Annotated in this window: 128 protein-coding genes, 1 pseudogene and 1 riboswitch (1 of these 130 running past the window's edge); of the genes and pseudogenes, 100 read left to right on the top strand and 29 right to left on the bottom strand. The window is 32.1% G+C overall.

The genetic code is table 11. From position 1 onward, the window contains the following. From LQ682_RS07860 to LQ682_RS07825, 8 genes are all read left to right on the top strand, one after another. Window positions 1-298, top strand: the 3' portion of a protein-coding gene (locus LQ682_RS07860; protein ID WP_064205073.1) for a DUF871 domain-containing protein. 797 nt of this gene lie to the left of the window's left edge; 298 of the gene's 1095 nt are visible here — the last part of the coding sequence; the start codon falls outside the window, past its left edge; its stop codon occupies window positions 296-298. A 2-nt stretch (window positions 299-300) separates the two neighbouring features. Beyond that, on the top strand, window positions 301-603 hold the full coding sequence (locus LQ682_RS07855) for a PTS sugar transporter subunit IIB (RefSeq protein WP_064211402.1): 303 nt from the start codon (window positions 301-303) through the stop codon (window positions 601-603). Window positions 604-612: 9 nt separating this feature from the next. Next, complete coding sequence (locus tag LQ682_RS07850; RefSeq protein ID WP_016998770.1) at window positions 613-927, top strand: PTS sugar transporter subunit IIA; 315 nt, start codon at window positions 613-615, stop codon at window positions 925-927. Between the two features lie 183 nt (window positions 928-1110). Further along, entirely contained in the window at window positions 1111-1977 is an 867-nt protein-coding gene (locus LQ682_RS07845) for an SDR family NAD(P)-dependent oxidoreductase (protein ID WP_016998769.1), read from the top strand. Window positions 1978-2092: 115 nt separating this feature from the next. Beyond that, entirely contained in the window at window positions 2093-2935 is an 843-nt protein-coding gene (purU, locus tag LQ682_RS07840) for a formyltetrahydrofolate deformylase (RefSeq protein WP_239724088.1), read from the top strand. A 244-nt stretch (window positions 2936-3179) separates the two neighbouring features. Continuing rightward, window positions 3180-4124 carry a magnesium/cobalt transporter CorA gene (gene corA, locus LQ682_RS07835; RefSeq protein WP_016998767.1) on the top strand — a complete coding sequence of 315 codons (945 nt, stop codon included), beginning with the start codon at window positions 3180-3182 and terminating at the stop codon, window positions 4122-4124. Window positions 4125-4165: 41 nt separating this feature from the next. Beyond that, window positions 4166-5029, top strand: coding sequence for an ROK family protein (locus LQ682_RS07830; RefSeq protein WP_239724087.1), 864 nt, complete (start codon window positions 4166-4168; stop codon window positions 5027-5029). Window positions 5030-5053: 24 nt separating this feature from the next. Further along, window positions 5054-5620 (top strand): GNAT family N-acetyltransferase, encoded by a 567-nt coding sequence (locus LQ682_RS07825; protein WP_016998765.1) that lies wholly within the window; start codon window positions 5054-5056, stop codon window positions 5618-5620. Between the two features lie 131 nt (window positions 5621-5751). Here LQ682_RS07825 and LQ682_RS07820 read toward each other — a convergent pair whose 3' ends face one another. Together LQ682_RS07820 and LQ682_RS07815 are read right to left on the bottom strand one after the other, a co-directional pair. Beyond that, window positions 5752-5946, bottom strand: coding sequence for a hypothetical protein (locus LQ682_RS07820; RefSeq protein WP_369964520.1), 195 nt, complete (start codon window positions 5944-5946; stop codon window positions 5752-5754). 84 nt (window positions 5947-6030) lie between these two features. Further along, window positions 6031-6633 (bottom strand): nitroreductase family protein, encoded by a 603-nt coding sequence (locus tag LQ682_RS07815; RefSeq protein ID WP_016998763.1) that lies wholly within the window; start codon window positions 6631-6633, stop codon window positions 6031-6033. Between the two features lie 181 nt (window positions 6634-6814). On the opposite strand from LQ682_RS07815, the gene LQ682_RS07810 reads away from it, so the two are divergent. Further along, entirely contained in the window at window positions 6815-7531 is a 717-nt protein-coding gene (locus LQ682_RS07810; RefSeq protein ID WP_135021030.1) for a tyrosine-protein phosphatase, read from the top strand. Between the two features lie 43 nt (window positions 7532-7574). On the opposite strand, the gene iadA is transcribed toward LQ682_RS07810, so the two are convergent. After that, window positions 7575-8726, bottom strand: coding sequence for a beta-aspartyl-peptidase (gene iadA, locus LQ682_RS07805; protein WP_016998761.1), 1152 nt, complete (start codon window positions 8724-8726; stop codon window positions 7575-7577). 251 nt (window positions 8727-8977) lie between these two features. Between iadA and LQ682_RS07800 the strand changes: the two genes are divergently transcribed. Beyond that, the gene (locus tag LQ682_RS07800; RefSeq protein ID WP_016998759.1) at window positions 8978-9835 is read left to right on the top strand and encodes a helix-turn-helix domain-containing protein; all 858 of its coding nucleotides are present in this window, start codon (window positions 8978-8980) and stop codon (window positions 9833-9835) included. 59 nt (window positions 9836-9894) lie between these two features. Here LQ682_RS07800 and LQ682_RS07795 read toward each other — a convergent pair whose 3' ends face one another. Further along, window positions 9895-10491 (bottom strand): hypothetical protein, encoded by a 597-nt coding sequence (locus LQ682_RS07795; RefSeq protein ID WP_016998757.1) that lies wholly within the window; start codon window positions 10489-10491, stop codon window positions 9895-9897. Between the two features lie 147 nt (window positions 10492-10638). On the opposite strand from LQ682_RS07795, the gene LQ682_RS07790 reads away from it, so the two are divergent. Continuing rightward, on the top strand, window positions 10639-11940 hold the full coding sequence (locus LQ682_RS07790; RefSeq protein ID WP_239724085.1) for a Na+/H+ antiporter NhaC family protein: 1302 nt from the start codon (window positions 10639-10641) through the stop codon (window positions 11938-11940). A gap of 412 nt (window positions 11941-12352) precedes the next feature. Here LQ682_RS07790 and LQ682_RS07785 read toward each other — a convergent pair whose 3' ends face one another. Then, a complete protein-coding gene (locus tag LQ682_RS07785; RefSeq protein WP_239724083.1) occupies window positions 12353-13543 on the bottom strand; it encodes a M20 family metallopeptidase in 1191 nt (396 codons plus the stop codon). 164 nt (window positions 13544-13707) lie between these two features. Between LQ682_RS07785 and LQ682_RS07780 the strand changes: the two genes are divergently transcribed. Together LQ682_RS07780 and LQ682_RS07775 are read left to right on the top strand one after the other, a co-directional pair. After that, window positions 13708-14139, top strand: a complete 432-nt coding sequence (locus LQ682_RS07780) for a MarR family winged helix-turn-helix transcriptional regulator (protein WP_070044985.1) — start codon at window positions 13708-13710, stop codon at window positions 14137-14139. Continuing rightward, on the top strand, window positions 14139-15326 hold the full coding sequence (locus LQ682_RS07775; RefSeq protein ID WP_239724080.1) for an MFS transporter: 1188 nt from the start codon (window positions 14139-14141) through the stop codon (window positions 15324-15326). The genes LQ682_RS07780 and LQ682_RS07775 overlap by 1 nt, the downstream gene beginning before the upstream one ends. A 255-nt stretch (window positions 15327-15581) precedes the next feature. On the opposite strand, the gene LQ682_RS07770 is transcribed toward LQ682_RS07775, so the two are convergent. The 5 genes from LQ682_RS07770 to LQ682_RS07750 all read right to left on the bottom strand — a co-directional run bounded on the left by LQ682_RS07770 (window position 15582) and on the right by LQ682_RS07750 (window position 21702). Further along, window positions 15582-17054, bottom strand: coding sequence for a catalase (locus LQ682_RS07770; protein WP_017000942.1), 1473 nt, complete (start codon window positions 17052-17054; stop codon window positions 15582-15584). A gap of 332 nt (window positions 17055-17386) precedes the next feature. Further along, window positions 17387-17851: an NUDIX hydrolase gene (locus tag LQ682_RS07765; RefSeq protein WP_239724079.1), complete on the bottom strand. Its 465-nt coding sequence runs from the start codon at window positions 17849-17851 to the stop codon at window positions 17387-17389. 20 nt (window positions 17852-17871) lie between these two features. Beyond that, window positions 17872-18804, bottom strand: a complete 933-nt coding sequence (locus LQ682_RS07760) for a DMT family transporter (protein WP_239724077.1) — start codon at window positions 18802-18804, stop codon at window positions 17872-17874. 6 nt (window positions 18805-18810) lie between these two features. Then, complete coding sequence (locus LQ682_RS07755) at window positions 18811-20100, bottom strand: D-serine ammonia-lyase (protein ID WP_239724075.1); 1290 nt, start codon at window positions 20098-20100, stop codon at window positions 18811-18813. Between the two features lie 162 nt (window positions 20101-20262). After that, complete coding sequence (locus tag LQ682_RS07750) at window positions 20263-21702, bottom strand: carbon starvation CstA family protein (protein WP_239724072.1); 1440 nt, start codon at window positions 21700-21702, stop codon at window positions 20263-20265. Window positions 21703-21915: 213 nt separating this feature from the next. Here LQ682_RS07750 and fdhF point away from each other — a divergent pair, with 213 nt between their 5' ends. The 4 genes from fdhF to LQ682_RS07730 all read left to right on the top strand — a co-directional run bounded on the left by fdhF (window position 21916) and on the right by LQ682_RS07730 (window position 27584). After that, window positions 21916-24855 (top strand): formate dehydrogenase subunit alpha, encoded by a 2940-nt coding sequence (fdhF, locus tag LQ682_RS07745; RefSeq protein WP_239724070.1) that lies wholly within the window; start codon window positions 21916-21918, stop codon window positions 24853-24855. Beyond that, window positions 24855-25325 carry a helical membrane plugin domain-containing protein gene (locus LQ682_RS07740; RefSeq protein ID WP_017000947.1) on the top strand — a complete coding sequence of 157 codons (471 nt, stop codon included), beginning with the start codon at window positions 24855-24857 and terminating at the stop codon, window positions 25323-25325. Before fdhF ends, LQ682_RS07740 begins: the two co-directional genes overlap by 1 nt. A 153-nt stretch (window positions 25326-25478) precedes the next feature. Further along, entirely contained in the window at window positions 25479-26258 is a 780-nt protein-coding gene (locus LQ682_RS07735; protein WP_369917462.1) for an N-acetylglucosaminidase, read from the top strand. Between the two features lie 198 nt (window positions 26259-26456). Continuing rightward, complete coding sequence (locus tag LQ682_RS07730) at window positions 26457-27584, top strand: FAD-dependent monooxygenase (RefSeq protein WP_017000949.1); 1128 nt, start codon at window positions 26457-26459, stop codon at window positions 27582-27584. Between the two features lie 216 nt (window positions 27585-27800). Here the strand turns inward: LQ682_RS07730 and LQ682_RS07725 are convergent, their stop codons facing one another. Both LQ682_RS07725 and LQ682_RS07720 read right to left on the bottom strand, forming a co-directional pair. Next, on the bottom strand, window positions 27801-29348 hold the full coding sequence (locus tag LQ682_RS07725) for a solute symporter family protein (protein ID WP_103268998.1): 1548 nt from the start codon (window positions 29346-29348) through the stop codon (window positions 27801-27803). Continuing rightward, entirely contained in the window at window positions 29345-29656 is a 312-nt protein-coding gene (locus LQ682_RS07720) for a DUF485 domain-containing protein (RefSeq protein ID WP_017000898.1), read from the bottom strand. Before LQ682_RS07720 ends, LQ682_RS07725 begins: the two co-directional genes overlap by 4 nt. Window positions 29657-29917: 261 nt before the next feature. Here LQ682_RS07720 and LQ682_RS07715 point away from each other — a divergent pair, with 261 nt between their 5' ends. From LQ682_RS07715 to gmpC, 3 genes are all read left to right on the top strand, one after another. Continuing rightward, window positions 29918-30937 (top strand): methionine ABC transporter ATP-binding protein, encoded by a 1020-nt coding sequence (locus LQ682_RS07715; protein ID WP_017000900.1) that lies wholly within the window; start codon window positions 29918-29920, stop codon window positions 30935-30937. Continuing rightward, the gene (locus tag LQ682_RS07710; protein WP_017000902.1) at window positions 30937-31596 is read left to right on the top strand and encodes a methionine ABC transporter permease; all 660 of its coding nucleotides are present in this window, start codon (window positions 30937-30939) and stop codon (window positions 31594-31596) included. The genes LQ682_RS07715 and LQ682_RS07710 overlap by 1 nt, the downstream gene beginning before the upstream one ends. 53 nt (window positions 31597-31649) lie before the next feature. Beyond that, a riboswitch (SAM riboswitch) is annotated at window positions 31650-31756 on the top strand. Window positions 31757-31822: 66 nt separating this feature from the next. Next, on the top strand, window positions 31823-32665 hold the full coding sequence (gene gmpC / locus LQ682_RS07705) for a dipeptide ABC transporter glycylmethionine-binding lipoprotein (RefSeq protein WP_103268997.1): 843 nt from the start codon (window positions 31823-31825) through the stop codon (window positions 32663-32665). A 36-nt stretch (window positions 32666-32701) separates the two neighbouring features. On the opposite strand, the gene LQ682_RS07700 is transcribed toward gmpC, so the two are convergent. The 3 genes and pseudogenes from LQ682_RS07700 to LQ682_RS07690 all read right to left on the bottom strand — a co-directional run bounded on the left by LQ682_RS07700 (window position 32702) and on the right by LQ682_RS07690 (window position 35368). Next, the gene (locus LQ682_RS07700) at window positions 32702-34000 is read right to left on the bottom strand and encodes a cation:dicarboxylate symporter family transporter (RefSeq protein ID WP_017000905.1); all 1299 of its coding nucleotides are present in this window, start codon (window positions 33998-34000) and stop codon (window positions 32702-32704) included. 228 nt (window positions 34001-34228) lie between these two features. Next, window positions 34229-34357: pseudogene (locus tag LQ682_RS07695) on the bottom strand (magnetosome magnetite crystal formation protein family); the annotation flags it as partial. A 450-nt stretch (window positions 34358-34807) separates the two neighbouring features. Beyond that, window positions 34808-35368 (bottom strand): CHAP domain-containing protein, encoded by a 561-nt coding sequence (locus LQ682_RS07690; protein WP_017000909.1) that lies wholly within the window; start codon window positions 35366-35368, stop codon window positions 34808-34810. Between the two features lie 378 nt (window positions 35369-35746). On the opposite strand from LQ682_RS07690, the gene nhaC reads away from it, so the two are divergent. Beyond that, window positions 35747-37147, top strand: a complete 1401-nt coding sequence (gene nhaC, locus LQ682_RS07685; protein WP_135021054.1) for a Na+/H+ antiporter NhaC — start codon at window positions 35747-35749, stop codon at window positions 37145-37147. A gap of 39 nt (window positions 37148-37186) precedes the next feature. Here nhaC and LQ682_RS07680 read toward each other — a convergent pair whose 3' ends face one another. Beyond that, window positions 37187-37969: a CHAP domain-containing protein gene (locus LQ682_RS07680; protein ID WP_017000912.1), complete on the bottom strand. Its 783-nt coding sequence runs from the start codon at window positions 37967-37969 to the stop codon at window positions 37187-37189. 477 nt (window positions 37970-38446) lie between these two features. Here LQ682_RS07680 and LQ682_RS07675 point away from each other — a divergent pair, with 477 nt between their 5' ends. From LQ682_RS07675 to LQ682_RS07610, 15 genes are all read left to right on the top strand, one after another. Then, complete coding sequence (locus LQ682_RS07675; RefSeq protein WP_239705477.1) at window positions 38447-40477, top strand: helix-turn-helix transcriptional regulator; 2031 nt, start codon at window positions 38447-38449, stop codon at window positions 40475-40477. Window positions 40478-40505: 28 nt separating this feature from the next. After that, window positions 40506-41252 (top strand): transcriptional regulator, SarA/Rot family, encoded by a 747-nt coding sequence (locus LQ682_RS07670; protein WP_103268993.1) that lies wholly within the window; start codon window positions 40506-40508, stop codon window positions 41250-41252. Window positions 41253-41284: 32 nt separating this feature from the next. Then, a complete protein-coding gene (locus LQ682_RS07665) occupies window positions 41285-41833 on the top strand; it encodes a tubby C-terminal domain-like protein (protein ID WP_017000919.1) in 549 nt (182 codons plus the stop codon). Between the two features lie 27 nt (window positions 41834-41860). Further along, window positions 41861-42226 carry a hypothetical protein gene (locus LQ682_RS07660; protein ID WP_064204606.1) on the top strand — a complete coding sequence of 122 codons (366 nt, stop codon included), beginning with the start codon at window positions 41861-41863 and terminating at the stop codon, window positions 42224-42226. 161 nt (window positions 42227-42387) lie between these two features. Then, window positions 42388-43437, top strand: a complete 1050-nt coding sequence (locus LQ682_RS07655) for an LLM class flavin-dependent oxidoreductase (RefSeq protein WP_239705478.1) — start codon at window positions 42388-42390, stop codon at window positions 43435-43437. A 2-nt stretch (window positions 43438-43439) separates the two neighbouring features. Next, window positions 43440-43793, top strand: a complete 354-nt coding sequence (locus tag LQ682_RS07650) for a hypothetical protein (protein ID WP_017000924.1) — start codon at window positions 43440-43442, stop codon at window positions 43791-43793. Between the two features lie 453 nt (window positions 43794-44246). Then, window positions 44247-44396, top strand: a complete 150-nt coding sequence (locus tag LQ682_RS07645; RefSeq protein ID WP_239705479.1) for a hypothetical protein — start codon at window positions 44247-44249, stop codon at window positions 44394-44396. Window positions 44397-44411: 15 nt separating this feature from the next. Beyond that, the gene (locus LQ682_RS14280) at window positions 44412-44597 is read left to right on the top strand and encodes a transcriptional regulator, SarA/Rot family (RefSeq protein WP_481817270.1); all 186 of its coding nucleotides are present in this window, start codon (window positions 44412-44414) and stop codon (window positions 44595-44597) included. A gap of 70 nt (window positions 44598-44667) precedes the next feature. Then, window positions 44668-45273: a C39 family peptidase gene (locus tag LQ682_RS07640; protein ID WP_231051571.1), complete on the top strand. Its 606-nt coding sequence runs from the start codon at window positions 44668-44670 to the stop codon at window positions 45271-45273. A 76-nt stretch (window positions 45274-45349) separates the two neighbouring features. Continuing rightward, a complete protein-coding gene (locus tag LQ682_RS07635; protein ID WP_017000928.1) occupies window positions 45350-46849 on the top strand; it encodes a DUF6583 family protein in 1500 nt (499 codons plus the stop codon). Between the two features lie 18 nt (window positions 46850-46867). Then, window positions 46868-48034 (top strand): ABC transporter permease, encoded by a 1167-nt coding sequence (locus tag LQ682_RS07630; protein ID WP_239705984.1) that lies wholly within the window; start codon window positions 46868-46870, stop codon window positions 48032-48034. Then, a complete protein-coding gene (locus LQ682_RS07625) occupies window positions 48031-48951 on the top strand; it encodes an ABC transporter permease (protein ID WP_239705482.1) in 921 nt (306 codons plus the stop codon). Before LQ682_RS07630 ends, LQ682_RS07625 begins: the two co-directional genes overlap by 4 nt. Before the next feature lie 11 nt (window positions 48952-48962). Next, window positions 48963-49643 carry an ABC transporter ATP-binding protein gene (locus tag LQ682_RS07620; protein ID WP_017000931.1) on the top strand — a complete coding sequence of 227 codons (681 nt, stop codon included), beginning with the start codon at window positions 48963-48965 and terminating at the stop codon, window positions 49641-49643. A 170-nt stretch (window positions 49644-49813) separates the two neighbouring features. Next, complete coding sequence (locus LQ682_RS07615) at window positions 49814-51205, top strand: L-cystine transporter (RefSeq protein WP_064204602.1); 1392 nt, start codon at window positions 49814-49816, stop codon at window positions 51203-51205. A gap of 259 nt (window positions 51206-51464) precedes the next feature. Beyond that, window positions 51465-52628: an acyl-CoA dehydrogenase family protein gene (locus LQ682_RS07610; RefSeq protein ID WP_239705483.1), complete on the top strand. Its 1164-nt coding sequence runs from the start codon at window positions 51465-51467 to the stop codon at window positions 52626-52628. Between the two features lie 69 nt (window positions 52629-52697). On the opposite strand, the gene LQ682_RS07605 is transcribed toward LQ682_RS07610, so the two are convergent. Continuing rightward, the gene (locus tag LQ682_RS07605) at window positions 52698-53636 is read right to left on the bottom strand and encodes an EamA family transporter (RefSeq protein WP_082892494.1); all 939 of its coding nucleotides are present in this window, start codon (window positions 53634-53636) and stop codon (window positions 52698-52700) included. Window positions 53637-53781: 145 nt separating this feature from the next. Between LQ682_RS07605 and LQ682_RS07600 the strand changes: the two genes are divergently transcribed. Together LQ682_RS07600 and LQ682_RS07595 are read left to right on the top strand one after the other, a co-directional pair. Beyond that, the gene (locus LQ682_RS07600) at window positions 53782-54153 is read left to right on the top strand and encodes a YbaN family protein (RefSeq protein WP_017000934.1); all 372 of its coding nucleotides are present in this window, start codon (window positions 53782-53784) and stop codon (window positions 54151-54153) included. Window positions 54154-54277: 124 nt separating this feature from the next. Then, the gene (locus tag LQ682_RS07595; RefSeq protein ID WP_147641177.1) at window positions 54278-55216 is read left to right on the top strand and encodes an ABC transporter substrate-binding protein; all 939 of its coding nucleotides are present in this window, start codon (window positions 54278-54280) and stop codon (window positions 55214-55216) included. Window positions 55217-55342: 126 nt separating this feature from the next. On the opposite strand, the gene LQ682_RS07590 is transcribed toward LQ682_RS07595, so the two are convergent. Together LQ682_RS07590 and LQ682_RS07585 are read right to left on the bottom strand one after the other, a co-directional pair. Beyond that, entirely contained in the window at window positions 55343-56851 is a 1509-nt protein-coding gene (locus LQ682_RS07590) for a sodium:solute symporter family protein (RefSeq protein ID WP_103268742.1), read from the bottom strand. 29 nt (window positions 56852-56880) lie between these two features. Further along, window positions 56881-57750: an N-acetylneuraminate lyase gene (locus tag LQ682_RS07585; RefSeq protein WP_103268743.1), complete on the bottom strand. Its 870-nt coding sequence runs from the start codon at window positions 57748-57750 to the stop codon at window positions 56881-56883. A gap of 152 nt (window positions 57751-57902) precedes the next feature. Here LQ682_RS07585 and LQ682_RS07580 point away from each other — a divergent pair, with 152 nt between their 5' ends. The 5 genes from LQ682_RS07580 to LQ682_RS14235 all read left to right on the top strand — a co-directional run bounded on the left by LQ682_RS07580 (window position 57903) and on the right by LQ682_RS14235 (window position 61483). Beyond that, the gene (locus LQ682_RS07580; protein ID WP_017000350.1) at window positions 57903-58589 is read left to right on the top strand and encodes a FadR/GntR family transcriptional regulator; all 687 of its coding nucleotides are present in this window, start codon (window positions 57903-57905) and stop codon (window positions 58587-58589) included. Continuing rightward, entirely contained in the window at window positions 58586-59233 is a 648-nt protein-coding gene (locus tag LQ682_RS07575) for a FadR/GntR family transcriptional regulator (protein ID WP_017000349.1), read from the top strand. Before LQ682_RS07580 ends, LQ682_RS07575 begins: the two co-directional genes overlap by 4 nt. A gap of 1 nt (window position 59234) precedes the next feature. Further along, a complete protein-coding gene (locus tag LQ682_RS07570) occupies window positions 59235-60092 on the top strand; it encodes an ROK family protein (protein WP_239705484.1) in 858 nt (285 codons plus the stop codon). 73 nt (window positions 60093-60165) lie between these two features. After that, window positions 60166-60717 (top strand): biotin transporter BioY, encoded by a 552-nt coding sequence (locus tag LQ682_RS07565; RefSeq protein WP_064204596.1) that lies wholly within the window; start codon window positions 60166-60168, stop codon window positions 60715-60717. Window positions 60718-60730: 13 nt separating this feature from the next. Next, on the top strand, window positions 60731-61483 hold the full coding sequence (locus LQ682_RS14235) for a GNAT family N-acetyltransferase (RefSeq protein WP_135031154.1): 753 nt from the start codon (window positions 60731-60733) through the stop codon (window positions 61481-61483). 73 nt (window positions 61484-61556) lie between these two features. Here the strand turns inward: LQ682_RS14235 and fdhD are convergent, their stop codons facing one another. Beyond that, complete coding sequence (gene fdhD / locus LQ682_RS07555) at window positions 61557-62348, bottom strand: formate dehydrogenase accessory sulfurtransferase FdhD (RefSeq protein ID WP_103268748.1); 792 nt, start codon at window positions 62346-62348, stop codon at window positions 61557-61559. A gap of 284 nt (window positions 62349-62632) precedes the next feature. On the opposite strand from fdhD, the gene modA reads away from it, so the two are divergent. The 13 genes from modA to LQ682_RS07490 all read left to right on the top strand — a co-directional run bounded on the left by modA (window position 62633) and on the right by LQ682_RS07490 (window position 77066). Further along, window positions 62633-63400: a molybdate ABC transporter substrate-binding protein gene (modA, locus tag LQ682_RS07550; RefSeq protein ID WP_239705485.1), complete on the top strand. Its 768-nt coding sequence runs from the start codon at window positions 62633-62635 to the stop codon at window positions 63398-63400. A 10-nt stretch (window positions 63401-63410) separates the two neighbouring features. Beyond that, window positions 63411-64079, top strand: coding sequence for a molybdate ABC transporter permease subunit (modB, locus tag LQ682_RS07545; protein WP_017000343.1), 669 nt, complete (start codon window positions 63411-63413; stop codon window positions 64077-64079). A 6-nt stretch (window positions 64080-64085) separates the two neighbouring features. After that, window positions 64086-64685, top strand: coding sequence for an ATP-binding cassette domain-containing protein (locus LQ682_RS07540; RefSeq protein WP_064204592.1), 600 nt, complete (start codon window positions 64086-64088; stop codon window positions 64683-64685). Between the two features lie 168 nt (window positions 64686-64853). Then, complete coding sequence (locus LQ682_RS07535; protein ID WP_239724068.1) at window positions 64854-68525, top strand: nitrate reductase subunit alpha; 3672 nt, start codon at window positions 64854-64856, stop codon at window positions 68523-68525. Beyond that, complete coding sequence (gene narH, locus LQ682_RS07530; protein WP_017000340.1) at window positions 68515-70071, top strand: nitrate reductase subunit beta; 1557 nt, start codon at window positions 68515-68517, stop codon at window positions 70069-70071. Before LQ682_RS07535 ends, narH begins: the two co-directional genes overlap by 11 nt. Continuing rightward, entirely contained in the window at window positions 70064-70639 is a 576-nt protein-coding gene (gene narJ, locus LQ682_RS07525; RefSeq protein WP_017000339.1) for a nitrate reductase molybdenum cofactor assembly chaperone, read from the top strand. The genes narH and narJ overlap by 8 nt, the downstream gene beginning before the upstream one ends. After that, a complete protein-coding gene (gene narI, locus LQ682_RS07520; RefSeq protein ID WP_017000338.1) occupies window positions 70632-71312 on the top strand; it encodes a respiratory nitrate reductase subunit gamma in 681 nt (226 codons plus the stop codon). Before narJ ends, narI begins: the two co-directional genes overlap by 8 nt. A 34-nt stretch (window positions 71313-71346) precedes the next feature. After that, a complete protein-coding gene (gene nreA, locus LQ682_RS07515; RefSeq protein ID WP_017000337.1) occupies window positions 71347-71790 on the top strand; it encodes a nitrate respiration regulation accessory nitrate sensor NreA in 444 nt (147 codons plus the stop codon). Further along, window positions 71787-72821, top strand: coding sequence for a sensor histidine kinase (locus LQ682_RS07510; protein WP_017000336.1), 1035 nt, complete (start codon window positions 71787-71789; stop codon window positions 72819-72821). Before nreA ends, LQ682_RS07510 begins: the two co-directional genes overlap by 4 nt. A 16-nt stretch (window positions 72822-72837) precedes the next feature. Further along, complete coding sequence (gene nreC / locus LQ682_RS07505; RefSeq protein ID WP_017000335.1) at window positions 72838-73491, top strand: nitrate respiration regulation response regulator NreC; 654 nt, start codon at window positions 72838-72840, stop codon at window positions 73489-73491. Window positions 73492-74199: 708 nt separating this feature from the next. Next, window positions 74200-75360, top strand: a complete 1161-nt coding sequence (locus LQ682_RS07500; RefSeq protein ID WP_016998773.1) for a nitrate/nitrite transporter — start codon at window positions 74200-74202, stop codon at window positions 75358-75360. A 192-nt stretch (window positions 75361-75552) separates the two neighbouring features. Beyond that, window positions 75553-76554, top strand: coding sequence for a ThiF family adenylyltransferase (locus LQ682_RS07495; RefSeq protein WP_016998774.1), 1002 nt, complete (start codon window positions 75553-75555; stop codon window positions 76552-76554). An 11-nt stretch (window positions 76555-76565) separates the two neighbouring features. Beyond that, entirely contained in the window at window positions 76566-77066 is a 501-nt protein-coding gene (locus LQ682_RS07490; RefSeq protein ID WP_016998775.1) for a MogA/MoaB family molybdenum cofactor biosynthesis protein, read from the top strand. Window position 77067: 1 nt separating this feature from the next. Here LQ682_RS07490 and moaC read toward each other — a convergent pair whose 3' ends face one another. After that, complete coding sequence (moaC, locus tag LQ682_RS07485; RefSeq protein ID WP_016998776.1) at window positions 77068-77547, bottom strand: cyclic pyranopterin monophosphate synthase MoaC; 480 nt, start codon at window positions 77545-77547, stop codon at window positions 77068-77070. Window positions 77548-77616: 69 nt separating this feature from the next. Here moaC and LQ682_RS07480 point away from each other — a divergent pair, with 69 nt between their 5' ends. From LQ682_RS07480 to moaA, 6 genes are read left to right on the top strand one after another with little or no spacing between them, the layout of a single operon-like run. Then, complete coding sequence (locus LQ682_RS07480) at window positions 77617-78876, top strand: molybdopterin molybdotransferase MoeA (RefSeq protein ID WP_016998777.1); 1260 nt, start codon at window positions 77617-77619, stop codon at window positions 78874-78876. Continuing rightward, window positions 78873-79337: a molybdopterin-guanine dinucleotide biosynthesis protein B gene (gene mobB / locus LQ682_RS07475; RefSeq protein WP_064204588.1), complete on the top strand. Its 465-nt coding sequence runs from the start codon at window positions 78873-78875 to the stop codon at window positions 79335-79337. The genes LQ682_RS07480 and mobB overlap by 4 nt, the downstream gene beginning before the upstream one ends. Before the next feature lie 8 nt (window positions 79338-79345). Then, on the top strand, window positions 79346-79792 hold the full coding sequence (locus tag LQ682_RS07470; RefSeq protein ID WP_016998779.1) for a molybdenum cofactor biosynthesis protein MoaE: 447 nt from the start codon (window positions 79346-79348) through the stop codon (window positions 79790-79792). Window positions 79793-79794: 2 nt separating this feature from the next. Then, window positions 79795-80028, top strand: a complete 234-nt coding sequence (gene moaD, locus LQ682_RS07465) for a molybdopterin converting factor subunit 1 (RefSeq protein WP_016998780.1) — start codon at window positions 79795-79797, stop codon at window positions 80026-80028. Between the two features lie 7 nt (window positions 80029-80035). Continuing rightward, complete coding sequence (gene mobA / locus LQ682_RS07460) at window positions 80036-80626, top strand: molybdenum cofactor guanylyltransferase MobA (protein ID WP_016998781.1); 591 nt, start codon at window positions 80036-80038, stop codon at window positions 80624-80626. Window positions 80627-80652: 26 nt separating this feature from the next. Beyond that, on the top strand, window positions 80653-81675 hold the full coding sequence (gene moaA, locus LQ682_RS07455) for a GTP 3',8-cyclase MoaA (protein ID WP_016998782.1): 1023 nt from the start codon (window positions 80653-80655) through the stop codon (window positions 81673-81675). Window positions 81676-81744: 69 nt separating this feature from the next. Here the strand turns inward: moaA and LQ682_RS07450 are convergent, their stop codons facing one another. Then, window positions 81745-82785, bottom strand: a complete 1041-nt coding sequence (locus tag LQ682_RS07450) for an SDR family oxidoreductase (RefSeq protein WP_016998783.1) — start codon at window positions 82783-82785, stop codon at window positions 81745-81747. A 150-nt stretch (window positions 82786-82935) separates the two neighbouring features. Between LQ682_RS07450 and LQ682_RS07445 the strand changes: the two genes are divergently transcribed. Beyond that, on the top strand, window positions 82936-84135 hold the full coding sequence (locus tag LQ682_RS07445; RefSeq protein ID WP_016998784.1) for a putative multidrug effflux MFS transporter TcaB: 1200 nt from the start codon (window positions 82936-82938) through the stop codon (window positions 84133-84135). Window positions 84136-84226: 91 nt separating this feature from the next. On the opposite strand, the gene LQ682_RS07440 is transcribed toward LQ682_RS07445, so the two are convergent. Next, on the bottom strand, window positions 84227-84484 hold the full coding sequence (locus LQ682_RS07440) for a hypothetical protein (RefSeq protein ID WP_016998785.1): 258 nt from the start codon (window positions 84482-84484) through the stop codon (window positions 84227-84229). Between the two features lie 129 nt (window positions 84485-84613). Here LQ682_RS07440 and LQ682_RS07435 point away from each other — a divergent pair, with 129 nt between their 5' ends. The 3 genes from LQ682_RS07435 (at window position 84614) to LQ682_RS07425 (ending at window position 90507) form a co-directional block, all read left to right on the top strand. Continuing rightward, window positions 84614-85864, top strand: a complete 1251-nt coding sequence (locus tag LQ682_RS07435; protein ID WP_026023597.1) for a lipid II:glycine glycyltransferase FemX — start codon at window positions 84614-84616, stop codon at window positions 85862-85864. 116 nt (window positions 85865-85980) lie between these two features. Then, window positions 85981-89154, top strand: a complete 3174-nt coding sequence (locus LQ682_RS07430; RefSeq protein ID WP_239705986.1) for an efflux RND transporter permease subunit — start codon at window positions 85981-85983, stop codon at window positions 89152-89154. Window positions 89155-89349: 195 nt separating this feature from the next. Then, entirely contained in the window at window positions 89350-90507 is a 1158-nt protein-coding gene (locus LQ682_RS07425; RefSeq protein ID WP_239705987.1) for an aminotransferase class I/II-fold pyridoxal phosphate-dependent enzyme, read from the top strand. A gap of 51 nt (window positions 90508-90558) precedes the next feature. Here the strand turns inward: LQ682_RS07425 and mspA are convergent, their stop codons facing one another. Further along, window positions 90559-90879 carry a membrane stabilizing protein MspA gene (gene mspA / locus LQ682_RS07420; protein WP_016998789.1) on the bottom strand — a complete coding sequence of 107 codons (321 nt, stop codon included), beginning with the start codon at window positions 90877-90879 and terminating at the stop codon, window positions 90559-90561. 15 nt (window positions 90880-90894) lie between these two features. Beyond that, window positions 90895-91062 carry an SE1832 family protein gene (locus tag LQ682_RS07415; protein WP_016998790.1) on the bottom strand — a complete coding sequence of 56 codons (168 nt, stop codon included), beginning with the start codon at window positions 91060-91062 and terminating at the stop codon, window positions 90895-90897. Between the two features lie 50 nt (window positions 91063-91112). On the opposite strand from LQ682_RS07415, the gene ybaK reads away from it, so the two are divergent. After that, window positions 91113-91595, top strand: a complete 483-nt coding sequence (gene ybaK / locus LQ682_RS07410; RefSeq protein ID WP_070044893.1) for a Cys-tRNA(Pro) deacylase — start codon at window positions 91113-91115, stop codon at window positions 91593-91595. A 103-nt stretch (window positions 91596-91698) separates the two neighbouring features. After that, on the top strand, window positions 91699-92610 hold the full coding sequence (locus LQ682_RS07405) for an AEC family transporter (RefSeq protein WP_016998792.1): 912 nt from the start codon (window positions 91699-91701) through the stop codon (window positions 92608-92610). Window positions 92611-92697: 87 nt separating this feature from the next. On the opposite strand, the gene LQ682_RS07400 is transcribed toward LQ682_RS07405, so the two are convergent. From LQ682_RS07400 to LQ682_RS07390, 3 genes are all read right to left on the bottom strand, one after another. Next, the gene (locus tag LQ682_RS07400; protein ID WP_016998793.1) at window positions 92698-93483 is read right to left on the bottom strand and encodes a glucose 1-dehydrogenase; all 786 of its coding nucleotides are present in this window, start codon (window positions 93481-93483) and stop codon (window positions 92698-92700) included. A 27-nt stretch (window positions 93484-93510) separates the two neighbouring features. Further along, entirely contained in the window at window positions 93511-94368 is an 858-nt protein-coding gene (locus LQ682_RS07395; protein WP_016998794.1) for a GRP family sugar transporter, read from the bottom strand. A gap of 220 nt (window positions 94369-94588) precedes the next feature. Next, a complete protein-coding gene (locus LQ682_RS07390; RefSeq protein ID WP_214269973.1) occupies window positions 94589-95455 on the bottom strand; it encodes a GNAT family N-acetyltransferase in 867 nt (288 codons plus the stop codon). A gap of 143 nt (window positions 95456-95598) precedes the next feature. Between LQ682_RS07390 and LQ682_RS07385 the strand changes: the two genes are divergently transcribed. Continuing rightward, entirely contained in the window at window positions 95599-97734 is a 2136-nt protein-coding gene (locus LQ682_RS07385) for a DNA topoisomerase III (protein ID WP_239705988.1), read from the top strand. A 206-nt stretch (window positions 97735-97940) separates the two neighbouring features. After that, the gene (locus LQ682_RS07380; protein WP_016998797.1) at window positions 97941-99275 is read left to right on the top strand and encodes an NCS2 family permease; all 1335 of its coding nucleotides are present in this window, start codon (window positions 97941-97943) and stop codon (window positions 99273-99275) included. Window positions 99276-99306: 31 nt separating this feature from the next. Here LQ682_RS07380 and LQ682_RS07375 read toward each other — a convergent pair whose 3' ends face one another. Beyond that, window positions 99307-99675 carry a hypothetical protein gene (locus LQ682_RS07375; RefSeq protein WP_239705989.1) on the bottom strand — a complete coding sequence of 123 codons (369 nt, stop codon included), beginning with the start codon at window positions 99673-99675 and terminating at the stop codon, window positions 99307-99309. A 314-nt stretch (window positions 99676-99989) separates the two neighbouring features. Between LQ682_RS07375 and rpsJ the strand changes: the two genes are divergently transcribed. The 30 genes from rpsJ to LQ682_RS07225 all read left to right on the top strand — a co-directional run. Beyond that, window positions 99990-100298: a 30S ribosomal protein S10 gene (gene rpsJ, locus LQ682_RS07370; RefSeq protein WP_182094064.1), complete on the top strand. Its 309-nt coding sequence runs from the start codon at window positions 99990-99992 to the stop codon at window positions 100296-100298. A 32-nt stretch (window positions 100299-100330) separates the two neighbouring features. Further along, window positions 100331-100993, top strand: coding sequence for a 50S ribosomal protein L3 (rplC, locus tag LQ682_RS07365; protein WP_239724066.1), 663 nt, complete (start codon window positions 100331-100333; stop codon window positions 100991-100993). 29 nt (window positions 100994-101022) lie between these two features. Next, window positions 101023-101646 carry a 50S ribosomal protein L4 gene (rplD, locus tag LQ682_RS07360; protein WP_064204194.1) on the top strand — a complete coding sequence of 208 codons (624 nt, stop codon included), beginning with the start codon at window positions 101023-101025 and terminating at the stop codon, window positions 101644-101646. Next, entirely contained in the window at window positions 101646-101924 is a 279-nt protein-coding gene (gene rplW, locus LQ682_RS07355; RefSeq protein WP_103268767.1) for a 50S ribosomal protein L23, read from the top strand. Before rplD ends, rplW begins: the two co-directional genes overlap by 1 nt. A gap of 32 nt (window positions 101925-101956) precedes the next feature. Then, window positions 101957-102790 (top strand): 50S ribosomal protein L2, encoded by an 834-nt coding sequence (rplB, locus tag LQ682_RS07350; RefSeq protein ID WP_016998803.1) that lies wholly within the window; start codon window positions 101957-101959, stop codon window positions 102788-102790. A gap of 63 nt (window positions 102791-102853) precedes the next feature. Beyond that, on the top strand, window positions 102854-103132 hold the full coding sequence (rpsS, locus tag LQ682_RS07345; protein WP_016998804.1) for a 30S ribosomal protein S19: 279 nt from the start codon (window positions 102854-102856) through the stop codon (window positions 103130-103132). Between the two features lie 25 nt (window positions 103133-103157). Next, complete coding sequence (rplV, locus tag LQ682_RS07340) at window positions 103158-103523, top strand: 50S ribosomal protein L22 (RefSeq protein ID WP_016998805.1); 366 nt, start codon at window positions 103158-103160, stop codon at window positions 103521-103523. A gap of 28 nt (window positions 103524-103551) precedes the next feature. Beyond that, the gene (gene rpsC / locus LQ682_RS07335; RefSeq protein ID WP_016998806.1) at window positions 103552-104205 is read left to right on the top strand and encodes a 30S ribosomal protein S3; all 654 of its coding nucleotides are present in this window, start codon (window positions 103552-103554) and stop codon (window positions 104203-104205) included. A gap of 2 nt (window positions 104206-104207) precedes the next feature. After that, entirely contained in the window at window positions 104208-104642 is a 435-nt protein-coding gene (gene rplP / locus LQ682_RS07330; protein WP_070044890.1) for a 50S ribosomal protein L16, read from the top strand. Then, complete coding sequence (rpmC, locus tag LQ682_RS07325) at window positions 104632-104847, top strand: 50S ribosomal protein L29 (RefSeq protein WP_016998808.1); 216 nt, start codon at window positions 104632-104634, stop codon at window positions 104845-104847. Before rplP ends, rpmC begins: the two co-directional genes overlap by 11 nt. Window positions 104848-104870: 23 nt before the next feature. Then, on the top strand, window positions 104871-105134 hold the full coding sequence (rpsQ, locus tag LQ682_RS07320) for a 30S ribosomal protein S17 (RefSeq protein ID WP_016998809.1): 264 nt from the start codon (window positions 104871-104873) through the stop codon (window positions 105132-105134). A gap of 33 nt (window positions 105135-105167) precedes the next feature. Next, window positions 105168-105536, top strand: coding sequence for a 50S ribosomal protein L14 (gene rplN, locus LQ682_RS07315; protein ID WP_016998810.1), 369 nt, complete (start codon window positions 105168-105170; stop codon window positions 105534-105536). Between the two features lie 43 nt (window positions 105537-105579). Continuing rightward, the gene (rplX, locus tag LQ682_RS07310; RefSeq protein ID WP_064204193.1) at window positions 105580-105900 is read left to right on the top strand and encodes a 50S ribosomal protein L24; all 321 of its coding nucleotides are present in this window, start codon (window positions 105580-105582) and stop codon (window positions 105898-105900) included. A gap of 25 nt (window positions 105901-105925) precedes the next feature. Next, a complete protein-coding gene (gene rplE / locus LQ682_RS07305) occupies window positions 105926-106465 on the top strand; it encodes a 50S ribosomal protein L5 (protein WP_016998811.1) in 540 nt (179 codons plus the stop codon). Between the two features lie 27 nt (window positions 106466-106492). Next, a complete protein-coding gene (locus LQ682_RS07300; protein ID WP_016998812.1) occupies window positions 106493-106678 on the top strand; it encodes a type Z 30S ribosomal protein S14 in 186 nt (61 codons plus the stop codon). 30 nt (window positions 106679-106708) lie between these two features. Beyond that, complete coding sequence (gene rpsH, locus LQ682_RS07295) at window positions 106709-107107, top strand: 30S ribosomal protein S8 (protein WP_016998813.1); 399 nt, start codon at window positions 106709-106711, stop codon at window positions 107105-107107. A 29-nt stretch (window positions 107108-107136) separates the two neighbouring features. After that, a complete protein-coding gene (gene rplF, locus LQ682_RS07290) occupies window positions 107137-107673 on the top strand; it encodes a 50S ribosomal protein L6 (RefSeq protein WP_016998814.1) in 537 nt (178 codons plus the stop codon). Between the two features lie 27 nt (window positions 107674-107700). Continuing rightward, complete coding sequence (rplR, locus tag LQ682_RS07285) at window positions 107701-108063, top strand: 50S ribosomal protein L18 (protein ID WP_016998815.1); 363 nt, start codon at window positions 107701-107703, stop codon at window positions 108061-108063. A gap of 18 nt (window positions 108064-108081) precedes the next feature. Then, window positions 108082-108582 (top strand): 30S ribosomal protein S5, encoded by a 501-nt coding sequence (gene rpsE, locus LQ682_RS07280; RefSeq protein ID WP_016998816.1) that lies wholly within the window; start codon window positions 108082-108084, stop codon window positions 108580-108582. A gap of 16 nt (window positions 108583-108598) precedes the next feature. Continuing rightward, the gene (gene rpmD, locus LQ682_RS07275) at window positions 108599-108778 is read left to right on the top strand and encodes a 50S ribosomal protein L30 (protein ID WP_016998817.1); all 180 of its coding nucleotides are present in this window, start codon (window positions 108599-108601) and stop codon (window positions 108776-108778) included. A 30-nt stretch (window positions 108779-108808) separates the two neighbouring features. Continuing rightward, window positions 108809-109249, top strand: coding sequence for a 50S ribosomal protein L15 (gene rplO, locus LQ682_RS07270; RefSeq protein ID WP_016998818.1), 441 nt, complete (start codon window positions 108809-108811; stop codon window positions 109247-109249). Continuing rightward, entirely contained in the window at window positions 109249-110550 is a 1302-nt protein-coding gene (gene secY / locus LQ682_RS07265) for a preprotein translocase subunit SecY (protein WP_016998819.1), read from the top strand. Before rplO ends, secY begins: the two co-directional genes overlap by 1 nt. An 18-nt stretch (window positions 110551-110568) precedes the next feature. Beyond that, on the top strand, window positions 110569-111219 hold the full coding sequence (locus tag LQ682_RS07260) for an adenylate kinase (protein WP_016998820.1): 651 nt from the start codon (window positions 110569-110571) through the stop codon (window positions 111217-111219). A 306-nt stretch (window positions 111220-111525) separates the two neighbouring features. Continuing rightward, entirely contained in the window at window positions 111526-111744 is a 219-nt protein-coding gene (infA, locus tag LQ682_RS07255; protein ID WP_001118443.1) for a translation initiation factor IF-1, read from the top strand. Between the two features lie 32 nt (window positions 111745-111776). After that, window positions 111777-111890, top strand: a complete 114-nt coding sequence (gene rpmJ / locus LQ682_RS07250) for a 50S ribosomal protein L36 (protein ID WP_003156543.1) — start codon at window positions 111777-111779, stop codon at window positions 111888-111890. 20 nt (window positions 111891-111910) lie between these two features. Next, a complete protein-coding gene (gene rpsM, locus LQ682_RS07245; RefSeq protein ID WP_016998821.1) occupies window positions 111911-112276 on the top strand; it encodes a 30S ribosomal protein S13 in 366 nt (121 codons plus the stop codon). 22 nt (window positions 112277-112298) lie between these two features. Next, complete coding sequence (gene rpsK / locus LQ682_RS07240; protein WP_016998822.1) at window positions 112299-112688, top strand: 30S ribosomal protein S11; 390 nt, start codon at window positions 112299-112301, stop codon at window positions 112686-112688. An 83-nt stretch (window positions 112689-112771) separates the two neighbouring features. Beyond that, on the top strand, window positions 112772-113716 hold the full coding sequence (locus LQ682_RS07235) for a DNA-directed RNA polymerase subunit alpha (protein WP_064204192.1): 945 nt from the start codon (window positions 112772-112774) through the stop codon (window positions 113714-113716). A 16-nt stretch (window positions 113717-113732) separates the two neighbouring features. Beyond that, window positions 113733-114098, top strand: a complete 366-nt coding sequence (gene rplQ, locus LQ682_RS07230) for a 50S ribosomal protein L17 (RefSeq protein ID WP_016998824.1) — start codon at window positions 113733-113735, stop codon at window positions 114096-114098. Between the two features lie 437 nt (window positions 114099-114535). Continuing rightward, window positions 114536-115343 (top strand): IS256-like element IS256 family transposase (locus LQ682_RS07225; RefSeq protein WP_002405109.1); only part of this gene is annotated, 808 nt, incomplete at its 3' end.

Here is a 115343-nt window from a genome sequence, read left to right as displayed (position 1 = left end):
AGAACCACATTTTTATAGAGGTGATGTAAGCGACTATTTGATTCGTTCTACTCAAAGTCGAGTGAAATATAAACAAGAATCATTTCCACCTCATCATACAGTTGCTATAAAAAGAGGCGATGTATTAATCGATAATGATGAATATGGTCAATATAAAGGGGAGTTACAAATTGCTTTAAAACCGATGCTCAACACAGGAAAAGTGAATGTTGTAGGAAAAATAGAAAATCATGACTTGCAACTATTAGATTACTTAAAACCTTGGGCATTCTTTAAATTTAAATTATGGGAGAGATAAAAATGAAAAAAATATTATTAGTTTGTTCAGCGGGAATGTCTACTAGTATGTTGGTTAAAAAAATGCAAGAAACTGCCGATAAAGAAAATAAAGATTATGAAATTGAAGCATTAGCTTTATCTGAAGCTGAATCGAAAATAGATGAAGTTGATGTCATTTTATTAGGACCTCAAGTGAGATTTCAAAAAGCTCAAGTAGAAAAAATAGCTGACGGAAAAGTTCCAATCGACGTTATAGGCATGCAACAATATGGCATGATGGATGGAGAAGGGGTACTTAAACAAGCAGAAAGTCTAATGGAATAAGGTGATTAAATGGAAAAGTACGAACAGATAGCTTTTCAGATTATAACGAATGTAGGCATGGCTAAAAGTACCTATATGCAAGCAATTCAAGAAGCAAAATCAAATAATTTTAATGATTCTTATGATTTAGTTGAAGAAGGCAACAAATATTTAACTGAAGGACATAAAGTTCATAAAGACCTCATCCAATCCGAATCTGCAGGAGAAGAGATTAAACTTAATCTGTTATTGGTACACGCAGAAGATCAACTTATTTCAACTGAAATTATAAAAGAGATGGCGAAAGAATTAATTTATGTTCATGAAAATTATATAAAAAAGTAATTTTAGAAACTAATCAGGCTGGGACATAAATAAATGACTCAGCCTGATTAGTTATGTTGGCAGTAGACATGACAAAGCGATAAAAAATCTTATGAATAGAAAGAGCGATTTTTCATTCTCATTTATGTTAATTATACATTTTTTCGGGTAAATATAACTTAATAAATAAAAGGAGTAATTATAATGTCGAATAGAATTCTAGCTATTACCGGGCCTACGTCTGGTATAGGCAAAAGCACTGTAATTGAATTAGCGTCAGAATATGATATTTTAATATTACTTTGTAGAAACGTTGATAAAGGAGAATCAGTTAAGCAGCTCATACAGGCACGACACCCTTATAAGCGTGTTGATATCATCAAATGTGATTTATCTGATCTAGCGAGTGTAATGCAAGCAGCAACTAATATTTTAAATCGTTATACCCATGTAGATTGCCTGATTAATAATGCGGGTGTCGTTTCTTTAACAAGGCAAAAAACTGTAGATGGTTATGAGCTCATGTTTGGAACAAATTATTTAGGTCATTTTTTATTAACACATACTTTATTCGAAAAAATAATGGAAAGTGAAGATAAACAAATTATTGTTGTATCATCAGGTGCATACAAATATACAGCTATGGGGAATCATAATTTTGCTTACCCACTAAAATTTAACCCAGTTAAATCATATAGTAAATCTAAGTTAGCAGTACTTTACTTTATGCAGGAATTGGATGAACGTTTTAGTAAACATGGATTAAATGTATCGGCTGTACATCCGGGAGCTGTGTCTACTAATTTAGGCAAAACCAAATACAATAAAAAAATTGGTGACTTCATCTACAAAGTATTTGATTCATTTTTTATTTCGCCAGAAGAAGGGGCGCTCTCAACTATTAAAGTGACAAAAAATCGCACTTTATTTAATGGTAAGTATGTTTACGAAGGTAAAGTTGTTCCAGTTGAAAAATATGGATTAAATTATTTCCAAAGAAAAAAATTAATAAGAGATACATTGGAAGAATTGCAATTGGATCAATTTATGTATTTAAATAATAATTATTAACTGAATTCGCTTACATTGGAATAAGTAGGCAAGTTTGATTGTGTTATCTCATATAAAATTTTATAATAGCTATTATCGTAAGAATTTTTACACATTTTATAAAAGGATGAGAAACATGAATAATCATTATATTTTACTTGCAGATTGTAAAGATGAAATAGGAATCACATCTTTAATCTCTACAACTATTAAAAATACAAACTCTAATATATTTCATTTGGATCACTATACAGATGTTCAAGAAAATGAAAATCATTTATATTTAAGAATAGTCTTCGATCAAAATGATGAAGTTAAAGGACTATTAGAAAAAGAACTAAATAGCAGAAATATACATTTCAAAATTTATGACGCTAACACGAAAGTGAAAACTGCGCTACTCGTTTCTAAAGAAGATCACGCTTTAAGTGAGATTATGTTACGAGCAAACAGACAAGAATTTCCTATCGAAATTAGTTGCGTTATAAGCAACCATGAGAATAACAGAAAATTTGTAGAAGACATGGGTATTCCGTTTCATCATGTAGAAGTTACAAAAGATACAAAGCGACAAAGTGAAGAGAAAATAACAGAAATTTGTGAAAGATATGGCGTTGATTTATTAGTATTAGCTAAATATATGCAAATATTATCTCCTGAATTTGTTGATAGACACCACTTGAAAATAATCAATATACACCATTCATTTTTACCTTCATTTATCGGAGCTAATCCATATAAACAAGCGTATACAAGAGGGGTTAAACTAATAGGTGCTACAAGCCATTATGTAACAGAAGACTTAGATGCTGGTCCGATTATCGAGCAAGATGTTGTAAGAGTGAACCATCGCTATACAGCACAAGATATGAAAAATACAGGTCGTCATGTAGAATCAGAAGTACTAGCTAGAGCGGTACAATGGCATTGTGAACATAAAGTGATTGTTAATGGAAACAAGACTATCGTATTTTCTTAATTAAGTATAAAAGGAGCAAGACTAATTGTTCTGAAGTTATAATAGTATCAAATATAAACGGTAACGATTTTGCAAAGTGCTGACGTTGAAGCTTGTACTTTCAAAATCGTATACATACATAAATTCTCCTAATCTGTTAATTAAAACTCCAACGAATTAGGAGAATTATTTTGAACAATCAATTTATGTTCTAAACTTTAAAATAATATATAATGAATTTAAATCAATTCTAAGCGGTGAAAATATGATTAAAACTTATTACATAAATTTAAATGATGAGATAAAAGAAACTACCTTTCCTAGTGAAGTTCAAGAAAAGTATAAATGGATATGGGTTGATATGAACGAGTCAACTGAAGAAGAAACAAATGTACTCGCACAATATTTTGATTTTCACCCATTATCTATTGAAGATGCAACATTGGTACAACAGAGACCAAAATTCAAACAGTATGATGGTTATCAATTTTTAGTATTTCATGCTTTAGATTTAAAAACGCTAGAATCAGAAGAAATCGATATATTCATAGGCGAAGATTATATTGTTACTTTCCATAAAGAACGATTTGAGGAAATTGATACAATTAAAAGAAAACTTTTTAATCGTACGGTACAATATGAAGAACCAAAAGATATATTATTAAATATTTTAGATGATATAACAGATAATTTCTTTCCGTTTATATACGATATTGAAGATAAAGTCTTTAACTTTGAAGATCGGCATAATGTAGATAGTTCTACAAAGACTTTGATTGATGATACTTTTAATTTAAGACAAGAGTTGTTATTAATTAAGAGAACTGTTCAACCAATGAAAGATTTAGTTTATCGGATGCGTGAAGGAAAAGTATTAAATTTGAATGAACAACAATTGTTATATATCATGCATATTAATGATCATCTTATTAAACAGATGGAAATGGTTGATGCTTCACGGGAAATGACAAGTGATATAAGGGATAATTATATTTCATTGAATTCATTTAAAATGAATAACATTATGAAAATTTTAACGATTTATTCTGTCGTATTCATGCCATTAACACTTATAGCCGGTATTTATGGGATGAACTTTGAAAATATGCCTGAATTAAATTGGCACAACGGTTATTACATTGTATTATTCATTATGGTAGCAATAGCAGCAATCATGCTAGTTGTATTTAAAAAGAAAAAATGGTTTTAAAATTACAAAAATATTAGATAATGAGAAAGCGAGTGTCAATCATGCAATATTATGGAGCAATTGAAGCGGGAGGCACAAAATTTGTATGTGCAATAGGTGATGAAGCATTAAATGTTATTGAGCGTGTTTCTATACCAACTACATATCCTGAAGAAACAATGACTGAAGTTATTAATTTTTTCAAAAATTATGAATTGAAAAGTATTGGAATAGGTTCATTTGGACCTATCGATATAAATAAAGAGTCAAAAACATATGGATATATTACATCTACTCCGAAGACTGCTTGGAAAGATTTTGATTTTATCGGTTCAGTAAAAAAATATTTTGACGTACCTATAGCATTTACTACAGATGTTAATGCATCTTTATACGGCGAATATCAAAAAGGAATTGCAAAAAACGTTGATTCAGCAGTTTATTACACTATCGGGACAGGTGTAGGCGGTGGAGCTATGATGAATGGTCGTTACATTCAAGGACTAAGTCATCCTGAAATGGGTCATATGTCTATAAAACAGCATGAAGATGATGATTTTGAAGGTAATTGTCCATTCCATCATACTTGTTTAGAAGGATTGGCGTCTGGACCAGCTATAGAAAAACGTGCAGGTATTAAAGCTAAAGATATTGAAGAACAAGATAAGACTTGGGATATGGTAGCATACTATATAGCTCAAGCGGCTTATAATACAACGCTAATGTTATCACCTGAAAAGATTATTTTTGGTGGTGGTGTCATGCATCAAGATCATTTATTAGATAAAATCCATAAGCAATTTGAAATATTGAATAATAGTTATTTAAATTTACCACCAGTTGAAACTTATATTGTGAAACCTAGTTTAAATGATGACCAAGGCGTAATAGGTTGTTTAGCACTTGCACAAAGCGAATATAAATAAAGGTTAAAAGGGGGATTAAATAATATGGACTTACTAGTGAAATTAGCGGAATATCAAACAATGGAAACAGAAAGACTTATATTGAGACCTGTGTCTTTAGAAGATACGCAATCATTATTTGAATATGCTTCTAATATTGAAAATACAACGCATGTCTTTCCAACACATTTGTCTAAAGATGAAACAAGAGAAGTCATTACAAAGTATTATTTACAATCCCCGTTAGGAAAATACGGTATTATATTAAAAGAAAACGATAAATTTATAGGTACAATTGATTTACGATTGGAAGTAGATCATAAGAGGGCAGAAATTGGTTATGTGATTAACCTAAAGTATAGCGGAAATGGTTATGTAACAGAAGCAGCTAATCAATTGTTGAAATTATCATTTGAAGAAATGGGATTAAATCAAGTTAAAGGTGTGCATAGTACATTAAACCCCAAATCAGGACAAGTTATGAAAAGACTTGGCATGAAAAAAGTAGGCGTAATGCCTAAAAATCGTATTCATAAAGATAAAATAGTTGATGATGTAATATATGCAATAACAGATAATATGTATAAAGAAAATAATAAGCCTAAGACGTAAGAATTGTTTTAAGCAAGTATGCACTTTACAAAAACCAAAATAAATTCTCCTAATTCGTTCATAAAAAACGAATTAGGAGAATTATTTTGAGTGAAAGATTTGTACTCTATACTCACATGTAGTAAAGCATCTTATTTAGATGCTTTTTTTAATTGAGTTAGTACCTTCAATCCATATGCAAATATTCCATATCCAATTAATGAACTAGGTAACCATGATTTCGTTAATTGAATATCTTTATTTTTGTTAAGCAAAGTATATGGTACTAACGTTGAAATTAAGTAAAGTAATAGAACTTTTTGATAACGTTTGTTCAATTTAAACACCTCACTTTGTTACTTTTATTATAATATAAATTTGAGGTGAAATATTATAATATTATTACAAAGTTTAGACATTATGTATTGTCTTTATTCAAATTTAGCAAATGATGATGCATCATGACGAGATGCTCTATCATTGGACATTTCGCCTTTACCAATTGTAATTAACATTGCTGGTACTAAATTATCATCAATATTAAAAGAATCGACAACAGCTTGTTTGTCAAAACCAATCATTGGGCAAGTAGCATAGCCTTCGTCCTCACTGATTAACATTAAATTCATCGCAAATAGTGAAGCACCACGCACCGCTTCATCTCTCTTATTTGTTTCATCTTCAAAGAAAGTATTAACACTTTGGATTAACCCTTCGCGTTTTTCAGCAGGTATATGATTATGCTTTATCCAGTCATCGGCAATATCACCAATTGTATTATGGGCATTTAAATCACCTAGCACGATGAAAGTAGCGCTGGATTCTTTAATTTTAATTTGTTTGTTCGCTGCTTCGTATAGTTTTTCTTTAGCTTCATCAGAATGTGCTACAATCACTTTCCACTGTTGTAAATTCCAAGCAGAAGGTGATAAAGAAGCTTTGTTTAATAATTTTGTTATCGTTTCACGATCCATTTCGTAAGGTTCGTATTGTTTTACTGAACGACGTTTGTTAATGACATCTTGTAATTCCATTAATAATTCACTCCTAAATGTTTATATATTAATCATGATTAAAGTGGTTGGACTTTTCAAATTCTTTGCTTATACATGAACACAAATCATTTTGATATATTGATTGAGTGAAAATTTGTTACAATAAAGGTAATAAGGATAATTTGTAGAAAAAGTTGATTCATAAAAAGGAGCTGTACATATGATAGATATACACAATCATTTGCTTTATGATGTTGATGATGGACCAATTGACGCTGACAGTATGCTTGAATTAGCTAGAGTTGCAGAAGGGTTAGGGATAACTGATTTAGTAGCTACACCACACTATATAGAACACAGATTTAAAAATGATGCTAATATAGTTAAAAACCGAACAAAAGAAGTACAAGCATTGCTAGATGAAAATGGCATAAATTTAAAAGTTCATCCGAGTCAGGAAATCCATATGTTTGGTAAAGAGCTGGAAGGCTTACAGTCCGGTGAATTATTACCAATAACTGAAGGTTCACGCTATGTATTAATTGAATTTCCATTCTTTAGTATTCCAGAATTTGCAGATGAAACATTTGATAAATTATTTAATGCTGGCTATAGACCTATATTAGCTCATCCAGAACGAATAATTCCTATACAAGATAACCCGAAAATATTATTTGATTTAATTGAACGAGGCGCGCTATGCCAAGTTACAGCAGGATCATTAGTTAATAGATATGGAGAAGATGCTAAAAAATCTGCGGATTTCTTATTAGACAAAGATGCTATTCATATAATCGGAAGTGATGCACATAATACTTCGAATAGAACATTCCATTTACAAGAAGGTTACGATTATATTGAACGAACAAAAGGCGTCGAAAAAGTAAATGAACTTAAAGAAAATGCAAGGAAAATATTAAATAATATTGATATATAGAAATTAAGGGTCCGGAACATACATAATTGTCCCGGGCCCTTAATTATTCATACATACCTTTACGTATTACTTTGTAATCAGATAACATTTCTTTTCCTTTTGCTAGGACATTTTTAATCTTATTGCTATTCTTATCAATGATTAAAATATCGGCGTCATAGTTTTCATGAATATGTCCTTTATGATGTAATGTTAATGCATTAGCTACGTTAGAAGTGAACAGTGCTATAATATCATCCCATTTATCTTGATGATAATGTTTGAGTAAATTAAAGAGTTGTTCTGTTAATGTATAACATTTAGCAACATCATACCCAACAAGTTGATTATTGTGGTCAAATTTAGGCAAACTACCGTGACCGTCAGATGAAATAGTGAGTTGAGCGATATCGCCATTATTTTGAAGGTAATAATCTACACAGTCTACAGTATTTGTATCAGCTGTTAAATCTATATAAACACCTTGATTACTTAAAGTGATGCCTTCTTTAAGTAAATCTAAACTTTTGTCGAAATGCGTAATGTATATTTTATTCGCTTTGACATCATAGTTTGCTAGTAAATTATGAATTTGATTTAAGTTATGTTTTCCAGTACCTAAATGAAAGTGAGTAACTCCTGCTTTACCACTCAACATTCCTCCAACAGTAGTTTCTGCAATAATTTTAGCTAGTTCATTTGTGCTAGGTATAGAAGATCTAAAGTCATTAATAGCGATTTCTCCAGTACCAATTACTTTGTCTATTAACATTAAGTCTTCTTTTATAGAATCAGTAATAGTAGTAACGGGTAAGTGATAGTTACCTGTATACATATATGTTGAAATTCCTTCTGCTTCAAGAGCTTTGGCTTTTGCATATAAACTTGAAAGTGTACGAGAAATACCATCTGTACCTATTAATCCTATTACTGAAGTAATACCGCACTCTATAAGTTCAGATAAATTCACCTCTGGCGTCCGCGTCATATAACCTGCTTCGCCTCCACCGCCTAATAAATGAATGTGTGGGTCTATTATACCGGGTATAAGAATATTGTCTTCTGCATCAATTATATTCAAGTTTGGGTCGATATCTTTAAATTTTTCTATATCTATATCACCGATTTTGAGGATGGTTTGACCTTGAATAAGAATTGAATTTTGGCCAATATATTTTGGTGAATAAATATCACCATTTTTTATGATTGTGAACATGAGTTCTGCCCCCTATGAAATTGTATATTGTTACATATTTTAAATTACTTGAATCATTAAAGCAAAGTATCACCGATATTGTCGCAAATTTGTAATAGCTAAATTAATTGTATTTTCTTTCTAGCGAGATTAGAATGAAGAGACATAGTTAGTCTTTTTATATATAAAAGATGTAAGATTTATTAAGTGTAATAAGTTTAAACATAAAGATGTATGAAATAAAGACAATAGAATGTCGGGGAGCGTTATAGATGAAATTAGGAGAGCGTGTTAAACAACGTAGGAGAGATTTAAAGTTATCTCAACAATCACTAGCAAAAGGTATTGCAACACAAAGTCAGATTTCTAAAATAGAAAAAAACGAATTGCAACCGGGATCGCAATTACTATTTAATATTTCTAGAAAATTAAATTGCAGTATGGACTATTTATATGTTGGGGAAGAACTAGATACACAACTTGAACAAAAGTTAAAAGTAATTGAAAGGTTACTTGAAGATAGAGATTACGATGCTTTAACACCTATTATTGATGGCAACTATTTATCAAATAGTTCCACTGACGAAATCGCAGCATCTAAATGGGTGAGATCTATCATAGCTTTTTATAAATATGAAGATATAAATCAAGCAATCTTATTAATAGAAGAAGCGTATAAGTTAATTGATTCAAATATGTTTACTAAATTACAAGTTTCAATTTGTAATACGAGAGCAATTTTCTATTATAGAGAAAGTAATAATCAGTTGGCTAAATCTTCATTAGAAGAAGGTTTGCAAATAGCTAAACGTTTTAACGTAGAGGACAACTATAAAATAAAACTATATTATACTTTATCGAATATTTATTTTAGTGAAGCATTATACGATAGATGCTTAGCATATGCTCAATCAGCATTGGATATTACGATTAATTCTAATAGATATATGCTGTTTAGTGAACTAGTTTATAATATCGTTCAATCGAAAAAAGAAATGAAAATTATTGATGACACAGATATTAAACAATTAGAAGTAGCTTTATATATAAGTAATTTATCAAAAAAACATAGTGTAACTATTCTTATAAGAGACTTGATGAAGTCTTTGAAAAATACACATGATGAATAAAAAATAAAGGAGTGGAGGTTGAGACGTATATATCTGTCTCACTTCCATTCCTTTTGAAGTTATATATAATGTAGTTCTTGTTCTAATTTCTGTATTTTATTATAATTTGAATCTGACATAAAAGGATAATTAATATCTAATTGCCGCATGATGCCTAAAGTTGCTATTTCTTCTAAAAGCATATTAGGGTATTTAATTTGAGTTTGTTCATTGAAGAAGTGTTGAATATACTCTGTTTGGTGTATGTATAATTTAGTGAAGTAATAGGCGACCATTGCATATAAATCATCAACGCGTTCGGATAACTTTTCTATAAATAAAAATAATGTTGTTGAAGATTTTGTAGGGATGGTGCCAAAATCTTGATAGTCACCAATTAAAAAGTAGATATTAGGTTGCAAATAAACTTTATATTGTTTTAAAAACAGCAAACGAATATCAAATATAATGTGTACGAGCTGATCGTTTACATGTGATATATTTCGAATGTCATTTTCGATTTTTGGAATAGTATAAGGAAGAGCTGATACAAGATTATCAACATATTTACCAGCATTTGAGAATTCATTAAAATATCTCGTATAGTATAATTCAAATGATGATTTTGTTAATTGATGGTTGTGTATAAAGCTATTCACAGTATTGCTTATAATCATCGTATAACCCCTTCAATATTATTTAACCACTATTATATATGATATTGCCTAAAATAAATAATCTAATCATCAAAAAAAATAATTTGACGTATAGTATGATGTCATGTAATCTTTTGAAGTATTGAAGTTAACAATAAGGAGATTCCAATGGAACAAATAAATAAAAAATCATCGTTTTGGGCACTATCACCTTTAATAGTATTTGTTGCTTTGTTTATAGGTACAGGTATTATTACAAGTGATTTTAATTTTCTACCAATAAATGTTGCTTTATTGATTTCAACTGTTTTTGCATTTATTATTTATCCAAAAACTAATTTAACGAAAAAAATAGACATATTTACAAAAGGGGCAGGCCACCCTAATATTTTATTAATGGTATTTGTATTTTTATTTGCTGGAGCGTTTAGTGAAACGGCTGAAGCAATGGGAGCGGTAAGTTCGACTGTAAACCTTGGTTTATCATTAATTCCACCTCAATTTTTACTAGCTGGTTTATTCATCGTAGGTGCGTTTATCTCAGTTGCGATGGGTACATCCATGGGGACAGTAGCGGCATTGGCCCCTGTAGGTGTTGGTATTTCTGAGTCAACAGATATCTCAATTGCCTTATCGATAGCAACAGTTGTAGGTGGCGCAATGTTTGGAGATAACTTATCGATGATATCTGATACAACTATTGCAGCTGTTAGAACTCAAAAAACTAAAATGGGTGACAAATTTAAAGTGAACTTTTTCATTGTCTTACCTGGAGCGATTATGACAGTTATTATTCTTTGGTTTCTAACTAAAGATTTAGGTATAGCAGAAACAAGTCAAGGTGGCTATTCTTTAGTTAAAGTGATACCTTATTTATTTGTATTAATCGCCGCTTTATGTGGTATGAATGTTTTAATGGTGTTAGTGTTAGGTGTTGTAATTGCAAGCTTTATCGGATTGACCACAGGATCCTTTACAATTAATGAAAACTTAAAAGCCATATCTGACGGTTTAATAGGTATGCAAGATATAGCGATGATAGCTCTATTCATCGGAGGTATTATCGGAATGATTCAATATCAAGGCGGTATTCAATGGTTGCTCAATACTGTAACAAGTCGAGTTAAAACTAAAAAGGGAGCAGAGTTTGGTATAGCAAGTTTAGTAACTACAACAAACTTCGCTACAGCTAATAACACAATTGCTATTATAACTGCTGGACCTTTAGCAAAAGGAATCTCGGAAGATTATGAAATTGACGCCCGGAAGTCTGCCAGCATACTAGATATATTCGCAAGTAGTGTGCAAGGTATCATACCTTACGGAGGCCAAGTGTTAGCAGCAACAAGTGTTGCAGGCATTTCAAGTGTCTCATTGATACCATATTCATTTTATCCTTATTTACTCGTCGTTTGTGGCATAGTATCCATAATCGTTGGGTATCCTAAAAGAAAAGATAAGAGTGTGTAAATAAAAAGAGCTAGGGACATAAATCCTTAGCTCTTTTTTGGATGGGGTTAATCAAAAGCATGAGTTGATATTATTGTTGGATTAACTATGACAATAATCCAAGTAGAGCACCCTTTATTGGATTTACTAGGACAATAATCCAAGTACAGACCCTCTTATTGGATTAACTAGAACAATAATCCAAGTACAGACCCTCTTATTGGATTAACTAGAACAATAATCCAAGTACAGACCCTCTTATTGGATTAACTAGAACAATAATCCAAGTACATACACCTTTATTGGATTAACTAGGACAATAATCCAAATAGAGCACCCTTTATTGGATTAACTAAGACAATAATCCAACTACAGACGCCTTTATTGGATTTACTATGACAATTATCTCCCAGGCTGTTTTATTATAACTAAATTATTTTTCACCTAAATAATCTACTGTAGCAGCAGCAACTGTTTTAGCTGCAATAAGGATTGCACTTTCATCAATATCAAATTTTGGGTGATGGTGGGCATATGTTTCTTTATCTTTTGGACTTGCTCCAACATAGAAAAATGTACATGGTAACTCTTCAGCATAGTATGCAAAGTCTTCTGAAGGTGGCTGTGGTTCACATCTTATAACTTCATTAACTTCGGGAATATTTGCTGATTCAATAGATTGTACAACTTGTTTTGTTAAACTTGGATCGTTATATAATACTGGATAATCATTTGTATATTGTAAGTCACAGTCAACGCCATACATTGCCTCTAATCCTTGGGCTATTCTTTTAATTTCATTTTCCATTAATTCAAGGGCATCATCATTCATTCCTCTAACATCACCTTCTAGTTCAACCTCATTTTTAATGATATTAAATTGTCCTTTTCCATCAAATGATCCTATTGAAATAACGCCCATATCAAATGGATTCAACCTTCTTGATACTATTGTTTGTATTGACATAACGAAACTACTAGCAGCGACAATTGGATCGTTAGCTAAATGTGGAGAAGAACCATGTCCACCTTTACCAGTGATTTTCAATTTGAAAAAGTTGCGTCCAGATTGAACATTTCCTTCTCGGTAATAAACGTTGTTAGCAGGCATAGTACTCATAACGTGTACACCTATAACATTATCTACGCCATCCAATATGCCATCCTTAATTAAATATTGTGCGCCACCTGGAGGTTTTTCTTCAGCTGGTTGATGTATGATAACAATTTTTCCGTTCAATTTATCTTTCATTTCTATTAAACATTCTGCAAGAATCATTAAATACGCTGTATGCGCATCATGACCACAAGCATGCATGATACCTTCATTTTTAGATGAGAATTCTAAACCTGTATCTTCTTTAATAGGCAGGGCATCGAAATCCGCTCTTAACGCAAGTGTCTTGCCAGGATTACCAGAATCAATCGTTACTTTAATGCCATGTATATTTTCTCCGCCTATATTTGTCTCTACAATAGCATCTTTATCTTGATAAAAGTCAGCAATATATTTAGCTGTTTGTTCTTCTTCAAAAGATAATTCAGGGTTCTCATGTAAATATCTTCTGATGGCTATCATTTCTTCTTCTTTATCATTTAACTTATTAAATAAATGTTCTAGCATCTTTTCTCCTCCTATTAATCATTTAATTCCATTATAGTAAAAATTGCTTATGTAATGTTGTAATTAGAAAAGCATGTTGACATAAATATTTGAGAGGAGTAGAATAGCGTAGTATTAGTTAGCAAAGCTAACTTTATTTTTATGAGAAAAGGCGGTATAAAAGAATGAATAATTTTTTTAATAGTTACATAAACGTTTATAGGCCATATATACATCACATTAATGTGATTTTAGAGCCATATGATTTATATGCAGCTCAGTATAGAGTCTTACGTGATATTGCAGGGAATCAACCTACAACACTCGTACAAGTGTCCAAGCGTTCTTTTATAGAAAAGCCTACAGCTCGTAAAATAATCAAAAAGCTTATTGAATTTAACCTTGTTCAAGCCATTAACAGTAAAGAAGATAAACGAGAAAAGTTTTTAACATTAACTGAAAAAGGCGAAGCAATGCATAAAGAAATTTATGAACAAGTCTTAGAATTTCAGAATAAATGTTTTGAAGCAATAGGTGCAGATGAACAAGAGTTATTAAAAGCAGAGGAATTGTTAAACCAATTTCGAAATTATTTAATTGAGGAGGCAACGGAGTAGTGAGTAATCAAATTAAACATCCTATATGGACGAAAGATTTTATATTTAACTTTGTTATTAGTTTCTTTATCTTTTTATCTATGTATTTATTATTAGTTACAGTAGGTGGATATAGTAAAGAAACTTTTCACGTTTCTGATAGCTTAGCAGGACTAGCATCAGGACTATTTATTGTGGGTTCTTTAGTTGGTAGATTTATAACTGGTAAATATATCAACATATTGGGAACGAAAAAAGTATTAGTAATCGGAGGTTTATTATTAGTTATTACTAATGGATTATATTTAGTTTCTGCATCGTCATTCGCATTACTATTAATTGTACGTATTATTAACGGAGCTGCCAGCGGTATTGCAAGTACTGCAACAGGGACAATAGCAGCTTATATAACACCTGCGGATAGACGTAGTGAAGGTATAAGTATGTACAGCTTAAGTATGGTACTAGGGACGGCTATAGGGCCGTTTATAGGGTTGATCTTATATCAACACATACCAATGGAAGGATTATTTATAACTTGTACAACTTTAATTGTTATCGCATTTGTAATGTCAATATTTATGAAGATAGAAACACCGGTAGCAGTACAAAATGAAACTAAAAAAGGATTTAAACTAACGGACTTCTTCTCAGTTCATGCATTACCGATAGCAATTGTTGTTGTTATTGTGAGTATTGCATATTCTTCAGTACTTTCATTTATTCAATTCTTCGCACAAGAAAATAATCTAGTAGATGCAGCAAGTTTCTTCTTCGTTGTATACGCTATTGCAATTCTACTAACACGACCATTTACAGGTAGAATTATGGATCAAAGAGGGGAGAATATTGTAACCATCCCAGCATTTATTTGTTTAGTATTAGGACTATTCCTCATCAGTATAGCAAACAGTGGATTAGTATTATTAATAGCAGGCGCATTTGTAGGATTAGGCTTTGGGAATTTACAATCAATCTTCCAAGCGTTGGTTATCAAAGTATCTCCAATAGAAAAAATGGGATTAGCAACTTCAACATACTTTATAGGTCTAGACTTCGGATTGGGCTTTGGACCATATGTATTAGGTAACTTTACAAACTCAATAGGATATTCAGGACTATACTTCGCAATGGCTATTGTAGCCTTAGTAGGATTAGTAAGCTATTACTTCCTACATATGATTAAGACACAAAAAGCAGTTAATTAAAAAAGAGAGGGGAGCGGAACAGAAATCTTTTAGTGAAATGAGATTCTGTAACGCTCCCTATTTTTTTCTGTCTATTAAAATTTGTATTTATTATTATAAAACTATAAGTATAAAAGGCTAGAAAATCGAATTTTAAAGTTGTTAGACACTCTGAGTATCGCAAGAGAGGGTCCACAACTATTCACACTTTGCTACTTCATCTATTTATATGTATAAAAAAACACGCCATTATACATGGCGTGTTTTATCTTTATATTATCCTTCTAAATCAACTGAGTTAATGTCAATGCCTAATGCTTCAGCTACACCTTTACCGTAATCTGGATCTGCTTTGTAGCAGTTACGGATGTGACGGTGTTTAACTTCGTCAGTAGTACCTTGCATTTCATTTGCAGTGTTTTGGAAGATACGTTGTTGTTGTTCTGGTGATTGTAGACGGAATAATTTACCTGGTTGCTCGTAGTAGTTATCGTCATCTTCACGGAAATCGTGTTCGTATAATTGTCCTTCTACTTCAAGACCTGGTTTTTTATATTCAGGTTGTGATTCGTGTTTGCTATAACTATTTGGATAATAGTTAATTTCGCTACCAAAGTTACCATCAACTCTCATTTGACCATCTCTAGAGAATGGGCATACGTTTTCCGCAGCTTTAGGAGAGTTAACAGGGATTTGCCAATGGTTAACGCCTAAACGGTAACGTTGAGCATCTCCATATGAGAATAAGCGACCTTGTAACATTTTATCTGGTGAGAAATCAATACCAGGAACGATGTTAGTAGGTGCGAATGCAGCTTGTTCTACATCTTGGAAATAGTTCTCTGGGTTACGGTTTAATTCGAATTCACCAACTGGAATAAGTGGGTATTCGTCTTTGAACCATACTTTAGTTAAATCGAATGGATTGTCTTTATGATTTCTAGCTTGTTCTTCAGTCATAACTTGAATGTACATTTTCCATTTAGGGAAATTGCCTTCTTCGATTGCGTTGAATAAGTCTCTTTGACTTGATTCACGGTCTTTAGCAATAACTTGTTCCGCTTCTTCAGCAGTGTAGTTTTCAATACCTTGTTGAGTTCTGAAGTGGAATTTAACCCATACTCTTTCGCCTTCATCGTTGTACATTGAATAAGTGTGAGAACCGAAACCATGCATGTTACGGAAACCTTTTGGAATACCTCTGTCAGTCATCAAGATTGTTACTTGGTGTAATGCTTCAGGTAAAAGTGTCCAGAAGTCCCAGTTTGATTGTGGGTTATGCATGTTTGTTTTTGGATCACGTTTAACAACGTGGTTTAAACTTGCGAATAATTTAGGATCACGGAAGAAGAATACAGGTGTGTTGTTACCAACTAAGTCCCAGTTACCTTCTTCTGTGTAGAATTTAAGTGCGAAACCACGGATATCACGTTCTGCTTCTGCAGCACCGCGTTCACCAGCAACTGTAGAAAAACGTGCAAACATTTCTGTTTGTTTACCGATTTCTGAGAAGATTTTCGCGTTTGTATATTGTGTAATATCATGTGTTACTGTAAAAGTACCAAAAGCACCAGAACCTTTGGCGTGCATACGGCGTTCTGGAATAACCTCTCTATCAAAATGCGCCATTTGTTCTAAGAAATAAATGTCTTGCATTGAGATAGGGCCACGACGACCAGCAGTCATAGTATTTTCACGATCTGATACAGGTGCACCAAAAAGACCTGTAAGTTTTGAATTGTTAGTCATAATTGTCCTCCTATGTTTCCTTAATTATAATAATTCTAATTTCATACTTATTATAATTTAAACTGAGCAAAGAGACAAGTAAAAGAATTATTATAATTAGAAAAAATATAAGTAATTGTGAACATGTTGTTCACTTTAACTACCCTATAGGTGAATAAAATAAACATTTTACAATAAAAATGCTGTATTTTTAAAGTTTTACTTAATATTTATGATAATGAATAAGAATAGTAAAATTTAGCTGAGTGAGAAAATATAACCACAATTGATTATAAAGAATATAAATAATTAAAAAAGAGTACATGAAAATGTACTCTAAACGAAAATTACTATTATTTAGTAGAATTTCTATCGATAAATAATGGTTGTATGTCAATTTGTTTTAGTATGATTTCTTTTGCTTTTTCAGGTCTAATGTCTAACTCTGGAATATCCGTTAAATTAACGTATACATAATCGATATTATTTTGATTATGATTATTAGGAATATTTTTAATATGTTCGTCTAAATCAAGTTTGTACATAAATAAAATTTCATGAATAGACGTATTTTGGTATTCAAAGAAATTTTGTATTGTAGTAACGAATTGTACCTCATTACATTCAATGCCTAACACTTCATTAATTTCTCGCTTAATTGCCGAATCTGAGCTTTCGAAATATTGAACGCGCCCACCAATTAAGGCATAGTAATTCCTTTTTTTATCATAGTGAAAGTAATAGTGATTATTCGATTTAATGATAGCACCAACTCTAATATTTAACATACCATCCCCAGATTGTAATGTTAAGTCCATATCATTCACCCCTTAATGAATTAAAATAATTTCAATATTATTATACCGATAAAGACTAAAGATGCGCCAACAGCTCTTCTTAAAGTAATTCTATACCTTGGCGTGTTAAACATACCGAAGTGATCGATGATTAATCCCATTAGCATTTGTCCAAATATAACAACCATTAATGTTAGTGCAGCACCCAATTCTGGCATTAGTAGAATATTAGTTGTTACAAATACAACTCCTAAAGGTCCACCGATGAAATAAATAAGTTTGATTCTACCTTGCCCTTCCTGGTTTAATTTAAAATGTACTCTTCTAACTATAATAAGAGATAGTATTAGTAATACTATCGTACCAATCGCGAAAGAAATGAGCGATGATAAATAGAAAGATTGAACTTCATATCTTAATGCACTATTGATGGCGGTTTGGATAGGTGGTAAACAACCAGTAAACAAACCTAAAATCATCCAAAATTTTGTGTATTGCGTTTCATTCGTAATAATTCTTGCAGATTTCTTTTTATAATTCATAAATATTATACCAATTAACATCAGCAAAACGCCGCTAATTCTGCCTATATTAATAGTATGAACTTCTGCATCGAATAAGCCAAATTGGTCGATAAATAGTCCCATAATAATTTGACCTGATACTGTCATTACTACTGTCAAAGCAGCGCCAATTCTTGGCAAGAGCAATAAATTTCCTGTTAAGAAAACTACGCCTAGCATACCACCAGTAAACCATACATAAGAAAATTCTTGGTTCATAATGAAAGACGGTGTTAATTTTTGAGGGTTCATTATTAAATTAATAATGATTAATGTTAACGTACCAATTAAAAATGAATAAAAAGAAGCAAGGATAGGCGATTTTGTATAACTTCCTAATCTCGTGTTTATTGATGTTTGAAGTGGTACACATAGACCAGCTAAAACACCTAATATAATTAGTAATATCAAGTTAGCTTACTCCTTATCTATTATTTCTTCAGCTTTTTGATAATATAATGCCTGTTCTTTATCAGGTACCATATTACCTCCAGTAGACCACACAAGATGGGTTGCATTTTCTGTATCTTTATTAATTTCTATTATATTTTTTACACCATGGAAGCCTGATGTTGCAGATGGTTCTATAAAGATGTTTTCTTGATCTTTTAAAGTTTTTAAATAAAGATATAGTTGATCATCTTCTACAGTACAAGCACCATATAACAATGATGTCATTATATCTCCAACTAGTTTTGAAGGCCTGCTAACAGCTAAACCATCTGCTACAGTCTTACCAGTTAAACGGATATCTTGTACGCTAATGGCATCATGTAATTTAGTAACCATACCTAAAGTCATACAAGGTGCTTCCGTAGGTTCTATAAATACGGGATGAACATTTTTTCCAAAAATCATTTTAAGGCCAAAAGCTACGCCTCCTGGGCCACCACCAACACCACATGGTAAATAAACAAATAGAGGATGATTGTCATCTACAGTGATATTTCTTTCCTCAAGTTGTTTATAAACACGAAGTGCACTTACTGCATATCCTAAGAATAAATCACTTGAAGATTCGTCATCTACAAAGTGACAATAAGGATCGTTTTGAGCAAGTTGTCTGCCTTCTTTAACAGCATAGCCATAATCTTGAACGTGTTCTACAACTTCCACACCTTTAGATTTTAATAAAGCTTTTTTCCATTCTTTTGCGTCTTGTGACATATGTACTGTGACTTTAAACCCTAATTTCGCACTCATAATACCTATACTTAAGCCTAAGTTTCCTGTGGAACCTACAGCTATGCGATATTGTGAAAATAAATTTTTGAATTGGTCAGTTGCTAAAATACTATAATCACTATTTTCAGTGAAGTTAGTCTTTTTAATAGCTGTTTCTTCTGCAAATTTCAAAACTTCGTAAATACCACCGCGTGCTTTAATAGAACCTGAAATAGGTAAGGCGTGGTCGCCTTTTAAAAGCAATTGACCTTTTAAATTAGGAAATTCTATATTTTTAAATGTATCTAATGAAAAAATTTGAGACTCGATTTTTCCATTGTTTTCTTTTGTCTCTGGAAAAACTGTTTTTATATATGAAGAAAAACGGCTCAATCTTGCTTCCGCATCTTTAATATCATCAATTGTAAAAGGAAGCGAGGAATCGGACTGATAGTCTGGGTTTTGCCAAAAAATTTCTTCATGGTTTACCATTTTAGAAATGATGGGATTTTGATTTTTAAGTGTTTGTACGTTGAAAGTCATATAATACGCTCCTTTTTATAAACTGTTTTAATCATGTCATACAGCTATACTTCAACTATAGATAGTCATGATTTAAAAATAAAAAATCTATACATAACACATTATCCAGGCTAGGTTTGCTTAGAATAAGTTTGGTTATGCATAGATAGATTTAATCTCAAATTAAGACGTATATAAATCTTGAGTTGGTGAAGCAATTGGTTCAGTCTGTTTAAGTATGGCTCTTACATATAATATTGAAACAATAATAAATACTACAGCGCCACCAATTAAAGCAGTGTTATAAGGGAGGGATAAGCTTTCTGGTGCATATAACACATATACGCTGACAGCTCCTGTCATAAACAATGCTGGAATCCCAGCAACGAGATGTGCTTTATTATATCTAAGTAAATAACTCACACTAACCCATAACATGACAGTTGCGACAATTTGATTTGTGAAACCTACATATCTCCATAAGAATGAATAATCGATTGTAGATAGAAAGAAAGCAGGAATACCAACAGCAAAACTTGCAGCGATCATTAAAGCTTTAGAATTTATGCTCACTTTATCTTTAACAAAATCTTCTATAATCATTCTAGAACTTCTTAATGCAGTGTCACCGGTAGTAATCGGTAAAATAATAACACCTAGTAATGCTAATACACCGCCTACAGGTCCTAGTAATTGAATTGAGATTTGATCTACAACACCTGCTGGTCCTATTGATTGTAACTGACTTGCTAAACCTTTAGTACCACCAAAGAAAGTCATACCAGCTGCTGCCCAAATAAGAGCAATAATACCTTCGGAAATCATGGCACCATAAAATACTTTTCTGCCTTCTGATTCATTTTTAACAGTTCTTGAAATAATAGGGCTTTGAGTACAATGGAAACCAGAAATAGCACCACATGATATTGTTACCATAAGAAGGGGCCATACTGGGATGCCACTAGGATGTAAGTTTTGAACTGTAATTTCTGGGATTGGTTTTCCACTAAATATCAACGCAACTGCTACGCTAACAGCCATCACAATTAAAATAACACCAAATATTGGATAAATACGACCAATTATTTTATTAATAGGAAGAATAGCAGCAAGAATAAAGTACGCAAATATGATAATTAATGCTACCAAGAATGAAATAGGTGTTTTTGATGAAAGTAGTTGTGCTGGACCAGCTACGAAAGCAGCAGCAACTAACACCATAAGCACGACAGATACAATATCTGTAAATACTCTAATAAACTTACCTAAATAATGTTGTACAAGTTTAGGAAACTGTGCGCCACCATGTCTTAAACTAAGCATACCTGAAAAGTAATCATGCACGCCACCTGCGATAATACATCCTACTACTATCCATATAAATGCGACTGGACCATATAATGCACCTGAAACTGCTCCAAAAATAGGTCCAAGCCCCGCTATATTTAATAATTGTATCATCCAACCTTTCCAGGCAGGCATTGGTACAAAGTCCATGTTATCTTGCTTACTATAAGCAGGTGTTTCTTTATCTGGATAGATTTCGAAAACACGCTCTATGTATTTTCCATAAAAAACATAACCTAAAATCAATATGATAATGGAAGAAATAAATGTAATCATCGCTAGAACCTCTTTCAAAATAGAATAACAATAGATTAGCAAAGTTCCGTATACTTAGCAATAAAATTTTAGAAATTTCAGATAATTAATATTGTTAAATTCTACAAATGTTTGCATTAGTAAAAATGTAAAATTATAATTAAAATAAGTCATTTAAAAATATTGGGTAATATGACTTTTATGGGCAGAATTGAATAAGAGGGGGACAATGATATGCAAGAACATCAAATATTAACAATTGATGGTACAGATTATCTTGTAGAAGAAGGTATGAGACTTTTAGATTTTATAAAAGCTCAAGAGTTGTCTTTTGTTCCATCAATTTGTTATAACGAATCACTTGGTCCAATCGAAACGTGTGATTCATGTATTGTTGAAGTAAATGGACAACTTCAAAGAGCATGTAGCACAATGATTGAAAACGGTATGGTTGTAAATACTCAAAAAGAAAATGTTAAATCAGCACAAAAACAAGCACTAGATAGAGTTCTTGAGCACCACGAACTATATTGTACAGTATGTGATTACAATAATGGTGATTGTGAAATTCATAATACTATGGGCGAATTTGGTTTGGAACATCAATCAATACCATTTAAATCTAAAGGTTATGAAGAAGATTTTGGTGCTTTTTATAGATACGATCCAGACCAATGTATATTGTGTGGTAGATGTGTAGAAGTATGCCAAGACGTTCAAGTAAACGAAACTTTAACGATTGATTGGAAACGTCAACAGCCAAGAGTAATTTGGGATAATGATAAAGCAATAGATGAGTCAAGTTGTGTGAACTGTGGACAATGTGTCACAGTGTGTCCTTGTAACGCATTAATGGAAAATGACATGCTCGGACAAGCAGGTTATATGACGGACCAAAAACCTGGTCTACTGCGTTCAATGATAGAGTTAACTAAAAAGGCAGAAACAGGATATGGACCATTGTTTGCTATATCAGATTCTGAAGCGGCAATGCGTGAAGAAACTATCGAAAAGACAAAAACAGTTTGTACATATTGTGGAGTGGGTTGTTCATTCGACGTATGGACTAAAGGTAGAGAAATTCTAAGAGTATTACCACATGAAGATTCTCCAGCTAATCACATTTCAACATGTGTGAAAGGTAAGTTTGCTTGGGATTACGTCAATTCAGAAGACCGTTTATTAAAACCACTTGTACGTAAAGAAGGTTATTTCCAAGAAGTAGAATGGGAAGAAGCAATTGAACTTGTTAGTAAGAAATTCTCTGAAATCAAAAACGAATACGGTAAAGATGCATTAGGATTTATTTCTTCATCTAAATGTACAAATGAAGAATCTTATTTAATGCAAAAGCTATCTAGACAAGTAATTGGTACTAATAATGTAGATAACTGTTCCCGTTATTGCCAATCTCCAGCAACTCAAGGTTTATTTAGAACAGTTGGTTATGGTGGAGACTCAGGTTCAATTGAAGACTTAGAGAAAGCAAATATGGTTATTACTATTGGAACGAATACTGCTGAAGCGCACCCAGTTATCGCAAGTCGCATTAAGAGAGCACATAAATTACTAGGACAAAAATTATATGTGTTTGATATTAGAAAACACGAGATGGCTGACCGTGCAGATAAGTTTTATCAACCTACACCAGGGACAGATTTAGTATGGTTATCAGCATTGTCCAAATATATTATCGATCAAAATTGGCATAATGAAGCCTTTATTTCTGAATATGTTAATGATTTTGATGAATACTATGAGAGTTTGGCACCATTTACGCTCGAATATGCTGAAGAAAGAACAGGTATTAGTAAAGATGATTTAAAAGCGCTTGCTAAAGAAATTGTTCAAACAGAAGCCGTTTCAATTTGTTGGGCTATGGGTGTAACACAACATCGCGTAGGTAGTGACACAAGTACAGCTATATCTAACCTTTTACTAGTGACTGGTAACTATATGAGACCAGGAACAGGAGCTTATCCATTAAGAGGACATAATAACGTTCAAGGATGTAGTGATATGGGCAGTATGCCTAATACATTACCTGGTTATCAAGATGTTACTGATGCAAAAATACGTCAACCCTTTGAAAAAGCGTGGAATGTAGAGTTAGATAGTGAAGTTGGGTTAGACAATCATGAAATGATAGATAGTATACATGAAGGTGAATTACGTTCACTTTATATAAAAGGTGAAGATACAGTGGTAGTCGATGCTAACCTTAACTATGTTAGATCTGCTTTTGAAAAAATAGACTTCTTAGTTGTGCAGGATCTATTCTTCTCAAAAACAGCAGAATTTGCAGACGTTGTTTTACCCGCGTCACCATCATTAGAGAAAGATGGGACATTTACGAATACTGAAAGACGTATTCAAAGAATTAATAAAGCATTAGATCCGCTTGGAGATTCCAAACCAGATTGGGAAATTATTCAATTGATTGCTCAATCATTAGGAGCAGACTGGGATTATAAACATCCTAGTGAAATTTGGTTTGAAGCACAAAGTTTAATGCCGTTAGTAAGAGGTGCAACATACGATAGATTAGAAGGTTATAATAGTTTACAATGGCCGATGAATGAAGATGGTTCTGATACACCATTACTATATACTGAGCAATTCCATTTCCCTGATGGTAGGGCGAGATTGTACCCATTAGAATTCAATGTAGAATCTAAAAAGACTGAAGAAATGTCACTTCATGTTAATAATGGGCGAGTATTAGAACATTTCCATGAAGGTAATATGACATATCAAGTACCTGGTTTAGCTTATAAATTACCAAAGAATTTCTGTGAAATTTCAAAAGAATTGGCAGAAGAACATGGTATAGAAAGCGGTGCACGAGTGAAAGTCACATCTAAAGCTGGTACAACAGAATTGAATGTACAAGTTACAGATAGAGTGTCAGGTAATCATATTTACATTCCATTGAACGACCAAAACGAAGGTGCACCAAACTTTGTTACAGATAGTGACGTTGATAAGGATACGAATACACCAGCATATAAAGATAACTATGCAAAGCTTGAAGTCATTACAAAAAATGGTCGTGCGCCAATACCAAAACACAATTATAGATTTGGTACGAGAAATCCACAAATCAGTGTTAGAGTTCAAGATAAATGGGAAAGACCAGATTATACATTCCCAAATAAAGGTGGCGAATTATAATGGGTGAGAGAATTAGAGTCATTAAACGAATGGAAGAGCCGAAAGAATACAAAATTGAAAAGGATATGAAAATCCTGCAAGAAAGATTGAGCGATAAAAAAATTGCTATTGAAAAAGGAATAGATATACTCGATGCTTTAGAAAAAGCAGAAGCATTAGATGCTGTACATGCAGCTATCGTTCAAAGAAAAGTTATAACGGGGAACATTGTAACAGAATTAAATAAAGAACAGTATGAAGGTATATTAGATAATATAGGCAACGTATTGTTTATGTTTGGAGATTTAGATTTAGAAGAAGCTTCTGTATTTGTGAAAAAGATAAATAACGGAATGAGAGTAGCAAATAGAGCCAATTCGAATAATAAAACTTCAGTTAAAGATTTATTAGGCGCATTAAAAGACCCAGAAATAAATAGCAGTATAACAATGCTGTTGAATTTCTTAAAAGGTATGAGCAGAGAAGAATAATGAAATGAAGGAGAGTCCGGGACATAAATAATTGTTCTGGGCTCTATTTTTATATTATTTAAAAATATAAAATAAACGGTTTTATTGATATTTGTTATATTTTAAGATAAGTTTATAACGTAATATGGTTATATTAAAAGAAAAGGTGTGAGAATCATTAACTTTTTGAAAGATAGATTCACCCTAATATTAGGACTCATTATTATATTTGTATTTATTATTTTATTAATTATTTTCGAGTCTCCTTTTTTCAAGAATCATCAAACACATACTTATGAAGAAGCTTTGGAAATTCAGACAAAGAGTGATTCACCAGCTGTGACACAAAAAGATAATAAATTTGTGTATGCAGATAAGAAAGATATCGATAAGTATATGGATATTGATAAGAGTAAAACAGATTTACAATTCATGGATATATCTGAAAAAGTTGATATATCTGAAAAACAAGTTAAAGATATTTTAAAAGATAAAGGTGTTTTGAAAGGTAAAGAAAAAGCATTTTTAAACGCACAAGATAAGTATAATATTAATATTATTTATTTATTAAGTCATGCTTTCATAGAAACTGGAAACGGCAATTCTGAGTTGGCTAGCGGTGTTAAAATGTCCAATGGAAAAACTTTTTATAACTTTTATGGCATTGGTGCTTTTGATCAAGACGCAGTTGAAACAGGAAGCAGTTATGCGCGTAAGAAGGGGTGGACTTCACCTGAAAAAGCAATAGATGGTGGCGCAAGATTTGTAAGGAAAGATTATCTAGATAATGGACAAGATACTTTATACAAAATGAGGTGGAATCCTTACAATCCAGGACAGCATTTATATGCGACTGATGTGAACTGGGCGACAAGTATTGGTAAGATTATGGAAAGTTATTATGATAAACATGATTTAAAGAAAGCTGAAATATATAAAGATTATTATAAATAATAGATAACTCTAGTTCTTAATATTGATAATAAGAACCCCGAAAGTTACTAATAATTTAACTTTTGGGGTTTATTAATTGAACTGGGGTTTATTAATTGAACTGGGGTTATTTATCGTAATGACTTCATGTTAAAATATAGTTATATTAATTATAATTGAGAAGTAAAGATTTTTATTTTAAAGAAAGTAGTGAACAAAATGAAAATAGCAGTAATTGGTGGGGGAATAGGTGGCTTAACTGCTGCTGGTTTACTTTATCAAACGGGGCATGATGTACAAGTTTATGAAAAAAGAAATGACTTGAATCAAGTAGGTGCTGGGATAGGCATTGGAAGCAATGTACTAAAAGCATTAAAGCCTTACAAAATGACATATGCAATTGAACAAGAAGGACAAGCCCTTAACAAAATCGAAATTCGAACTAATTTAGATTCATTTTTAAACACTTTAAAAATGAACCAAGATGAAGAACAAAATATAACAATTCATAGAAGTGTTTTGCATGAAATATTAAAAACACATGTACCTCCAGAACGTATAAATTTAGATTATAAATTAAAAGAATTTAAACAAACTCCAGATAATATAAGGTTATATTTTGAAAATGGGCAAGAAGCAGAAGCTGATTTAGTTATCGCAGCAGATGGCTTGAATTCAAATATTAGGAAACAAATTCAACCAAAATCTGAACCTAAATACGCAGGGTATACTTGTTTCAGAGGCGTTGTAAATGAAAACTTGAATATTGATCGAACTACTGCATTAGAATATTGGGGACATAAAGGTAGATTTGGAATTGTACCTTTAAAGGATGACGAATTATATTGGTTCTGTACAATGAATGCCAAAGAGAACGATTTACAGTTTAAATCATTCGAAAAGCCTCATCTTCAAGCATATTTTAATCAATATCCTGATGAAGTACGTAATGTATTAGACGCTCAAGAAGAACTTGGTATTTTGCACCATGATATGTATGACCTTACACCATTAAAATCATTCATTTCAGGAAGAGTAGTATTATTAGGTGATGCAGCTCATGCAACGACGCCAAATATGGGACAAGGAGCAGGACAAGCTATTGAAGATGCTGTTACTTTAACCAACTTATTAAAAGAAAAAGACGTTGATGCAGCATTAAAAAGATACAATAAACTAAGAGTTAAGCACACTAGAAAAGTAATTAAAAAATCTAGGAAAATTGGAAAAGCTGGACAGGCATCCAATACGATGAAAATAAAAATGAGAAATAAAATGCTGAAATCTATGTCTTCAAAATCATTAAGTAAAAAAGTTAAATTTTTACAAAAAGCGAAATTAAAATAATTTATGAATAGGCTAATTAAAAATTAAGAAAGGGAGTGGGACAGAAATCTCATTTTATTAAAAAGATTTCGTAGTCCCACCTCGGCAAGGATGACTAGGTAAGAAAAAAACTTGTTATAAGCGCATTCTCATACCAGTCAGCTACTGCCAATACAAAAAGAGAGTCTGGGACAATTATTTATGTCCCAGACTCTTTTAACATAACTGAACTGATTTTTAATGTGAAATATCTGAAGTTGAAATGCCTGTCGCTGATTTAACTTGCACTTCTTGGAATTTATCATGAGATTCTGATTTGCCTAAGAAAGTCCCTAAAAATGCACCAATAAATCCTGCTGGAACTGATATGATTGCAGGGTTTGATAATGGGAATATTGGTGACATTGTAATAAATGCTGTTCCTTCTGGGTTCATGACATTTGGACTTAATATTACGAGTACAAGTGACACAATTAAGCCAACAGCTATACCAGTAATTGCACCATGAGTATTAAATCTCTTCCAAAATATTGTGAATATAATAACAGGTAAATTTGCGCTTGCTGCGACACAGAATGCTAATGATACTAAGAACGCTACATTTAAATTCTGTGCAAATAAGGCTAGTATAATAGATACAACTGAAACCGCTAATGATGCTAATTTTGCTGCTTTCATTTGCTCACGCTCACTAATTTTCCCTTTTTTTATAACTTGCCCGTAAATATCATGCGCGAAAGCAGATGCTCCAGTCAATACTAATCCAGCTACTACTGCTAATATCGTAGCAAATGCTACGGCTGAAACAAATGACATTAAGAAGTCTCCGCCTAACTTTGCAGCTAATAATGGGGCTGCCATATTACCAGCAGGGTTAGCGTTTATGATTTCTTCACGTGTTAATAATGCAGCCGCACCAAATCCTAGTAATATCGTTAAAATATAAAATATACCAATAATCCATGTTGCCCACATTACAGAAGATCTTGCTGTTTTGGCATCTTTAACTGTAAAGAATCGCATCAGTATGTGAGGTAAACCTGCTGTACCAAATAGTAAAGCAATAATTAGTGAGATATTATCTAAAGGCGGTTTACCTTGTGAGCCAGGGTTGATAAATTCACTTTTAAAAGCAGGTGATTTAATATTGTGCATTTCACCAAACATAGTAGAAAGATTGAAATTAAAATGTAATAGCACTAAAAATGAAATAATAATAGTACCAATCATAAGTAATACAGCTTTAACCATTTGAACCCAACTTGTTGCAGTCATACCACCAAACAATACATAAATTGTCATCATGATACCGACCAAAATAACAGCAAGTGTATAAGGTATACCGAATAGCAATTGAATAAGTGCACCAGCTCCAACTAATTGAGCTAACATATAGAAAATAACAATAGTAATGGAAGATACTGCTGCCATTGCTCTAACTTTTTTTAGCTCAAATCGTGCAGCAATCATATCTGCTAAAGTATATTTACCTAAGTTTCTTAAAGGCTCTGCAACAATGTATAACACAATGAGATACGCGGTTAAATAACCGATACTATAGAAGAAACCATCAAATCCCCATAATGCGATGGCACCCGCTATACCTAAAAATGATGCAGCTGATAAGTAATCACCAGCAATTGCTAACCCATTTTGCCAACCTGTTAACCCGCCTCCAGCAGTATAAAAGTCATTTGCTGATTGCGTTCTTTTAGATGCAAAATATGTAATAAACAATGTAATACTAACAAATAGTATAAACATAACGACGACAATTACATTCATTTGTTTTGCCCCTCTCTATGCGCCATTAATAATGCTTCAGCATCTTTATCAAAAGATTTAGCTTTACGCATATATAAAGTGACAAGTGTCCATACCATAATGAATAATAATAATGCGTAAATCCATGCCCAAGAGATATTCCAAAATGCAATATTATTCAAGATATTTGTATATCCAGTCAATACTGGAAATAGCAGTGTAGCAAAAATAAAGAATATAGATATAGGAAATATAAAGTTATTTCTTTTTTTCACAAGTTCTTTAAACTTTGGATCTGCTGCTAAACGCTTGAAATCATGCTCAGCCATACTTATAACCCCCTTGTTTTTGGATGTAAAAATACATCTTAAGTTTCATTTTATTGATTGTTCACAAAGTTGTCAATATTTTATTGATAACGCTTACATTAATAAAAATTCATCAAGAAAATGTGAATAAAGTATTTAAGTGAAAAAATACAATATAGATATATGAATATTTAGAAAAGTTAGATTATAGGTATTGACGTTAAAGGTAAACATCAATATAATTCTTATCATAATAATAAGAATTCGGAAGGGATAAATGTTATGATAGAATTTAAAAATGTGAATAAAATTTTCCAACAAAAGAATTCTGAAATACAAGCACTTAAAGATGTAAGTTTTAAAGTAGAAGAGCAAGATATATTCGGTGTTATCGGATATAGCGGTGCGGGGAAGAGTACTTTAATTAGGTTAGTGAATGTATTAGAAGAAAAGACATCTGGAGAAGTATTAGTAGATGGTCATGATGTGAATAAATATTCGAAGAAAAAGTTACAAGTCATTAAGAAAAATATAGGAATGATATTTCAACATTTTAACTTGTTAAATTCAAAGACAGTTTTTAATAACGTAGCTATGCCTTTAATTTTACAAGGTAAAAATAAAAATGACATTAAAGATAAAGTGAATGAATTGCTTGAATTTGTTGGTTTAGAAGACAAAGGTAAACAATATCCAAATGAATTATCAGGTGGTCAAAAACAAAGAGTAGCAATTGCTAGAGCATTAGTTACAGATCCTAAAATCTTATTATGTGATGAGGCAACAAGTGCGCTTGATCCTGCAACTACAGATTCAATTTTAAAACTGCTAAAGAGAGTTAACGAACAATTTGGAGTCACAATATTATTAATTACACATGAAATGAGTGTTATCCAACAAATATGCAATAAAGTAGCGGTTATGGAAAATGGTGAAGTTATTGAAATTGGTCCTGTATTAGATGTGTTTAGTCACCCCCAAACATCAACTGCTAAAAACTTTGTATCAACTGTGATAACTACAGATATATCTTCAAACTTAAGAAAACTTATTCCTGAAGATAAAACTGCTACAGACATTAAATTATACATAGATGGTGAACAAGTGACACATAGTATTATCAATGATTTAATCACTAAATTCCACGTACAAATAAATATACTGTTTGCATCAATGTCAGACATTCAAGGTACACCAGTAGGTTATTTAACACTACGTCTGAATGGAGAACAAGAAGCAATTCAAAATAGTTTTCAGTATTTAACAGATTTAAATATTGAATATGAGGAGGTTGAAGCATAATGTTTGGATCATCTTTAGATTCATCTCAACTATATGACGCTATATACCAAACGCTATACATGGTTACTGTTTCTTTAGTAATCGGTGCATTAATTGGTATTCCTTTAGGTATTTTACTTGTTATAACTAGAAAGAATGGTATTTGGCCAAATGCTTTTATATATCATGTGCTAAATCCAGTTATTAATATATTCCGTTCGGTACCGTTTATTATTTTACTTATTGCTATTGTACCTTTTACTAAAATGATTGTGGGTACATCTATTGGAACTTCTGCAGCAATAGTACCTTTAACAGTCTATGTTGCGCCTTATATTGCAAGATTAGTAGAGAACTCACTGTTAGAAGTGAATTCAGGCGTCATAGAAGCGGCACATTCTATGGGAGCATCACCGTTTCAAATTATTCGACATTTCTTATTACCTGAAGCACTAGGGTCTTTAATTCTAGCATTAACAACATCTATTATCGGTTTAATTGGTGCTACAGCGATGGCCGGTGCAGTAGGTGGAGGCGGTATTGGTGACTTAGCTTTAGCTTATGGTTATCAACGTTTTGATACAATTGTTATTGTTATTACGGTCGTTATTCTAGTCATTATGGTACAACTTATCCAATCTTTAGGTAATGTATTGTCTAAAATTGTAAGAAGAAGTTAAAAAAGTATTGACTTAGAGTAATATGATAGGTATTATCAGAATTAATCAAATAAAAATTATCAAGAGAGATTGAGGGATATGGCCCGATGAAATCTCAGCAGCGGACTCTATAAAGAGAACTGTGCTAAATCCATCAAGTTTTAAACTTGGCAGATAAAGTTAATCCCTTTTGAGCTAAGCTTAAAAGGGATTTTTATTTATATACATAAGAAAAGGAGCGAATAAAATGAAAAAAGTATTAACATTATTAATGACATTAGTTTTACTATTAGCAGCATGTGGTGATAAAAAAGATGATAAAAAGGTAACAGTGGGTATCGCTTCAAATGATACTGCTGTATGGGATAAAGTAGCAGAATTAGCTAAAAAAGAAGATATTAATGTAGAGGTTAAACAATTTTCGGATTATAACGTTCCCAATAAAGCATTGTCAGACGGTGATATTGATTTAAACTCATTCCAACATTTTGCATTTTTAGATCAATTCCAAAGAGCAAATAAAGGAACAGAAATCACACCAATTAGAACAACTGTGTTCGCTCCACTGGGTATTTATTCTAATCAAATAAAAGATATTAAAAATTTAAAAGACGGTGCTAAAGTTGTTATACCAAACGACGTTTCTAATCAAGCTAGAGCTTTAAAATTATTAGAAAAAGCAGGGTATATTAAATTGAAGAAAGACTTTGGATTAGATGGTGGTCCTAAAGATATAGTTGAAAATAAAAAGAATTTAAATATTAAAGCAGTCGATGCTCAACAAACAGCTAGAGCGTTAGATGAAGTAGATATCGCTGTTATAAATAATGGTGTTGCATCTAAAGCCGGATTAAATCCTAAGAAAGACCCTATCTATTCAGAAAACCCAGATGCAAATGCTGCTAAACCATATATCAACTTTATAGCTGCAAATACAAAAGATAAAGATAATAAAACTTTAAAAAGAGTTGCTGAGCTATACCATTCAGAAGAAGCGAAAGAAGCTCTGAAAGAAGACACTAAAGACGGAGAAATTGTAGTTGATTTAAAACAAGAAGAAATTAAAGAAATACAGGATTCATTAAAATAAAAAAGATTCGGCTCCCCCAAGCCGAATCTTTTTTTGTTATTTTTTTAGAGAATTTAAATATAGTTGACCTTTTTCATGGTCATATTTATTTTCCCATTTTGAAATAACGACTGTAGAGAGTGCGTTTCCTACTACGTTAACACACGTTCTCATCATATCTAATAATCTATCGATACCAATGATTAATGCTAAACCTTCTGGATTTAACCCCATCGATCCTAGAGTGGTAATTAATACAACAATAGAAGTACCAGGAACAGCAGCCATACCTTTAGACGTGATCATTAAAGTGAACATTAGAATAAGTTGTTCTACTAGACTTAAATGTACGCCATACATTTGAGCAACAAATAACGCTGCTATAGATTGGTACAAAGCAGAACCATCTAAGTTAAAAGTATATCCTGTAGGTACTACAAAGGATACGATATCTTTTGGTGCACCGAATTTTTCCATTTTTTCCATCACTGAAGGTAAAACAGTTTCAGAACTTGATGTTGAGAAAGCAAGTAATAAATCATCTTTCAATATGCGAACAATTGAAAAAATGTTAATACCACAAATTTTGGCTACTATGCCTAAAACAACAACAATAAAGAATATCATAGCACCTACAACAACAGCTAATAGCTTAACTAATGGAATTAATGCAGATAATCCAAATGTCATAATCGTTACACAAATAAAAGCAAATACACCATATGGTGCAAGGCGTAGAATTCTATGTATCATCCAAAATACAGCTTCTAGTGCACCTCCAAGAACATCCTTAACAGGCTGTCCTTTCTCTCCAATTGCAGCAATAGCTAATCCGAAGAATACAGCAAAGAATATAATTGGGAGTAACTCTCCTGCAGCTAAAGCTTCGAATATATTAGTAGGAATAATGCTTACAATTGTATCTATTATATGATTTCCATAAGTAGATTTTTCTGCTGCATCAGCAGTGCTTTCATATGTAGAAATATCGCCTTTAGGCAATTTATCTGCATCTAATCCTAAACCTGGTTTAAATAAATTACCGAATATAATACCTAAACCAATAGCAATAGTTGTAATGATTTCAAAGTAAAGTAATGTTTTCCAACCATACCTACCGACTGTATGCATATCGCCAACATTAGATATTGATAATGCTAATGAACAAAACACAATAGGAATTACAATCATTTTAATAAGGTTTAAAAATACATCACCGACTGGTTGTATAAATTTAATAAGTTGATCTTGTCCATTTAAAAAATAGCCTACAACAACACCTAATATTAAAGCAATTAATATTTGAGTAGGTAGACTTATATATCTTCTTCTTGGTTTTTTAAGGTTTTCTTTCAAAAAAATTCCTCCTTTAAAGCACTATAGTTTTTAATACAAAAAAATTATGCGATTCCATCTTAGGAATTGCACAAATGATGTTTAAAAAGGGGACGTATAAATATATGTATTCTTGAGTGTAAAAGAATACAAGTTATTTTATCATGATTAATAATTAAAGTAATGAGCCTCTTTTATCTTTAAAAAGAAAAAAAACACTTTTTTATACAAAAAGTGTTTTAATTATTTCTATTTAATGAAGCGAATAGATAATGGTGGTAAATAAGTTTCACCTTGATAAGCTTTAACTGCGCCAATAATGGTGAAGATAAATACTAAAATTGCTAATATTGGAAGTAAAATAATGCCAATAATAATCAAACATATCTTTAAGGAATAATAAGGAAAAATATTCGATTTTGAAAGTGCATGCTTTCCTATAGTATCTTTCTAACGTGCTTGTTTATGTACTCTAGCTCGTTAGAAAATGTAACGTGCAAGCCTAAAATATCTAGCCCTTTAGAGCGATATATCAAATAAATTCAATATAAAATCACATTAAAAATAGGGGAAATGAAGCTCTAACGTGCTTGTTTATGTACTCTAGCTTGTTAGAAAATGTAACGTGCAAGACTAAAATATCTAGCCCGTTAGAGCACTATATCAAATAAATTCAGTATAAAATCACATTGAAAATAGGAGAAATGAAGCTCTAACGTACTTGTTTATGTACTCTAGCCCGTTAGAGCTTTAAACATCCTTTTTTCATCGCATAAAAAAGAGTCCAGACATTATTTATGTCTGGACTCTTTAAAAAGTATTCAAATTTTAGTGAATGTAGTTGTAAGAACCAGCTTCTGAAGCTGAGATAGTACGAGAAGATACAACACCTTCGCCTTGGTAGTTCATTTCAGAAACTTCGATTGAACCGTCTGAGTTTACATTTTCAACGTATGCTACGTGACCAAATGCACCAGCAGATGATTGTAAGATTGAACCTTCTTTAGGTGTATTGTTTACTGTGTGTCCATCAGCTGCTGCGTTTGAAGCCCATTGGTTAGCATTGCCCCAAGTTGAGCTGATAGGATCTCCATCTTCCATTTTTTTATCGAAGATATAATAAGTACATTGTCCAGCTGTGTATAAGTTAGCTGATGAACCTGTAGTTTGTGTTGCTGTTTGAGTGAATGAAGAATTAATTGATCCATTCATGTTTGAAGTATTGAAATTTTGGCTATAGTTACTAGTGTAGTTGTAATTATAGTTTTGAGTTTGAGTTTGTTGTACATTTTGGTTTTGGTCAAATGTATCAGCAGAAGCTTCTCCATTCCCTATAATTGTTGTAGCTAATCCCGTAGTTAATACTGCAATCGTTGTTAATTTTTTCATTTTAAATATTCCTCCGTAAATTTCGTATATGTTTAATTTTATAATTTATATTTTAAGTGTGTGTCGTTTTCCGACGACAAAATATACTCTAACAGATGAAATTGAGTTTGTGTGTATTTTCATCGAGTTGTTACTTAATCATAACCTTATAAAATCTTTTAGTAATATTTAAATAGAAATATGACATGCAGTAATATAGGATATAGCCCATCAATATAGGGTTTTTTAATGAATTGTGAGAATACTTATGTCATTTTCTTGTAATAATTCATTTATATCACATGTAAAACAAAAGAAGTAGTTGGTAAAATATACAACTACTTCTTTTATTATAAAAAATTGTAAGAAATCTTCATTTATTAGAAAGGGGTTTGATATATGAAGAGGCTACCAACACTTTTTGAAGCAGTATCAACTATCGTGGTCATGGGGATAATAGTTTTAATAGGTTTTGGAATTTTACAATTCCCAATACAACCATTGCTTATTTTAGCAGCTATATATGCTGGCTTTATAGCAATAAGAGTAGGCTTGAGTTGGGAAGAAATACAAGATGGTATTACTAAAAGATTAGCTACTGCTATGCCTGCAATTTTTATTATTATTGCTGTAGGTATATTAATTGGTACTTGGATGTTTTCTGGCACTGTACCTGCACTTATTTATTATGGTTTAGAAATGATAAATCCTACATATTTCTTAGTAACAGCTTTTATTATTACAGCAGTAACTTCTGTAGCGACTGGAACTGCATGGGGATCAGTAGGTACAGCAGGGATTGCATTGATGGCTATAGGAAGTGAAATGAATATACCAGCAGGCATGATTGCTGGTGTTGTTATAGCAGGTGGCGTGTTTGGTGATAAAATGTCGCCGTTATCTGATACTACTAATTTAGCCGCCCTTGTAACTAAAGTAAATATATTTCACCATATAAGACATATGATGTGGACTACAGTTCCAGCATCAGTAATCGGCCTTGTAATATGGTTCTTTGCAGGTTTACAATTTAATGCTGAAAATGTTGAAAGTAAACGTATTAATACTTTATTAGGCAATATTGATACAGCTTTTAATTTAAATTTTTGGGTTTGGGTACCTGTAATTGTCATTGTTATAGGCATAAGTATGGGTAAGCCAACAGTGCCAATGATGCTATTATCAAGTGCAGTAGCTATGGTTGTTGGTATATTTAACAATGGTTTTGATTTAGTTGATGCTTTTAACGTTACAATGAATGGTTTTGATATAAGTATGACATCTTTATCAAATAATGATGCTTCAAATTCTATGGTAGAACTTGTAAAACGTGGTGGCATAATGAGTATGACAGAAATAATTGTTACAATTTTTTGTGGTTATGCTTTCGCGGGAATTGTAGAAGCTTCTGGCAGTTTAAAAGTAATACTGTCAACAATATCTAGTAAAATAAGTAAAGATTCACATCTTATATTTGTAACTATTGCTGGTAGCTTAATTTTAGTATTTGCTGCTGGTGTTGCATCAGTTGTTATTATTATGATTGGTGTATTATTAATGGATGTGTATGATGAAAGAAGTTTAGACAGAGTTAATCTGTCACGAACGCTAGAAGATTGTGGAACTATGGTATTACCATTTATTCCATGGGGTACATCTGGCATTTATTATAGAGATTTATTACATGTATCGTTAGGAGATTTCTTCTGGTGGGCAGTACCATGTTATCTATGTGTTATCTTCGCGGCATTTTATGGTATGACAGGTATTAGCATAAAAAAAGTAGATACTAAAGCATAAAAAAGAGCAATCATTATGATTGCTCTTTTTTAAAATATCTTAGTGAATGTAGTTGTAAGAACCTGCTTCAGTAGCTGAGATAGTACGAGTAGATACTACTCCAACTCCACCTGCATAGTTCATTTCAGAAACTTCAATTGAACCGTCTGAATTAACATTATCAACATATGCTACGTGACCGTATGCACCTGATGTTGATTGTAATACAGCACCTGATGAAGGTTTGTTATTTACAGTGTAACCTGATTGAGCAGCTGCGCTAGCCCAGTTATTTGCGTTACCCCAAGTGTTACCTAAGTCAGGACGCTTGTCGAATGCATAGTATGTACATTGACCAGCTGTGTATAAGTTAGCGCCTCCGCCATTTGATGGACGAGAAGTTGAAGTAGTTGTAGTGCTAACTTTTGAACTTGAGCTTGAAGTTGTAGTTTGGTTATCTGATGTTGGTGCTTGTGTAGTTGAAACGCGAACGTTATCTTGGTTTGAAGAAGCAGTATTTGTAGCTCCTAAACCTCCACCGTTTGGTGCAGCATTGAATGCTGGTTGTGAATAATTTGTATTAGAAGAAGCTTCAGTATTATTTGAGCTAGTATTGTTAGCTACTTGTTGTTGAGCTTCGTTACCGTATGATTGAGTTGAAGGGTTCCAGTTCCCTTTCCAAGTGTAGTGATAGTTACCTTGTTGATCAATTGTGTAGCTGTATTCATAAGAATGTGGATCATTTGGGTTATAACCTTGGTTATTTTCTGCCGCATCTGCGTCATGTGCCATAAATGTTGCAATTCCTGCTGTTGCAATTGCTGCTGTTGCTATTTTTTTCATAATGTAAAAATCCTCCTAGATAATTTAAAAATGTTTTCGTATATGTTTTGTAATTTATAAGTTTTTTTCTCTGCTGTTTATCAACAAAATCTACTTTAGCAGAAATTGAATGCTTTGTGTTGAATGTTAAAGCTTTGTAATTTAATTTAAATATCTTAAGATTTCATGTAATAATTCTGAACACTTTTATATGAGTTTAAAATGCTTTAATAACAGTATTTATAAGCAATTTTCTTTTAAAATATTTTTTATTGTTACACGATTGTAATATTTAAGACATAAATAAATATTTGACTTTATAAATTTATATCAACTGATTCATACTACCTTACTAAAAAATATTGATTTTAACGAAATTAAATAAGTACAAAATTTCATAATAAAAAGTCAGAAATAAAGTATTTTTATCAATAATTTTTGAATTATAATTACTTTACTTATTAATAAGGTTTTGCAAGTTAAATAGAGGTGTTAGTTATGCTACATGATTGTAATTTGAAAATTTATCATCCGTTGAATATACAATATGAATTTAATTTAGGAATTATTGTCCTATATATAATAGAAGGAAAAGCAAGTATTTCTATTAATCATTCTAAAAATGAATATAAAAGTGGCGATGTCATTATCATAAATGATCTTGAACTTTTTGGTGTCATCACCAATAAAGATACAATCATCGCCTGTCTTACACTCTCGAGGATAGAATTAGATGAAATATATCATTTTAATAAGCGTTATTTTCTAAATCCAAATAAAATAGATAATGCTTTATTAAAGGCGCGCATGATTAAACTCATTTCTAATTATTTAAATAGGGAAGGTAGGGAGAATAGGAATGTTTTAGAAAGTATATTTGGAAGTATTAATGATGTAGCAAAATTACTCTTCGATTCAAGAGTTATTGACGATAATTACTTAAATTATGGCCGAGATAAAGTATATTATGATATAGCGAATACTATAGATTATGTTTATAAGAATAATAAAAATAAAATAACAATAGCAGAGGTAGCCAGGACCAGCCTATATTCAAAAAGGAAACTTTCAAATAAATTAAGGCAACATACAGGTAGGAAATTTACCGATTTATTAAAAGACGTAAGATTGATTTATAGTAGTTATGAATTAATGTACACTGCTCACACTTTATCTCAAATTGCTATAGATAATGGATATAGTAATGAAAGTAGCTTTATAAAAAATTTTAGAGAGCGATACGATATTACACCGGGGAAATTTAGAAAACAAATGTATCAAGATGAATATTTTTCGTTTCGTAATGATAAGACATCTTTAATGGATGATTTTTCAATGTTACGGGAATTCATTAGAGAATCAGAAATGAGTTTAATTGTAGAGGATAATATAGAAATTGATATGAGAGATGTTCAATCATCAAATGTATTATCACCTGATTTACTTGTTTATGTTACTCATAAGGAAACTTTAACAAACCAGTATCACCAATCTAAGTTATTATGCATGCGTAGAGAATACGGTAAATATTGTTTATTGTTCTCACATGCATTACTTTGTGAATTTTACGAACTAGGTTTTGAAGATAACAAAATCATTGATCAAATATTTTCATTTTGCTTAGAAAACCAATTTGATATTTCATTTGAAATTCAATTGAATAAGCATTCTAGTTTAAATAACTTTTTAATTTATTTTGAAAAGTTATTAATTTATTTGACTGAATGTACATATTATTACGGAATGCAATCGTTTAAGTTTTATATTGATACTTCTTATCAGCAATTCAATATTATAACTGAGACAATTTCTAAATATTTAGTAGATGCAACCATGATTCTCATTTTAAACACTCGCAATGATTATTTAGCTCATCGAATGTCTCACAAATTGGACTCGCATTTTCTTATATTATATAAAATAAAAAATGAAACTGATATTAACAAGGAAATAAGCGAAAAATTTAAAGATATCCCTTCGTTCAACATATTATACCAACCTAAATTTCCTAATAGAATTACATCACTTGTTTCAATATTTAAATGGAGTGTATTTCATAATGAAAAAGTAACGATGCTTATAAATGACATATGGATAGATAGTATGATCCCTTCTCAAAGCAGCCATTTTATGATTAAAGAAAAGCAATCAAACATTGAAAGCCAAAGACAACTGTTTGAATTGATGTTAACACTGAAAAGATTAAGAGGAGAAATTGTTTATTTTAATGAGCATATATTATTAACGAATTATTTTTATGAATATCAATTACTCGTGTTTCCAAATACACATAGTTTTAAAATGATGCATCAAAGAATAAAAATGAAAAATATAGAAATAAATAGTTTTGTATGTAGGCCAAATAATATCATCATAAGCGAAAACACTAAGCTAGGTAATAATGAATTGTTAACGAACATGGATTTAGAATTGAGAGAAGTAAGTATTGTGAAAGAACCAAATAATCTAATTGTTCAATATTATTCATCACCAAGTTTTATTAAACATATCTATATAAAAATAAAATAAATTTAATTAATTAAGGTGGTTTTTATAAATGAATAAGCAAATTAATGATTTATTAAGAATGAATTATGTAAATAGCCAAGTAAAGAAGTACTTAAAAAAAGAATTTGAAATTAATATGTATCACTTGAAAATATTAAAATATATGTATAATCGTAAAGAACAATCATCTTTTACTACAGGAGAACTTAAAGCATTGCTAAATATAAATCAGACAATGTTAACGCATGTCATTTCATACTTAGAAGATTTAGATTATTATGAAAAGCAACGTGCAAAAGACGATGAGAGAAAAATACTTATAATAGTAGAAACTCGTCACAGAATAAAAATTGAAACTTTAATTCATCAAGTAACAAAAGATTTAAAAACATTATTAATTGAAAGATATGACACTATCAATACAAATCAGATAATAGAAGTTACGCTTTATATAAATGACCAATTAGTTTCAATAAAAAAAGATATTGTAGAGGGATATCGTTTAAGTATGGATCAATTAATGTTATTGATACTTATTCAACAATATCAAAATGAAGTATGCACATTGAAAGCAATAAAACTTAAATTTAATTGGGATATGGTGAAGATTAATAAAGCTGTTAAAGCATTAGTCAAACTAAACTATGTTATGAAATATAGAAATGAACAAGATGAAAGAATGGTACTTGTTTCAATAAAGAAGAGTGCTGAAGAGGAAGTAAATAAAATAATTAATAAGTTATTTATATTAAATACATTCGATTATAGAGGAAGGGATAAGGCTATGATAAAATGAAATCAATAAATACTTATTGAAGGAGATAATGTATGAATCAATTTCATTTTAAAGAAAACTTCTTCGGATCTTCTACAAAGCCCATCGACGTTTTCAATCAGTATGAAGAACCAGTTTATAAATTGAGTTTATATTATACATCAACGCATCAAGAAACTTTTGCGATTTTAGGAAGAAAAAAACATAATTTTATCATTGAATTTCAAGGTGGAAATTATTCTGTACTCCAAGAGAAAAGTTTAGAAGGTAAACTTAAAACGCCTTTTAAAACAGTATGGGAAGTTTTTAAGAACGATAAAAAAATAGGTGTTGTTGAAACTAAAATAGGTTGGAAACCTAAAATGATATTTAAAGGTATAAACAATGATGAATTAGTATTTGAATCTGGATTTATCTCTAGATCAGTAAGAGTAACAAATCAGCGAAACCAAGTTTTGATGGAAACAAAGTCTGAAAGGTTTAAAATTGCTTCGAATCATCAAATTGATATTCAAACGAATGATTATCATCCTGCTATGCTTATTATGTTATTCCAAGTATTTTTTGAATATCAAGAATATCAACGTAGTAAATCAAATTAGAATATAAAGTTAAAGGAAGATAACAATATGTTTAAATTTCTTAAAAAAAGAAAGAATGTCTCGACAGAAACGCATATTACATCCATACCTAAACATTTAGAAGGCATGACACTTGTAGATGCTTATTATATACAAGACGATCAAGTAGCAGAATATATTAAAAATCGAGAAAGATATCGAGATGCGCTCATTTATGTATTAGGTCTCTATTTTCCTACCGTAGAAGTGATGTTTGAAGGAAGTGTTGATGGGGAGGCAGTAGTAGCTTTTGAAAATGATATCCCTATTAAATGTATTTATTTAGATCCTATGACAATTGATGATATAAGGAATTTGGAATTAACAAAACCTTTAAAAGAAGCATTACTAGAATATTGTAAATTGAATGAATAAATAATTTCTATATACGTCCTTAAAAGTTTTCATTTTTAATGTTTACTTTTAAGGGCGTATTTAAGTATAGAAATTTAAATCTTTATTTAACAAGAACCTTGACATTTATTAAAATAGTATTATAATTATATCTAGTATAAATAGTATATCGAGGTGAGAATATGAAGTTTGAATTAGGTCTTTCCTCTTTTGCAGAGTTATCTCCTGTCGATGGTACTGATAAACCTTTCACAGCATCAGAAAGAATCAATCAAATTGTAGAAGAAATTATTTTAGCTGATAAAGTAGGATTGGATATATATGGTTTAGGTGAGCATCATCGAGAAGATTATGCAGTATCTGATCCAGTATCTGTATTAGCAGCAGCAGCTCCTCAAACAAATCAAATAAGATTATCTTCTGCCGTGACAGTCCTTTCTTCAGATGATCCAGTGAGAGTTTACCAAAGATTTGCAACTCTAGATGCATTGAGCAATGGTAGAGCTGAAATTATGGCTGGGAGAGGTTCATTTATAGAGTCATTTCCTTTGTTTGGATATGATTTGAAAGATTATGATATTTTGTATAAAGAGAAACTAGATTTATTGTTAAATATTAATGAGAATAAAACTGTTAATTGGCAAGGATCAACAAGACCATCAATTAATGGATTAGATGTTTATCCAAGAGCTGTACAAGAGAAATTACCTATTTGGTTGGCAACAGGAGGAAATCCAGAATCATCTATGAGAGCGGGGGAATTGGGCTTGCCTATTACTTATGCTATTATAGGTGGTGCGCCAAGTCGTTTTAAACGCAATGTAGCGATGTATAAAGCGATAGCTGAATCTAAAGGACATGATGTAAGTAAGTTACCTATTGCTACGCATTCTTGGGGTTATGTAGCAGAATCTGATGAAATAGCTAAACAAGAATACTATCCTTCTAGTGCTTATGTTATTAATCAATTAGGCATAGAAAGAGGATGGCCAATGTACTCAATCGAAAAATTTGAACAAGAAATTGTTCATGGCGCATTATTTGTTGGTAGTCCAGAAACAGTTGCAGCCAAAATCATTAAGCTTCATGAAGACCTTGGTATAACAAGGTTTATGCTTCATTTACCAGTAGGCTCTATGCCTCATGAAAAAGTGATGAAATCTATTAAACTATTAGGCGAAAAAGTTAAGCCAATTGTTGATGATTATATGAAAAATAAGGAGGAAATTTAGTAATGTTAAGATATTTATTAAACGTATATGTAGGTAAAGAGTTATTTAAAGCTAGTCAACCGAAAGTAAAAAACGATGACGGTATGGCTCAACAATTTGAAGAAGGATTTGGTCTTTCTAGAAACGCAATGAAATTAACTGGTGGACTTGAAGTATTAGGTTCAGCATTTCTATTCTTAAGTGCATTCAGCAAAACATTCTCAAGATTAGGATCGTTAATTATTGGATCAGTATTATCAGTAGCAGCTTATAAACACTATGAAGCGGGCCACGGTTTTAAAGGATCTAAGCATGCATTACAATTATTAGGTTTATCTGCATTAAGCTTTATCGATACACTAGGTAAGAAAAAATAATTATTAATCATAATAATGAACAGGTTGGGAATACTAAATCTTTTTAATAAAACGAGATTTCTTTCCCACACCCAATTTAAAAGTAGTAAAAATTCTTGATTCGTTAAGAGTTTTTACTACTTTTTTTGTTTGAAAACAGGTTTAACTACAATTTCTATTTTTATATTTTAAAAGTAATTATTATTAAAATATTAAGAACTTTAAAATAAAGACGATAGTAAATATTTTAGTTTCTATTCCATAAAAGTATTGATATTAAAGAGATTTATAGGATTTAATGGAAGTTAATTTCCTGTTTTTACAAATTTTGTTGAATGTTTTTAAAACTTATTATAAAATAATAAATAAATAAAAATTCATTGTGTTGAAAAGGAAAAATATGCTATAAGAAAGATAAAATGCTTAATCGACCAATTCAACAAATAGCTATTTTAACTTGGGGAGTGGTAAGCAATGGAAGCCGTACAAATTAGAAATGTAGTAGAATTAGTTACAGTTAGCAAGAAAGCCAAAGAACATTTAACAAAAATAAAAAGCCAATTTGTATTAACATTTGAAGAACTATATATATTAGTTTATATATATAAAGGTGAAAAGGATTGATATAATGTTAAAGATATTATAAAAAATTCAAAGTTTAAGCCTTATTATATATCTAAAGCAGTTCAAAATTTAAAAGAAAAAGGTTTAATTTCTAAAAAGAGAAACGATAAAGATGAAAAAACTGTAGCAATTGAAGTCTCAAAAATACAACATCGAAAAATTAAAAATTTACTAATGGAAATTGAAGGAGAAGTTTTATAAAAATCGAAAGTGTGCCTTATTAGGGACACTTTTTATCTTTATTAAATAAATTTTAAGGAGTTATGAAATTATGAAAGTGTTGTTATCTGTAAAGCCAAAAAGTCAGTTGTTTCCTATACCGATGGTTATGGGGTGTGAAGGTGTAGCAAGTTCAATGTTACTGAATTATTATTATAAAAAAATTGATGCTATAACTATAATGAAAGATTGGCCAACACATATTGATAACCCTAAAAAAGGTTATGTAGGCAATCAATTTTTAATTAGCTTTATAAGACACCAAAGTATATTTCCCAATGTTTTAGCACCTTACCTTAATAAGTTTGATGCAGATTTGGTAGACGGTACAGGTACAACACTGTATGAATTAGAGAACATATTAGCAAAAAAACATCCGGTTTTAATTTATCATACAAAATTAGGTCAATCGCCTGTTTGGAAAACATTTAAAATAGGAAGAAATAATAAAAAGTTAGTTTCAAATATACATGTAACACTATTAATAGGATTTGATGAACATTTTTATTATTATATTGATCCTCTATGGAAGCAATATAATAAGCTAATATTACCAGCTTTTTGGCCTTCTAAAGCCCAAATCATTAAAATAGAAAAAAATAAGATGGCTGAAAGTTATAATAAACCAGGAAAAATGTGTATTTTTAAAAAAATATAATTAATTTCAAAATAATATGTTATAAAGTTGTAACATTTGATATGATAATGTTATCAAATCAAAAGAGGTGTAGAATATGTCTACTAAAATTAAAGTGCTTATTATAGCAATAGTAGTTGCATTTGTTGCTGTTGTAGGGATTGGTGGGGCAGCGACTTATTATTTTTTAACTAACACCCCAAAGAATACATATTTATTAAGTGAGCAAAAGTCAGCAAGTTTATGGAAAGATTATTTTAATGACAGATTTGAAAACGAATCTAAGTTTCAAGACAAAATGAAAGATGAGTCTTATGAAATGTCTTATAAACTGGGAGTTGAAGTTCCGGATAGTCTATTATCACAAATTGGGCTACCAAAATCAGTTATAGATTCAACTAATCTTATATTTAATGTAGGACATGATCCAAAAAAGAAAAACTCTAAATTAGGTATTGAACCAACAATTGCAGATAATAAAATTGGTAATTTCCAGTGGAGTGCTGATAAAAACAATCAGTATTTAGAAACACCGTTATTTGATAGTATTTATAAAGTGAAAAATGATGAAATTAAAAAAGGTATTGAAAAAGCAACTGGAGAATCACTTGATCAAGGTGAAAGTAATAATGTTACAAATGATTCATTAAACTTAAATACAATTTTATCAAGTTCTCAAGTTTCACAAGACCAAATAGATAAAATATCTAAACGATATAGTGATCTTATCGTAGATCAATTAGATGACGATAACTTTAAAAAAGATAAAGAAAAAGTTAAAATCTTTGGTGACGAAAAGAAACTAAAGAAAGTTACGATGAATTTAAGCTCTAAAGATACTAAAAAAATCACTGTTTCAGTATTAGAACAAGCGAAAAAAGATAAAGACATCAAAGAAATTGCTGAAAAACAAGGTAATGTTAAAGAATATAATAAAGAGATTGATGATTTATTAAAAGAAGCAAAAGACGAAGATGAGTCTAATTATCCAAAAGTGAAGTCAATTATATTTGTAGATGGAAAAGAAATCTTAAAGCGTGACTTAACAATCACTAATAAAGATGACGAACAAGTTAAATTAACAGGAGCAAACGTTATTGATGATGGCGTTCAAGTTGATTACAAACTATCAGTTCCTGACAACGAAGATGTAATAACATTAAAAGGTAAATCTACTGATGGTGATAACATTAGTGATAAATACAAACTTAATGTAAAAGAAAATGAATATAGCAATACTATGGTTCAATTAGATAATAAATCTAAAGTTGATGGAGATAAACGTACTGATAAAGGTACAGTAACTTTAACACCTTCAACTGGTAGCAAATTTGATTTAAATTATGAAAATAATTTAACAACTGATGTTAAAAATAATGAGCAAAAACAAAAATTTAATATAAGTTTTGAACAAAATGGTGAGCCAATTAAATTAATGATTGATGGCAAAACTGAATTGAAGAAAGATATTAAATTCAAAAAAGACGGCGCAGTAGACTTTAATACTTTATCATCTTCAGAAGTAGATGATATTGGCGACGAAGTTCAAGACAAATTTGAAGATATCGTAAAAGATGTAACAAACGATATTAATTAATATGGAAGGAGTGGTTATATGTCGACTTTAAAATTGTTCAACATATACCACTCTTTTTTAATTAAAAAGTGGTATTTGCTTGTATATATTTTATTATTATTTATCGCATTGCTTGGTTTAATGATAGGGATTCAACATTTTAACCAAAAAGACGACAGCTTTACAATTGGTATCGTAGATAAAGATCAATCTAAAGAAACAAAGTTAATATTAAATGCTGTTGGTGATGGACAATCACTTGGAGATAATCTTAATATTGAGCATTATAATGAACAACAAGCAGCAAAATTATTAAAAAGTAAAAAAATAGATGGTTATTTCTTATTTAAAGAAGGCATGACAAAAGCTTTTTATAAAAATGGAGAACTTCCAATTGTTGTTAATACATATGACACACAGTCCATCGAAAGCATAGTTATTATGCAATTAACAGATTCTGTATATAGTAGATTAATGTTATCGATGGGAGGAGCACTATCATATACACATGTATATGAAAATGCTTCTGATGAAGAATTGTTTACTATGATGACTGATATGTTATTTACAGGATTAAATAGAAATGGTTCTTTCGAAGAAGAACCAGTAAAAGTATACGATACAGCAAGTTATTATATTGTAGCATTTTACTTTGTATCCATTTTTTTCTTTTTCTTTTCTATATTCAGCATATTAAAAATGAACCAAAAAAATGCCTTAAAGGAAAGACTTAGTATGTTTCATTTCTCTTATGAAAAATTAACTATTGTGAGAGGGTTATTCAGCTTAATTTATACAGCTATATGGAGTTGCTTTGGTTTATGGTTGATTCTAAAATTTTTGAATCCTGATTTTGAAATGTATAACTGGCCAACTTTGTTAATATATATTGTATATTATCTTTTTGCATTGACGGCTATATTTATTTTTATTGATATAACAGCAAGACAAGCATTTAATTATGTTTGGAAAATTGTTTTGACTGTCGTTATACTAATATTTTCTGGGGCAACGATTCCTGTTGTTTATTTAAAAGGGCTGTTTAATAATATTATAGATATGTCGCCTTTTACTATTGTAATGAATCAATTATTAGAATTAATACTTAACAATTATATATTAAATGTACACCCTATGTTTTATTGGAATATATTAATAGTTATGTGTTTATTGGTTATTTCTTTAGTTTGGAGGTATCGCCAATGAAACCTATATTCAATTTAGTCGTATTAAAACAATGGGTACAATATATCATTTTAATACTTTTTATTATTTTAACTGTAAGTATAGTTTTTATGGTTGAAGCTTCTTCAAATAAAGTATTTAAAGTCCCTATAGCGATTCAAGATATGGATCAATCTAGTGAATCTAAAAATTTAATTCATACTTTGGAACATACTAAATATTTGGAAGTAATTAAATTACAAAAAGATGAAGCTTATATTGAAGATGTTATTCAAAAAAAGCAAGCTATAGTGAGTATGCAAATACCTGAAGGTTTTAACAAAAAGCTATCTAATAATAATTTAAGAGATGCAATACCTTTATATTATAAAGATGATTTTATTGGTGAGATTGCATTAGAAGTAACTAGTAAAGCACTATATGAACAACAAATTCCAATTATTATTCAAAAACATTTAGACAAATCAGGACAGAATGTAAGTCTAGAAACAATCAAAAAAGAATATAAAAAAGATACGCCAAACTCTAAAATGGAACAACATGCTGTAAATAAAAATTCCGACGTTTCTATAAGCGCAGGATTAATTATTGCATTATTATTAGTTATCAGTACAAGCCAGATTGTGTTACATCAAAGGTTGAAGCAAAATGCAGCTCTAGAAAGATTACTAATGTTTAATAACACTAAAATGAAACTATATTTGACATATATTTTAACACATACTTTATTATTATTTTTTATCATTTTCATAATAGGATTATGTTTATCATGGTCATTAAGTTTCAAATTTTACTTGATAACGTTTTTAATATTGCTAATCTATGAATTTGGACTTTCGGTATTATTATTCAAAATAAATACATTAAGTCATAAAATATTTATGGCTTTATTATGGGCAATAGCTATAAATATTGTATATGTATTTATACAAATATAGGTGGTGTATTGATGATTAAGATTAAAAACCTCAATAAAAATTATAAAAATAAACATATATTTAGCGATTTTAGTACAGAATTCAACGATAAGACATTAACTGTTCTACTAGGTGAAAATGGTGCTGGTAAATCTACTTTGCTGAGAATGATTGCTTCCCTTGAACAACCTACTAGTGGTGATATATTTTATTTTGGAAAAAAATTAAATAATCGACAAATAAAAAATAAAATAGGTTATATACCTCAAGACATTGCTTTGTTTGAACATATGACTGTTAATGAAAACATTAAATTCTTTAAAGCTTTGTATAAAAAGTCAATTACTGATGAACAAATAACAACTTACTGTGAAAAATTAAATTTGACTGAAAGACAGTCGAAAGTTTCTTCTTTATCAGGTGGAACTAAAAGAAAAGTCAATTTGTTAATTGGGTTGTTAGGTAATCCAAATATATTAATTTTAGATGAGCCGACTGTCGGTATAGATTTAAAATCAAGATATGACATACATCACTTATTAAATAGTCTAAAGTCATCATGCTTAATTATTTTAACAACGCACCATTTAGACGAAGTAGAATCATTAGCAGATGAAATTAAATTAATTGGCAAAGATCCTTTCTATAGAAATGTACTTGAGGAAAAAGGTTGGCAATTTGAAGATAGCTTAGAAGAGCTAAATAACGCATAATAAATCAAGCTTTGTAAATGCAACGGATATAAATTAGTTAGAACTTTTTGATTTTAGTTTTTATATAAAATCAGAATTTTTAAAATACTAATTATCTTGTTGCATTTACTTTTTTTTACGTGTATTCTTATTTAGTATATCGGAATTAAAAGAATTAGGAGGAAAACTAAATGGAAACATTATGGGTAATCATAAATATTGTTGTTTTCTTAATATTTATAGGGGTATTAGCCTACTTAAGTAAAAAACACGTGAAGTTTTCTAAGCGTGTATTAATAGGTTTAGGTATCGGGATATTATTAGGTTTAGTATTACATTTGATTTATGGCGTAGATTCTAAAGTGACAGAAAATACAGCTTCGTGGCTAGATGTAATTGGTACTGGTTACATTAAACTACTACAAATGATTGTAATGCCATTAATATTCATTTCAATCGTTTCTGCTTTTACGAAAATAGCTATAGGACAAAATTTTGCTAAAGTTGGTGCATGGATATTTACGTTCTTAATAGGTACCGTTGCAGTTGCAGCTTTAGTTGGCGTTATATATGCAATGATATTTAATTTAGATGCATCACAAATAGACATGGGTGATGTTGAAAATAGTCGAGGACAAGAAATTCAACAAACATCGGACGATATGGAAGCAAACAATTTACCAAGCCAAATTATAGAGCTATTGCCAGCTAATCCATTTTTAGACTTCACAGGTGCTAGAGGAACATCTACAATAGCTGTTGTAATATTTGCTGGTTTCGTTGGATTTAGCTTTTTACGTGTGATGAGAAAAGAACCGGAAAAAGGTAACTTACTTAAAAGAGGTGTCGATGCTATTTACGCTTTAGTAATGGGTATCGTGACATTTGTATTAAGATTAACTCCATATGGTATTTTAGCTATTATGACAAAAACAGTTATGACAAGTAATTTTGAAGCGGTTTGGACGTTAGGAAAATTTGTATTAGCTTCTTACGCTGCTTTAATAACGATGTTTATTATTCACTTAATTCTAGTAACAGTAGTTGGTTTAAATCCTTCTACTTATGTTAAAAAAACAGGCGAAACATTATTATTTGCATTTACATCTAGATCAAGTGCGGGTACATTACCATTAAACGTGCAAACGCAAACTCAACGTTTAGGTGTACCTGAAGGCGTAGCAAACTTTGCTGGTTCATTCGGGTTATCAATAGGACAGAATGGTTGTGCAGGTATTTATCCAGCGATGCTCGCAATTATGATTGCGCCAAGTGCAGGTGTAGATATAGACTTACCGTTCATATTGTCAGTAATTGGCGTCGTTGTAATCAGTTCATTTGGTGTAGCTGGTGTAGGTGGAGGCGCAACATTTGCGGCAATTCTTGTATTATCTACATTAAATTTACCTATTGCATTAGCAGGGGTTTTAATTTCAGTAGAGCCATTAATTGACATGGGTAGAACAGCTTTAAACGTTAATGATTCTATGCTAGCAGGCACAGCGACAGCTAAACTAACTGGTCAATTAGATGAAGATAAATATAATGATCAAGACTTTGATGAACTAGGTGAATCATATTAAATCATTAAAATGAGAAATAATAGTGTTCTCAATGTATTCATTTAGTGCTAATTTAATTTTTGGGCTGGGGCATAAATACATGTCTCAGCCTTATTCATTATAATGACAGTAGTTGACAAGGTGGGACTACGAATTCTTTTTAATAAAATGAGATTTCTATCCCACTCTCTTTTATGCTTAAAAACTTATCTATACAGTCGGATATGTATTGAAAGCATATTATGACAGTGATAAAGTGATACTAAGGAGCGTGAAAACGATGAGCAGAGATTTATTTATTAAAACAGAGTTTCAACAGAAATGGATTAATAAAATTGAAAATCATAAAGAGGCTTTACAAAAACATGCTGAAGAAAATGATTTACACTCAAAATTTCCTTATGAAAATATTAATTGGTTGATTAAAGAAGGTTACACAAAAACAGTATTGCCAAAATCGTATGGTGGAGAGGGTGCGACACCTGAAGATGTTATTATATTACAAGAAACTTTAGGCAAAATTGATGGTGCAACAGCTTTATCGATAGGATGGCATATGGGTGTCGTTGGCCAAATATATTCAGAAAATTTATGGGATAAAGAAATCATGGATGAATTTGCTGAAGAAGTTCTAAATGGTGCAATCGTTAATAGGGCGGTTAGTGAAGCAGATACGGGAAGTCCAACTCGTGGTGCTAGACCCAGTACAAATGCTAAATTAGTAGGTGACGAGTATATTATAAATGGTGTGAAAACTTTTACGACAATGAGCCAAAGATTGACTCACTTTTTAGTCGGAGCTTTTATCCCTGAAAAAGAAGCTCTAGGATTTTTCTTAATACCTAGGGAAACTGAAGGATTAACAATTGCAGAAAATTGGAACATGGTAGGTATGCGTGCTACAGAAAGCCATGATCTAGTATTAGACGATGTGAAAATAGATAAAAAGTATTTAGTAGAAGTATCTAAAGGTCCACGTGGCGCCGTACCAAATCCTTGGAACCTTCATATACCAGCTGTTTATTTAGGAATTGCACAGGCTGCACGTGATTATGCTGTTGATTTTGCAAACGAGTATAGTCCAGGTAGCATAGAAGGTGTTATCGCTGATATACCAGCAGTTGAGCAAAATATAGGGAACATGGAATTAGAGCTTACAACAACCCGCCATTATATTTATAGTGTAATCGATAAATATCAAAATCCACCTATAACAAACGCACGAATTAATGAAGAAATAGGTGCAGCAAAGCATGTTGTCGTTAATCACGCAATTAAAATTATTGATAGCGCCATGAGAATTGTTGGTGCCAAAAGTTTAGAGATGGAACGCCCATTGCAAAGATATTATAGAGATATTAGAGCTGGCCTTCATAATCCGCCAATGGATGATATTACTATTAAAAAGTTAGCTAAACAAGCACGAGAAGAAAGAACAAAATAAGAGAAGAAAATTTAACGCTCAACTCCATTTAATCTATTTAAGGAGATGAGCGTTATTGGTATTTTATGTTTATAAAGCTTTATTAACTTTATACTTTTTACGTTTTTTGCGTCTAGGTTTCATACCAATCGACATATAAAGTACTACTGTTAAAATGATAATCATACCGATTAATTGCCATAATCCAAATGAAACTTTTAACCAAATAACTGAAGAGATAACTGCAGTAACAGGTTCCATCACACCAAATAATGCTGTAGTTTGAGGACTTATGTATTTAACACTTTCTAGATACATCCAAAAAGCAAACATTGTTCCAAAAGTGATGACAAAAATAAAATATAAAACGCCTTTTAAATCGAGTAAATGCCAAGGAAATGAAAAGTCTAAATTAATGATAGATAAAGCTATACCGCCAATAAACATGGACCAACCGATAACTACTAGCGAAGGCCAATTAATGAATAATTTAGTAGCATAAACTGTATAAAAAGCTGCTGCACATGCAGTTAATAATCCCCAAACAACTGCATTACTTGGAACAGAAAGGGTAGAAAAATTACCATTAGTCAATAATAAACTTGTTCCAAATAATGAACATAAAATAATCGTAATATCTGCAATTCTAAATTTACTTTTTCTAGTTAGCAGTAAATAAATAAGAATGACTACAGGAGCTAGAAATTGTAATAATGTTGCCACAGCTACGTTACCTTTGTCTATCGTTGCCATAAATGTATATTGGACGCCTAACATACCAAATAAAGCATAGATAATAAGCTGAAATAATGAATGTTTTACTTTAAATATATGCATTAAAGGCTGTCGTTGAATAAGTTTAGCTATTAATAACAAGAAGAAACCACTCAGTGTTAAACGAACAGCTACAAACAATGAAACAGGTAAATGATAATCTGTAAATAATTTTTCTGTAACTGTTCCACCTATACCCCAGAAAGAAGCACCAAATAAGACAAGTAAAGTGCCTTTTAGCTGTTCATTTTTCAATATAAATCCCTCAATTCTAATCTTTTATAATTCTTTTATTGTATCATTTGAAATTTAAACCAACAATATTCAAATAACTTTTACTTGCTTTTTTAACTTAGGCGTTCTTATAATGTACATAATCATTCTAAAGAGAGGTAGTTAAATGAAATATGTTTACATGTCGATCGGGATACTTGCAACTGCGCTCGGGTTTTTAGGCGCTGTATTGCCTTTACTACCAACTACTCCTTTTATTTTATTAGCAGTTTTTTGTTTCGCAAAAAGCTCTGAACGTTTTCATAAATGGCTTATAAATACTAAAGTATATAAAGAATATGTTGAAGATTTTCAAAAATATAGAGGATATACATTGAAAAAGAAATTCGAATTACTTATTAGTGTATATATTGTGGTTGGTTTTTCTATATGGATGGTTGATAACTTTTATATCAGAATAGGGTTATGTATAATGTTATTCTTCCAAACAGTAGTCTTATTCACTTTGGTGAAAACATTACCTGCCAAAAATAAATAAATTTTTAAACTACCTTTTTGTAAGGTAGTTTTTTATTTATTTAAAAATTCTTATTGATATATTTTGGAAAACAATATATAATTGCTTTATTGCAAATGATAATCGTTATCAACAGGAGGGTATTATGAAAAAGTTATTAACATTAGTTTTGGCTTTAGCTTTGATTGTAGCAGCATGCGGGGACAAATCAGAAGATAAAGAAGACAAAAGTAAAAATGATACAAAATCTAGTAATGATACAGTGAGTTACACATTGGATGATGGTAAAAAAATTGATATACCAAAAGACCCTAAAAGAATTGTCGTATTAGCTCCGTCTTATGTTGGTGGATTTTTACATTTAGGCGTTAAACCAGTAGGAGTTCCAGCATCAACAGATCAAACAAGTGTGTTAAAAGATAAAATTAAAGGCATTGAAAAAGTAAGTGAAGATAATGTTGAACAAGTAGCAAAATTAAAACCAGATTTAATCATTACATATAACCAAGATAAAAATTTAAACAAATATAAAAAGATTGCAGCAACTATTCCATATGACTACAACAAACACAATTATTTAGATATGCAAGTTGAATTAGGTAAACTTGTAAACAAAGAAGATGAAGCAAAAAAATGGGTAGAAAAATGGAAGAAACAAACTGCTAAAGATGGTAAAGAAATTAAAGAGAAAATCGGTGAAGATACAACTGTATCTGTAATCGAAGCTTTCCAAAAAGATATATACAGCTATGGTGAAAACTGGGGTAGAGGTACAGAAGTACTTTACCAAGCATTTGGTCTAAAAATGCCTGAAAGTGTTGAGAAAGACGTTAAAAAAGATGGATGGAAGAAAATTTCACAAGAAGAAATTGAAAAATATTCTGGAGATTATTTATTCTTACCATTAACAAAAGGACAAGAAAAACCAGAATTTATTAATACTGAATCGTACAAATCTATACCTGCTGTTAAGAATGATAAAGTAATAGAAATTGATGCTCAAACTTTCTGGTATAATGATCCGTATTCATTAGAAGTACAACGTGAATTCTTAAAGAAAGAATTATTAAAAAAAGCTGATTAATCAACTTTAAGTCGTAAAATTAAACTTATAAATAATATTAAAACAGTGGAGCCCGAGACAAATTAATGTCCCGGACTCCACTGTTTTATATTTTTTAGTACTTTAGTTTAATTTATTATAATCGAACTATTTAGTTTCTTTTACGTATTGATCATTTATCGTATATATTGTTAAGCCTTTAATATTCTTAGTTTGTTTGTAGAATGGTAAGCTCGCAAGATAACCTACGATAAATGCAATAAAGAATCCTATTACTGATACTGTAAATGGTGTGATATCCGTTTTACCAATAAAGTACGAAGCAATTGCTGCAACGATTAAACCGATAATAACACCGATTGAGTTTGCTTTTTTAGTAAAGATACCTACAGCGAATACCCCTGCAATTGGTACACCAAATAGTCCTGTTACTAATAGGAATAGATCCCATGTTTCATTAGTTTCTTGATTGATTAAATATAATGAAGCTAATGTACCGAATACACCTGCTATTATAATGATGATTCTAGCTAAAAGTACATCATTTTTAGAATCATTATTTTTAGAAAATCTTTGTTTTAAATCGACAACGACACATGCTGAAATCGAGTTTAAACTAGATGAAATTGTTGATTGAGCAGCTGCAAATATCGCTGCAATTAATAGACCACCAACAAACGGCGGAATTTGTGTCAAAATGAAATAAGGTACTAATGCGGATGTGTTAAATCCTTCTGGTAAAGCTGCTGTATTATTGTAGAAAGAATATAATACAGTTCCCATTCCATAGAAAATCGGAATTGTGATAAATGCTAGTAAACCGTTAGTCCAAAGTGACTGATTTGTTGAAGCTACAGAACCTGTTGTTTGATAACGTTGAACGATATCTTGACTGGCCGTATATTGGTGTAAGTTATTAAATATGGAACCAATAAAGATGATAGGTATAGCAGCTGCTGCGCCCCCAAGTTTCCAATTATCCATAGATATAAATTTCTTGTCTTGTACTGCTTCTTGAGCTACTGTTGCAAAGTTGCCATCAATTTGAAACGCACCTAAGAAGATAATTGCTACTGCGCCACCGATCAGAATAATACCTTGTATAACATCGCTCCAAATAACACCTTCGATACCGCCCATAAATGTATAAATCATACATAATAGACCTACCAATGCGGCGATTAAATAAGGGTTAATATCAGAAACGGCTGTAATTGCTAATGTTGGTAAGTAAATAACGATTGCGACACGTCCAACATGGAATAATGTGAAAGCCAATGAGCCAATAACTCTTATAATAACGCCAAAACGTTCTTCTAAATATTCATAAGCAGTTGTTACATCTAATTTTCTAAAGAAAGGTATATAGAAATAGATAAGTAACGGTATGATTGCAATAATTGCGATATTCCCGGCAGCATACGACCAATCTGTATTAAACGCACGCTCTGGTGTACCCATATATGTGATGGCACTTAATGTAGTTGCATATATTGAAAAACCTACAGCCCAAGACGGTACTTTACCTTTTGCTTTAAAGAACGCCTCTGTATCTTGTCCGGCTCTCTTAGTAAAGTATACCCCGACTAATAGTGTTCCTAATAGATAAAGTATCAATGCGACCCAGTTTGCTGTACCAAAACCTACTTCATTCATGTATGACATCCCCTTTGTTCATCAATAAATTATAAGTTGTATTTTGAAACGAGTGATTTAACTTTTTCTAATCCCTCATTATCTAAAGGTGCTAAAGGTCTTTTTACTTCTCCAGCTTCAATTCCTTTAGCTGATAATACTGCTTTTAATGTAGGGTATATTCCTAAAGCAAGTACTTGTTCGATGATATCGTTTGTTTCATGTTGAATATCATAAGCTTCTTGAATGTTACCTTGTTTAGCTAATTCGAAAATTTTTCTTGCTCTCTGACCATTAATGTTGTAAGTAGAACCAATTGCGCCATCTACTCCAGATATAGCTGCTTGAATAAGCATTTCATCAAAACCAGATAAAATTAATTTATCAGGGAATGCTTTTCTAATTCTTTCTAGTAAGAAGAAGTCAGCAGCAGTATATTTAATACCGATTACTTTTTCATTTTCAAAAAGCTCTTCAAACTGTTGAATGGATAAATTCACGCCAGTAAGCGCAGGAATTGAATAAATAATCATGTCATTTCCAGTCGCTTCGATAATTGCATTATAGTAATATTTAATTTCTTCAAAACTAAATGGGTAATAAAATGGTGTAACTGCTGATAATGCATCATAGCCAAGAGAAGTAGCAAATTTACCTAATTCGATTGATTCATTTAAATCTAATGCACCAACTTGAGCGATTAATTTAATTTCATCTCCAGCTTCATCTTTAACAATTTCGAATACTCGCTTTTTTTGCTCTGTGTTTATTAAGAAATTTTCCCCAGAACTACCATTGATATACAAACCATCAATACCTTGAACGTCGATATTTTGACGTACAATTTGTCTCAAACCTGATTCTAAAATATTTCCTTCTTTATCAAATGGTACTAGTAACGCTGAATATAAGCCTTTCATCATTAAAAACTCCTTTTTTATTTTTATAATTGATAATATTGTCAGACCAATTTATAATTATATTGTAAGCGATTGCATCATTAAGTGTCAATTGTTTTTATAAAACTAGATTTTTGTATGATAAAATAAACTTTAAAAAGGGGGGAGATACAATGATGAAAAGAACATCTTTAGTGGACGTAGCAGTTGAAAAATTAAAAGAATATATAACAATTCATCAATTTGAAAATGGTGATAAACTCCCTTCTGAAAAATTACTCATTGAAAAATTAGGTGTTAGTAGAACAGTAGTAAGAGAAGCAGTAAGTAGGTTACAACAAAGTGGTTTAATAGAAGTTAAATCTGGAAGTGGTATGTATATAACTGAAAAAGATAAGCATCTATCTATGCTTTTTGAGTCTCACATGAAAGTTCATGGATTCAAAATTAAAGAATTATTAGAAGTACGTAAAATTATAGAATTAGGTGCTATACGTTTAATTATCGAAGGAAAATTAAACGTAGACTCTCAAAAGTTGAAAGATATTAATAAGAAATATTATGACTCTATAAAACAAGCTGATCAATTGGCGCTATATGATTCGATTTTTCACGAAACCATCATTTTATTTACTAAAAATCAAACGCTTATTTCTATGAGTAAAGTTATTAAAGAATATTTTTCAAAGAATCAATTCAATAAAGTCGTAGTTCAAGAAGATATAGAAAAATCTTTTTACGAACATAGTAAGATTATAGAAGCTATAGAATCGTTAAATTTAATTTTAGCGCATGAAATAATGAATAACCATCTTTCAAGAGTGTTTGAATGGATAGAAGATTTGGAGCGTAAATCATGAGTAATTTAAATAAAATAGAAGTACAAAGTTTAAAGGAACAAGTTTTACAAGAAATTAAACAATATATTTTATCAAATGGCTTAACTATGGGCGACAAATTACCTACAGAAAGAGCGCTTACTGAAATGTATGGTGTAAGCCGTTCTGTTGTACGAGAAGCACTTAGTTATTTAGAACATACAGGTGTTATAGAAACGGTTCAAGGTAGAGGTACAGTCATTAAAGCACCTGATGTAACGAGCTTAGTAGAAGGTTTTTTATTTAGTTTTCAAGTTGCAAATGGCTCGAAACAAGATTTATTATCTTTAAGAATTATTTTTGAATGTGCAGCTATAGAAGAAATTATTAAAAATAATAAAGATATTGAATTATTGTCTCAAATAGTAAATGAGGATGTAAAGAATCATTATGAGAATGATCGTAAATTCCATCAAGCAATTTTACATTCGACTGGTAACGCACTATTTGAACAGTTGAGTACAGTCGTACAATCATACTTTTATCATATTGAAAATCAACAGCAAGAAATTGACTATAAAGAAACATCTCAAACACATAAACGTATAGTAGAAGCAATCCATAATAAAGACATCACAACTGCAAAAGAATTAATGACTAAGCATTTATCACTTAAGGAGGGCTAACATGAAAATAGCTATAGATATAGGTGGAACTTATATAAAATCTGGAGTAATAGATGAAGCACAAAAACTTCATGGTTATCAAAAAGTCAAAACACCGGAAAATATTCATAACGAAATACTTAATGAAGTTAAAAATATTATAGAAATGTATGTGAAGGACTTCGAGTTGAATAATCCCAAAGTAGGTATTTCAACAGCAGGAGTGGTTGACTCTGAAAAAGGTGTGATTACTTATGCAGGCCCGACAATACCTGGATATAATGGAACAAACTTTAAAGAGTCATTGGCATATATCACTCATAATGTTGAGATTCACAATGATGTGTCTTGTGCGTTGTTAGGGGAATTATCTGAGCATGATGGTAATACTCAATCATTATTTTTAATGACAATTGGTACTGGAATAGGAGGCGCTTATTACGAAGATAAATTATTAGAAGGTGCGAATTATAAAGCATGTGAAATTGGTTATTTATTATATGATGAAGAGACAAATACAACGTATGAAGACCGTGCTTCAACAAATGCTTTAAAATCAATAATTAATAAGCAATATAGAGAACCTGTTTCTGTAGAACAGTTATTTGAGTTGGCATATAGCGATGATGAAAAAGCAATGACTATATTAAAGAACTGGGCTAAAAAAGTCGCAGAAGGAATTGCACAAGTTCAAATAGTATTTGATCCTGAGATTATACTTATTGGTGGAGGTATCTCTAAACAAGAGGAGAAGCTGATTGATTTAATTGAACCATATATAAATCAATATTTACCAGAAGATTATGGGCATGCACGTATTGAAACAACTTCAAAAGGTAATGACTCTGCTTTATATGGGGCTGTAGCACTTTTTAATTGATTGTTAACTTAATATTTATTTTGGTTAACAATGTGATATAATATATCTTATCTTATTAATAGGAGTGAAAATTTTGAAGACAAAAGATATCGTTATTATCGCAATGTTTACCGCATTTATAGCTATGCTAGCATTTATACCACCAATTCCGTTACCCTTTATGCCGGTTCCAATAGCTTTTCAAAATACAGGCATCATGCTGGCTGGGTGTCTATTAGGGTATAAAAGAGGTACGCTTAGCGTAGTTATATTTTTATTATTAGTGGCAGTCGGACTACCTATTTTAACTGGAGGAAGAGGCGGATTAGGTGTATTTTTCGGTCCATCAGCAGGCTACATATTAGGATACCCGCTTATTACATTTCTTATTGGCTACTTTATCGATATAAAATGGAAGAAGTTAACATTTGTTTACGTACTTATCATTAATATAGTAATAGGTGTACTATTATTGAATTTAATCGGTGGATTTGTCATGGGGGAATTCATGAATATCTCTATTTCTAAGAGATATATTTTCGCAGCTACATTCTTGCCAGGGGATATCGTTAAAGCTATTTTAACAACTATGTTATTATTTAGTTTAAAACATATACCTGAAATTAAAAGGATAAGAAATAGTTAAGAGGTGAAGTAATGTGATATCGTTTAAAGATATAATTACTGACGGCGATATTTTAGAAACTACAAATCGATATATTCACTATCAAACTTTGCATAAAAGAATACAATATGATTCAAATAAAATAGTTTATAAAATTATGCCTGATTTACATACCTTTAAAAAAGATGAACAAATGTTAAAAGCATTACATGATCAACATAAGCAACCATTTTTAAAATTTGTATTCCCAGAAAATGAGCGACTTGAGGAACCATTAAGTTCATATTTAACTTATAGAGGTTATGAGTATAGTTGGATAGAATTATATGTAGTTACACCTCAAAAATTATTAAAAGAACCACATGATGATATAGAAGTAATGCCTACAGATGAAGATAATATTGTAGATTTTTTAAATATTTCTTATGAATTTGATAAAAAGTTTGGAACAGACTATGCAGAATTGAAAGTAGAAGATAATAAAAAGCAATTTAATTCGGACAATCCTATACAAGTCATTTCTTATTATAAAGGGAAACCAGCTGGGATTTTACTAATATGGGATAATGAAGCATATGTCGAACTAGATAGCTTTACTGTTAGAGAACCAATGAGAAGACTAGGTATAGGATCACAAATGCAATCGTTTGTAGCGAATTATGCGAAAGGGAAATCCGTAATACTCGTTGCAGATGGTGAAGATACTGCAAAAGATATGTATAAAGCACAAGGTTATCAATATGGTGGATTCCAATATGAAGCTTTAAAAGAATTTACAGTAGAATAAAAAGTACAAAATGCTCTTTCTTTAAAATGCAGTTATGCATTTTTGAAAGAGCATTATTCATGTAAACTAGTAGTTAATCTATTTCTAGTCGTTCTGGGTGAGAATATACGTTAAAGCTACCATCTCTTATAAAACCTATAGCTGTTATGTTAAGATCATTAGCTATTTCAATAGCTAAATTAGTTGGTGCTGATTTGGAAAGTATAACACCAACGCCAATCTTTGCTGCTTTTATTAATATTTCCGAGGAAATACGACCGCTAAAAATAAGCACTTTATTTCTTACAGGTATATCTTCTTGGATGCAGTATCCATATAATTTATCTAGCGCATTGTGTCGACCAATGTCAGCTCGATGTTCATAAAACATGTCGCCATCACTAATAGCAGCGTTATGCAATCCACCTGTTTGTTGGAAAATTTTACTTTCTGTTTGAAGTTGGTCCATCATACTAAGAATTTGATTCGGCTTTATTTTTATTTTTGAATTCGATATTTTAGCAGTTAAAGCATCATTGTTAAAATAAAAAGAGCGACTTTTACCACAACAAGATGAAATCATACGTTGTGTGAATTTATTATCTTTAAGATTTATTTTTTTATTTAGTTCTACATGAGCAAAACCTTTCGAATCATCTATTGAAATTTGCATTAAATCACTTTTTTTGAATATAACGCCTTCTGAAGCTAAAAATCCTAGAACAAGTTCTTTGAGGTTTTTCGGTGAGCAAATTATTGTAGCAAATTCTTCACCATTAACCATAATGGTAATCGGAAATTCAGTGACATAATCATCTGTAGTTTCTCTTAATTCTTGATGTTCATATCTTAAAATGGGTTGGTTAAAAGTCATATTCTGCTCCATATATATTCCTCACTTTAATTATCGATTTATTTATGATTACTATTTTACTGTGAAGAATGAACTTTTAAAAGAAGAAAGCTTTTACATAACTTACGTTATATTCTAAAAATTAAATTAATTTAGGTTAAGTAAAGCCCTAAATTGTCAATCATATTACCCTGAAAATTAATTTGATTATTCTATTTAATACATATTTGTGAAAAAATATATAAGGAACTTTCATTAATCGATTGAAAGGTGTAAATTAAGTTTATACATATTTTGAAACGGAGATGAATGAGAAAATGAAGAAGGCCATACTATTGATTCTGACATTACTACTTGTCTTAGCTGGATGTAGTTCAGAATCAAATCAGGACAAAGCTAGAAAAGAAAATGCTGACAAAACATTTACTGTTGCAGCAGCAGCGAGTTTAACAGATGTTACAAAAGCATTAGAAAAAGAATTTAAGAAAGAACATCCTAAAACAAAAATTAAATTTAACTATGGTGGGTCAGGTAGTCTTCGTAAACAAGTTGAAGCTGGCGCAGATGTCGATGTCATGATGTCAGCTAATACTTCTGATATCGATAAATTAAAAGATGAAGATAAAGTTTCTGAAGTTTATGATTATGCTGAAAATAAATTAATCATTATAAAATATAAAAACTCTCCAATTAAAAATTTAAAAGATATCAGTTCACCCCAAAAAATATCTCTTGGTGAAGAAAAAAGTGTACCAGCAGGTCAGTATGCAATTGAATATATGAAAAAAGAAGATATATATAATGGCATGACGAGTACTTTTGTATTTGCAAAAGATGTTAAACAAGTACTAAATTATGTACAAAATGAAAATGCAGAAGCAGGCTTTGTTTATGCTACAGATATTTATAAAGGTAAAAATGAAAAAGTGAAAAATATTGAAAAATTATCTGATGCACCTTTAGACAGACCTATTGTTTATAGAGCAGGTCTTGTAACGGATAATAAAGAAGCAAAAGAATGGTTTGAATTCTTAAAAACAAAAGAAGCCAAACAAATATTTAAAGATTATCACTTTGAAGAATAGGAGATAAATTATGCCAGATTTAACACCACTTTGGATATCAATTAAAGTATCGTTAATCAGTACTATTATTGTATGCATATTAGGGATTTTTCTGGCGAAATTAATGCATAGATATAAAGGTAAAATGCGTCCTATTATTGAAAGTATTATTATGTTACCAATCGTTTTGCCACCTACTGTGATGGGATTTATATTATTGATTATATTTTCTAAAAACAAATTGTTTGGTGGCATTTTAGATGAAGTCTTTCACGTTCAAATTATATTTACATGGGTTGGAGCTGTCATAGCAGCTGTTATCGTAAGTTTGCCTTTAATGTATCAACACGTAATAAATGGATTTCAATCTATCAATCCTAAAATGTTAAACTCTGCGAGAACAATGGGAGCTAGCGAAAGTAAGATTTTTAGACAGATTATTTTACCATTATCAAAGCGAGCAATATTTTCAGGTATTGTAATGAGCTTTGCAAGAGCATTAGGTGAATTTGGTGCAACTTTAATGATCGCTGGCTATATACCTGGATTAACGAATACATTACCTTTAGAAATATATTTCTTAGTTCAAGCAGGAGAAGAACATAAAGCCTGGATATGGGTGCTTGTATTGATTGCATTTGCTATTTGCGTTATTAGCACTATTAACATATTGAACCAGAAGAATCATAAATGGGAGTAGATATTAGTGATTGATATTCAAATTAAAAAGCATTTCAAAACGCGAACGATTGAAATGAACGTTCAATCTAATGAACCTAAAATATACGCAATAGTAGGTAAGTCGGGAATAGGTAAAACGACGATGTTAAATATAATAGCAGGTTTGAATGAAGCGGATGACTGTAAGATTAAAGTTAACCACAATTTATTAAGTGATCATCACCATTTAGTAAAAGTACAAGATAGAAATATAGGTTATTTATTCCAAGATTATCAACTTTTTCCCCATATGACGGTAAATGAAAACATTCATTTTATGACAAGTCAAAATGAAAATACAAAACAATTAATTAAACATTTGCGAATTGAACATTGCTTAAAGCAATATCCTTCAACATTATCGGGTGGAGAATCACAACGCGTTGCACTTTGTAGAGTTTTAAGTGTGAAACCTAATTTATTATTGCTAGATGAACCATTTTCTAGTCTTGATGATGAAACTAAAGAAGAAGGGATGAACCTTATTAAATATATATTTAATACATGGCATATTCCTATCATTCTCGTAACACATTCTAAAAAAGAAGTTCAACGATTAGCACATGAAATAATAGAGATTAAATGAATATTTAACTTAATAATATTTGAAAGCTGAGGCATTTATCGATGTCTCAGCTTTTTTATCTTTAGTTAGGGATTTCGAGAAGCGGTATAGGTAATCCCCTAATACATATACTTTGTGAAAAAATGTACAATTTTATTAATAAAGGGCAAATATTAGGAGGTTCTATATATGGCTAAACTCGGTTTGAAATTCTTTAAACCTACAGAAAAATTTAATGGAAATTGGTCAATTTTAGAAGAGAAGAGTAGAGAATGGGAAAAAATGTACAGAGAAAGATGGAGCCATGACAAAGTTGTTAGAACAACACACGGTGTAAACTGTACAGGTTCTTGTTCATGGAAAGTCTTTGTAAAAAACGGTGTTATTACATGGGAAAATCAACAAATTGATTATCCTTCATGTGGTCCCGATATGCCTGAATTTGAACCAAGAGGCTGTCCAAGAGGAGCTTCTTTCTCTTGGTATGAATATAGTCCGTTACGTATTAAATTTCCATATGTAAGAGGGAAGCTATGGAAATTATGGAAAGCAGCATTGAATGAATTTGGAGATCCAGTAGTAGCTTGGGCATCAATTGTAGAAGATGATGTGAAAGCTGAATCATATAAAAGTGCTCGTGGTAAAGGCGGGCACGTACGTGTTAATTGGCGAGATGTTACTCAATTAATAGCAGCTCAAATTATTTATACTGTTAAGAAATATGGACCAGATAGAATAGCTGGATTTACACCAATACCAGCAATGTCGATGATTAGTTATGCTTCTGGTGCACGTTTTATATCTCTATTAGGTGGAGAAATGTTAAGTTTTTATGATTGGTATGCAGACTTACCACCAGCATCACCACAAATTTGGGGAGAACAAACCGACGTTCCAGAATCGAGTGATTGGTATAACGCAGGATACATTATTATGTGGGGGTCGAATGTACCTTTAACGAGAACACCCGACGCTCATTTTATGACAGAAGTACGATATAAAGGAACTAAAGTCGTTTCGGTAGCTCCAGACTATGCAGAAAATGTGAAATTTGCGGATAATTGGCTTGCACCTAACCCAGGTACAGATGCGGCTTTAGCTCAAGCTATGACACATGTTATTTTGCAAGAATATTATGAAGATAAAAAAGAAGAAATGTTTATTAATTATGCTAAACAATATACTGATATGCCATTTATTATTCAATTAGAACCCCATGGAGAAGGCTATAAAGCAGGAAGATTTTTACGTTCAAGTGATTTAGGTATAAAGACTGAACATGCTGAATGGAAACCTGTTGTATATGATCAAAATTCTAAACAACTCGTAGTTCCGAATGGCACAATGGGTCAACGTTATGAAAAAGATGTGAAATGGAATTTAAAATTAGAAAATGAAGATGGCACTGTCATTGATCCAGCTTTAACTTTTAAAGACGCCGATGCATCAATTATGACCATTCAATTTCCTTATTTTGATAACGAAGGAAATGGTATTTTTGAAAGACCTATATTAGTAAAAGAAATTGAAAATCAAAATGGAGAAAAAATTTACGTATCAACTATTTATGATTTAATGGCTAGTCAATACGGAATAAGACGCTTTAATCATCCATTAGAAGCTACAGGGTATGATGATGAAAACTCTCTATATTCACCAAAATGGCAAGAAAAAATAACAGGTGTAAAATCATCAGTTGTTGTTCAAATCGCAAGGGAGTTTGCTCAAAATGCAATCGATACAGAAGGACGTTCTATGATTATTATGGGGGCAGGTATCAATCATTGGTTTAACTCAGATACGATTTATCGAGCTATTTTAAACTTAGTTATTTTATGTGGATGTCAAGGCGTAAACGGTGGTGGTTGGGCTCACTATGTTGGTCAAGAAAAATGTAGACCGATAGAAGGATGGTCAACAATCGCTTTTGCAAAAGACTGGCAAGGACCACCAAGATTACAAAATGCTACAAGCTGGTTTTATTTTGCTACAGATCAATGGAAATACGAAGAATCAGGTGTAGATAAATTACAGTCACCATTATCTAATGAGCTTAAACACCAACACCCGGCAGATTATAACGTTTTAGCTGCACGATTAGGTTGGCTACCTTCATATCCGCAATTTGATTGCAATAGCTTATTGTTTGGAGAAGAAGCTAAAGAATCAGGAGATGATTCCAATGAAGCAATTGTTAAAAGAGCAGTTGATGCAGTTAAATCTAAAAAAACAAAATTTGCAATTGAAGATCCTGATGCTAAAAAGAATCATCCTAAAACATTATTTGTATGGCGCTCTAATTTAATTTCGAGTTCTGCTAAAGGTCAAGAATACTTTATGAAACACTTATTAGGTACTAAAGATGGATTATTAGCAAATCCAAATGAAACGGAAAAACCAGAAGAAATTGTATGGCGTGAAGAAACTAACGGTAAATTAGATTTGTTAGTAGCTTTAGATTTTAGAATGACGACCACACCTTTATATGCTGATGTCGTTTTACCAGCAGCAACATGGTATGAAAAACACGATATATCATCAACAGACATGCATCCATTTATACATCCATTTAACCCAGCAGTCGATCCATTATGGGAATCAAAATCAGACTGGGATATTTATAAAACCATAGCAAAATCAGTATCAGAATTAGCTAAAACACATATGAAAGGCGTGTTTAAAGATGTTGTAACAACACCGTTAGCACATGATACACAACAAGAAATAGCCACACCATTGGGCTTAGTAAAAGATTGGTCTAAAGGTGAAATTGAAGCAATACCTGGTAAAACAATGACTGGATTTGCAGTTGTAGAAAGAGATTATACTCAAATTTATGACAAATATATATCAGTCGGACCTTTATTAGAAAAAGGTAAAATAGGTGCTCACGGTGTTAGCTTTTCTGTGAAAGAACAATATGACGAATTGAAGTTAATGCTTGATACGTGGGAAGATGGCACGGTTAAAAATGGCTTGCCTAGGATGGATACTGCTAGAAAAGTTGCAGATGTCATATTAAATGTATCATCTGCATCAAACGGTAAAGTATCACAAAAATCATACGAAGATTTAGAACAACAAACAGGAATGGAACTTAAAGATATTTCTGCAGAAAGAGCATCTGAAAAAATTACATTCCCTAATATTACTGCTCAACCTCGAGAAGTTATACCGACAGCAGTGTTCCCAGGCTCTAACAAGTTAGGAAGAAGATATTCACCATTTACAACTAACATTGAACGTCTTGTACCATTTAGAACATTAACAGGTAGACAAAGTTACTATATTGACCATGAGGTGTTTCTACAATTTGGGGAGAACTTACCAATTTATAAACCGACATTACCACCTATGGTATTTGGTACGAAGGATAAACAGATTAAAGGTGGCGTTGATACACTTGTATTACGTTATTTAACACCACATGGTAAATGGAATATCCACTCAACTTATCAAGATAATCTACACATGCTAACTCTCTTCAGAGGAGGGCCGACAGTTTGGATTTCTAAAGAAGATGCACAATCTAATGATATTAATGATAATGATTGGTTAGAAGTTTACAACAGAAATGGGCTAGTAACAGCAAGAGCAGTAGTGTCTCATAGAATGCCTAGAGGCACGATGTTTATGTATCATGCTCAAGATAAACATATTGAAACACCAGGGTCAGAAATTACAGATACTCGTGGAGGTTCACATAATGCTCCAACACGTATTCATTTAAAACCAACGCAATTAGTCGGTGGATACGCACAAATTAGCTATGGATTTAATTATTACGGTCCAATCGGTAACCAAAGAGATGTATATGTAGCCATTAGAAAAATGAAGGAGGTAGATTGGCTTGAAGATTAAAGCGCAAGTAGCTATGGTTATGAACTTAGATAAATGTATAGGATGTCATACTTGTAGTGTTACGTGTAAGAGTACATGGACAAATAGAGAAGGTGCTGAATATATATGGTTCAATAACGTTGAAACTAAACCAGGGATAGGATATCCAAAAAGATGGGAAGACCAAGAAACTTATAAAGGTGGATGGGTGCTAAATAAAAAAGGTAAATTAGAATTAAAATCAGGTAGTAAACTATCAAAAATTGCACTAGGTAAAATATTCTTCAACCCTGATATGCCAGAAATGAAAGATTACTATGAACCATGGACGTATAATTACAAGCATTTAACGACAGCTAAAGAAAGTAAACATTCACCTGTTGCAAAAGCAGAATCCGTTATTTCAGGAAAAAAACTCGATATAAAATGGGGACCGAACTGGGAGGACGATCTTGCAGGTGCACACGTTACAGGTCCGACAGATCCAAACATACAAAAGATTGAAGAAGAAATTAAATTTAATTTTGACCAAACATTTATGATGTATTTACCTAGATTATGTGAACACTGCTTAAATCCTAGTTGTGTAGCTTCTTGTCCATCAGGCGCTATGTATAAAAGAGATGAAGACGGTATTGTACTTGTAGACCAAGACGCTTGTCGTGGATGGCGTTACTGCATGACGGGGTGTCCATATAAAAAAGTTTACTTCAACTGGAAAACAAATAAAGCAGAAAAATGTACGTTTTGTTTCCCTAGAATTGAAGCTGGATTACCAACTGTTTGTTCTGAAACTTGCACAGGACGTATGCGTTATTTAGGTGTACTACTATATGATGCTGATAAAGTACAAGAAGCAGCTTCAACAGAAAATGAGCAAGATTTATACGAAAAACAATTAGATTTATTTTTAGATCCATACGATGAAGATGTTATTCAACAAGCTGAAAAAGACGGAATCACTCAAGATTGGATTGAAGCGGCTCAAAATTCACCTGTTTATAAATTAGCTATAGAGTATAAGCTTGCGTTTCCACTACATCCTGAATACCGTACTTTACCTATGGTTTGGTATTGTCCGCCACTTAGTCCAATTATGAATTATTTTGAAGGTAAAGATTCGATTAGAAATCCGGATATGATTTTCCCAGCTATAGAAGAAATGAGACTACCAGTACAGTATTTAGCTAACATGCTTACAGCTGGTGATACTAGAACTGTTAAATTAGCATTGCAAAGAATGGCTATGATGCGTAGCTATATGAGAGCAAAATCTAGTAACAAAGAATTTGATTTATCTAGATTAGACAGAGTAGGCCTATCAGAAAGACAAACTAAAGATATGTATAGATTATTAGCTATAGCGAAACATGAAGATCGATTCGTAGTACCAACATCTCATAAAGAAGGATACATGGATACTTATAGAGCACAAGGTAGCCAAGGATTTGGTGGAGAAATGTTTGGCTCGAATTGTGACGGATGTGGCGTGCAAAGTATATCAAATGGTAAATCAGGGCAAGAGATTTATAATGAGAACTTCTATGGAGGGATTTTCCGTGATTAATTTAGAAGCTTTGAATCAATATAAAAAGAGTTTTGGTTTTTTTAGTAATCAACTTACGTATCCTGAAAAATTAGATTTTCATCCAAAAGCTTTTGAATCAGCGTTTGATGAAAAACATCCAGCTTATGATTCTATACAACAATACTGGGATAATATGTACGAAATATCACTAGATGACATTCAAGAAGTTTATACAGAGACATTTGATTTTGAAAAGAAAACAACTTTGTATATGACTTATAATAAGTTAACTGAACAAAAAGAAAGAGGACAAATGTTAGCAAGGTTAAAAGTTTTATATGAAATGTTTGGTTTAGAAATGCCTAAAAGTGAATTATCGGATTTTTTACCATTAATGCTAGAATTTTTATATGCAGCTGAATGGATAGGAGATAGTCGAGCACAAGAAAGTTTAACGCTCGTTGTGATGGTTATCGAAGACGGAACATATGAATTAATGAAAGTTTTAGCTCAGAAAAATAGTCCGTACTTCCATCTTATTAAAGCATTACGTGAAACATTAAAATCATGTGTAATTGAACAAGAGAAGGTGGCGAGTCATGATTAATCAATTTGTTTGGGTCATTTTTCCTTATTTATGTGTAGCCATATTTATAGTTGGGCATATATTTAGATTTAAATATGATCAGTTTTCATGGACCGCAAAATCAAGTGAATTCATTGAGAAAAAGCAATTAATGTGGGGGAGTATTTTATTCCATTTAGGTATTATTCCAGTTATTTTTGGGCATATTGTTGGTTTAGGTATACCTGCTGAATGGCTAAGTGCTATAGGTGTAAGCAATCATTTATACCATATAGGAGCGGTTTATATCGGAAGTATATTTGGTATAGTTACATTAATCGGTATGTTTTTATTAACAGCTCGTAGAATTACTAAACACAATGTAAGAAGAATGAGTTCATTTTCCGATATTTTAGTTAATATATTATTATTAGCGATTGTATTTATGGGATGTGTAGCTACTTTATGGACGAATGCAACGGTACCAGATTTTGATTATAGACAAACAATTTCTGTGTGGTTTAGAGGTTTGTTGATTTTTAGACCTAATGCGGAATTAATGACTACTGTTCCGTGGACATTTAAGACGCATATTATTTTAGGGTTATTGATAACAAGTATGTGGCCATTCACTCGATTAGTACATGTGTGGAGCGTGCCATTAACTTACTTTAGTAGAAGTTATATTATTTACAGAAAGCATAAAACGAATTAAACTAAAGGTGAAAAATGAGTTGAGGTGCTGAAAAATGTCTGATGATTTTAATTTTCAAGAAAAACTTGATCAAATTAGAAATAAGTATGATTTTGATTTTGCTGGTATCGCTATGGCTTTGGACACAAATTTGTCTAGTCACATAAAATGGCAGTATGTATCTGGAAATTTGAATCATAGATATAAAAACATCATTTTAAGAAACGGCAGGGGTATAGCAGGAATTGTAATTAAGAGTGGTAAAGAAATGATTCTTCATAATATTAAAGACAGCATTTACAATGACCAAGTCTTTAATTATCCGATTATTCAAAGCGAGGAATTAACTGCTCTTATTGCATTTCCATTATGGATTAAAAATAGAGTGAAGGGTGTTCTATTGTTAGGACAAAGAAACGATAAACGATTACCAAATTTAGAACAATTGCATTTTTCTAGTTTTGGCCCTTTTCAAAGAGAGGATATGATTAATTCATGAGTGTAGATAACGCTTCAAAATTAAACAATATTTTAAAGCAGTATTATGAAAAAACAAGTGAAATGATCGTCTTTTTAAATAGTAAAGGACAAATTATTGATATGAATAAAGCGGCTAGAAAAATCATTTCAGAAGATAATCAAGAGCCTTTGACACATGCTATATGTAGTAGGTGTGAAGGTTATTCAAATGAATACGCACTACAATCGTGTAGAGATTGTTTCTTAGAATCAACGAACATTGGTAATACAAGCTTCCAAGTATTTATGCAAACAAACAGTGGATCAGTAGAACCTTTCACTGCGACTTATCAAACGATTAGCCAAGAAGAAGATATCATGGTGTACACGCTACAAAATGTGTCCCCACAAATTGAAAGACAACAAAAATTACATCAACAAACAATGATGCAAAAGATCATTTCAGCACAAGAAAATGAAAGAAAAAGAATTTCAAGAGAACTACATGACGGTGTTGTTCAAGAATTATTAAATGTCAGTGTAGAGTTGAGATTACTTAAATACCAAGATGATATAGATCAATTGAAAACTCAGTCACAAGATATAGAAAGTATAATGTCTAGATTAATAGATGATATTCGCAATTTATCTTTAGAGTTAAGACCATCTTCATTAGATGACTTAGGTTTAAATGCTGCATTTAAATCATATTTCAAACAGTTGGAGAAGAACTTTGGATTTATAGTTCATTATCACTTTGATTCTGTTGAGCTTAGATTTAATCCAGAAATTGAAACGGTTGTTTACCGAATTGTCCAAGAAGCGGTATTTAATTCTTTAAAATATGCTAATGTAGATAGTGTTGATGTACACATGTTATTTGAAGACAATATGATTCAAGTAGAAGTGGCTGATCAAGGTGCCGGTTTTGTTATTGGAAGTCAACCTAAAGGGTCAGGGCTAGGTCTGTATGGCATGCAAGAGCGTGCAGAAATAGTAGGTGGTAGCGTTAATATTGAAAGCAAAATAGGTAAAGGTACTAACATTAAATTAAAAGTGCCAATAGCATAAACGTGGAGGAAGACAAATGAAACTCGTAATTGCAGATGATCATGCAGTTGTTAGAACAGGTTTTTCTATGATATTAAACTATCAAGAAGATATGGAAGTAGTGGCAACTGCCGCAGATGGAATAGAAGCATATCAAATGGTTGCTAAACATAAGCCTGATGTATTGATTATGGATTTAAGTATGCCGCCAGGTGAATCTGGATTAATTGCGACGGGTAAAATTTCAGAAGATTTTAAGGAAACTAAAATACTTATATTAACGATGTTTGACGATGAAGAATATCTGTTTCATGTTTTAAGAAATGGAGCTAAAGGTTATATCTTGAAAAATGCGCCTGATGAAGAATTAATTCACGCAGTAAGAACAGTTTATAAAGATGAAATGTATATTGATTCGAAAGTTACGAGTGCACTTGTTAATGAGCTTGTTAACCCAAGTAACCAATCAGATACTAACTCGAATGATCCATTTAAAATTTTATCTCAAAGAGAATTAGAGATACTTCCTTTAATCGCAAAAGGGTACGGAAATAAAGACATAGCTGAAAAGTTATTTGTCTCAGTAAAAACAATCGAAGCACATAAAGCACGAATTATGGATAAACTTAATTTAAAATCTCGTCCAGAATTAGTTGAATATGCTATGAAGAAAAAATTATTAGATTTTTAAATGGTTAATCACTATATCGTACGAATCAATAGGATATAAAGTTGTAACGTGCAAGGACATCGAGCCTTGTACGTTATTTTTTGTTGATACGACTTAGAGTGGCGAGAGATGACTTGCTTGTTGGATTAAGTATGACAAAAATCCAAGTAGAACACCTTTTGTTGGATTAACTAAGGCAATAATCCAAGTAGAACACCTTTTGTTGGATTAACTAAGGCAATAATCCAAGTAGAACACCTTTTGTTGGATTAATTAAGTTGAAAATCCAATAAGAGCCTGTTTTGTTGGATTAATTAAGTTGAAAATCCAATAAGAACCCGTTTAGTTGGATTAATTAAGCCGAAAATCCAATAAGAGCCATTTAGTTGGATTAATTAAGTTGAAAATCCAATAAGAGCTCAAATTATTAGATTAACTATCAATTTAGCTTTGAATTTCACTTGAACGAATTTGTAAAGTGCTGACGCCCAAGGGAATAGTATGCGCGAGAGACTACAGGCTCGAGCCATACTCTAGACAACCATGCACTTTCAAATCAGCAGATTAGGAGAATTATTTTGAGTTAAGTACTTCTACCTCACACCATTATTTTATAGGGAAATTACTGAAGGAGGTAAGGGGAATTCCTTATGTGCAGTTTTTCACAAATAACCTAAAATGTAGTTGAAAAGAGTTTTAAATTATCTACAAATAAAAAGGGTGAAAGTCATGAAAAACAACACAGGTAAAGTCCAATTACCGTTACAAACCTTAAGCTTAATGGCAGGATTTATGGTGTGGAGTATTTTAGCTCCTTTAATGCCATACATATCACAAGATTTTAACGTACCAGAAAGTCAGAAAGCTATTATTTTAGCGATACCTGTTATTCTAGGTTCAATTCTAAGAATTCCTATTGGTTATTACACAAACTTAATTGGATCTAGACTTGTCTTTTTAATTAGTTTTATTATTTTAATTTTTCCAGTATTTTATTTAAGTCAAGCAACTTCAACTACAGGACTAATGATAGCTGGATTCTTTATTGGTTTAGGTGGTGCAGTGTTTTCAGTTGGTGTTACATCGATTCCTAAATATTATCCGAAAGAAAAACATGGTTTTGCTAATGGTATATACGGTATGGGTAATTTAGGTACAGCTGTTTCATCATTTTTAGCTCCACCAATAGCAGGGGCTATAGGTTGGCAACATACTGTTCAATTATATGTACTAGTAATGGCGTTATTTGCTATTTTGATGTTTGTTTTTGGAGATAAACAAGAGCCTAAAGTTAAAGTACCTATGTTAAAACAAACTAAACAAGTAGCAAACAACTATAAACTTTACTATTTCAGTTTTTGGTATTTCATCACATTTGGTGCATTCGTAGCTTTCGGATTATTTTTACCAAACTTTTTAGTAGGACACTTTGAAATCGACAAAGTAGATGCAGGGATACGAACTGGTGTGTTTATCGCAATAGCTACAATATTAAGACCAATTGGTGGTATGTTAGGCGATAAATTTAATGCATTAAATATGTTGAAAATATTCTTTGGCATTATGATAGCTGGTGCTTTAATACTAGCATTATCAAATCATATCATGTTATTTACAATTGGTTGCTTAACAATCAGTGTGTCAGCAGGTATAGGAAATGGACTAATTTTCAAACTTGTTCCTACTTATTTCAGCAAAGAAGCTGGTGTAGTAAACGGAATCGTATCAATGATGGGCGGTTTAGGAGGATTTTTCCCACCACTTATTATTACTATGGTCACAGCCTTAACAGGTTCAAACCATTTAGCATTTTTCTTGTTAGCGATATTTGGTTTAGTAGCTTTAATCTCGATGATGCATATGACAAAAGTAGAAAAGAAAACAATTTAATGTTCTTAGGGAGTGGAACATAATCAATGTCTCAAACTCGTTAGTTATAGTGGCCCTATAAAATCTTTTTAAAATTAGGATTTCTGTACCGCTCCCTAAATTATTATATTTCTGTTCAATTCCCTCTATTGATTGAGGATATTGCAATTTCAATCTATAATGGAGATAAAGAGTCGTGAAAGGTTGGTATAAATGAACGAACGATATTCTCGTCAAATTTTATTTGATAAAATTGGTGAAAAAGGACAAGAAAATATAGCAAAAAGTAATGTGACAATAGTAGGGATGGGTGCACTTGGAACGCATGTTGCGGAACAGTTAACACGCTCAGGGATAGCGCGATTAAATATTATAGATCGTGATTATGTAGAAGTATCAAACTTGCAAAGACAAACGTTATTTACTGAAAGTGATATAAAAGAAATGCTTCCAAAAGTAGTCGCTGCAGAAAAACATTTAAGAAAAATTAGAGAAGATATAACAATAAAAACTTATATCGCACAATGTGACGCTAAATTATTACAAGAAGTTGCAAGATATTCTGATGTCATCATTGATGCCACAGATAATTTTAATACGAGATTATTAATAAATGATTTTGCATATAAAATGAATATTCCATGGATTTATGGTGCTTGCTTAGAATCTACATATGTTCAAGCTACATTTATCCCAGAAAAAACACCGTGCTTTAATTGTTTATTACCAGAAATCCCGGCTATAAATCGCACTTGTGATACTGTTGGTGTCATTAATCCAGCAGTTACTATGGCGACAAGCTTACAAGTAACAGATGCGCTTAAAATTTTATCTGGAGAAGAGTTTACGCCAAAGTTAACATTCGGTGATGTATGGGAAGGTGACCATCAATCATTTGGTTTTATACAAATGAAACGAGATGAATGTGAAACATGCGGAGAAAATCCAACTTATCCTCATTTATCATCATCAAGTCAAATGATTACTGAGCTGTGTGGTCGCGATACAATTCAATATATTAATGAAAAGTTAAATCGCCCAGCTATTGAAAAGTTTATAGCTCAAAATGGTTTGTTGCATAAATCAAATGCTTATATGATTCAATATTTATATGATGATCACCGAGTTGTTGCTTTTAATAACGGAAGATTATTAATTCACGATATCGGATCTGTAGAAGAGGGGAAACAATTTGTAGAAAATATGTTTGGCTAGGAGGTTAAATAATGAGTGTGATTGATAAAATTGATAGAAATATAAACATTGCAGTTTTAACAGTTAGTGATACTAGAAATAAAGAAACTGATAAAGGTGGGCAACTTGTTCTATCTTATTTAAATGGTATGAATGTGTCGGTAAAAGAAGAGCATTATAAAATAGTTAGAGATGATGCATCTTTTATACGAGAAGCTATTCAAACATGGCTATCCCAAGATATTGACGCCATTATAACAACAGGTGGGACAGGTATAAGTCCACGAGATGTTACAATCGAAGCAATTACACCGTTATTTGACAAAGAAATAGAGGGCTTTGGAGAAATATTTAGATATTTGAGCTATACAGAAGATGTAGGTTCTCGTGCAATTTTATCTAGAGCAGTCGCTGGAACAGTAGGTAAGCAAATTATAATGTCTATACCAGGGTCAACTGGCGCTGTGAAATTGGCAATGGAAAAGCTCATAACTAAAGAATTAAATCATTTAGTGTATGAGCTTAATAAGTAAATTATTGACGATTGAAGTCTCCATTAACGCCTCCGGATTTATGAGATAAATAAGTCTCACCAATAATCATGCCTTTGTCTACAGCTTTACACATATCATAAATTGTTAAAGCTGATACACTGGCAGCCGTTAATGCTTCCATTTCAACGCCAGTTTGGCCTTTAGTCTTAACTGTTGCAGTTATATTTAAGTTATTCAAATCTTCAACATCCCAGTTAAATTCGATATCAATACCTGTAAGTTGTAAAGGATGACACATAGGAATAAGCTGACTCGTGTTTTTCGCAGCCATAATACCTGCAATTTGAGCAGTTCCTAGTACGTCACCTTTTTTGTTTTTACCATTTTGAATTTGGTTATAAATTTTTTCATTAACTTGAATACTTGAATGAGCGACAGCAATTCTTGTACTTGTTTCTTTATTTGAAACGTCTACCATTTTCGCTCGACCTTGTTCATTAAAATGTGTGAAATCTGACATGTATAATCATCCTTTCTTAAGTTTATTATAACATGTGAACATAGTTAAATTATGAATGGAGTGCATATTATGACAGTTGAAATTAGAAAACCAATACCAGTTGATGATGCGATAAAACGTGTTATTGAAGTTGTTGAGAATAAAGATCCTATAACAGTACATATTGATGATGCTCTGGATTATATATTGGCGGAAGATGTTATCGCTACATATGATATTCCTAGATTTAATAAATCACCATTTGATGGCTTTGCTATCAATAGTAAAGATTCAGAAGGGGCAGAAAGTAATAACCGAATACAATTCGACGTAGTTGATCATATTGGAGCAGGAACACCATCTAAAGTGCGTATTAAAGGTTACGAAGCGGTTCGTATTATGACTGGAGCTCCTATACCTGAAGGTGCAGATGCAGTCGTTATGTTTGAACAAACGACAGAAAATGAAAATGGATTTACAATTAGAAAATCTTTTAAAACTGGAGAAAATATTGCATTTAAAGGTGAAGAATGTACGGAAGATGATGTTGTATTAGAAAAAGGTCAATTGGTTAACAGTGGTGTTATAGCTGTGTTAGCTACTTTTGGTTATGAAAAAGTAAAAGTATTTAAAAGACCGACAGTAGCTATTATTGCAACAGGTAGTGAGTTAGTAGGACCTAATGAACCATTAGAACCAGGTAAAATCAGAAATTCAAATGGCCCAATGATTAAAGCGTTATGTGACCAAATGAATATTCAATCCAAAACTTATAAAATACAAGAGGATAACTTACAAGGATGTACTGAAAGTGTAAATAAAGCACTGTCAGAAAATGATATTGTCATTACTACAGGTGGTGTATCAGTAGGCGACTTTGATTATTTACCACAAGTATATAAAGAAATTGGTGCAGAAGTATTATTTAATAAAGTACAAATGAGACCTGGTAGTGTTACAACAGTAGCTTATAAAAATGACAAACTATTATTTGGGTTATCAGGTAACCCTTCTGCATGTTATTCGGGTTTTCATTTATTCACAAAGCCAACTATTCTAAGAATGATGGCAAGCAAAGATATATATCCAGTTATTATAAATGCTAAATTAGGTGAAGACTTTAAAAAACCAAATCCTTTTACTAGATTCATTCGAGGTAAACTCTCATTTACAAACGACGGGATAATTGCTGTTCCATCAGGTTTTAATAAATCAAACGCTGTGGTTGCAATAGCAAAAAGCAACGGAATGATCATATTGCCGAGTGGTACTAGAGGTTACAGTAAAGGTGATGAAGTAAAGGTATTACTTACTGATCATCAATCATACGAAAGTAATTTAAATATATGAAAATCATGCAAATTGTAGGTTATAAAAATAGTGGTAAAACAACTTTGATTAATGAATTAATTAAAATATGCCAAGAATACCAGTTATCTGTTTCGACGATTAAACACCATGGGCATGGAACACAAGATATATCTTTAAATCATAAAGAAGTAGATAGTCTTTCATTTATTAATAATGGTGCAGAAGAAAGTATCGTTTTGGGACATGAATTAATTGAACGTGTCACAAAAGTTCATCGTTCATTAACAGAAATTATTAACAAAGATTTATCCATACAACCAGATATTTTATTGATTGAAGGATTCAAATCTGAAGATTACCCTAAAGTAGTATTGGGTGAAAATACAGATAATCTAAACGATAAATTAAGCAATGTAGTCTATAACTTTAATGCATACAATCAAGATGAAAGAAAACTATTTCTTGATTGGTTTAAAAAATGGTTATTCCAAAAAGAGTAGGTGCAATTATGAAACAATTTGAAATTGTCTCTGAACCAATAAATCCAGAAAAATATAGAGAATGGACATTAAACTCACGACAAGGAGCTATTGTAGTATTTACAGGACATGTGAGAGAATGGACAAAAGGCATCAAGACAGAATATTTAGCATATGAAGCTTATAAGCCTATGGCTGAGAAAAAAATGGCTCAAATAGGCGAAGAAATTGAAAAAAAGTGGCCAGGTACAATTATTGCAATTGCCCATAGAATTGGTGAGTTACAAATTTCTGATATTGCAGTTGTTATTAGTGTTTCTTCACCTCATAGGCACGATGCATATGCGGCAAATGAATATGCTATAGAGCGTATAAAAGAAATTGTACCAATATGGAAAAAAGAGATATGGGAAGATGGTGAAGAATGGCAAGGTTCCCAAAAACAATACCATTCTTCAATTAAAATGGAGGACTGATTATGAAAGTATTGTATTTTGCTCATTTAAAAGAATTATTAAACAAAAAAGAAGAGCAAATTACGCTCAATAAAACATACTCTGTGTTAGAATTTAAGCAATATTTATTTGAAAATTATCCGGAATTAAAAGGAGAAATTTTTCAAATAGCTGTTAATGAGGAGTTTGTGCAAGATGATGACACAATAACTAGTGATGCTACAGTTGCACTTATTCCACCAGTTAGTGGAGGGTAAAAGAAAAATGATAGCAATAATTCTAGCTGGAGGACAATCCAGTCGTTTTGGTTCACCAAAAGCTTTTGCAACAATTGAAGGAGAAGTATTCTATAAAAAAATTATTAAAACTTTGAATCAAACCAACTTGTTCGAGAGAATTGTAATAAGTACAAATGAAACTTTAAAAGATTCATTTGATTATAGTGATGTTGTAGTAGATGAACCAGTATATGCAAATAACGGGCCATTAAGCGGTATATACAGTGTAATGGAATCATACGATACCGAATGTTATTTTGTGATTGCATGTGATACACCGATGGTAACTGAAAAATCTATCAGTTATTTATATCAATTTTTTATATCTCGAGTAATGGAGGAACAGCTAGATATTGCTGGATATGAAGCGAATGGTTTTAAAATGCCAACATTAGCATTTTATAGTCATCGTGTTAAAAGTGAGATTAAACAATCTTTAGATCAAGGTCAATATAGAATGAAAGAAATATATGAAAATAGACCTGCACAATGGTTAGATGTGGATGAAATAAATAATCAACATAATTGGTATAAAAATATTAACTATCAAGAGGATTTGAAAGAAATAGAGCATTAACTGTTGTAGGTAGAGGGGGCGTTACGATGAATCAAGCAATCAAGGATAAATTAGGACGACCAATTAGAGATTTAAGAATATCTGTTACGGATCGTTGTAATTTTCGATGTGATTATTGTATGCCAAAAGAAATATTTGGCGATGACTTTGTATTTTTACCTAAACAAGAACTGCTCAGTTTTGACGAAATCATCCGTTTAGCTCGATTATACAGTAGCCTTGGTGTTGAAAAAGTAAGAATTACAGGAGGAGAACCTCTTTTAAGACGTGATTTGTATAAATTAATCCAAGGTATTAATGAAATTGAAGGTATTAATGATATTGGTTTAACAACGAATGGTTTGTTGCTAAAAAAACACGGCCAAAATCTATACGATGCAGGATTAAGAAGGATTAATGTCAGCATAGATGCATTAGATAATGAACTATTTAAATCGATTAACAACCGTAATATCTCTGCTTCACAAATACTTGAACAAATTGATTACGCTAAGAAAATAGGTTTTAAAGTAAAAGTAAACGTAGTTATACAAAAAGGTATTAACGATCAAGAAATTATACCTTTAGTAGAATACTTTAAAAATAACAATATTGTCGTAAGATTTATAGAATTTATGGATGTAGGAAATGATAATGGTTGGAATTTTGATAAAGTAGTCACGAAAAAAGAAATGCTAGAACAAATCGGTCAACATTTTGAAATCGAACCAGTAGAATCAAGTTATTTTGGCGAGGTCGCGACTTATTACCGACATAAAGATAATGGTGCTCAATTTGGATTAATTACAAGTGTATCTGCATCATTTTGTTCTTCATGTACAAGAGCAAGAATCTCCTCAGATGGAAAATTTTATGGTTGTCTTTTTGCTGAGAAAAATGGTTATGATATAAAAACTGAATTGCGAGATGGAAAGACAGATAATGAAATATTAACAACACTCAAACATTTATGGAATATTCGAGATGATAAATATTCAGATGAAAGAACGGAAGCAACAGTGGCGAGACGTAAGAAAAACAAAATCAACATGAATTATATTGGTGGTTAAACGTAAAAAAAACAGCAACCTGTTAATTTTAAAATAACGGGTTGCTGTTTCATTTGTATAAAGAAACCTTTATTTTTCAAAATATACACGAATAATCATATCTAGTGCATCATGACTTAATTGCAAAGTGTCTTTACCTGCTTGATTCATCATATATGCTGTATTTTCATCGTTAAAGTTAATGGATTTTGAAAAATAAGGTGCAAATACATCTATAAAACTATTAAGCACTCTTTCTTCATCTGTAATGGTATTAATTTCAGATATAGGTGCGACTTCTAATTGATGAAAGTCTAGATGTTTTTTTATTGTTTCAAAAATAAAATCATTTGAAGGCGGATAATTATTTGTTGCATGATAAATTTTTTGATTTTCTGCATAATCACAAGCCACCGTCAAAACATCTACAACATAATCAACAGGTACAAAATTAGAAGTATGTGTGCTATCTCCAAATAATCTGTATACAGTTTCAATGTTTTTATTAGTGATTCTTCGTTTAAACACTTTTAAAGCTTTCATAAATCCATATAATGTAAATTTAGAATCTGCTTCTCCAGTTACTGAATCTCCTATAATGATAGCTGGTCTTATGATAGATGTTGCCATATCTTTTTCCTGAGCGACTAAATGTTCAGCTTGTACTTTAGAAGCTTCATATGGGTTGTTTGTTGGCGTATCTACCGGGTGAAGTTCTTCATAGGCTAATTCTTTTTCACCTATTGTATAAGCAGTGGATACGTAAAGGAAATGTTTACTATTCAGCTTTTTCGCTAATTCTATTGCATGCTGAGTACCCGTATAATTAATTTGGAACAATTCATCAGCTAATTCAAAATTAAACTTCACTAAAGCAGCTAAATGATAAAATTTATCTATTTGTGGTATGTCTTTAATTTGATTTTCACTAACGTTACAATTTTCATTCGTAATATCACCATAAATAAAATGCATTCTTTCATGATATGATTCTTCCACTTTATTTAATAGCATTAATTTCTTTTGTTCAGATCTGTATAAAATGTAAAAATTCTTGTGCGCATCTTTAGCAAGTGATTTTATTAATTCAGCACCTACAAAGCCTGTTGCACCGGTTAAAAATATATTCATTATTTCACTCCGTTACTTTGTTTCTGACTATATTTTGAATGATGGTTTCGTGAAAGTAAAGCGTTTATATATCGTAATAAAATATAATATTGATATTTGAAATTTAAAAAGCATATAATAGAAAGTATTATACATAAAGGAGCATGTCTTATGATCGAACAAAAGAAGGCTAAACCTTCGTTATTTTTAATTATTATATTAGGCTTATTAACTGCTTTTGGTCCATTCTCTATTGATATGTATTTACCTGCATTACCTGAGATAAGTAATGATTTTAATACAAGCACATCGAATACACAGCTTACTTTAACATTATTTATGATAGGTTTAGCAATAGGACAAGTATTTGTAGGACCACTGTCAGATTTTATTGGTCGTAAGAAACCTTTAATGGTTGCGTTGGTTGTTTACACTATCGCTTCGATATTATGTGTGTTTGCTCCAAATATATATGTCGTGATGGCTTTAAGATTTGTTCAAGGTTTTACCGGCGGAGCAGGTGCAGTTATTTCCCGGGCAATGTCGAGTGATTTATATTCCGGAAAGGCTTTAACTAAATTTTTAGCTGTATTAATGCTCGTTAACGGTGTCGCGCCTATATTAGCACCTGTGCTAGGGGGTATAATACTTGAATTCTCTACTTGGAAAACTGTCTTTTTAGTACTGACAGCTTTTGGAGCGATAATGTTCTGCTTATCATTTTATAAATTAACAGAATCGTTACCTGAAAATAATCGTTCTTCGGGTAGAATAAGCGAAATTTTAGGAGACTTTAAAGAATTATTAAAAAATCCAAAATTCTTATTACCATTATTTATACAAGGTAGTACTTTTGCATTACTGTTTAGTTATATTTCAGCATCACCATTTATCGTACAATCAGTATATGGCGTTTCCTCTTTTGCTTTTAGTTGGATGTTTGCTTTTAATGGACTTGGTTTAATATTTTCAGGACAGTTGGTTAATAAATTGGTTGATCGTTTTGATGAACATACATTGATGAAAGTATTCGCTTTTGTACAAATTATAGGCGTTATTATAGTATCTCTAACGTTGTTAAATAGTTGGTCAATTTGGATACTTATGATTGGTTTCTTTATTTTAGTAAGTCCTGTTTCTGCAATTGGTACTACAGGATTTTCAATAGCTATGGCAAACAATAAACGTGGTGCTGGAAGTGCTTCTAGTTTATTAGGATTATCACAATTTGCATTTGGAGGACTTGTAACACCACTTGTCGGGATAAAAGGAGAACACGATGTTATACCATATGTATTAACAATTGTCATAGTTTCACTCATTTTAATCATTTTATTCATGATTAATAGAAAAGTGTTTAAAGTTAATTAAACTTAATAGATATAATTAAATTCTCCCAGTCCAGTGGATTGGGAGAATTATGCTGAGCAGAGGTTAGCACCAAAACTCAAGATGTTTGAATTTAATTAGAATATACATTAAGGTATACATTCTGAATAATTATTGATAAATGACCTAAAGCAACAAGTGCACTTAAAATTGCTAAAGTTAGTGTGGATTTATTAGCATTTTCAAGGATGAATACTATGCTCAATAAAAAGCTGAATGCAACAAGTATAACGCGGTAACTTAAAAAATTGATTTCAATATCAACGTTTAAACTTGTAACAATCATGATAGTATTGAGTATAATGAACAACACAAGTAATAATTGTCTCATTTATTTCAATCCTAACTTTATGGTTTTGTTTATTAAGTATAACAAATGTTAGGCTAATACGTGAAATTAATGAACGTTTCATTGTATAATTAAGAAACGAATTGATAAAAAGGAGATTTATAAATGGCGATTAAAAAAATGAATATCACTCATGAGCAACATGATGAATTTGTAAAGCAACATCCAAATGGTGATATGTTGCAACTTACAAAGTGGGCAGAATCCAAAAAGCTTACAGGTTGGTATTCTCGTCGTATTGCTGTAGGTGACGGTGAAACACTTACTGGTGTAGCGCAAATGTTATTTAAAAAAGTACCAAAATTACCTTACACATTGTGTTACATATCAAGAGGTTTTGTAGTAGATTACAAAGATGAAAAATCTGTAAAAATGCTTTTGGAACTCTCGAAAGAATTAGCTAGAAATGAAAAAAGTTATGCGATTAAAATTGACCCTGATATTGAAGTAGAAGAGTCAGAAGGTGTATTAGAATTTTTAACTTCTTTAGGATTCAAACATAAAGGTTTTGAAGATGGTTTAAGTAAATCATATATTCAACCACGAATGACGATGATTACTAAAGTAGATCAATCTGAAGAAGATTTAATGCAAAGCTTTGATAAGCGTAATCGTTCACGTGTGAGAAACTCGTTAAAACGAGGAACTGATTTAATTATAGGAAATAGAGACGATTTAAAAATCTTTGCGCAAATCATGGAAGAAACTGGCGAACGTGATAATTTCTTAACTAGAGATTTGTCATACTTTGAAAACATCTATGACCATTTACATCCAGATGGAGATTGTGAGTTATTTTTAGTCAAAGTTGTTCCAGATAAAGTTCTTAAAGATTTATTTAAAGAACGTGACGCTTTATTAGAAGAAAAAGAAAAACTAGAAAATAAACGTCAAAATAAGAAAGTTGTAAACCAACTAAAAGATGCAGAAGAAAAGCTAGGAAATTATGAAAAACGCATTCAAGAAATGGAAGAACTTAAAGAGAAAAAACCAGATGGCGTTTATTTATCAGGTGGTATTCTTATATTTAGTGGTAAAAAATCATATTATTTATATGGTGCTTCTTCAAACGAGTATCGTGAATTTTTACCGAACCATCGTATGATTATCGAAATGATGCGTTTTGCTAAAGAAAAAGGTGCAACTAAGTTTGACTTTGGTGGCACTGACAATAACCCAGACCAAGATCATGAACATTATGGTTTATGGGCATTTAAACGTGTTTGGGGAACATACTTAAGCGAAAAAATTGGTGAATTTGATTATGTATTAAATAAACCAATTTATACAGCAATAGAAAAGGTTAAACCGGCTGTTACAACTTATAAGAGAAAAATAGAGAAAAAAATAAAGAGAAATTAAGATTAATAAAGCACTAAAAATTAAAAATTTTTAGTGCTTTATTCTCTGTTAGTTGTATGAATAGTGACCGTTATATTATAGAATGAGTTAAGAAAAGATAAATAGGGGGAAAACGAGTGGTTCAAAAAATGATAAAATTCTCACTCAATAATAAATTTGCCATTTTGTTAATGACAATTATTATATTATTGGGTGGCGTATATTCAGCTTTTAAAATGAAACTTGAGTTATTACCGGATGTAACAACACCCGTTATTACAGTCACAACGCCATATCCTGGTGCTACACCCGAAAGTGTACTTGATAATGTAACAGAACCTGTAGAAAAACAAGTACAAAACTTAGAAGGTGTAGAAAATGTAACGAGTCAATCGTTAGAAAATGCATCTGCCATCACATTAGAATATACATACCAAACAGACATGGATGAAGCAGAAACAGAATTAAGAAAGAAATTAGAGGAACTTGATTTACCTGAAGGCGTTCAAGACCCAGACATGAGTAGAATGTCTATGTACTCATTCCCTGTAGTCAGTTATTCAATTTCTGATAAAAATGATAATTTAGAAAAAGTTACAAAACAAATGGAATCAGATTTAATTCCTAAGCTTGAAAAAGTTGATGGAGTTGAAAGTGTGTCTTTATCAGGACAAACATTGGAAGAAGTTAACTTAGAATTTAATCAAAATGAACTTACTAAACGAGGTTTGTCAGAAGATGAAGTTCTTCAATATATCGATGGTGCTACAAAAGAATCGCCATTAGGGTTATATACTTTCGGAGATGACTTGAAATCTATAGTAGTCGATGGTCGTTTCACATCAATTAAAGCATTAAAAGATTTAGAAATTCCAATGACTGGTGGCGCTTCGAGTGGTGGTGACCAGCAAGCTAGTCAAGGAGGCGCTAGTCAAGCAGAACAGGCAAGTCAAGCACAGCAAGCAGCGCAAGGCGATGAAGTAAGTTCTGAAGCATCGCAAAGTATTCCAACAGTAAAACTGTCAGACATTGCTGATGTTAAAAAAGAAAAGAAACGAGATTCAATTTCAAAAACTAACGGCAAAAATGCCCTTGCGTTACAAGTTACAAAAGCTACGGATGCCAATTTAGTGGATGTAGTAGATAATGTAGATAAAGAAGTTGAAGCTTATAAGAAAGATCATAAAAATATTGAATCAGTACAATTAATGGAAACAGCTTCAACTATTAAAGACTCTGTATCTACAATGGTTGAAAAAGCGTTGATAGGTTCAATTGTAGCCGTAATCATCATACTCTTCTTCTTAAGAGATTTGAAATCAACAATTATAGCAATGGTATCAATACCAATGTCATTACTAATGGCTTTAATAGGGTTAAAGGCGTTAGATGTTTCACTTAATATTTTAACATTAGGTGCCTTAACAGTAGCGATAGGTCGTGTAATTGACGATTCGATTGTCGTTATAGAGAATATTTATCGACGGATGACGGATAGCGCTGAAAAGTTAACTGGTGGAAAATTAATCACGAGTGCAACTAAAGAAATGTTTATTCCGATTATGTCATCTACTATCGTTACAATTGTCGTATTCTTACCATTAGCATTTGTAACTGGTCAAATCGGTGAGATGTTTAGACCATTTGCTTTAGCAGTAGCATTTAGTTTACTTGCTTCATTGCTAATCGCGTTAACGATAGTACCAGTGTTATCACACATATTCTTTAAAAATGGTATTAAAAAACGCAAAAAAGAAAAAGGCAATTGGTTAGCTGGTAAATATAAAAATGTATTAAAATGGAACTTAAATCATAAGTGGCTTGTTATATTACTAAGTCTTATACTTGTCGTAGCGAGTATCGTTTTAGTATTTACACCGTATATTGGGAAATCATTTATAGATACTGGTGAAGACAAGATGTTAGCACTAACTTATAAACCTTCACCTGGTGAAAAAGAAGACCAAGTTGTTAAAAATGGTGAGCAAGCAGAAAAATACTTATCAAAAGATAAAAATGTAGACTTTGTTCAATATAGCGTTGGTGGAGAAAATCCATTCAATCCATCAGCTCAAAACGATATGGCTTTAATGGTGAAATATGATAAAGATACTCCAAATTGGGACAATGTTGGTAAAAAAGTAATGGATCACATTGGAACATTTGATCATAAAGGAGAATGGAAACAACAAGACTTCTCTACAGGCGGTACAGCAAACGAAGTATCTGTTAAAGTTTCTGGACCATCAACTGAAGCAATAGAAGATACAGTTAAAAGTGTAGAAAAAGAAATTGCTAAAGTAAGTGGAGTTGAAAACGTAAGTTCAAACCTTTCTGAATCATATGAACAGTATGATATTGAAGTAGACCAAAATAAAGCAACGAAACTCGGCTTATCAGCTGGTCAAATTGCAATGACACTTAATCAAACAACACAAGATAAAGTCGTTACAAAATTAAATGACGATGGTAAATCTATAGATGTGAAATTGACTAAGGATGAAAAAACAGACTGGTCAGAAGACAAATTAAAAAATACAAAATTAACGACACCATTAGGTAAAGACGTTAAATTGAGTGAGATAGCATCACTTAAGAAAACAACTTCACCTGATACAATTACGAGAGAAAATGATAAAATATCCGTTTCAGTAGATGCAAAAATTACTGCAGACGATGTTGCCAAAGTAACATCTGATGTTAATCAAAAAGTATCTAAATTGGATAAACCTAATGATGTAGATGTAAACGTAGGTGGTACCAATGATGATATTAATGAAGCAATAGAACAATTAGTGTTGGCAATGGCAGCTGCGATATTAATCGTTTACTTAGTTATAGTCTTAACATTTAAAGGTGGATTAGCACCATTTGCGATACTATTCTCATTACCAGTATCTATTATTGGTGTAGTAGCTGGATTGTTAATTACGCAAGAAACAATTTCAGTTCCAAGTATGATTGGTATGTTAATGCTTATTGGTATCGTTGTAACCAATGCGATTGTATTAATAGATAGAGTTATTAATATGGAACAAAGCGGTATGTCAACACGAGAAGCTTTAATTGAAGCAGCAGGAACACGTTTACGTCCGATATTAATGACAGCCATTGCTACAATTGGTGCTTTAGTACCGTTGTTATTCGGTGGTGGAAGTTCTGTACTGATATCTAAAGCATTAGCTATAACTGTTATAGGTGGACTTGTTTCATCTACGATATTAACATTATTAGTTGTACCAATTTCATATGAAATCATTATGAAATTTAAAAAGAAAATATTTAAAAACCCAAGTGAAAGGGTAGAATAAATATTTTATATAGTCATTAGAAATTAATCAGAGGTAATTCTTATTATTAAGAGTTTTCCTCTGATTTTTTAATTTTTAAATAAAATGATATAATTCTTAGTAAATTAATCAGCTAAAGCTTGTGTGATATATATACTCTGATAGAATATATTCATATAGTATTTATTCGAATTTATTTGATAAGGAGTCGTTATAATGGGAACATCTCGATTATTGTCTCAAATACCTGATAGTTATTTTGGTAAGACGATGGGGCGCAAAGTTGAACACGGACCGTTACCACTTGTTAACATGGCAGTAGGTATTCCAGATGGGGAAACTCCTAAAGTGATTGTTAACGAATTTATTAATGCGATTCAAAAACCGGAAAATCAAAAATATGGAGCTTTTCATGGGAAGTCGACATTTAAACAAGCAATAGTAGATTTTTATAAGAGGCATTATGATGTTGAGTTAGATCCAGAAGATGAAGTGTGTATATTATACGGTACTAAAAATGGTTTAGTCTCATTACCAACTTGCGTAGTAGAACCTGATGAAAATGTCCTATTACCCGATCCAGGATATACAGACTATTTAGCTGGTGTTTTATTAGCGAGAGCCAATCCTTATCCGCTTGAGTTAAAGCCTGAACATCATTACTTACCTAAATGGGATGAAGTAAATCAAGACGTTTTAAAAAATACAACATTAATTTATTTAACTTATCCAAACAATCCCACTGGTTCAGTAGCAACGACTTCATTCTTTGATGAAACAATTCAAAGATTTAAAGATACGTCCACTCAAATTGTGCATGATTTTGCTTACAGTGCTTTTGGATTTGATGAAAAGAATCCGAGCATTTTGCAATCTAAAGATGCTAAAGAAACTGCAATTGAAATATATTCACTATCTAAAGGTTATAATATGTCTGGTTATAGAGTAGGTTTTGCAGTGGGTAATAAAGAGATGATAGCAGCGCTAAAAAAATATCAAACTCACACACATGCTGGTATGTTTGGTGCATTACAAGATGCAAGCACATTGGCATTAAATGAATGTGATGACTTTTTAAATGAACAAAACGAAATATTTAAAGAAAGAAGAACAAAGTTTGAAGCTGCTTTAAATGAAGTGAATATACCATTTGAGCCGATGAAAGGTGGTATATTTTTATGGTTAAAAGTTCCACCGAAGTTTGATGGTGAATCTTTTGTAGAATATTTACTTAAAGAACAATCGATTTTAGTAGCACCTGGCATTCCATTTGGAGAAAATGGTAAATATCATGTAAGAATATCATTAGCCTTGGATGATGAACAATTATATGAAGGTGCGAAAAGATTACAAAGCTTAGCGGATTTATATTAATAAAAAAGAGTCCAGAACAATTATTTATGGCCCGGACTCTTTCGACATTAATTAAAAAATAATAAATATTAAAATAACATAAATAATGAGAATGAAAATTGTCATTAAATTAAGTAATTGAATACCTTTTTTATCTTTCACACGATATTTAAATGCTGTAATTTCTATATTTAAAACTAAGCATAGCAATACAGCTAGTAACCACCAGTATTGAAGCGGAAAAGTAAATATCATACTTCCTAAAAAGACTAATAACATAAGTCCCATGATAAAACGTAAAGCTTGAGTTAACATCGTATGAAGTTGATATATACTTAAATAGCTTATGATAAGATAAATAAGTGTGAATAATAAAAGAATTAAAATTAACATGGTTGCTTCCTTTCGTTAATCTTGATTTAATTGAGCACGTACTTTACTAATTTCATCCTCAATTTGTTCGAGTTGCTTTTCTAACATTTGAGTTGCTTGACCTGTAGATTCTCGCTTTTCTAAATCATTTTGAATACGAATATAATCATATTTAAGTTCAGACAATTGTTGGTTTAAATCCATAATTGAAACACTCCTTTATATTATTGAATGAATTAAAGTTGGTGACAAAGATGAAAAAATTAAAAACGAATGCTATGCGTATACTTGATCAACACAATATATTTTATCATATCCACGAATTTAAAATAGGGAAAGAACATATTGAAGGGGATCAAGTTGCAAAACTTATACAAAAACCAGTAGAGCAAGTGTATAAAACATTAGTTCTAATGAATGATAAAAATGAGCATTATATTTTTGTAATACCAGTATTTGAACATTTAGATATTAAGAAAGCAAGTAAGTCTGTTGGACAGAAAAAGCTTGAATTACTACCACTTGATCAACTTACAAAAGTAACAGGGTATGTAAGAGGTGGTTGTTCTCCAATTGGTATGAAAAAATCTTTCAAAACAATTATTGATGACAGTGCTCAGTCTTTATCAAGTTTTATTATAAGTGCTGGTAAGAGAGGTTATCAAGTTGAAATAGACCCAAATGACTTAGCAAGTATAATTGATATTGAGTTTCATGATATATTAAAACATAACTAAATTAATTTTAGTATAATTAAAAAGAATTTCAAACAAAAAGTGTGCATAAAAATTAAACAATGTTAACATATAAAAATGTGAGTTTTACGAGAGAAGTGATAAAATGACTGAAAATTTCATAATGATAATCTTATTGATTACATTAGGGTACATACTTAAAAAGTTGAAATTCTTTAAAGCTTCAGATGGTAATGTATTAGCTACACTAGTACTAAACGTAACTTTACCATCATTAGTTATCGTCAATTTGAACGGTTCAGACTTGGACTTATCTTTAGGTTGGCTACCTATATTAATGATTTTATACGGTGTTTTAGCTAAATTACTTATTATATGGTTATTCAAGAAAAAATATAACAATCAAATAAGAGGTACAGTAGGGATGATGGCCGCTTCTGTTAATATCGGCTTATTTGCTTATCCGTTGGTGGCACAAATATGGCCTAAAACAGGGTTATTATATTTTGGTATGCTAGATATCGGTACGGCGATTATTATGTTTGGAGTAACTTATTTTGTAGGCAGTTACTTTAATGATGGTGGAGACCAATTTGATTTCAAACAAATGGGCGTAAAATTATTAAAAACTGTGCCTCTAATGACTTATATTATTATGTTCATTTTAAACATATTAAACATACAAATACCAGGAAAAGCGATAAACTTCTTTGAAATTATATCCAACGCTAATATGCCATTGTCTATGATATTATTAGGCTTATTTCTTAACTTCAAAATTGAAAAGGCATATTTACCAATCGTTGTTAAATATTTATTATTCCATTATGGGTTCGGTCTATTAATGGGACTACTTGTCCATTTCTTCTTACCAGTTTCTGATCCAATGATTAAAACAACATTATTAATTGGCTGGTTGTTGCCGATAGGTGTATCAGTGCTTTCATACGCTATTACTTTCAAATATAAAACGTTGCCTATTGTCGGTATGGCCACTAATCTAAGTATTATTATTTCAATTGTGATTTTATATATGTATCAGTTATTATTTGTATAGAAAAAGCGTATGAGACATAAATAATTCAAGAAAAAAATGCTCCTAATTCGTTAATTAAAAATCTAACGAGTTAGGAGCATTTATATATTAACCTTTACCACCCATAAATGCTGGGTAGTTAGTCATTCCGCCATCTACATAAATAGTTGTACCGTGTACATAGCTTGCTTGTTCAGATGCTAAGAATGCATTAATGTTGGCTACTTGATATGCTTCACCAATTTCATTTAATGGTATCATTTCTAATGTTTCATCTCTTGTAGTAGGATCCGAGAATTTTTCACGTGTATGTTCTGTAACAATAGCACCTGGTGAAACGTTATTAATTCTAATACCGTATTTACCGTATTCCATTGACATTGTTTCCATCATTAATTTTAAACCGCCTTTACTAGCAGCGTAGTTAACGTAGTTTGGCCATGGAATTTTATCATGAACACTTGCTGTGTTAATAATTTGTCCTTTAATATCATGTTCTAAATAATATTTGACCGCTTCTCTACTACCTAAGAAAGCACCAGTTAAGTTGATATCTATTACTTTAGACCATTCTTCTGTACTCATTTCGTGTGTTGGTATAGGCTTTTCAAAACCAGCATTATTAATCATAACGTCTATTCGGCCAAATTCTTCGTGAGCTTTTTGTATTAAGTTTTTAATATCTTCTTCTTTAGATACATCACCTTGAACAGCAATTGCTTTGCTGCCTGAATCTTGAATAGTTTTTACAACTTCTTCCGCTTCTTCTGAATTGTTAAGATAGTTAATAACGACATTAGCGCCTTCTTTTCCAAAACGTTCTGAAGTTGCTTTACCTATACCGCTATTACCTCCTGTAATGATAACGACTTTATCTTTTAAATCATTATACATATTAAACACTCCTTCTCTTTAATTTAATTATCCTTTAGCAAAACCTATAATAAATGCTGCGATAATTATGAGAACTATACCAATCCAAATGAAAGTCATTTGGCGTTTTGTTTTTTGTTCGCCTAATAAGAATATACCCCCTAAAGTGGAGACGATAACTAACATTTGTGAGAATGAGAAACTTGTTCCAACCCCAACTTTTGGTTGAGAGATAAATAGGAACATGTTACCTAATGCCCATACTATACCTGGTAATAAATTAAAAGTTGTATATTTAACGGATGGCTTATGTTTAAATGATAAAATCACACCACCGATAACCATACCTATAGATTGAGGGAATAAAGCATCCCATCCTTCTACGCCAAATACTTGGCCGATTACAACGTAAACTACATAACCAACAGTTGAAATAAGTAAAATCGGTATTGCTTGGCCGAATTTTTTAGAATTACCACTGCTAGTTGAACCTTTCTTCTGCACAGAAGTAAAAATAACACCGATGATTAAAAGAACTAATCCTGTTAATCCAAGTGCAACTTGTGTGCCAGTATCCCATTCACCTAAGAATGCGGCACTAAATAATGTTGTACCCAATAGTTGTAAACCTGTAGATATTGGCATTGTTAAAGAAACACCAATTAAATCAACACTCCGCAATTGGAATCCTTGTCCTAAAGCCCAGAAGGCACCGGAAATCATCCCTATAATAATAGTACGGAATGTAAATTCTACATCTCCAAAAATGAAGAGTAATATACCTATAATAAATGCACCGATAGTCGTACCTAAAATTTGATTATAAGGTCCGCCACCGACTTTCACATTAATTAATACAACGCTCCCCCAGAACAATGCTGGTAACAGAGCTATAAGATAATCCATATGGACAACTCGCTTTCTATAATTGAATTCATCTTCCATTTTACCCATTATTAAATATGCAAAACAATTAATAAACTTAATAAATCGCTTACAATGTTAAATTACAATAAAAAGTCTGGAACATAGATTATGTTCCAGACTTTTTTTATATTGGCAGTACCTGACTAGGATTGAAAATACGCTTATATCAAGCTTTTTTCAAACTTAGTCATCCCGCTTCCTAAGAGAGGCGAACGTACTTGAAATGATGCACTTCGTTTGTAATTTTAAATCCAACTTTCTCATATAGAAGCTGTATTTGTTCGTGGTTTTTACTGTCAACATGAATGCGTACTGTTTCAACTTCATTATGATTGAAAGCTTGAGTTGTAGCATAATGAATCATTTGAAAAGCGATGCCTTGTTTTCTGTAATCTCTATGTGAAGCAAGATAAGGAATAGTTGCCAAGTGTTTTGGTATATCTATTGAAAGATAAATGTATCCTTTTACGAGACCTTCCGCCATAAATAAATATAAAGCGTGGTCATCATCTAAAGAATCTATTATATCTTCAGAAGTAACTTCACTATCTATGAAACTTTTAGAATGAAGTTTATCGAACGAATAAAAATATGGTTTACTGTAATGAATCATTTGATGTTGTTCCTCTATTTCGTGAGGGGGCTGGTGTATTTCAAGTGTATATTGTGTTTCAACATAGCCTGCTCGCAATGCTTTCAACTTACTATTGTTGAGTATGTGGTTTTTATGTAAAGATATGTGACAATATTTAACTTCTGGATGATTATTTAAAAGCATATCCCAAGCTTCTTTTAATGATTGTAAAGTTTTTTCAGAAGTGTCATTTACGATAGGGCCCCATACATTTACAGTTTCTTTATCTACTTTTTCGAAACCTAGAATCCCGGTTATTTCTTCATTATTGTAAAGATAGAAAAAAGATTGTTCATCAAATTTGTTATTTAAAGATGACTTAATACTATCAATACATTCTGGAATATATTGTACATGATTTTCATCTTGAATGTTTTTCTCTTGTATATACTGGGCGACAGGATCGATTTGCTTAAGTGGAAGTATTTGCATGAAAGTCACTCCTTTAATGGACATCGATTATTTATAATCTATTATACGATTAATTGTCTTGTTATAAAAGTTTTTGATAACTTTAGATGGATAATCATCCGTGTTATACTAATAAGAATGAAAAAAGAATGGGTGAAATAATTATGAAAGCATTAATTCTTGCTGAAAAACCATCTGTTGGTCGTGACATTGCTAAAGCAATGGGCGTGAATGATCAAAAGAAAGGTTATTTCGAGAACAAACAATATATTGTGACATGGGCGTTAGGTCATTTAGTTACGAATGCAACACCAGAGGAATATGATAAGAAATTTAAAGAATGGAAATTAAGTGAACTTCCTATTATCCCTGATTATATGAAACATGTTGTTATTAAAAAGACGCGCAGTCAGTTTAATACTGTACAACATTTAATGAAACGTGATGACGTTCAATCAATAATCATTGCAACTGACGCGGGGCGAGAAGGTGAGTTAGTAGCAAGATTGATTATCGAAAAAGCTAAAATAAAGAAACCAATAAAAAGATTATGGATTAGCTCAGTTACTGAAAAGGCAATTAGAGAAGGATTCAAGAATTTAAAACCTGGTAAAGCATATGACAATTTATATAAAGCAGCATTATGTAGAAGTGAAGCGGACTGGATTGTTGGAATAAACGCAACACGAGCACTAACTACTAAATACGATGCACAATTATCTTGTGGTAGAGTGCAAACACCAACATTGAATCTTGTTAAGATGAGACAAGACGAAATACAGTCATTTAAACCTGAAAGATATTATCAGATGAACGTTGAAGTGGACGGTTATAAATTCAAATGGCTTACACAAAATAGTGACCGAATTTTTGATAAAGAAAAAATCGAAAGCTTGAAAAATAAATTACAAAATAAAAAAGGCGAAATTAAAAAAGTTAATAAAAAGAAGAAAACTAAATACCCTCAAAAATTATACGATTTAACTAGCCTTCAACAAACAGCTTACCAACGCTATAAGATGAGCGCTAAGGAAACGTTAAATACTATGCAAACTTTATACGAACAACATAAAGTTTTAACTTATCCAAGAACAGACTCAAACTATTTAACAAGTGATATGGTTTCATCATTAAAAGATAGGGTGTCTACTTTAACTGCTACACCATTAAAATCATATGCTGTACCGTTAATTAAAAAAGAAATACGCGCAGGGAAACATTTTGTTGATAATACAAAAGTATCGGATCATCACGCAATTGTTCCAACAGAAGTTAGAGCAAATATGGATCAATTATCACCGAGAGAACAAAAAATATATATGCTAGTTGCTGAACGATTTTTAGAAGTATTACTTCCAACATATCAATATGAAGAAACAACTGTTGATTTAACTGTAGAAGGTGAGAATTTTAAATTGGTTCAAGAAGTAGCAATTGATTTAGGTTTTAAAGCAATTCATCAAGAAGAAGCGGTTGTTAAAGCATTACCATTTAAGGAACACGAACAAGTGATCATCCAAAAAGTAAATGTCATTGGAAAAGACACAGAGCCACCAGCTTATTTTAATGAAGGAACATTATTAAAAGCTATGGAATCACCACAATTATTCTTTAACTTGAATGATAAGAAAATGTCTAAAACATTAAATGAAACTGGTGGAATAGGTACTGTAGCTACACGAGCAGATATTATCGAAAAGTTATATAGTTCTAATGTTATAGAAGCTGTGCAAGGTAAAATTAAAATAACACCTAAAGGCAAACAATTATTAAACTTAGCACCTGAGCAACTAACATCTCCGGCATTAACTGCTGAATGGGAAATGAAACTTACACAAATTGAAAAAGGTCAGTATCAGAAAGAAGCTTTTATGAAAGAGATGAGAAGTTTTACGAAAGAGATTATTTCTGATATAAAAAATAGCGATGACAAATTTAAGCATGATAATTTAACGGCTACAGAATGTCCTACGTGCGGGAAATTCATGTTAAAAGTTAAAACGAAAAATGGCCAAATGTTAGTTTGCCAGGACCCTACTTGTAAAACGAAGAAAAATCAACAAAGAGTTACAAATGCTAGATGTCCAAACTGTAAGAAGAAACTTACGTTATATGGTACAGGGAAAACGGCAGTGTATCGTTGTGTATGTGGACATACTGAATCGCAAGAACACATGGATAAAAGACTTAAAAATAAAAAGACAGGTAAAATCAGTAAAAAAGAAATGAACAAATATATGAAAAATGAAGAAGTTGAAAATAATCCATTTAAAGATGCCTTAAAAGATTTAAAATTATAAAATTAAACATCAACAATGTTACGTACGAAATGTCATTGTTGATGTTTTTTATTTATATATAATGAAGGAATTATGATTCAAATTGCTTTGTAGTTACAAATACGAACATAATGTGAATGTTTTTAATCAATGTTCGTAAAAGTATTGATTTTTAAACATTACAGTAATACAATGTACAGTGTTGAAATTAATAAAGGAGTCTTGAAATGAAACGATACTTTAAATTTGATGAGCTAGGCACAAGTTATAAGCGAGAAATACTAGGTGGGCTAACAACATTTCTATCAATGGCATACATATTAGCAGTTAACCCTTCAATGTTAAGTTTAGCTAGTGTTGAAAATATACCTGATTCTATGAGAATGGATCAAGGTGCAGTATTCGTAGCGACAGCATTAGCAGCGTTAGTTGGTTGTTTATTCATGGGAATTATAGCTAAATACCCAATTGGTTTAGCACCAGGTATGGGATTAAATGCATTTTTTGCGTTTACAGTAGTATTAACTATGGGTATTCCATGGCAAACAGGATTAACGGGCGTACTATTTTCAGGTGTGATATTTGCTTTTCTAACAATGAGTGGGTTAAGGGAAGTTATCATTAATGCTATACCGTTTGAACTTAAGATGGCAGTTTCAGCAGGTATAGGTTTATTTATAACATTTGTAGGTTTACAAGGAGCAGGTATTGTTCAAAAAGAAGATTCTACTTTAGTAACTTTAGGTACAATGCACAATCCAGAAGTATTATTAGCAGTATTCGGGATTATCATCACTATTATATTGATGGCGAAAAAAATTCCAGGATCTATTTTTATTGGTATGGTATTAACGGCAGTTGGTGGATTAGTAACAGGCTTAATCGACATGCCAAGTAGCGTGGTAGGTAAAGTACCAAGTGTCGCACCAACATTCGGTGCAGCATTTGAAGCTTTTGGAGATTTATCCACTATATTTAATGTGCAATTCTTAATCGTTGTATTAACTTTCTTATTTATTGATTTCTTTGATACAGCAGGTACATTAGTTGCAGTAGCAAACCAAGCAGGTTTAATGAAAGATAATAAATTACCTAGAGCTGGAAAAGCACTATTCTCAGATTCATTAGCTACTATAGTAGGGGCTATTTTCGGTACATCTACAACTACAAGCTATATCGAATCAAGCGCAGGTGTTGCTGTAGGTGCAAGAACAGGTTTTGCAAGCGTAGTAACCGGTCTTTGTTTCTTAGCCGCGTTATTATTCTCTCCATTAATGTCAGTTGTTACAAGTGCTGTAACAGCACCGGCATTAGTTATTGTTGGTGTGTTAATGGTAAGCAACCTAGGTAAAATTGATTGGCAGAAATTCGAAATAGCAGTACCGGCATTTTTAACTATGATTATGATGCCATTAACTTATTCAATTGCGACAGGTATAGCATGCGGATTTATTTTCTATCCTATTACTATGATAGTTGCAAAGAGACACAAAGAAATACATCCTATAATGTATGGTTTATTCTTTGTATTCGTAGCATATTTCATGTTTGTTCATTCATAAAAAAAGTCACGTGCATAAGCGCGTGACTTTTTTAATCTTTATAAGTAGTTTTGAACGATTTAGATGGAATGTACACAGGGGCTATTATAATTGTAAATAAGAAAATAACCATTAATACGACCATTAATATGTGTAATAACCATCCAACAACGGGAATGATAGAAATAAAACTCGCAATTAATCCTATTAAAGGTATGACAAAAATAGCTTTGACAGAATTTTGATTATCTATTAACAATATCAATGTAGATATGAAATATAAAGAACCATTAAATACAAGGGCATTATAACCAGTTGAAAGAACAATGCTCCCACCTATAAAAGGAATAGCTAATAAAAGTTCAGAAATTACTAATATAATAGAAAGAACAAGTAATATTGACTTGATTCCTCTTTTCATGTTTTCACCACCTGTTAAAAATACTTTTTACATTATAACATTTAGATTACAAATTATCTATTTTAAATTATCTATTGAAAAGGTAAAAGAATTCCGTTATAATACATGGGTATGTGCTAGATAAAAATTAGAGAAATATATGATTATCTATTGATTAATGGATTCAAATCATGTATCATATCTAATGTTGGACTTTAAGAAGCGATGAAGCGAGAGGTTACTGACACACCCGGCCGCTTTGCCATGGCGGTGTGTAAGAGAGTTTTCGTGGAGAAGTCTATCACTATAAAGTAGACGAACAAGGAGGGAAAATTATGGCAAAACAAAAAATTCGTATCCGTTTAAAAGCGTATGATCACCGCATGATCGATCAATCAGCAGAGAAAATTGTTGAAACTGCTAAACGTTCAGGAGCTCAAGTGTCTGGTCCGATTCCGTTACCAACTGAAAAATCAGTTTATACAGTAATCCGTGCCGTTCACAAAGACAAAGATTCACGTGAGCAATTCGAACAACGTACGCATAAACGTTTAATCGACATTCTTAACCCTACACCTAAAACAGTTGATGCTCTTATGGGCTTAAACTTACCATCTGGTGTAGACATCGAAATCAAATTATAATTCATTCAAAATAACAGGAGGTGCGACTTTCGATGACCAAAGGAATCTTAGGAAGAAAAATTGGAATGACTCAAGTATTCGCAGGAAATGGTGAATTAATACCAGTAACTGTAGTAGAAGCTAGTCAAAACGTTGTATTACAAAAGAAAACTGAAGAAGTAGATGGCTATAACGCTCTACAAATCGGTTTTGAAGACAAACAAGCATATAAAAAAGATCGTAAATCTAATAAATATGCTACTAAAGCTGCTGAAGGACATGCTAAAAAAGCTGGTTCAGCACCTAAGCGCTTCACTCGTGAATTCAGAAACATAGATGTTTCAGCATACGAGGTAGGTCAAGAAGTCACTGTAGATACATTCCAAGCAGGAGACATTATTGATGCAACAGGCGTTTCTAAAGGTAAAGGTTTCCAAGGCTCAATTAAACGCCATAACTTCGCACGTGGACCAATGAGTCACGGTTCTCATTTCCACAGAAGCCCTGGTTCAATGGGTATGGCTTCAGATGCTTCTAAAGTATTCAAAGGTAAAGGATTACCTGGCCGTATGGGAGCAAACACAGTAACTATGCAAAACTTAGAAATCGTTAAAGTAGATGCAGAGAACAATGTAGTCCTTGTAAAAGGAAATGTTCCAGGTCCTAAAAAAGGCTTAGTAAAACTTACAACTTCAATCAAAAAAGGTAATAAATAATTATTTAGGTGAAAGGAGGAAACAACATTATGGCTAATTTTGATGTATTAAAAGTAGATGGTTCTAAATCAGGATCTATCGAATTAAATGATAGTGTATTTGGTATCGAACCAAACCAACACGTATTATTTGAAGCAGTTAACTTACAACGCGCTTCATTACGCCAAGGTACTCATGCAGTTAAAAATCGTTCAGCAGTTCGTGGTGGTGGACGTAAACCTTGGAAACAAAAAGGTACAGGACGTGCTCGTCAAGGTACAATTCGTGCGCCACAATGGCGTGGTGGTGGTATCGTATTCGGACCAACACCAAGAAGCTATTCTTACAAAATGCCTAAGAAAATGCGTCGTTTAGCATTACGTTCTGCATTATCTGCAAAAGCAAATGATAACGAATTAGCAGTATTAGAAGCATTCAATTTTGATGCTCCTAAAACTAAAGAATTAAAAAATGTAATGAGCAATTTAGAACTTTCTAAAAAAGTATTATTCATCGTTGATGCTTTAGATAACAATGTTGAATTATCAGCTCGTAACATTCCAAGTGTAAAAGTTATTGACGCTCAAAGTTTAAACGTCTTAGATATTTTAGACGCTAACAAAGTCGTAATAACAAAAGCAGCTGTGGATAAAGTAGAGGAGGTGCTCGGATAATGGAAGCAAGAGATGTTATTAAGCGCCCCGTAATCACAGAGAAATCTTCATCAGATATGGGATTAGACAAATACACATTTGATGTAGATACTCGTGCAAATAAGACACAAGTTAAAATCGCAATCGAAGAAATTTTCGACGTTAAAGTAGACTCAGTTAACATCATGAACATTAAAGCGAAAGCTAAACGTGTTGGTCGTTACAATGGTTTCACTAACAAACGTCGTAAAGCAATCGTAACTCTAAAAGACGGTTCATCAATCGACTTTTTCAACTAATAAACAATTACCATTAAGGAGGTAAAACGACAATGGCTCTTAAAAAGTATAAGCCAATTACAAATGGTCGTCGTAATATGACTTCTTCAGATTTCGCTGAAATCACATCAACGACTCCTGAAAAATCATTATTACAACCGCTTCCGAGAAAAGCGGGACGTAACAACCAAGGTAAATTGACAGTTCGTCACAGAGGTGGCGGTCATAAACGTCAATACCGTGTAATTGATTTCAAACGTAACAAAGATGGAATTCCAGCTAAAGTAACAACAGTTGAATATGATCCAAACCGTTCTGCTAATATTGCATTAGTAGTATACGCAGATGGTGAGAAAAGATATATCCTTGCTCCTAAAGGTTTAAAAGTAGGACAAGAAATTTTCAATGGTCCAGAAGCAGATATCAAATTAGGTAACGCATTAGCATTACAAGATATCCCAGTTGGTACTACAATTCACAATATCGAATTAAAACCAGGTAAAGGTGGACAATTAGTTCGTTCTGCTGGTACAAGTGCTCAAGTACTTGGTAAAGAAGGTAAATACGTACTAGTTCGTCTTAAATCAGGTGAGGTTCGTATGATTTTATCTACTTGCCGTGCTACAATCGGACAAGTTGGTAACATTGCTCACGAATTAATCACAGTTGGTAAAGCCGGCCGTACTAGATGGATGGGTAAACGTCCTACAGTTCGTGGTTCTGTAATGAACCCTAACGATCACCCACACGGTGGTGGTGAAGGTCGTACACCAATCGGTCTTGATTCACCAATGTCTCCATGGGGCAAACCAACACTTGGTAAGAAAACTCGTAAGAAAAGCCAACGTTCATCTAAATTTATCGTTCGTGGTCGTAAGAAAAAATAATAATACCTTATTTACGTGTGCGGCTTAAATGCCGCGCGCAATAATAAGAAGGGAGGCGCCATAATGGCTCGTAGTCTTAAAAAAGGACCTTTCGTTGATGATCATTTAATGAAAAAAGTTGAAGCTCAAAACGAAGGTGAAAAAAAATCAGTTATTAAAACATGGTCTCGTCGTTCAACAGTATTCCCTAATTTTATAGGACATACAATTGCAGTATATGATGGTCGTAAACACGTACCAGTTTTCATTACTGAAGACATGGTTGGTCATAAATTAGGAGAGTTTGCTCCTACACGTACTTATAAAGGGCACGCTGCAGACGACAGAAAGACTAAACGCTAATTTCTAAAAAGAGGAGGAAGTCACAATGGAAGCAAAAGCGGTTGCTAGAACAATAAGAATCGCACCTCGTAAAGTGAGATTAGTTTTAGATCTTATTAGAGGTAAAGAAGTGGCAGAAGCAATTGCCATCTTAAAATTAACGAATAAAGCAACATCACCTGTTGTTGAAAAATTATTAATGTCAGCATTAGCAAATGCAGAACATAACTATGATTTAAATCCTGATACTTTAGTAGTAAGAGAAGCTTACGCTAATGAAGGACCTACATTAAAACGTTTCCGTCCACGTGCACAAGGTCGTGCAAGTGCGATTAACAAACGTACTAGCCACATTACAATCGTAGTTGGCGAAAAAGAAGTTAAAGAAGCTAAAGAAGTTAAAGAAGCATAATTAACCAAATCATTAAGGAGGGAATATAGTGGGTCAAAAAATTAATCCAATCGGACTTCGTGTCGGTGTAATTCGTGACTGGGAAGCAAAGTGGTATGCAGATAAAGACTTCGCAACACTTTTACATGAAGACTTAAAAGTTCGTAAATATATCGCAGAAGCATTAAAAGAAGCTTCAGTTTCAAGTGTTGAAATTGAACGTGCAGCAAACCGCATCAATATTGCAATCCACACTGGTAAGCCAGGAATGGTTATTGGTAAAGGCGGTTCAGAAATAGAAAAATTACGTAATAAATTAAACGCATTGACTAACAAAAAAGTACACATCAACGTTATCGAAATCAAAAAAGTTGATTTAGATGCTACATTAGTTGCGGGTAACATTGCTCGTCAATTAGAAAATCGTGTATCTTTCCGTCGTGCTCAAAAACAAGCAATCCAACGTGCAATGAAATTGGGTGCTAAAGGTATCAAAACACAAGTATCTGGTCGTCTAGGTGGCGCGGATATCGCTCGTGTAGAACAATATTCAGAAGGAACTGTTCCACTTCATACACTACGTGCAGACATTGATTTCGCACATGAAGAAGCCGACACTACGTACGGTAAACTAGGTGTTAAAGTATGGATCTACCGTGGAGAAGTTCTTCCTACAAAGAAGTCTAGTGAAGGAGGAAAATAATAATGTTATTACCAAAACGTGTTAAATTCCGTCGTCAACATCGTCCTAAAACAACTGGTCGTTCAAAAGGCGGAAATGAAGTAACATTTGGTGAGTATGGCTTACAAGCTCAATCAGCAGCTTGGATTACATCTCGTCAAATTGAATCAGCTCGTATCGCAATGACACGTTATATGAAACGTGGCGGAAAAGTATGGATCAAAATATTCCCACATACACCTTACACTAAAAAACCTTTAGAAGTACGTATGGGTTCTGGTAAAGGTGCAGTTGAAGGTTGGGTAGCAGTAGTTAAACCAGGACGTATCTTGTTCGAAGTTGCAGGTGTTCAAGAAGAAGTAGCACGTGAAGCATTACGTCTTGCTGCACACAAACTTCCAGTTAAATCTAAGTTTGTAAAACGTGAAGAATTGGGTGGTGACACAAATGAAAGCTAAGGATATCAGAAATTTAACCACTACTGAAATTGAAAAAGAAATTAAAGAAGCTAAAGAACAATTATTCAACTTACGCTTTCAGTTAGCAACTGGTCAACTTGAAGAGACTGCTAACATTCGAAAAGTTAAAAAAACGATTGCACGTTTGAAAACAATCGTTCGTGAAAGAGAAATCGAAGAAGAGAAAGCAGCAGATAATAAATAATCAAGTAAAGGAGGTTCATTACTGTGAGCGAAAGAAATGACCGCAAAGTTTACGTTGGTAAAGTAGTTTCAGATAAAATGGATAAAACTATTACAGTAGTTGTAGAAACTTACAAAACTCATAAATTATATGGTAAACGAATCAAATATTCAAAAAAATATAAAACTCATGATGAAAATAATTCAGCAAAAATGGGCGATATCGTTAAGATTGCAGAAACACGTCCTTTATCATCAACTAAGCGTTTCCGTCTAGTTGAAATCGTTGAAGAATCAGTAATTATTTAATAGAAGTATAAAGATAAGGGAGGTCAAACAAAGATGATCCAACAAGAAACACGTTTAAAAGTGGCAGACAACTCTGGTGCTCGTGAAGTATTAACAATCAAAGTTTTAGGCGGAACTGGTCGTAAAACAGCAAACATTGGTGACGTTATCGTTGTTACTGTTAAAAATGCTACACCAGGCGGCGTTGTTAAAAAAGGTGAAGTCGTTAAAGCTGTTGTTGTTCGTACTAAAACAGGTGTACGCCGTGAAGATGGTTCATACATCAAATTTGACGAAAATGCATGTGTAATCATTCGTGATGACAAAGGTCCACGTGGTACACGTATATTCGGTCCTGTAGCGCGTGAATTACGTGAAGGTAACTTCATGAAGATAGTTTCTCTAGCGCCAGAGGTACTTTAATCTATAATGATAAAAAACAAAATTCCTAAGGAGGTGCCTACACATGCACGTACGTAAAGGTGACAACGTAATCGTTATCTCAGGTAAAGATAAAGGTAAAACTGGTAAAGTTTTAGAAGCATTACCTAAGAAAGAACGCGTAGTTGTAGAAGGTGTGAACGTTATTAAAAAACACCAGAAACCAACTCAGTTCAATCCAGAAGGTGGTATCTTAGAAACAGAAGGTACTATCCATGTATCAAACGTTCAATTACTAGATCCTAAGACAAACGAACCAACTCGTGTTGGATTCAAAGTAGTAGATGGTAAAAAAGTTCGTATCGCTAAAAAATCAGGCGAAGAAATTAAATCATCAAAAGAATAATTATTAAGTGAAAGGAGGATCCACTTTGACACGTTTAAAAGAAAAGTTTAATAATGAAATTTCATCTGAATTAGTTAAGAAATTTAACTACAGCTCAGTAATGGAAGTACCAAAAATCGAAAAAATCGTAGTAAATATGGGTATCGGTGATGCGGTTCAAAACTCTAAAGTTTTAGATTCAGCTGTTGAAGAATTGCAATCAATCACTGGTCAAAAACCTGTAGTAACTAAAGCAAAAAAATCAATTGCGACTTTCCGTCTTCGTGAAGGTATGCCAATCGGTGCAAAAGTAACATTACGTGGAGAAAGAATGTATGAATTCTTTGATAAATTAATCTCAGTTTCATTACCACGTGTACGTGACTTCCGCGGTATCTCTAAAAAAGCATTTGACGGTCGCGGTAACTACACATTAGGTGTTAAAGAACAATTAATTTTCCCTGAAATCGACTATGATAAAGTAAGTAAAGTACGCGGAATGGATATCGTTATCGTAACAACTGCTAACACTGACGAGGAAGCTCGTGAATTGTTAACACAATTCGGTATGCCATTTCAAAAGTAATCTCTAATTATAAAGGAGGCTAATTAAGTGGCTAAAAAATCAATGATCGCTAAACAACAACGTAAACAAAAATTCGGAGTTCGTGAATATACGCGTTGTGAACGTTGTGGACGTCCACATTCAGTATACCGTAAATTCAAACTTTGTCGTATTTGTTTCCGTGAACTAGCGTACAAGGGCCAAATCCCTGGCGTACGTAAAGCTAGTTGGTAAAACTCAAAAGAATGAAAGGAGGATACACAAATGACAATGTCAGATCCAATTGCAGATATGTTAACTCGCGTACGTAACGCAAACATGGTACGTCACGAAAAATTAGAGTTACCTGCATCAAACATTAAAAAAGAAATCGCTGAAATCCTTAAAAACGAAGGATTTGTAAAAAGCGTAGAATATATCGAAGATGATAAGCAAGGTGTTATCCGTATGTTCCTAAAATATGGTCAAAACAACGAGCGTGTTATCACAGGTTTAAAACGTATTTCTAAACCAGGTTTACGTGTTTATGCTAAAGCTGACGAGATTCCAAGAGTTCTTAACGGTTTAGGTATTGCACTTGTCTCTACATCTGAAGGTGTTGTAACTGATAAAGTTGCTAGACAACGTGGAATCGGTGGAGAAGTATTAGCTTATATCTGGTAATTATAAAATTATAAGGAGGTGCCCACATAATGAGCCGTGTTGGAAAGAAAATTATTGAGATTCCTTCAGACGTAACTGTTGCTATCGAAGGTAACACGATTACAGTAAAAGGATCTAAAGGTGAATTAACTAGTACTTTTAATGAAGAAATGACATATAAACAAGAGGAGAACACTTTAGAAGTTGTTCGTCCATCTGACTCTATAGAACACAAAACAGTACATGGCACAACTCGTGCATTGATCGCTAACATGATCGAAGGTGTATCTAAAGGTTTTGAGAAAAACTTAGAACTTATCGGTGTAGGTTACCGTGCTCAAATGCAAGGTAATAACATCATCCTTAACGTAGGATATTCTCACCCAGTTGAAATTACTGCTGAAGATGGTATCACATTATCAGTAGATAAAAACACTAAAATTAAAGTAGAAGGTATTTCTAAGGAACGTGTTGGTGCTGTTGCATCTTACATCCGTTCAATCCGTCCACCAGAACCTTATAAAGGTAAAGGTATTCGTTACGAAGGCGAATATGTTCGTCAAAAAGAAGGTAAAACTGGTAAGTAATCACTAAGATAAGAAAGGAGCACTAACATGATCGCTAAAATCGACAAAAATAAAGTTCGTTTGAAAAGACATGCTCGCGTGCGTTCTAAATTAGCTGGAACAAGCGAAAAACCACGTTTAAATGTTTATCGTTCAAACAAACATATTTATGCTCAAGTTATTGATGACGTAAACGGTGTTACAATCGCTCAATCATCAAGTTTAGATAAAGACTTAAATATAGAGCAATCAGGTAATGTAGAAGCTGCAGCTAAAGTTGGCGAAAGCGTTGCAAAACGTGCGTCAGAAAAAGGCGTTGAAGCTGTAGTATTTGACCGTGGAGGATATTTATATCACGGACGTATTCAAGCATTAGCTGATGCAGCTCGCGAAAACGGACTTCAATTTTAATTTAAAGGAGGGACACTCATGCGTCGTAAAGAACAAGAAGTTAAAGAATTTGAAGAGCGCGTAGTTACGATTAACCGTGTAGCTAAAGTAGTTAAAGGTGGTCGTCGTTTCCGTTTCACAGCTTTAGTAGTTGTTGGAGACAAAAATGGTCGCGTAGGTTTCGGTACAGGTAAAGCACAAGAAGTACCTGAAGCTATTAAAAAAGCAGTAGAAGCTGCTAAAAAAGATTTAGTAACAGTTCCACGTGTTGAAGGAACGACTCCTCACCAAGTTATTGGACGTTTTGGTGCAGGTAATGTTTTAATTAAACCAGCAGCACCTGGTACAGGTGTTATTGCAGGTGGACCAGTTCGTGCGGTATTAGAACTTGCTGGTATCACTGATATCTTAAGTAAATCATTAGGTTCAAACACACCAATCAATATGGTTCGTGCTACAATTGAAGGACTTAAAGAACTTAAAAATGCCGAACAAGTAGCTAGTCTACGCGGTAAATCAGTAGAAGAATTATTAAATTAAGGAGGGAAAAAACACTATGGCTAAATTAGAAATTACCCTCACTCGTAGCATTATAGGTCGCCCTGAAACTCAACGTAAGACAGTTCAAGCGTTAGGACTAAAAAAGACAAACTCAACTGTTATAGTTGAAGACAATCCTGCGATTCGTGGGCAAATCGAGAAAATTAATCACTTAATCAAAGTTACTGAACAATAATAATAATCAAAGTATTAAGGAGGTGCCAAAATGAAATTACATGAATTGAAACCAGTTGAAGGTGCTCGTAAAGAGCGTAACCGTGTTGGTCGTGGTATGGCAACAGGTAACGGTAAAACAAGTGGACGTGGACATAAAGGTCAAAAAGCACGTTCAGGTGGCGGTACTCGTTTAGGTTTCGAGGGTGGTCAATTACCATTATTCCGTCGTTTACCAAAACGTGGATTCTCTAACATCAACCGTAAAGATTATGCAATTGTTAATTTAGACCAATTAAATCGTTTCGAAGATGGAACTGAAATCACACCTGCATTATTAGTTGAATCAGGTGTAGTGAAATCTGAGAAATCAGGTATCAAAGTATTAGGAAACGGTTCATTAGAAAAGAAATTAACAATACAAGCTCATAAATTCTCAGCTTCAGCAATTGAAGCAATCGAAGGTAAGGGCGGAACGCATGAGGTGATCTAATGTTTGAAACGATCGTTAGTTTTTTGAAGACTAAAGACATTCGTAACAAGATATTATTCACACTAGCAATGCTCGTTATATTCAAAGTTGGGACTTATATTCCAGCTCCTGGCGTTAATCCAGATGCTTTTAATCAAAATAAAGGTTCGCAAGGTATTACCGATTTGTTTAATACATTCGGTGGAGGTGCCTTGCAGAACTTCTCAATTTTAGCTATGGGTATTATGCCTTATATTACTGCTTCAATTGTAATGCAATTATTACAAATGGATGTTGTGCCTAAATTCACTGAGTGGGCTAAACAAGGTGAGGTAGGACGTAAAAAGATTAATCAATTTACGCGTTATTTCACAATCGTTTTAGCTTTCGTTCAAGGTTTAGGTATGTCATATTCATTTAATAATATGCTTGGCGGTAATTTAATTCAAAATACTTCAGTTTTAAATTATGTTTTAATTGCACTCGTATTAACAGCTGGAACAGCTTTCTTAATGTGGTTAGGTGAGCAGATAACACAATTCGGTGTAGGTAATGGTATTTCAATTATTATCTTTGCCGGTATATTATCTTCATTACCAAACTCATTAATACAATTTTACCAACAAAGCTTTGTTGGTGCAGATGATACTACAATGGCTTGGTTAAAAGCGATTGGTTTATTTGTTGGTATGGTTTTACTTACAGTTGGTGCAGTATATGTACTACAAGCTATTCGTAAAATTCCAATTCAATATGCTAAACGTCAACAACAAGGTTCAGGTGCAGGATTATCTGCAAAAGCAACATATTTACCTTTAAAAGTTAATGCAGCTGGTGTTATACCTGTAATTTTTGCAATGGCATTTTTCATGTTGCCAAAAACCTTAACATTGTTCTTCCCAGAACAAGATTGGGCGCAAACAGTTACTAGATATGCAGATCCATCTCATAATATTGGAATGATAGTCTATGTTATTTTAATTATAGCTTTCGCCTACTTTTATGCATTTGTTCAAGTTAATCCTGAAAAAATGGCAGAAAACTTACAAAAACAAGGTAGTTATGTACCGGGTATTAGACCTGGCGAACAAACTAAAAAATATATCACTAGAGTGCTCTATCGTTTAACATTTGTTGGTTCAATTTTCTTAGCTGTAATTTCTATAATTCCAATTTTAGCTATTAAGTTAATGAACTTACCACAAGCTATACAAGTTGGTGGTACAAGCTTACTAATCGTTATCGGTGTTGCTATTGAAACAATGAAAACTTTAGAAGCTCAACTTAATCAACGAGAGTATAGAGGCTTTAGAAGACGATAAACAAGTAGGAGGGCATTTATGAACATCATTTTAATGGGTTTACCTGGTGCAGGTAAAGGAACTCAAGCGAGTGAAATTGTTAAGAAATACCCTATTCCCCATATCTCAACTGGTGATATGTTCCGTAAAGCGATTAAAGAAGAGACTGACCTTGGTAAACAAGCGAAATCTTATATGGATCGTGGGGAACTTGTTCCAGATGAAGTGACTATAGGTATCGTTAGAGAAAGACTTGCTGAAGAAGATGCGAAAAAAGGATTCTTACTAGATGGTTTTCCTCGTACAGTAGAACAAGCTGATGCATTAAATGATATATTAAGTAGCTTAGGTCGTGAAGTTGATGCAGTAATTAACATCCAAGTGCCTGAAGAAGAACTTATGAATCGTTTAACTGGCAGACGTATTTGTGAAGTGTGTGGAACAACTTATCATTTAGTATTTAATCCACCAAAAGTTGAAGGCATCTGTGATCTTGATGGCGGTAAACTATACCAACGTGAAGATGATAATCCTGAGACAGTAGCAAATCGTTTAAGTGTTAATGTTAAACAAACAAAACCACTTTTAGATTTCTATGAAAATCAAGGTGTTTTGAAAAACATCGATGGTTCTCGTGAAATTGAAAATGTTACTGAAGATGTTATTCAAATTCTTGAAACATTAAAGTAATGACGCTTTCACCCCGAATTCGCCTAGCTTTAGGTGGTTCTTGAACGCGTGTTAGCGTTCAATTTTAAGGATCAAGACAGTATTTAGGTTTTTGAAATACAATCGGAGTGATTACTAAAAGCGATAAGTATTTGAAGTGTTGTCGAATGCAAATCTTAAGTATTAAAATCATCCCAATTTTATAAACCTGTGCTTATTCTATGTGATTTAATCACCTAAAGTATGTCTCGTATTTTGGACCAGGTTTTAAAACATGAAATACAATTAGTATTTCACGATAATGAATAGAAAAAGGGGGAAATGATCATGGCTAAACAAGATGTAATCGAATTAGAAGGTACTGTATTAGATACTTTACCAAACGCTATGTTTAAAGTAGAATTAGAAAATGGACATGAAATTTTGGCACACGTGAGTGGTAAAATTCGAATGAATTATATTAGAATTCTACCTGGCGACAAAGTAACAGTTGAAATGTCTCCGTATGACCTAACACGCGGAAGAATCACTTATCGTTATAAATAATCGTCACTCCAAATACAAGGAGGTATACAAAGATGAAAGTAAGACCATCAGTAAAACCAATTTGCGAAAAATGTAAAGTTATTCGTCGTAAAGGTAAAGTAATGGTGATTTGTGAAAATCCAAAACACAAACAAAAACAAGGCTAATAAAAGAGAGGTGTAAATAAATGGCTCGTATTGCAGGTATTGACGTACCACGTGAGAAACGCATAGTAATTTCGTTAACTTACGTATATGGTATCGGTAAAACAACAGCACAACAAATTCTTAAAGAAGCAAACGTATCTGAAGACACACGTGTTCGTGATTTAACAGATGACGAATTAGGTCGTATCCGTGAAGTTGTAGATAACTACAAAGTTGAAGGTGACCTTCGTCGTGAAACAAACTTAAACATTAAACGTTTAATGGAAATAGCTTCATATCGTGGTATCCGCCATCGTCGTGGTTTACCAGTTCGTGGTCAAAAAACTAAGAACAATGCGCGTACGCGTAAAGGACCAGTTAAAACAGTAGCGAACAAGAAAAAATAATAAGTAAAGGAGGCACATATAAATGGCACGTAAACAAGTATCTCGTAAACGTAGAGTGAAAAAGAATATCGAAAGTGGTGTTGCTCACATTCGCTCAACATTCAACAATACAATCGTAACGATCACTGATGATTTCGGTAATGCATTATCATGGTCTTCAGCTGGTGCGTTAGGATTCAAAGGTTCAAAAAAATCAACTCCATTCGCAGCACAAATGGCTTCAGAAACAGCTTCAAAAACTGCTATGGAACATGGTTTAAAAACTGTAGAAGTAACAGTTAAAGGTCCTGGCCCAGGTCGTGAATCAGCGATCCGTGCGTTACAATCAGCTGGATTAGAAATTACAGCTATTAGAGACGTTACACCAGTACCTCATAACGGATGTCGTCCACCAAAACGTCGTCGTGTATAATTTTTGTTAGTTCATAAGTTCAAAAGTCACTGGATAGAAATTAATAAAATTTAATCGACGTTTATAAGGAGGATATATTTATAATGATTGAAATCGAAAAACCTAGAATTGAAACAATAGAAGTTAGTGATGATTCTACATTCGGTAAGTTCGTTGTTGAACCGCTAGAACGTGGTTATGGTACAACACTAGGCAACTCCTTACGTCGTATCCTATTATCTTCATTACCAGGTGCGGCAGTTAAAAATATCGAAATTGAAGGTGTTCTTCACGAATTCTCAGCAGTCGAAAATGTAGTTGAAGACGTTACGACTATCATTATGAACATCAAGAAATTAGCACTTAAAATTTATTCTGAAGAAGATAAAACACTTGAAATCGATATTAAAGATGAAGGTGAAGTTACTGCGAAAGATATTATGCATGATAGTGATGTTGAAATCTTAAACCCAGAGTTAAAGATTGCAACTGTATCTAAAGGTGGTCACCTTAAAATACGTCTAATTGCTAATACTGGTCGCGGATACGCTTTAGCGGAAAAAAATAACACAAGTGATTTGCCAATTGGTGTCATTCCAATCGACTCACTTTATTCTCCAGTAAATCGTGTTAATTACACTGTTGAAAATACACGTGTAGGGCAAAGTAGTGATTATGATAAATTAACTTTAGATGTTTGGACAGATGGTTCTTTATCTCCTCAAGAAGCAGTTTCTTTAGGCGCTAAAATCATGACTGAACACTTAAACATTTTTGTTAATTTAACAGATGAAGCACAAAATGCTGAAATTATGATTGAAAAAGAAGAAGATCAAAAAGAGAAAGTACTAGAAATGTCTATAGAAGAATTAGACCTATCAGTGCGTTCATACAACTGTTTAAAACGTGCAGGAATTAACTCTGTACAAGAATTAGCAGATAAATCTGAGGCAGATATGATGAAAGTGAGAAACTTAGGTCGTAAGTCTCTAGAAGAAGTTAAATATAAATTAGAAGATCTTGGTCTTGGTTTAAGAAAAGAAGACTAATAAAGGAGGTTAATTCATGGGTTACAGAAAATTAGGTCGTACTTCGGATCAACGTAAAGCAATGTTACGTGACTTAGCTACTCAACTTATCGTTTCTGAGCGCATCGAGACTACAGAAGCTCGTGCTAAAGAACTACGTAAAGTTGTCGATAACTTAATTACTTTAGGTAAAAAAGGTGATCTAGCTTCACGTCGTAGAGCTGCTCAAACATTACGTGATGTTAAAATCCTAGAAGATGACAAAACAATTACTGTTTTACAAAAATTATTCAATGATGTTGCGCCTCGTTACGAAGAGCGTCAAGGTGGATACACTCGTATTATGAAAGTGGGACCACGTCGCGGTGACGGAGCAGAGTCAGTAATTATTGAATTAGTATAATTTATTCTTTATTGGAGTGACGCAAGTCACTTCAATCATTCTTTATAAATACAGTTTATTTCACACACACACAAAGCAAATGAGTGCAATGATAATGTTTACCACACATAGATATTGTCTAGCTCAGAGTACTCCATCACATTTGAATGACTTATCGCGTGAACTCGTCTATGGTGGAGTGCGCGCTTTTTTATTTTAAATCCGTTTATACGGATTTTTTTTATGGAAAAAATTAAAAGATAATCAAACATTAATTTTTATATTTGAACTTAAGTAATTAAAAGTATTTTAAAGCAATATATGATTACTTTTCTTTCGTGATGCTGTAAAATAGAGGATAAAGTCCGTATAATTGTGTAAAAGTAAAAAGGCCATATAACAGTCCTTTTACGGTACAATGTTTTTAACGACAAAAACATACCCAGGAGGACTTTTACATGACCCAAGTACATTTTACACTGAAAAGCGAAGAGATTCAAAGCATTATTGAATATTCTGTAAAGGATGACGTTTCTAAAAATATTTTAACAACGGTATTTAATCAACTAATGGAAAATCAACGAACAGAATATATTCAAGCAAAAGAATATGAACGAACAGAAAACCGACAAAGTCAACGAAATGGCTATTATGAGCGCAGCTTTACGACACGTGTAGGCACGCTAGAATTAAAAGTACCCAGAACACGTGATGGCCATTTTTCACCCACAGTGTTTGAACGTTATCAACGAAACGAAAAAGCCCTCATGGCTTCAATGTTGGAAATGTATGTATCAGGCGTTTCAACTCGTAAAGTATCAAAAATTGTGGAAGAACTTTGTGGTAAATCCGTCTCTAAGTCCTTCGTTTCTAGCTTAACAGAACAGCTAGAACCTATGGTTAACGAGTGGCAGAATCGTTTATTATCAGAAAAAAATTATCCTTACTTAATGACCGATGTACTCTATATAAAAGTACGAGAAGAAAATCGAGTACTCTCAAAAAGCTGTCATATAGCGATTGGAATAACCAAAGATGGCGACCGTGAAATTATCGGCTTCATGATTCAAAGTGGCGAAAGCGAAGAGACCTGGACAACATTTTTTGAATACCTAAAAGAACGCGGTTTACAAGGTACGGAACTCGTTATTTCTGATGCGCACAAAGGATTAGTCTCTGCCATTAGAAAATCCTTCACCAACGTAAGTTGGCAAAGATGCCAAGTTCACTTCCTAAGAAATATCTTTACCACCATTCCTAAAAAAA

Source organism: Mammaliicoccus sp. A-M4 (assembly GCF_022386955.1).
GTDB lineage: Bacteria > Bacillota > Bacilli > Staphylococcales > Staphylococcaceae > Mammaliicoccus > Mammaliicoccus lentus.
Note: the sequence above shows the minus strand (reverse complement) of the source record. Positions and strands in the feature narration are given on the sequence as shown.

Coding starts and splice junctions, on each gene's coding strand:
- fdhD (WP_103268748.1), bottom strand. CDS start 62,348: ATGGAGCAGAATATGACTTTTAACCAACCCATTTTAAGATATGAACAT.
- rpsE (WP_016998816.1), top strand. CDS start 108,082: ATGCGTCGTAAAGAACAAGAAGTTAAAGAATTTGAAGAGCGCGTAGTT.
- corA (WP_016998767.1), top strand. CDS start 3,180: ATGATTAAAACTTATTACATAAATTTAAATGATGAGATAAAAGAAACT.
- LQ682_RS07795 (WP_016998757.1), bottom strand. CDS start 10,491: ATGATTATAAGCAATACTGTGAATAGCTTTATACACAACCATCAATTA.
- LQ682_RS07510 (WP_017000336.1), top strand. CDS start 71,787: ATGAGTGTAGATAACGCTTCAAAATTAAACAATATTTTAAAGCAGTAT.
- LQ682_RS07740 (WP_017000947.1), top strand. CDS start 24,855: ATGGGTGAGAGAATTAGAGTCATTAAACGAATGGAAGAGCCGAAAGAA.
- LQ682_RS07650 (WP_017000924.1), top strand. CDS start 43,440: ATGTTAAGATATTTATTAAACGTATATGTAGGTAAAGAGTTATTTAAA.
- LQ682_RS07785 (WP_239724083.1), bottom strand. CDS start 13,543: ATGCTAGAACATTTATTTAATAAGTTAAATGATAAAGAAGAAGAAATG.
- LQ682_RS07670 (WP_103268993.1), top strand. CDS start 40,506: ATGAATAAGCAAATTAATGATTTATTAAGAATGAATTATGTAAATAGC.
- LQ682_RS07500 (WP_016998773.1), top strand. CDS start 74,200: ATGAAAAACAACACAGGTAAAGTCCAATTACCGTTACAAACCTTAAGC.
- rplW (WP_103268767.1), top strand. CDS start 101,646: ATGGAAGCAAGAGATGTTATTAAGCGCCCCGTAATCACAGAGAAATCT.
- LQ682_RS07490 (WP_016998775.1), top strand. CDS start 76,566: ATGAGTGTGATTGATAAAATTGATAGAAATATAAACATTGCAGTTTTA.
- LQ682_RS07390 (WP_214269973.1), bottom strand. CDS start 95,455: ATGCAAATACTTCCACTTAAGCAAATCGATCCTGTCGCCCAGTATATA.
- rpsJ (WP_182094064.1), top strand. CDS start 99,990: ATGGCAAAACAAAAAATTCGTATCCGTTTAAAAGCGTATGATCACCGC.
- LQ682_RS07690 (WP_017000909.1), bottom strand. CDS start 35,368: ATGAAAAAATTAACAACGATTGCAGTATTAACTACGGGATTAGCTACA.
- LQ682_RS07495 (WP_016998774.1), top strand. CDS start 75,553: ATGAACGAACGATATTCTCGTCAAATTTTATTTGATAAAATTGGTGAA.
- LQ682_RS07580 (WP_017000350.1), top strand. CDS start 57,903: ATGATGAAAAGAACATCTTTAGTGGACGTAGCAGTTGAAAAATTAAAA.
- LQ682_RS07595 (WP_147641177.1), top strand. CDS start 54,278: ATGAAAAAGTTATTAACATTAGTTTTGGCTTTAGCTTTGATTGTAGCA.
- LQ682_RS07655 (WP_239705478.1), top strand. CDS start 42,388: ATGAAGTTTGAATTAGGTCTTTCCTCTTTTGCAGAGTTATCTCCTGTC.
- LQ682_RS07450 (WP_016998783.1), bottom strand. CDS start 82,785: ATGAATATATTTTTAACCGGTGCAACAGGCTTTGTAGGTGCTGAATTA.
- LQ682_RS07610 (WP_239705483.1), top strand. CDS start 51,465: ATGAGCAGAGATTTATTTATTAAAACAGAGTTTCAACAGAAATGGATT.
- LQ682_RS07375 (WP_239705989.1), bottom strand. CDS start 99,675: ATGAAAAGAGGAATCAAGTCAATATTACTTGTTCTTTCTATTATATTA.
- rpsM (WP_016998821.1), top strand. CDS start 111,911: ATGGCTCGTATTGCAGGTATTGACGTACCACGTGAGAAACGCATAGTA.
- LQ682_RS07830 (WP_239724087.1), top strand. CDS start 4,166: ATGCAATATTATGGAGCAATTGAAGCGGGAGGCACAAAATTTGTATGT.
- LQ682_RS07400 (WP_016998793.1), bottom strand. CDS start 93,483: ATGTATAATGATTTAAAAGATAAAGTCGTTATCATTACAGGAGGTAAT.
- gmpC (WP_103268997.1), top strand. CDS start 31,823: ATGAAAAAAGTATTAACATTATTAATGACATTAGTTTTACTATTAGCA.
- rplB (WP_016998803.1), top strand. CDS start 101,957: ATGGCTCTTAAAAAGTATAAGCCAATTACAAATGGTCGTCGTAATATG.
- moaA (WP_016998782.1), top strand. CDS start 80,653: ATGAATCAAGCAATCAAGGATAAATTAGGACGACCAATTAGAGATTTA.
- LQ682_RS07570 (WP_239705484.1), top strand. CDS start 59,235: ATGAAAATAGCTATAGATATAGGTGGAACTTATATAAAATCTGGAGTA.
- LQ682_RS07750 (WP_239724072.1), bottom strand. CDS start 21,702: ATGATTACATTTATTTCTTCCATTATCATATTGATTTTAGGTTATGTT.
- LQ682_RS07665 (WP_017000919.1), top strand. CDS start 41,285: ATGAATCAATTTCATTTTAAAGAAAACTTCTTCGGATCTTCTACAAAG.
- moaC (WP_016998776.1), bottom strand. CDS start 77,547: ATGTCAGATTTCACACATTTTAATGAACAAGGTCGAGCGAAAATGGTA.
- rplQ (WP_016998824.1), top strand. CDS start 113,733: ATGGGTTACAGAAAATTAGGTCGTACTTCGGATCAACGTAAAGCAATG.
- moaD (WP_016998780.1), top strand. CDS start 79,795: ATGAAAGTATTGTATTTTGCTCATTTAAAAGAATTATTAAACAAAAAA.
- LQ682_RS07480 (WP_016998777.1), top strand. CDS start 77,617: ATGACAGTTGAAATTAGAAAACCAATACCAGTTGATGATGCGATAAAA.
- infA (WP_001118443.1), top strand. CDS start 111,526: ATGGCTAAACAAGATGTAATCGAATTAGAAGGTACTGTATTAGATACT.
- mspA (WP_016998789.1), bottom strand. CDS start 90,879: ATGTTAATTTTAATTCTTTTATTATTCACACTTATTTATCTTATCATA.
- LQ682_RS07630 (WP_239705984.1), top strand. CDS start 46,868: ATGTCGACTTTAAAATTGTTCAACATATACCACTCTTTTTTAATTAAA.
- LQ682_RS07730 (WP_017000949.1), top strand. CDS start 26,457: ATGAAAATAGCAGTAATTGGTGGGGGAATAGGTGGCTTAACTGCTGCT.
- LQ682_RS07755 (WP_239724075.1), bottom strand. CDS start 20,100: ATGACTTTCAACGTACAAACACTTAAAAATCAAAATCCCATCATTTCT.
- LQ682_RS07535 (WP_239724068.1), top strand. CDS start 64,854: ATGGCTAAACTCGGTTTGAAATTCTTTAAACCTACAGAAAAATTTAAT.
- LQ682_RS07810 (WP_135021030.1), top strand. CDS start 6,815: ATGATAGATATACACAATCATTTGCTTTATGATGTTGATGATGGACCA.
- rplN (WP_016998810.1), top strand. CDS start 105,168: ATGATCCAACAAGAAACACGTTTAAAAGTGGCAGACAACTCTGGTGCT.
- LQ682_RS07235 (WP_064204192.1), top strand. CDS start 112,772: ATGATTGAAATCGAAAAACCTAGAATTGAAACAATAGAAGTTAGTGAT.
- LQ682_RS07780 (WP_070044985.1), top strand. CDS start 13,708: ATGAATAATTTTTTTAATAGTTACATAAACGTTTATAGGCCATATATA.
- rplX (WP_064204193.1), top strand. CDS start 105,580: ATGCACGTACGTAAAGGTGACAACGTAATCGTTATCTCAGGTAAAGAT.
- rplV (WP_016998805.1), top strand. CDS start 103,158: ATGGAAGCAAAAGCGGTTGCTAGAACAATAAGAATCGCACCTCGTAAA.
- iadA (WP_016998761.1), bottom strand. CDS start 8,726: ATGTTCACAATCATAAAAAATGGTGATATTTATTCACCAAAATATATT.
- LQ682_RS07825 (WP_016998765.1), top strand. CDS start 5,054: ATGGACTTACTAGTGAAATTAGCGGAATATCAAACAATGGAAACAGAA.
- LQ682_RS07845 (WP_016998769.1), top strand. CDS start 1,111: ATGTCGAATAGAATTCTAGCTATTACCGGGCCTACGTCTGGTATAGGC.
- rpsH (WP_016998813.1), top strand. CDS start 106,709: ATGACAATGTCAGATCCAATTGCAGATATGTTAACTCGCGTACGTAAC.
- mobA (WP_016998781.1), top strand. CDS start 80,036: ATGATAGCAATAATTCTAGCTGGAGGACAATCCAGTCGTTTTGGTTCA.
- rpsS (WP_016998804.1), top strand. CDS start 102,854: ATGGCTCGTAGTCTTAAAAAAGGACCTTTCGTTGATGATCATTTAATG.
- LQ682_RS07815 (WP_016998763.1), bottom strand. CDS start 6,633: ATGGAATTACAAGATGTCATTAACAAACGTCGTTCAGTAAAACAATAC.
- LQ682_RS07720 (WP_017000898.1), bottom strand. CDS start 29,656: ATGGCTGAGCATGATTTCAAGCGTTTAGCAGCAGATCCAAAGTTTAAA.
- LQ682_RS07675 (WP_239705477.1), top strand. CDS start 38,447: ATGCTACATGATTGTAATTTGAAAATTTATCATCCGTTGAATATACAA.
- LQ682_RS07575 (WP_017000349.1), top strand. CDS start 58,586: ATGAGTAATTTAAATAAAATAGAAGTACAAAGTTTAAAGGAACAAGTT.
- LQ682_RS07395 (WP_016998794.1), bottom strand. CDS start 94,368: ATGGATTATCTTATAGCTCTGTTACCAGCATTGTTCTGGGGGAGCGTT.
- rplC (WP_239724066.1), top strand. CDS start 100,331: ATGACCAAAGGAATCTTAGGAAGAAAAATTGGAATGACTCAAGTATTC.
- LQ682_RS07620 (WP_017000931.1), top strand. CDS start 48,963: ATGATTAAGATTAAAAACCTCAATAAAAATTATAAAAATAAACATATA.
- rplO (WP_016998818.1), top strand. CDS start 108,809: ATGAAATTACATGAATTGAAACCAGTTGAAGGTGCTCGTAAAGAGCGT.
- nreA (WP_017000337.1), top strand. CDS start 71,347: ATGTCTGATGATTTTAATTTTCAAGAAAAACTTGATCAAATTAGAAAT.
- modB (WP_017000343.1), top strand. CDS start 63,411: ATGCCAGATTTAACACCACTTTGGATATCAATTAAAGTATCGTTAATC.
- rpmD (WP_016998817.1), top strand. CDS start 108,599: ATGGCTAAATTAGAAATTACCCTCACTCGTAGCATTATAGGTCGCCCT.
- LQ682_RS07415 (WP_016998790.1), bottom strand. CDS start 91,062: ATGGATTTAAACCAACAATTGTCTGAACTTAAATATGATTATATTCGT.
- rpmC (WP_016998808.1), top strand. CDS start 104,632: ATGAAAGCTAAGGATATCAGAAATTTAACCACTACTGAAATTGAAAAA.
- LQ682_RS07405 (WP_016998792.1), top strand. CDS start 91,699: ATGACTGAAAATTTCATAATGATAATCTTATTGATTACATTAGGGTAC.
- LQ682_RS07800 (WP_016998759.1), top strand. CDS start 8,978: ATGAAATTAGGAGAGCGTGTTAAACAACGTAGGAGAGATTTAAAGTTA.
- LQ682_RS07770 (WP_017000942.1), bottom strand. CDS start 17,054: ATGACTAACAATTCAAAACTTACAGGTCTTTTTGGTGCACCTGTATCA.
- LQ682_RS07660 (WP_064204606.1), top strand. CDS start 41,861: ATGTTTAAATTTCTTAAAAAAAGAAAGAATGTCTCGACAGAAACGCAT.
- LQ682_RS07445 (WP_016998784.1), top strand. CDS start 82,936: ATGATCGAACAAAAGAAGGCTAAACCTTCGTTATTTTTAATTATTATA.
- purU (WP_239724088.1), top strand. CDS start 2,093: ATGAATAATCATTATATTTTACTTGCAGATTGTAAAGATGAAATAGGA.
- narI (WP_017000338.1), top strand. CDS start 70,632: ATGATTAATCAATTTGTTTGGGTCATTTTTCCTTATTTATGTGTAGCC.
- LQ682_RS07440 (WP_016998785.1), bottom strand. CDS start 84,484: ATGAGACAATTATTACTTGTGTTGTTCATTATACTCAATACTATCATG.
- LQ682_RS07640 (WP_231051571.1), top strand. CDS start 44,668: ATGAAAGTGTTGTTATCTGTAAAGCCAAAAAGTCAGTTGTTTCCTATA.
- rplP (WP_070044890.1), top strand. CDS start 104,208: ATGTTATTACCAAAACGTGTTAAATTCCGTCGTCAACATCGTCCTAAA.
- nhaC (WP_135021054.1), top strand. CDS start 35,747: ATGAAGAGGCTACCAACACTTTTTGAAGCAGTATCAACTATCGTGGTC.
- nreC (WP_017000335.1), top strand. CDS start 72,838: ATGAAACTCGTAATTGCAGATGATCATGCAGTTGTTAGAACAGGTTTT.
- rplR (WP_016998815.1), top strand. CDS start 107,701: ATGATCGCTAAAATCGACAAAAATAAAGTTCGTTTGAAAAGACATGCT.
- rpsK (WP_016998822.1), top strand. CDS start 112,299: ATGGCACGTAAACAAGTATCTCGTAAACGTAGAGTGAAAAAGAATATC.
- LQ682_RS07385 (WP_239705988.1), top strand. CDS start 95,599: ATGAAAGCATTAATTCTTGCTGAAAAACCATCTGTTGGTCGTGACATT.
- LQ682_RS07635 (WP_017000928.1), top strand. CDS start 45,350: ATGTCTACTAAAATTAAAGTGCTTATTATAGCAATAGTAGTTGCATTT.
- LQ682_RS07260 (WP_016998820.1), top strand. CDS start 110,569: ATGAACATCATTTTAATGGGTTTACCTGGTGCAGGTAAAGGAACTCAA.
- rpmJ (WP_003156543.1), top strand. CDS start 111,777: ATGAAAGTAAGACCATCAGTAAAACCAATTTGCGAAAAATGTAAAGTT.
- LQ682_RS07380 (WP_016998797.1), top strand. CDS start 97,941: ATGAAACGATACTTTAAATTTGATGAGCTAGGCACAAGTTATAAGCGA.
- LQ682_RS07585 (WP_103268743.1), bottom strand. CDS start 57,750: ATGAAAGGCTTATATTCAGCGTTACTAGTACCATTTGATAAAGAAGGA.
- fdhF (WP_239724070.1), top strand. CDS start 21,916: ATGCAAGAACATCAAATATTAACAATTGATGGTACAGATTATCTTGTA.
- LQ682_RS07715 (WP_017000900.1), top strand. CDS start 29,918: ATGATAGAATTTAAAAATGTGAATAAAATTTTCCAACAAAAGAATTCT.
- LQ682_RS07625 (WP_239705482.1), top strand. CDS start 48,031: ATGAAACCTATATTCAATTTAGTCGTATTAAAACAATGGGTACAATAT.
- rplF (WP_016998814.1), top strand. CDS start 107,137: ATGAGCCGTGTTGGAAAGAAAATTATTGAGATTCCTTCAGACGTAACT.
- ybaK (WP_070044893.1), top strand. CDS start 91,113: ATGAAAAAATTAAAAACGAATGCTATGCGTATACTTGATCAACACAAT.
- LQ682_RS07710 (WP_017000902.1), top strand. CDS start 30,937: ATGTTTGGATCATCTTTAGATTCATCTCAACTATATGACGCTATATAC.
- secY (WP_016998819.1), top strand. CDS start 109,249: ATGTTTGAAACGATCGTTAGTTTTTTGAAGACTAAAGACATTCGTAAC.
- rplD (WP_064204194.1), top strand. CDS start 101,023: ATGGCTAATTTTGATGTATTAAAAGTAGATGGTTCTAAATCAGGATCT.
- LQ682_RS07725 (WP_103268998.1), bottom strand. CDS start 29,348: ATGAATGTAATTGTCGTCGTTATGTTTATACTATTTGTTAGTATTACA.
- LQ682_RS07600 (WP_017000934.1), top strand. CDS start 53,782: ATGAAATATGTTTACATGTCGATCGGGATACTTGCAACTGCGCTCGGG.
- modA (WP_239705485.1), top strand. CDS start 62,633: ATGAAGAAGGCCATACTATTGATTCTGACATTACTACTTGTCTTAGCT.
- mobB (WP_064204588.1), top strand. CDS start 78,873: ATGAAAATCATGCAAATTGTAGGTTATAAAAATAGTGGTAAAACAACT.
- LQ682_RS07850 (WP_016998770.1), top strand. CDS start 613: ATGGAAAAGTACGAACAGATAGCTTTTCAGATTATAACGAATGTAGGC.
- LQ682_RS07680 (WP_017000912.1), bottom strand. CDS start 37,969: ATGAAAAAAATAGCAACAGCAGCAATTGCAACAGCAGGAATTGCAACA.
- LQ682_RS07645 (WP_239705479.1), top strand. CDS start 44,247: ATGGAAGCCGTACAAATTAGAAATGTAGTAGAATTAGTTACAGTTAGC.
- LQ682_RS07790 (WP_239724085.1), top strand. CDS start 10,639: ATGGAACAAATAAATAAAAAATCATCGTTTTGGGCACTATCACCTTTA.
- LQ682_RS07590 (WP_103268742.1), bottom strand. CDS start 56,851: ATGAATGAAGTAGGTTTTGGTACAGCAAACTGGGTCGCATTGATACTT.
- LQ682_RS07425 (WP_239705987.1), top strand. CDS start 89,350: ATGGGAACATCTCGATTATTGTCTCAAATACCTGATAGTTATTTTGGT.
- LQ682_RS07470 (WP_016998779.1), top strand. CDS start 79,346: ATGAAACAATTTGAAATTGTCTCTGAACCAATAAATCCAGAAAAATAT.
- LQ682_RS07765 (WP_239724079.1), bottom strand. CDS start 17,851: ATGGACTTAACATTACAATCTGGGGATGGTATGTTAAATATTAGAGTT.
- LQ682_RS07615 (WP_064204602.1), top strand. CDS start 49,814: ATGGAAACATTATGGGTAATCATAAATATTGTTGTTTTCTTAATATTT.
- LQ682_RS07855 (WP_064211402.1), top strand. CDS start 301: ATGAAAAAAATATTATTAGTTTGTTCAGCGGGAATGTCTACTAGTATG.